The 113559-nt window shown below is 71.1% G+C and carries 109 protein-coding genes, 1 tRNA gene and 1 pseudogene (2 of these 111 only partly in view); 47 read left to right on the top strand and 64 right to left on the bottom strand.

What is annotated here, in order from left to right; genetic code table 11:
* Together DI005_RS14675 and DI005_RS14670 are read right to left on the bottom strand one after the other, a co-directional pair.
* Positions 1-920, bottom strand: the 5' portion of a protein-coding gene (locus DI005_RS14675; RefSeq protein ID WP_112275056.1) for an NYN domain-containing protein. The gene continues 469 nt to the left of window position 1, outside the view; 920 of the gene's 1389 nt are visible here — the first part of the coding sequence; it begins with the start codon at positions 918-920; the stop codon falls past the left edge of the window.
* A gap of 36 nt (positions 921-956) precedes the next feature.
* Entirely contained in the window at positions 957-1790 is an 834-nt protein-coding gene (locus DI005_RS14670; RefSeq protein ID WP_113642467.1) for an endonuclease/exonuclease/phosphatase family protein, read from the bottom strand.
* Between the two features lie 114 nt (positions 1791-1904).
* Here DI005_RS14670 and DI005_RS14665 point away from each other — a divergent pair, with 114 nt between their 5' ends.
* The 3 genes from DI005_RS14665 to DI005_RS14655 all read left to right on the top strand — a co-directional run bounded on the left by DI005_RS14665 (position 1905) and on the right by DI005_RS14655 (position 4815).
* Positions 1905-3596 (top strand): DEDD exonuclease domain-containing protein, encoded by a 1692-nt coding sequence (locus DI005_RS14665; RefSeq protein ID WP_112275321.1) that lies wholly within the window; start codon positions 1905-1907, stop codon positions 3594-3596.
* A gap of 62 nt (positions 3597-3658) precedes the next feature.
* Positions 3659-4471 (top strand): hypothetical protein, encoded by an 813-nt coding sequence (locus DI005_RS14660; RefSeq protein WP_113642465.1) that lies wholly within the window; start codon positions 3659-3661, stop codon positions 4469-4471.
* Positions 4472-4530: 59 nt separating this feature from the next.
* Positions 4531-4815 (top strand): Lrp/AsnC family transcriptional regulator, encoded by a 285-nt coding sequence (locus DI005_RS14655; RefSeq protein ID WP_110342461.1) that lies wholly within the window; start codon positions 4531-4533, stop codon positions 4813-4815.
* A gap of 81 nt (positions 4816-4896) precedes the next feature.
* Here the strand turns inward: DI005_RS14655 and DI005_RS14650 are convergent, their stop codons facing one another.
* Genes DI005_RS14650 through DI005_RS14635 form a run of 4 tightly spaced genes read right to left on the bottom strand, consistent with a single transcriptional unit; the run spans position 4897 to position 9214 of the window.
* On the bottom strand, positions 4897-6564 hold the full coding sequence (locus DI005_RS14650) for a cytochrome bc complex cytochrome b subunit (RefSeq protein WP_112275053.1): 1668 nt from the start codon (positions 6562-6564) through the stop codon (positions 4897-4899).
* Positions 6561-7709, bottom strand: coding sequence for a ubiquinol-cytochrome c reductase iron-sulfur subunit (locus DI005_RS14645; RefSeq protein WP_113642463.1), 1149 nt, complete (start codon positions 7707-7709; stop codon positions 6561-6563). The genes DI005_RS14650 and DI005_RS14645 overlap by 4 nt, the downstream gene beginning before the upstream one ends.
* Positions 7710-7713: 4 nt before the next feature.
* Complete coding sequence (locus DI005_RS14640; RefSeq protein WP_112275051.1) at positions 7714-8538, bottom strand: c-type cytochrome; 825 nt, start codon at positions 8536-8538, stop codon at positions 7714-7716.
* A 46-nt stretch (positions 8539-8584) separates the two neighbouring features.
* Complete coding sequence (locus tag DI005_RS14635; protein ID WP_112275050.1) at positions 8585-9214, bottom strand: heme-copper oxidase subunit III; 630 nt, start codon at positions 9212-9214, stop codon at positions 8585-8587.
* A 137-nt stretch (positions 9215-9351) separates the two neighbouring features.
* On the opposite strand from DI005_RS14635, the gene DI005_RS14630 reads away from it, so the two are divergent.
* Both DI005_RS14630 and trpD read left to right on the top strand, forming a co-directional pair.
* Positions 9352-9771, top strand: coding sequence for a hypothetical protein (locus tag DI005_RS14630; RefSeq protein WP_112275049.1), 420 nt, complete (start codon positions 9352-9354; stop codon positions 9769-9771).
* Positions 9772-9776: 5 nt separating this feature from the next.
* A complete protein-coding gene (trpD, locus tag DI005_RS14625) occupies positions 9777-10814 on the top strand; it encodes an anthranilate phosphoribosyltransferase (protein WP_112275047.1) in 1038 nt (345 codons plus the stop codon).
* Here trpD and DI005_RS14620 read toward each other — a convergent pair.
* Positions 10780-11763 carry a GlxA family transcriptional regulator gene (locus DI005_RS14620; protein ID WP_113642461.1) on the bottom strand — a complete coding sequence of 328 codons (984 nt, stop codon included), beginning with the start codon at positions 11761-11763 and terminating at the stop codon, positions 10780-10782. The two genes, trpD and DI005_RS14620, sit on opposite strands and share 35 nt — an antisense overlap.
* Positions 11764-11842: 79 nt before the next feature.
* Between DI005_RS14620 and DI005_RS14615 the strand changes: the two genes are divergently transcribed.
* Positions 11843-12733 carry a DMT family transporter gene (locus tag DI005_RS14615; RefSeq protein ID WP_233520138.1) on the top strand — a complete coding sequence of 297 codons (891 nt, stop codon included), beginning with the start codon at positions 11843-11845 and terminating at the stop codon, positions 12731-12733.
* Between the two features lie 85 nt (positions 12734-12818).
* On the opposite strand, the gene DI005_RS14610 is transcribed toward DI005_RS14615, so the two are convergent.
* Together DI005_RS14610 and coxB are read right to left on the bottom strand one after the other, a co-directional pair.
* On the bottom strand, positions 12819-13238 hold the full coding sequence (locus DI005_RS14610; RefSeq protein ID WP_112275041.1) for a cytochrome c oxidase subunit 4: 420 nt from the start codon (positions 13236-13238) through the stop codon (positions 12819-12821).
* Between the two features lie 60 nt (positions 13239-13298).
* Positions 13299-14246, bottom strand: coding sequence for a cytochrome c oxidase subunit II (coxB, locus tag DI005_RS14605; RefSeq protein ID WP_112275039.1), 948 nt, complete (start codon positions 14244-14246; stop codon positions 13299-13301).
* A 167-nt stretch (positions 14247-14413) separates the two neighbouring features.
* Between coxB and asnB the strand changes: the two genes are divergently transcribed.
* Positions 14414-16342, top strand: coding sequence for an asparagine synthase (glutamine-hydrolyzing) (gene asnB, locus DI005_RS14600; protein ID WP_112275037.1), 1929 nt, complete (start codon positions 14414-14416; stop codon positions 16340-16342).
* 86 nt (positions 16343-16428) lie between these two features.
* Here asnB and DI005_RS14595 read toward each other — a convergent pair whose 3' ends face one another.
* From DI005_RS14595 to DI005_RS14575, 5 genes are all read right to left on the bottom strand, one after another.
* Positions 16429-17814, bottom strand: coding sequence for an FAD-binding oxidoreductase (locus DI005_RS14595; protein WP_113642460.1), 1386 nt, complete (start codon positions 17812-17814; stop codon positions 16429-16431).
* Between the two features lie 69 nt (positions 17815-17883).
* Entirely contained in the window at positions 17884-18912 is a 1029-nt protein-coding gene (locus DI005_RS14590; RefSeq protein ID WP_199542799.1) for an ABC transporter substrate-binding protein, read from the bottom strand.
* Positions 18912-19766, bottom strand: coding sequence for an ABC transporter permease (locus tag DI005_RS14585; protein ID WP_112275031.1), 855 nt, complete (start codon positions 19764-19766; stop codon positions 18912-18914). The genes DI005_RS14590 and DI005_RS14585 overlap by 1 nt, the downstream gene beginning before the upstream one ends.
* Positions 19723-20556 (bottom strand): ABC transporter ATP-binding protein, encoded by an 834-nt coding sequence (locus DI005_RS14580; RefSeq protein ID WP_113642458.1) that lies wholly within the window; start codon positions 20554-20556, stop codon positions 19723-19725. Before DI005_RS14580 ends, DI005_RS14585 begins: the two co-directional genes overlap by 44 nt.
* Positions 20557-20691: 135 nt before the next feature.
* Complete coding sequence (locus tag DI005_RS14575; protein WP_112275027.1) at positions 20692-21681, bottom strand: carbohydrate kinase family protein; 990 nt, start codon at positions 21679-21681, stop codon at positions 20692-20694.
* 92 nt (positions 21682-21773) lie between these two features.
* Between DI005_RS14575 and DI005_RS38565 the strand changes: the two genes are divergently transcribed.
* Complete coding sequence (locus tag DI005_RS38565) at positions 21774-21938, top strand: hypothetical protein (RefSeq protein WP_170200541.1); 165 nt, start codon at positions 21774-21776, stop codon at positions 21936-21938.
* Positions 21939-22083: 145 nt separating this feature from the next.
* Here DI005_RS38565 and DI005_RS14570 read toward each other — a convergent pair whose 3' ends face one another.
* Entirely contained in the window at positions 22084-22455 is a 372-nt protein-coding gene (locus DI005_RS14570; RefSeq protein ID WP_110342446.1) for an iron-sulfur cluster assembly accessory protein, read from the bottom strand.
* A 138-nt stretch (positions 22456-22593) separates the two neighbouring features.
* On the opposite strand from DI005_RS14570, the gene DI005_RS14565 reads away from it, so the two are divergent.
* The gene (locus tag DI005_RS14565; RefSeq protein ID WP_112275025.1) at positions 22594-23250 is read left to right on the top strand and encodes a DUF3043 domain-containing protein; all 657 of its coding nucleotides are present in this window, start codon (positions 22594-22596) and stop codon (positions 23248-23250) included.
* Between the two features lie 135 nt (positions 23251-23385).
* Positions 23386-24375 (top strand): aldo/keto reductase family protein, encoded by a 990-nt coding sequence (locus DI005_RS14560; RefSeq protein WP_112275023.1) that lies wholly within the window; start codon positions 23386-23388, stop codon positions 24373-24375.
* A gap of 9 nt (positions 24376-24384) precedes the next feature.
* Here DI005_RS14560 and DI005_RS14555 read toward each other — a convergent pair whose 3' ends face one another.
* From DI005_RS14555 to DI005_RS14510, 10 genes are all read right to left on the bottom strand, one after another.
* The gene (locus tag DI005_RS14555) at positions 24385-24732 is read right to left on the bottom strand and encodes a hypothetical protein (RefSeq protein ID WP_228713890.1); all 348 of its coding nucleotides are present in this window, start codon (positions 24730-24732) and stop codon (positions 24385-24387) included.
* Positions 24729-25484 (bottom strand): 2-C-methyl-D-erythritol 4-phosphate cytidylyltransferase, encoded by a 756-nt coding sequence (ispD, locus tag DI005_RS14550; RefSeq protein ID WP_113642456.1) that lies wholly within the window; start codon positions 25482-25484, stop codon positions 24729-24731. The genes DI005_RS14555 and ispD overlap by 4 nt, the downstream gene beginning before the upstream one ends.
* 7 nt (positions 25485-25491) lie before the next feature.
* Positions 25492-26658 (bottom strand): dihydrolipoamide acetyltransferase family protein, encoded by a 1167-nt coding sequence (locus tag DI005_RS14545; protein WP_113642454.1) that lies wholly within the window; start codon positions 26656-26658, stop codon positions 25492-25494.
* Complete coding sequence (locus DI005_RS14540) at positions 26652-27662, bottom strand: alpha-ketoacid dehydrogenase subunit beta (protein ID WP_113642452.1); 1011 nt, start codon at positions 27660-27662, stop codon at positions 26652-26654. Before DI005_RS14540 ends, DI005_RS14545 begins: the two co-directional genes overlap by 7 nt.
* Positions 27659-28630, bottom strand: coding sequence for a thiamine pyrophosphate-dependent dehydrogenase E1 component subunit alpha (locus DI005_RS14535; protein WP_113642451.1), 972 nt, complete (start codon positions 28628-28630; stop codon positions 27659-27661). The genes DI005_RS14540 and DI005_RS14535 overlap by 4 nt, the downstream gene beginning before the upstream one ends.
* Positions 28621-29928 (bottom strand): NAD(P)H-dependent oxidoreductase, encoded by a 1308-nt coding sequence (locus DI005_RS14530; RefSeq protein ID WP_113642449.1) that lies wholly within the window; start codon positions 29926-29928, stop codon positions 28621-28623. Before DI005_RS14530 ends, DI005_RS14535 begins: the two co-directional genes overlap by 10 nt.
* Before the next feature lie 179 nt (positions 29929-30107).
* Positions 30108-30503 carry a transcriptional regulator GutM gene (locus DI005_RS14525; protein WP_113642447.1) on the bottom strand — a complete coding sequence of 132 codons (396 nt, stop codon included), beginning with the start codon at positions 30501-30503 and terminating at the stop codon, positions 30108-30110.
* Positions 30500-30874, bottom strand: a complete 375-nt coding sequence (locus tag DI005_RS14520; RefSeq protein WP_112275010.1) for a PTS glucitol/sorbitol transporter subunit IIA — start codon at positions 30872-30874, stop codon at positions 30500-30502. Before DI005_RS14520 ends, DI005_RS14525 begins: the two co-directional genes overlap by 4 nt.
* 12 nt (positions 30875-30886) lie before the next feature.
* Positions 30887-31924: a PTS glucitol/sorbitol transporter subunit IIB gene (locus DI005_RS14515; RefSeq protein ID WP_199542797.1), complete on the bottom strand. Its 1038-nt coding sequence runs from the start codon at positions 31922-31924 to the stop codon at positions 30887-30889.
* Positions 31921-32574 (bottom strand): PTS glucitol/sorbitol transporter subunit IIC, encoded by a 654-nt coding sequence (locus DI005_RS14510; protein ID WP_233520137.1) that lies wholly within the window; start codon positions 32572-32574, stop codon positions 31921-31923. The genes DI005_RS14515 and DI005_RS14510 overlap by 4 nt, the downstream gene beginning before the upstream one ends.
* A gap of 128 nt (positions 32575-32702) precedes the next feature.
* Between DI005_RS14510 and DI005_RS14505 the strand changes: the two genes are divergently transcribed.
* The 3 genes from DI005_RS14505 to cobT are packed head-to-tail and all read left to right on the top strand — an operon-like array spanning position 32703 to position 34965.
* Complete coding sequence (locus DI005_RS14505) at positions 32703-32969, top strand: HPr family phosphocarrier protein (RefSeq protein ID WP_112275008.1); 267 nt, start codon at positions 32703-32705, stop codon at positions 32967-32969.
* Positions 32970-32973: 4 nt separating this feature from the next.
* Positions 32974-33927, top strand: coding sequence for a sugar-binding transcriptional regulator (locus tag DI005_RS14500; protein WP_112275006.1), 954 nt, complete (start codon positions 32974-32976; stop codon positions 33925-33927).
* A 9-nt stretch (positions 33928-33936) separates the two neighbouring features.
* Complete coding sequence (gene cobT, locus DI005_RS14495) at positions 33937-34965, top strand: nicotinate-nucleotide--dimethylbenzimidazole phosphoribosyltransferase (protein ID WP_113642444.1); 1029 nt, start codon at positions 33937-33939, stop codon at positions 34963-34965.
* A gap of 110 nt (positions 34966-35075) precedes the next feature.
* Here the strand turns inward: cobT and DI005_RS14490 are convergent, their stop codons facing one another.
* Positions 35076-36179, bottom strand: a complete 1104-nt coding sequence (locus tag DI005_RS14490) for a branched-chain amino acid aminotransferase (protein WP_112275316.1) — start codon at positions 36177-36179, stop codon at positions 35076-35078.
* Between the two features lie 53 nt (positions 36180-36232).
* Here DI005_RS14490 and DI005_RS14485 point away from each other — a divergent pair, with 53 nt between their 5' ends.
* Positions 36233-36544: a hypothetical protein gene (locus DI005_RS14485; RefSeq protein WP_113642442.1), complete on the top strand. Its 312-nt coding sequence runs from the start codon at positions 36233-36235 to the stop codon at positions 36542-36544.
* A 3-nt stretch (positions 36545-36547) separates the two neighbouring features.
* Here DI005_RS14485 and DI005_RS14480 read toward each other — a convergent pair whose 3' ends face one another.
* On the bottom strand, positions 36548-37174 hold the full coding sequence (locus tag DI005_RS14480; protein ID WP_113642515.1) for a DUF402 domain-containing protein: 627 nt from the start codon (positions 37172-37174) through the stop codon (positions 36548-36550).
* Positions 37175-37179: 5 nt separating this feature from the next.
* Positions 37180-38091, bottom strand: a complete 912-nt coding sequence (locus DI005_RS14475; RefSeq protein WP_113642441.1) for a hypothetical protein — start codon at positions 38089-38091, stop codon at positions 37180-37182.
* 79 nt (positions 38092-38170) lie between these two features.
* Here DI005_RS14475 and DI005_RS14470 point away from each other — a divergent pair, with 79 nt between their 5' ends.
* Together DI005_RS14470 and DI005_RS14465 are read left to right on the top strand one after the other, a co-directional pair.
* A complete protein-coding gene (locus DI005_RS14470) occupies positions 38171-39664 on the top strand; it encodes a leucyl aminopeptidase (protein ID WP_113642439.1) in 1494 nt (497 codons plus the stop codon).
* Positions 39661-40620, top strand: a complete 960-nt coding sequence (locus tag DI005_RS14465; protein WP_113642437.1) for an SMI1/KNR4 family protein — start codon at positions 39661-39663, stop codon at positions 40618-40620. Before DI005_RS14470 ends, DI005_RS14465 begins: the two co-directional genes overlap by 4 nt.
* 79 nt (positions 40621-40699) lie before the next feature.
* On the opposite strand, the gene DI005_RS14460 is transcribed toward DI005_RS14465, so the two are convergent.
* Complete coding sequence (locus DI005_RS14460; RefSeq protein WP_170200540.1) at positions 40700-41059, bottom strand: oxidoreductase; 360 nt, start codon at positions 41057-41059, stop codon at positions 40700-40702.
* Between the two features lie 171 nt (positions 41060-41230).
* Between DI005_RS14460 and lpdA the strand changes: the two genes are divergently transcribed.
* From lpdA to lipB, 5 genes are all read left to right on the top strand, one after another.
* Complete coding sequence (lpdA, locus tag DI005_RS14455) at positions 41231-42604, top strand: dihydrolipoyl dehydrogenase (protein ID WP_112274996.1); 1374 nt, start codon at positions 41231-41233, stop codon at positions 42602-42604.
* A 56-nt stretch (positions 42605-42660) separates the two neighbouring features.
* Positions 42661-44454, top strand: a complete 1794-nt coding sequence (sucB, locus tag DI005_RS14450; RefSeq protein WP_113642435.1) for a 2-oxoglutarate dehydrogenase, E2 component, dihydrolipoamide succinyltransferase — start codon at positions 42661-42663, stop codon at positions 44452-44454.
* 73 nt (positions 44455-44527) lie between these two features.
* Entirely contained in the window at positions 44528-45412 is an 885-nt protein-coding gene (locus tag DI005_RS14445; protein WP_113642434.1) for a TIGR01777 family oxidoreductase, read from the top strand.
* Positions 45409-46044 carry a phosphatase PAP2 family protein gene (locus DI005_RS14440; RefSeq protein WP_112274990.1) on the top strand — a complete coding sequence of 212 codons (636 nt, stop codon included), beginning with the start codon at positions 45409-45411 and terminating at the stop codon, positions 46042-46044. The genes DI005_RS14445 and DI005_RS14440 overlap by 4 nt, the downstream gene beginning before the upstream one ends.
* Positions 46041-46787, top strand: a complete 747-nt coding sequence (gene lipB / locus DI005_RS14435) for a lipoyl(octanoyl) transferase LipB (RefSeq protein WP_112274988.1) — start codon at positions 46041-46043, stop codon at positions 46785-46787. Before DI005_RS14440 ends, lipB begins: the two co-directional genes overlap by 4 nt.
* Positions 46788-46792: 5 nt before the next feature.
* Here lipB and DI005_RS14430 read toward each other — a convergent pair whose 3' ends face one another.
* Together DI005_RS14430 and DI005_RS14425 are read right to left on the bottom strand one after the other, a co-directional pair.
* Positions 46793-47728: an LLM class F420-dependent oxidoreductase gene (locus tag DI005_RS14430; RefSeq protein ID WP_112274986.1), complete on the bottom strand. Its 936-nt coding sequence runs from the start codon at positions 47726-47728 to the stop codon at positions 46793-46795.
* Between the two features lie 10 nt (positions 47729-47738).
* Positions 47739-48368 carry a TetR/AcrR family transcriptional regulator gene (locus DI005_RS14425; RefSeq protein ID WP_112274984.1) on the bottom strand — a complete coding sequence of 210 codons (630 nt, stop codon included), beginning with the start codon at positions 48366-48368 and terminating at the stop codon, positions 47739-47741.
* Between the two features lie 87 nt (positions 48369-48455).
* On the opposite strand from DI005_RS14425, the gene DI005_RS14420 reads away from it, so the two are divergent.
* The 4 genes from DI005_RS14420 (at position 48456) to DI005_RS14405 (ending at position 51778) form a co-directional block, all read left to right on the top strand.
* Positions 48456-48995, top strand: coding sequence for a hypothetical protein (locus DI005_RS14420; RefSeq protein WP_112274982.1), 540 nt, complete (start codon positions 48456-48458; stop codon positions 48993-48995).
* 41 nt (positions 48996-49036) lie between these two features.
* Positions 49037-49993 (top strand): oxidoreductase, encoded by a 957-nt coding sequence (locus DI005_RS14415; RefSeq protein WP_112274980.1) that lies wholly within the window; start codon positions 49037-49039, stop codon positions 49991-49993.
* Positions 49994-50029: 36 nt separating this feature from the next.
* Positions 50030-51037, top strand: coding sequence for a lipoyl synthase (gene lipA / locus DI005_RS14410; RefSeq protein WP_112274978.1), 1008 nt, complete (start codon positions 50030-50032; stop codon positions 51035-51037).
* 99 nt (positions 51038-51136) lie between these two features.
* On the top strand, positions 51137-51778 hold the full coding sequence (locus DI005_RS14405) for a DedA family protein (RefSeq protein WP_112274976.1): 642 nt from the start codon (positions 51137-51139) through the stop codon (positions 51776-51778).
* 66 nt (positions 51779-51844) lie between these two features.
* On the opposite strand, the gene DI005_RS14400 is transcribed toward DI005_RS14405, so the two are convergent.
* Positions 51845-53779 carry an acyl-CoA dehydrogenase family protein gene (locus tag DI005_RS14400; protein ID WP_112274974.1) on the bottom strand — a complete coding sequence of 645 codons (1935 nt, stop codon included), beginning with the start codon at positions 53777-53779 and terminating at the stop codon, positions 51845-51847.
* Between the two features lie 187 nt (positions 53780-53966).
* On the opposite strand from DI005_RS14400, the gene DI005_RS14395 reads away from it, so the two are divergent.
* Complete coding sequence (locus DI005_RS14395) at positions 53967-54719, top strand: Sir2 family NAD-dependent protein deacetylase (protein WP_113642432.1); 753 nt, start codon at positions 53967-53969, stop codon at positions 54717-54719.
* Here the strand turns inward: DI005_RS14395 and DI005_RS14390 are convergent.
* The 4 genes from DI005_RS14390 to DI005_RS14375 form a co-directional block, all read right to left on the bottom strand.
* Positions 54702-55847, bottom strand: coding sequence for a low temperature requirement protein A (locus tag DI005_RS14390; RefSeq protein ID WP_233520136.1), 1146 nt, complete (start codon positions 55845-55847; stop codon positions 54702-54704). The genes DI005_RS14395 and DI005_RS14390 overlap by 18 nt on opposite strands.
* A gap of 405 nt (positions 55848-56252) precedes the next feature.
* A complete protein-coding gene (locus DI005_RS14385) occupies positions 56253-57728 on the bottom strand; it encodes an MFS transporter (protein ID WP_113642431.1) in 1476 nt (491 codons plus the stop codon).
* 54 nt (positions 57729-57782) lie between these two features.
* A complete protein-coding gene (gene dnaE, locus DI005_RS14380; RefSeq protein WP_112274966.1) occupies positions 57783-61361 on the bottom strand; it encodes a DNA polymerase III subunit alpha in 3579 nt (1192 codons plus the stop codon).
* Positions 61362-61552: 191 nt separating this feature from the next.
* Complete coding sequence (locus tag DI005_RS14375) at positions 61553-62686, bottom strand: acyl-CoA dehydrogenase family protein (RefSeq protein WP_113642429.1); 1134 nt, start codon at positions 62684-62686, stop codon at positions 61553-61555.
* A 197-nt stretch (positions 62687-62883) separates the two neighbouring features.
* Here DI005_RS14375 and DI005_RS14370 point away from each other — a divergent pair, with 197 nt between their 5' ends.
* A complete protein-coding gene (locus DI005_RS14370) occupies positions 62884-63630 on the top strand; it encodes a PP2C family serine/threonine-protein phosphatase (protein WP_112274964.1) in 747 nt (248 codons plus the stop codon).
* 26 nt (positions 63631-63656) lie between these two features.
* Here the strand turns inward: DI005_RS14370 and DI005_RS14365 are convergent, their stop codons facing one another.
* Positions 63657-64244, bottom strand: coding sequence for a DUF4383 domain-containing protein (locus tag DI005_RS14365; protein ID WP_112274962.1), 588 nt, complete (start codon positions 64242-64244; stop codon positions 63657-63659).
* A gap of 108 nt (positions 64245-64352) precedes the next feature.
* Between DI005_RS14365 and DI005_RS14360 the strand changes: the two genes are divergently transcribed.
* Entirely contained in the window at positions 64353-64877 is a 525-nt protein-coding gene (locus tag DI005_RS14360) for a 2'-5' RNA ligase family protein (RefSeq protein WP_112274960.1), read from the top strand.
* A gap of 154 nt (positions 64878-65031) precedes the next feature.
* Here DI005_RS14360 and DI005_RS14355 read toward each other — a convergent pair whose 3' ends face one another.
* The 6 genes from DI005_RS14355 to DI005_RS14330 form a co-directional block, all read right to left on the bottom strand.
* Positions 65032-66138: a sulfite oxidase gene (locus tag DI005_RS14355; RefSeq protein ID WP_112274958.1), complete on the bottom strand. Its 1107-nt coding sequence runs from the start codon at positions 66136-66138 to the stop codon at positions 65032-65034.
* Positions 66139-66177: 39 nt separating this feature from the next.
* Positions 66178-67068: a neutral zinc metallopeptidase gene (locus DI005_RS14350; protein WP_112275310.1), complete on the bottom strand. Its 891-nt coding sequence runs from the start codon at positions 67066-67068 to the stop codon at positions 66178-66180.
* Positions 67069-67262: 194 nt separating this feature from the next.
* On the bottom strand, positions 67263-68648 hold the full coding sequence (locus DI005_RS14345) for an alkaline phosphatase PhoX (protein WP_112274956.1): 1386 nt from the start codon (positions 68646-68648) through the stop codon (positions 67263-67265).
* A 106-nt stretch (positions 68649-68754) separates the two neighbouring features.
* Positions 68755-68826 (bottom strand) — tRNA-Val (locus DI005_RS14340).
* Positions 68827-68860: 34 nt separating this feature from the next.
* Complete coding sequence (locus DI005_RS14335) at positions 68861-69322, bottom strand: peroxiredoxin (protein ID WP_112274954.1); 462 nt, start codon at positions 69320-69322, stop codon at positions 68861-68863.
* Between the two features lie 102 nt (positions 69323-69424).
* Positions 69425-69850 (bottom strand): DUF3052 domain-containing protein, encoded by a 426-nt coding sequence (locus tag DI005_RS14330; RefSeq protein ID WP_110342401.1) that lies wholly within the window; start codon positions 69848-69850, stop codon positions 69425-69427.
* Between the two features lie 393 nt (positions 69851-70243).
* Here DI005_RS14330 and aceE point away from each other — a divergent pair, with 393 nt between their 5' ends.
* The 7 genes from aceE to DI005_RS14295 all read left to right on the top strand — a co-directional run bounded on the left by aceE (position 70244) and on the right by DI005_RS14295 (position 79371).
* Positions 70244-73063, top strand: coding sequence for a pyruvate dehydrogenase (acetyl-transferring), homodimeric type (aceE, locus tag DI005_RS14325; protein ID WP_112274952.1), 2820 nt, complete (start codon positions 70244-70246; stop codon positions 73061-73063).
* A gap of 82 nt (positions 73064-73145) precedes the next feature.
* A complete protein-coding gene (locus DI005_RS14320; protein ID WP_113642427.1) occupies positions 73146-74357 on the top strand; it encodes an alpha-hydroxy acid oxidase in 1212 nt (403 codons plus the stop codon).
* 182 nt (positions 74358-74539) lie between these two features.
* Positions 74540-75733 (top strand): CdaR family transcriptional regulator, encoded by a 1194-nt coding sequence (locus tag DI005_RS14315; RefSeq protein ID WP_112274949.1) that lies wholly within the window; start codon positions 74540-74542, stop codon positions 75731-75733.
* 141 nt (positions 75734-75874) lie between these two features.
* On the top strand, positions 75875-76789 hold the full coding sequence (locus tag DI005_RS14310) for an ACP S-malonyltransferase (protein WP_304481734.1): 915 nt from the start codon (positions 75875-75877) through the stop codon (positions 76787-76789).
* Positions 76786-77772, top strand: coding sequence for a beta-ketoacyl-ACP synthase III (locus tag DI005_RS14305; protein ID WP_112274945.1), 987 nt, complete (start codon positions 76786-76788; stop codon positions 77770-77772). The genes DI005_RS14310 and DI005_RS14305 overlap by 4 nt, the downstream gene beginning before the upstream one ends.
* Positions 77773-77846: 74 nt before the next feature.
* Positions 77847-78092 carry an acyl carrier protein gene (locus DI005_RS14300; RefSeq protein ID WP_110342395.1) on the top strand — a complete coding sequence of 82 codons (246 nt, stop codon included), beginning with the start codon at positions 77847-77849 and terminating at the stop codon, positions 78090-78092.
* A gap of 31 nt (positions 78093-78123) precedes the next feature.
* Positions 78124-79371 carry a beta-ketoacyl synthase gene (locus DI005_RS14295; RefSeq protein WP_112274943.1) on the top strand — a complete coding sequence of 416 codons (1248 nt, stop codon included), beginning with the start codon at positions 78124-78126 and terminating at the stop codon, positions 79369-79371.
* 73 nt (positions 79372-79444) lie between these two features.
* Here DI005_RS14295 and DI005_RS14290 read toward each other — a convergent pair whose 3' ends face one another.
* The 3 genes from DI005_RS14290 to DI005_RS14280 all read right to left on the bottom strand — a co-directional run bounded on the left by DI005_RS14290 (position 79445) and on the right by DI005_RS14280 (position 82257).
* On the bottom strand, positions 79445-80026 hold the full coding sequence (locus tag DI005_RS14290; RefSeq protein ID WP_228713886.1) for a hypothetical protein: 582 nt from the start codon (positions 80024-80026) through the stop codon (positions 79445-79447).
* Positions 80027-80048: 22 nt separating this feature from the next.
* Positions 80049-80540 (bottom strand): DUF3145 domain-containing protein, encoded by a 492-nt coding sequence (locus DI005_RS14285; RefSeq protein WP_110342392.1) that lies wholly within the window; start codon positions 80538-80540, stop codon positions 80049-80051.
* Between the two features lie 235 nt (positions 80541-80775).
* Complete coding sequence (locus DI005_RS14280; RefSeq protein WP_113642514.1) at positions 80776-82257, bottom strand: S8 family serine peptidase; 1482 nt, start codon at positions 82255-82257, stop codon at positions 80776-80778.
* Positions 82258-82427: 170 nt separating this feature from the next.
* On the opposite strand from DI005_RS14280, the gene DI005_RS14275 reads away from it, so the two are divergent.
* A complete protein-coding gene (locus DI005_RS14275) occupies positions 82428-83786 on the top strand; it encodes a hypothetical protein (protein WP_113642423.1) in 1359 nt (452 codons plus the stop codon).
* A gap of 4 nt (positions 83787-83790) precedes the next feature.
* Here the strand turns inward: DI005_RS14275 and DI005_RS14270 are convergent, their stop codons facing one another.
* On the bottom strand, positions 83791-85182 hold the full coding sequence (locus DI005_RS14270; protein ID WP_113642421.1) for an NAD(P)/FAD-dependent oxidoreductase: 1392 nt from the start codon (positions 85180-85182) through the stop codon (positions 83791-83793).
* A 111-nt stretch (positions 85183-85293) separates the two neighbouring features.
* Here DI005_RS14270 and DI005_RS14265 point away from each other — a divergent pair, with 111 nt between their 5' ends.
* Complete coding sequence (locus DI005_RS14265; protein WP_113642419.1) at positions 85294-86046, top strand: histone-like nucleoid-structuring protein Lsr2; 753 nt, start codon at positions 85294-85296, stop codon at positions 86044-86046.
* Between the two features lie 12 nt (positions 86047-86058).
* On the opposite strand, the gene DI005_RS14260 is transcribed toward DI005_RS14265, so the two are convergent.
* Genes DI005_RS14260 through DI005_RS14250 form a run of 3 tightly spaced genes read right to left on the bottom strand, consistent with a single transcriptional unit; the run spans position 86059 to position 88876 of the window.
* A complete protein-coding gene (locus DI005_RS14260) occupies positions 86059-87447 on the bottom strand; it encodes an NAD(P)(+) transhydrogenase (Re/Si-specific) subunit beta (protein WP_112274933.1) in 1389 nt (462 codons plus the stop codon).
* Positions 87444-87758, bottom strand: coding sequence for an NAD(P) transhydrogenase subunit alpha (locus tag DI005_RS14255; protein WP_110342386.1), 315 nt, complete (start codon positions 87756-87758; stop codon positions 87444-87446). Before DI005_RS14255 ends, DI005_RS14260 begins: the two co-directional genes overlap by 4 nt.
* Positions 87758-88876, bottom strand: a complete 1119-nt coding sequence (locus tag DI005_RS14250) for a Re/Si-specific NAD(P)(+) transhydrogenase subunit alpha (protein WP_113642417.1) — start codon at positions 88874-88876, stop codon at positions 87758-87760. Before DI005_RS14250 ends, DI005_RS14255 begins: the two co-directional genes overlap by 1 nt.
* 136 nt (positions 88877-89012) lie before the next feature.
* Here DI005_RS14250 and DI005_RS14245 point away from each other — a divergent pair, with 136 nt between their 5' ends.
* On the top strand, positions 89013-89423 hold the full coding sequence (locus tag DI005_RS14245; RefSeq protein ID WP_113642416.1) for a YjbQ family protein: 411 nt from the start codon (positions 89013-89015) through the stop codon (positions 89421-89423).
* Here DI005_RS14245 and DI005_RS14240 read toward each other — a convergent pair.
* Positions 89367-90419: pseudogene (locus DI005_RS14240) on the bottom strand (ABC transporter permease); the annotation flags it as partial. The gene DI005_RS14245 and the pseudogene DI005_RS14240 overlap by 57 nt on opposite strands.
* 108 nt (positions 90420-90527) lie before the next feature.
* On the opposite strand from DI005_RS14240, the gene DI005_RS14235 reads away from it, so the two are divergent.
* Positions 90528-91226, top strand: coding sequence for an HAD family hydrolase (locus DI005_RS14235; RefSeq protein ID WP_233520134.1), 699 nt, complete (start codon positions 90528-90530; stop codon positions 91224-91226).
* Between the two features lie 5 nt (positions 91227-91231).
* Here DI005_RS14235 and DI005_RS14230 read toward each other — a convergent pair whose 3' ends face one another.
* Complete coding sequence (locus DI005_RS14230; RefSeq protein WP_113642414.1) at positions 91232-92179, bottom strand: hypothetical protein; 948 nt, start codon at positions 92177-92179, stop codon at positions 91232-91234.
* A gap of 11 nt (positions 92180-92190) precedes the next feature.
* Positions 92191-93927 (bottom strand): proline--tRNA ligase, encoded by a 1737-nt coding sequence (locus tag DI005_RS14225; protein ID WP_113642511.1) that lies wholly within the window; start codon positions 93925-93927, stop codon positions 92191-92193.
* Positions 93928-94050: 123 nt separating this feature from the next.
* Between DI005_RS14225 and DI005_RS14220 the strand changes: the two genes are divergently transcribed.
* Entirely contained in the window at positions 94051-94404 is a 354-nt protein-coding gene (locus tag DI005_RS14220) for a VOC family protein (protein WP_112274923.1), read from the top strand.
* A gap of 18 nt (positions 94405-94422) precedes the next feature.
* On the top strand, positions 94423-95166 hold the full coding sequence (gene yaaA, locus DI005_RS14215; protein ID WP_113642412.1) for a peroxide stress protein YaaA: 744 nt from the start codon (positions 94423-94425) through the stop codon (positions 95164-95166).
* On the opposite strand, the gene DI005_RS14210 is transcribed toward yaaA, so the two are convergent.
* Positions 95153-96268 carry an FAD-binding oxidoreductase gene (locus DI005_RS14210; RefSeq protein WP_113642410.1) on the bottom strand — a complete coding sequence of 372 codons (1116 nt, stop codon included), beginning with the start codon at positions 96266-96268 and terminating at the stop codon, positions 95153-95155. The two genes, yaaA and DI005_RS14210, sit on opposite strands and share 14 nt — an antisense overlap.
* 473 nt (positions 96269-96741) lie before the next feature.
* On the opposite strand from DI005_RS14210, the gene DI005_RS38955 reads away from it, so the two are divergent.
* Both DI005_RS38955 and DI005_RS14200 read left to right on the top strand, forming a co-directional pair.
* Positions 96742-97134 carry an RIO1 family regulatory kinase/ATPase gene (locus DI005_RS38955; protein WP_233520133.1) on the top strand — a complete coding sequence of 131 codons (393 nt, stop codon included), beginning with the start codon at positions 96742-96744 and terminating at the stop codon, positions 97132-97134.
* Between the two features lie 156 nt (positions 97135-97290).
* Entirely contained in the window at positions 97291-98616 is a 1326-nt protein-coding gene (locus DI005_RS14200; RefSeq protein WP_228713878.1) for a DEAD/DEAH box helicase, read from the top strand.
* A 156-nt stretch (positions 98617-98772) separates the two neighbouring features.
* Here the strand turns inward: DI005_RS14200 and DI005_RS14195 are convergent, their stop codons facing one another.
* Positions 98773-99507, bottom strand: coding sequence for a PIG-L deacetylase family protein (locus DI005_RS14195; RefSeq protein ID WP_113642408.1), 735 nt, complete (start codon positions 99505-99507; stop codon positions 98773-98775).
* Positions 99508-99551: 44 nt separating this feature from the next.
* Between DI005_RS14195 and DI005_RS14190 the strand changes: the two genes are divergently transcribed.
* Entirely contained in the window at positions 99552-100739 is a 1188-nt protein-coding gene (locus tag DI005_RS14190; protein WP_113642407.1) for an 8-amino-7-oxononanoate synthase, read from the top strand.
* A 169-nt stretch (positions 100740-100908) separates the two neighbouring features.
* Here DI005_RS14190 and DI005_RS14185 read toward each other — a convergent pair whose 3' ends face one another.
* From DI005_RS14185 to DI005_RS14175, 3 genes are read right to left on the bottom strand one after another with little or no spacing between them, the layout of a single operon-like run.
* Positions 100909-101418 (bottom strand): pyridoxamine 5'-phosphate oxidase family protein, encoded by a 510-nt coding sequence (locus tag DI005_RS14185; protein WP_112274914.1) that lies wholly within the window; start codon positions 101416-101418, stop codon positions 100909-100911.
* Positions 101419-101473: 55 nt separating this feature from the next.
* Positions 101474-101914, bottom strand: a complete 441-nt coding sequence (locus tag DI005_RS14180) for a GNAT family N-acetyltransferase (protein WP_113642405.1) — start codon at positions 101912-101914, stop codon at positions 101474-101476.
* Positions 101915-101926: 12 nt separating this feature from the next.
* On the bottom strand, positions 101927-102703 hold the full coding sequence (locus tag DI005_RS14175) for a trypsin-like serine protease (RefSeq protein WP_112272034.1): 777 nt from the start codon (positions 102701-102703) through the stop codon (positions 101927-101929).
* Between the two features lie 90 nt (positions 102704-102793).
* Between DI005_RS14175 and DI005_RS14170 the strand changes: the two genes are divergently transcribed.
* Positions 102794-104284 carry a cobyric acid synthase gene (locus DI005_RS14170; RefSeq protein WP_112272032.1) on the top strand — a complete coding sequence of 497 codons (1491 nt, stop codon included), beginning with the start codon at positions 102794-102796 and terminating at the stop codon, positions 104282-104284.
* A 106-nt stretch (positions 104285-104390) separates the two neighbouring features.
* Here the strand turns inward: DI005_RS14170 and DI005_RS14165 are convergent, their stop codons facing one another.
* A complete protein-coding gene (locus DI005_RS14165) occupies positions 104391-105410 on the bottom strand; it encodes a GTP-binding protein (protein WP_113642403.1) in 1020 nt (339 codons plus the stop codon).
* An 82-nt stretch (positions 105411-105492) separates the two neighbouring features.
* Between DI005_RS14165 and DI005_RS14160 the strand changes: the two genes are divergently transcribed.
* Positions 105493-106884 carry a mycothione reductase gene (locus tag DI005_RS14160; RefSeq protein WP_113642401.1) on the top strand — a complete coding sequence of 464 codons (1392 nt, stop codon included), beginning with the start codon at positions 105493-105495 and terminating at the stop codon, positions 106882-106884.
* Here the strand turns inward: DI005_RS14160 and DI005_RS14155 are convergent.
* Positions 106881-108107 (bottom strand): MFS transporter, encoded by a 1227-nt coding sequence (locus DI005_RS14155; protein ID WP_113642399.1) that lies wholly within the window; start codon positions 108105-108107, stop codon positions 106881-106883. The genes DI005_RS14160 and DI005_RS14155 overlap by 4 nt on opposite strands.
* 50 nt (positions 108108-108157) lie before the next feature.
* Between DI005_RS14155 and DI005_RS14150 the strand changes: the two genes are divergently transcribed.
* Positions 108158-108844, top strand: coding sequence for a FadR/GntR family transcriptional regulator (locus tag DI005_RS14150; protein WP_112272024.1), 687 nt, complete (start codon positions 108158-108160; stop codon positions 108842-108844).
* Positions 108845-108972: 128 nt separating this feature from the next.
* Here the strand turns inward: DI005_RS14150 and DI005_RS14145 are convergent, their stop codons facing one another.
* The 4 genes from DI005_RS14145 to map all read right to left on the bottom strand — a co-directional run.
* The gene (locus DI005_RS14145; RefSeq protein WP_113642397.1) at positions 108973-110763 is read right to left on the bottom strand and encodes a GAF domain-containing protein; all 1791 of its coding nucleotides are present in this window, start codon (positions 110761-110763) and stop codon (positions 108973-108975) included.
* Positions 110764-110767: 4 nt separating this feature from the next.
* Positions 110768-112084: an MFS transporter gene (locus DI005_RS14140; RefSeq protein WP_113642395.1), complete on the bottom strand. Its 1317-nt coding sequence runs from the start codon at positions 112082-112084 to the stop codon at positions 110768-110770.
* A 40-nt stretch (positions 112085-112124) separates the two neighbouring features.
* On the bottom strand, positions 112125-112877 hold the full coding sequence (locus DI005_RS14135; RefSeq protein WP_112272020.1) for a 3-hydroxybutyrate dehydrogenase: 753 nt from the start codon (positions 112875-112877) through the stop codon (positions 112125-112127).
* 87 nt (positions 112878-112964) lie between these two features.
* Positions 112965-113559: the 3' portion of a type I methionyl aminopeptidase gene (gene map / locus DI005_RS14130; RefSeq protein WP_112272019.1), read on the bottom strand. It continues 263 nt past the right edge of the window; 595 of the gene's 858 nt are visible here — the last part of the coding sequence; the start codon falls outside the window, past its right edge; the stop codon is at positions 112965-112967.

Genomic DNA, 113559 nt, shown 5'->3' with positions numbered 1-113559 from the left:
CTGCGGCGGGTCTCACCGACGGACAGCTCACGGCGCAGGCCGTCGACGGCGCCGCCGAGCGTGTCGAGCAGCAGCGAAAGGCGCACCTCGTCGGCGTCCCTCGCCTCGCGCGCCGACTGCCGCGCGGTTTCTGCCTCGGCGAGCGCCCGTTCCGCCCGCGCCCGCTCCGTCGCGACGCGCTGCCGTTCCCGTTCCAGCTGGGCCGTGAGGCTCTCGATCTCGGCGCTGCGGCCGGAGCCCGCCCGCTCGGCCTCGGCTCTCGCCAGCTCGGCGGCGTCCTTGGCCTGCCGCAGCGCCACGCCCTGTTCACGGAGCCTGCCGCGCAGCTTCTCCAGCTCGGCCTCTCGCTCGCCCCTCGCCTCCTCGGTCGCGGCGCGGGCCTGCTCCAGCTCGCCGCGCACCCGCTCCAGCTCGGCCTCCAGGCGCCGTGCCCTGGCCAGTGCCGCGTCGCGTTCGGCCCGCAACGCGGTCTCCTCGGCGTTCTTGGCGACCAGGCGGATACGCGAGGTCGCACTGGACGTGCCGAGCAGCACGGCGGCCGCCGCGGCGGCGACGGAGTCCTCCGCGTTCGGATCGAGCGCGTCATAGCGGTGCTCGCGCAGCCACTCCAGCACGGCGGTGCGGAACCGGCTCGAGTCGCGCAGGCCGGTCAGGAGCGCGGTGCCACCGACCCTGGCCCGCTTGGCCGGGGCGAACCGCGCGACCGGCCGCAGCTGCCGAGGGACGTCGTCGGCGGGCAGCCTGCCGAGCGCCGAGGCCGCGAGCTCGGCGATGCGCTCGCGGATGGCCTCGGGCAGGCCGAGCCAGTCGAGCTCCTCGCCCTCGTCGTCAGTGCTGACGGGGGCCTCGCCGGGCACGCCGGCGGCCGGCCCGGGGAGGTCCCCCTCGGGCCGTTCGGAGTGCGCGGACGACGGCAGCATCCATCAAGCTTAATTTCCGGACCGCCGGACCGCGCCCTATGGGATCACCAGGCGAGCCGCCACCGGCAGGTGGTCCGAGGCCGCGGGCTCCGTGGCCAGCACCTTCGTCCACACCGGCCGCACGTCGGCCCCGGTGTAGACGTAGTCGATGCGCCGGTCGGGGTCCTCGGCAGGGTAGGTCGCGCCGTCGCCGCGCCCGGACACCGTCCACGCGTCGGTGAACGCAGCGTCGAGCGTGCGGATCTCCGGCGATCCGGGCAGCGCGTTGAGGTCGCCCACCAGCACCGAACGCGGCGTGCCGCCCGCCAGTTCCACGATCTCGCGGGTCTGCGCGGCGCGGTCGGTCTGCGAACTCGCGGCGAGGTGGGTGTTGTACACGTGCACGGGCACCCCACGGACGTCCAGCTCCGCGTGCAGCAGTCCGCGCTGCTCCTGGTTCGGCGAGCGCGAGAGGTACGTGTTCTCCCAGTCCGTGATCGGGTACCGGGACAGGATCGCCGTGCCGTACTGGATCCGGGGCCGGCCCGCCGCGGGCGGGTCACGGTCGATGTTGGCACCGAAGACCACGTGGTACCCGAGCAGCTCCGCGAGCTCGCCCGCCTGGTCTGCCCACTCGCTGCGCTCCGAGTAGTGCCGGTCGACCTCCTGCAGGCCCACGACGTCGGCCCGGCTGTTCTTGATCACCCGCGCGATGCGCTCGAGGTCGAGCACGTCGTCGGTGCCCTGCGCGTGGTGGATGTTGAACGAGAGCACGGTGAGCACCCGCGCCCCTTGCCCGCCCGCCGAGGCGGCGCCGTTCACCATCCCCAGCAGCATGCCCGTCACCAGCACGATCGTCAGTGCCCGCCGCAATGCCCGCAGCAATCGCATTCTCGCCTCCACGCGTCAGTCGGGGCGATCCTCGCGGGCGCGGGCGCACGCCCGGCGACGGGACGGTGAACCGGAGACGAAAGATTGTCGGTGGTCCTTCCTAGGGTGCCGATCATGCAGCTGACGTTCGACGAGCTCGGAACTCCCCTGCGAGACACCACGTTCGTCGTCGTCGACCTCGAGACCACGGGCGCGCCGCCGGGCCCGGAGGGGATCACCGAGATCGGGGCCGTCAAGGTGCGCGGCGGCGAGGTGCTCGGCGAGTTCGCCACGCTCGTCGACCCCAGGGCGCCCATCCCGCCGCAGATCGTCGCGCTCACCGGCATCACCACGGCGATGGTGCAGGCGGCGCCGCGCATCGAACGCGTGCTGCCCGCCTTCCTCGAGTTCGCCTCCGGCTCCGTGCTCGTGGCCCACAACTCGGGATTCGACGTCGGGTTCCTGAAGGCGGCGTGCCAGGGGCACGGCTACGCGTGGCCGCGCCCGCCGGTGGTGTGCACGCTGAAGCTCGCGCGCAGGGTCCTCTCCCCACAGGACACGCGCAGCTACCGGCTCGCCGCGCTCGCGACGCTGGTGGGCGCGCGGACCAAACCGACCCACCGCGCGCTCGACGACGCGCGGGCGACGGTCGACGTGCTGCACGCGCTCCTGGAGCGGGTCGGCTCGGTCGGCGTGCACTCGCTGGAGGAACTGCTCGACTACCTGCCGGACGTCACTCCCGCGCAGCGCCGCAAGCGGGGCATGGCCGCACATCTGCCCGAACGACCCGGGGTGTACCTCTTCCGCGGTCCCAGCGACGAGGTGCTGTACGTCGGCACCGCGGGCAACCTGCGCCGCCGCGTGCGGCAGTACTTCACCGGCTCCGACAGCAGGGGGCGGATCAGGGAGATGGTCGGGCTCGCCGAGCGTGTGGAGGGCATCGAGTGCTCACACGCGCTGGAGGCGCAGGTCCGGGAGCTGCGCCTGCTCGGCGCCCACCGCCCCGCCTACAACCGGAGGTCGAAGAACCCGCGCAACGCCTGGTGGGTGGTGCTCACCGACGAGGCGTTCCCCCGGTTGTCGGTGGTCCGGCAGGTGCGGGACGGCGCGCTCGGCCCGTTCAGCTCGCAGGCGCGCGCGAAGGTCGCCGCCGACGCGCTCGCGAGCGCCACGCGCCTGCGGACGTGCACCCAGCGGATCCCCGCGACCGGGGCGAGCGCCAAGCCGTGTGTGCTGGCCGAACTGGGCCGCTGCGGGGCTCCGTGCGCGGGCAGGCAGAGTGTCGCCGAGTACGCGCCGTCGGTGCGGCTCGTGACCGACCTCGTGGAGGGCACGGACAACACGGCGCTGCACGCGGCCCGCGAGCACGTCGACGCGCTCGCCGAGGCCGAGCACTTCGAGCAGGCTGCGCGCAGGCGCGACGAGCTGGTCACCCTGCTGCGCGGCGTCGAGCGACGCCACCGGCTCGCGGCGCTCGCGGCGATCCCCGAGCTGGTCGGCGCGGCTCCGGACGGCTCGGGCGGCTGGGAGTTCGCGGTGCTGCGGCACGGGCGGCTCGCCTCGGCCGGTGTCGCGCGCCGGGGCGTGCCGCCGATGCCCGTGGTCGAGGCGCTCGTGGCATCGGCGGAGACGGTGCTGCCGGGGCCGGGACCGCTCCGCGGCGCCGCGGCCGAGGAGGCGGGCGTGCTGCTGCGCTGGCTCACCCGGCCAGGGGTTCGGCTGGTGCGCACGGCGACACCATGGGCCGAGCCCGCGCACGGAGCCGGTGGCTGGCGCCCCTGGCTCGACCGCGCCGCCACGGCCAACGCGCTGGAGCACGTGGGCTGAGCGTTGACAGCAACCGGTCAACGCCGGCAGCACCGTCGGCGTCCGGGGCCACGCTGTCCGGCATGACGACGACACAGCAGCCGCAGGCGGGTCCGGTGAGCGAGCCCCGTTCGGTCCGCGTGGCGTTCTGGCTGTGGGTCACCGGACTGGTCCTGACGTTGCCGGTAGTGCTGCTGAGCCGGCTCGGTGCGCCCGAGGACGACTCGAACCCGGTGGGGAGCCTCATCCTGCTGGCACTCGTGGTGTGGGCGCTGCTGCGGTTCGCCGCAGGAAGGCCGCTCGCCAGGGCGGCGCTCAGCGGACTCGCCGGGTTCTTCGTACTGAGCACGGTGTTCGACGTGATCGTGCTGAGCTCGCTGCCCGAGGGCGATCCGCTGCTGACGGTCCTCGTCTGGGCCGGGGCGCTGCGAGCCGTCTTCCTCGTTGCGGCCGCGGTGCTGTCGTACTCAGATTCAGCGAGCGCCCACTTCGCCAGCGCGGCACCGCGTACCGCCCCCGCGGCCTCGCGCTCGGCGGTGGTCGCCTGGGGCGTGGCGATCGCGGCCGCGGCGGGCCAGCTGCTCGTCGCGTTCTCCGCCTTGCTGCCGAGCGGCGGCCTGACGTGGCCCGACTGGGCCGCCCTTGACGCCGACGACACCCTGCCGACCGCGCTGTGCCTCTGCCTGCTGCCCACGTGGTGCAGCGTGCTCTGGCAGTTCCGGCTCGGCAGCCGGTGGGCTCTGGTCACGCTCGTCGTGGTCGGCACGCTGGCAGGCATCGGCGAGGGTTACGTCCTCTTCTCCCTGGACGGCGTTCACCCGGTCCTCGCCGCGGTGTACCTGGCCGCGACCGTCGTGGCCCTCGCGCTGACGTTGCGGCGCCGCTCCAGGTCCTGAACCGCGCTCAGGGCTACGATCACGGCGGAGAAGCCCATGCCCTTGCGAGGAGGCCACCGTTGATCACCGCGATCGTCCTGATTCACGCCGCCGCGGACAGCATCCCCGAGACCGCACAGGCGATCGCGGACATCGAGGGGGTGGCGGAGGTGTACTCGTGCGCGGGCGACGTCGACCTCATCGCCATCGTCCGCGTGCCCACCCACGAGGGCCTCGCCGACCTGATCCCCACCAAGATCAGCAAGGTCTCCGGGGTGCTCGACACCGACACCCACATCGCCTTCCGCTCGTACTCGCGCGCCGACACCGAGTCGGCCTTCGACATCGGCATCGAAGCCGACTGACCCGAGCCCGCGAAAAAGCCCCCAAGGCCACCTTTGTTGCGTTGAGCGCAACAAAGGTGGCCTTGGGGGCTGTTGGCGAACCTAGTGCTCGCGGGTGCCCGCGCCGGCCTCTTCGGGCTGCGGGGCCTCCAGCTCGCGGTCGCTGGTCTGGCCGTTCCCGTGGGCCCTTGCGGCCTCGAGGGCCGCGGTCTCCTCCGCCGGGTCCGGCGAGAGCCAGCCGCCCGCGACCGGCTGACCCGCGGTGCCGAGCTTGTTCATCTTCTTCGGCACCGGCGCGCCCTGGTACTCCAGCTCCACCGGGTGACCGTGGTCGTCCACCGGGCCGAGCGGCTGGTGGATCTCGATGAACTCACCGTGCGGGAGCCGCTTGATGATGCCGGTCTCCACACCGTGTTCCAGCACCTCGCGGTCGGACCGCTGCAGGCCGAGACAGATCCGGTAGGTGATGTAGTACGCCAGCGGCGGTGCGATCAGCACCCCGATCCGGCCTGCCCACGTCGTCGCGTTCAGCGAGATGTCGAACGTGTACGCGATGATGTCGTTGAAGCCGGACATCTCGAGCACCATGAAGAACGTGATCGCCATGACGCCGAGGCTGGTCCTCACCGGTGCGTCACGCGGACGCTGCAGCAGGTTGTGGTGACCGGTGTCCTTGGACAGCTTCCGTTCGATGAACGGGTACGCGATCAGCACCGTGAACAGGATGCCCATACCGATCGCACCGGCGAAGAACACCGGCGGGACCGTGTAGTTGCCGATGTAGAGCTCCCACGCTGGCCAGATACGTAGGATGCCGTCCGCCCAGGCGAGATACCAGTCGGGTTGTGAACCCGCCGACACCTGTGACGGGTTGTACGGCCCCAGGTTCCACACGGCGTTGATCTGGAACAGACCCGACATGAGCGCGGTGAAGCCCGTGACCACCGCGAAGAACGCACCGGCCTTGACGGCGAACACCGGCATGATGCGCACGCCGACGACGTTGGTCTCCTTGCGGCGGACACCGGGGAACTGCGTGTGCTTCTGGTACCAGACCAGCGCGAGGTGCACCGCCACCAGTGCGAGCATGATGCCCGGGATGATCAGAATATGCAGCGCGTACATGCGCGGCACGATCACCGTGCCGGGGAACTCCCCGCCGAACAACGCCCAGTGCAGCCATGTCCCCGCGACGGGAACCGAGAGCACGATGCCGGAGAGGGTCGCGCGGATACCGGTACCGGAGAGCAGGTCGTCCGGGAGCGAGTAGCCGAAGAAGCCCTCGAACATGCCCAGGATGAGCAGCAGCGCGCCGATGACCCAGTTGGCCTCGCGCGGACGGCGGAACGCTCCGGTGAAGAACACCCGGAACATGTGCACCATCATCGCCGCGACGAAGATCAGCGCCGCCCAGTGGTGCACCTGCCGGATGAACAGGCCGCCCCTGACCTCGAACGAGATCTCGAGCGTGCTCTCGAACGCCCGGGACATCTCGATGCCCTGCAGGTTCTGGTACGGCCCGTTATAGACGACCTCCTCCATCGAGGGGTCGAAGAACAGCGTCAGGTACACCCCGGAGAGGATCAGGACGATGAAGCTGTAGAGCGCGATCTCCCCGAGCAGGAACGACCAGTGCGTCGGGAAGACCTTGTTCATCTGGTGCCGGAGGCCCTTGGCCGCCACGTAACGCCGGTCGGCGTTGTCGCCGGCGGCCGCGGCGTGCCGCTGGAGAGCGCTGGAGCCCTTGGTCGGCGTGGTGAGTGAGCTCATGACTTCCGCTCCCAGTAACCAGGTCCGATCGGCTCGATGAAGTCGTGCCGCGCGATCAGGTACCCATCACTGTGCACCGTGATGGGCAGTTGCGCCAGAGCGCGAGTAGCCGGACCGAAGACGGGCTTGGCGTACTGCAGTGCGTCGAACTGCGACTGGTGGCACGGGCAGAGGATCCGGTTGGTCCGCTGCTCGTACAGCGAGGTCGGGCATCCGACGTGGCTGCAGATCTTGGTGTAGGCGTAGTAGTCGCCGTAGTTGAAGTCCTCCTGGCCCTTGCGCTTGACGACCCTCGCGGCGTCGTCGGGGCGCAGGCGGATCAGCATCACGGGGTTGTCCGCGCGCTTGAGCGCGTGGACGAGCGCGTCGTGGTCGTCCCGCTCGGACTCCCGGAACGGGTACACCGTCTCGATGGCGCCCGCGTCGAGGTCCTCCGGGCGCACCAGGGAGACCTCGCCGAAGTCGCCGGTGTGGCGGCGCAGGTAGACGACCTCGCCGGGGAAGGAGGGCTTCCAGCCGGTGTGGGCCAGCGAGTCCTTGCCGTTCGCGTCCTTCCACGGGTTCTCGACGAACCCGGCGAGCGGCAGCGCCACGGTGCCGAGGCCCAGCACACCGGCGCCGAGGCCGGCGCTGCGCTTGATGAGCGAGCGCCGCGCGATGGTGCTGCGGTCCCCCGCGTCCGAGAGGTGGGCGACGAAGGTCTTGCGGTCGATCTCGGCGGAGCCCTCGCCCATGTTGTCGCTGCGCTGCTGCACGGCGAGCTCGGCGGGGATGAACTTCTTGCTGTAGAGCAGCACGCCGATCGCGAGCGCGAGCACCGAAACGCCCAGCGTGATGCCGAGCACCGGGGTGTACAGGCTGTACCAGAAGTACCCGTCCTGGTTCGCGGGCGGCTGGAACTCCCACGGCCACCAGATGAGGGCCGCGAAGAACCCCGCACCCGCGAGCGCCGAGATCAGGAACCACAGTGCGACGGCGCGCTCGGCGCGCTTCTCCGCCTTGGTGCCCTTGACCGGCCAGGGGTCCGGGTAGTTGACGATCTCGACGCCGTCCAGCTTGCCGCCCAGGCGAAGGAGCTCCTCCCGGCTCATCGCCGAGAGCTCTTCGTCGGTGGGACGGGGTTCTGGCCCGTTGCCGCTACTCATGCTTCTATGCCCTCGATCCGATCCACAGGGTCGCGCCGATCAGCGCGCCAATGCCCACGACCCATGCGATGACACCTTCCGAAGCCGGTCCGAAACCGCCCAGGCCGTTACCGCCGGGGCTGTTGCCCTCGTTGACCGACTTGACGTAGGCGACGATGTCCTGCTTCTCCTCCGGCGACAGCTGCCGGTCGGAGAACTTCGGCATGTTCTGCGGACCGGTGAGCATCGCGGTGTAGATCTGGTCCTCGTTGGCTGGCGCGAGCTCCGGTGCGTACTTGCCTGACGAGAGCGCGCCGCCCTGGCCGGTGAAGTTGTGGCAGGACGCGCAGTTGAGCCGGAACAGCTCGCCACCGCGAGCCGGATCGGAACCGCGCAGGGCCTCGCCGGTCTCCGCGGGCCGCTCGGGGCCGCCGCCGTGCGCCTGGATGTAGGCGCCGAGCGCGTCGATCTCCTCCGGCGTCAGCTTGGCGGGCTTGCGGGCGGCCTGCGCCTCCTGACGGACCATCGGCATCCGGCCGGTGGACGTCTGGAAGTACACGGCCGCGTCGCCGATGCCGATGAGGCTCGGGCCCTTGTCCTCGACACCCTCGAGGTTCGCGCCGTGGCACGAGATGCAGGTGTTGTTGTAGATCTGCTCGCCCTTGCGCAGCAGCGCGGGGTCGACCTGCGCCTGCGCCGTCTGCGGCTGCGGGGCGAACACGGCGTAGAGGGCGCCCGCCCCGATCAGCGCGATACCGAGCGCGAGCAGGCCGGCCATCCGCCGACGGAACTTCGTGCGGCGCCCCGCACGCCGCCTCGGGGCGGTGGCGGAGTCTTTGCTGGTGGTCATCTTCTGCGGCAACCCTTGCTGTCAGTTCGGCCGATTGTGCTGGTGGTCAGGGGATGATGTAGATCACCGCGAACAGGCCGATCCACACGATGTCGACGAAGTGCCAGTAGTACGAGACGACGATCGCCGAGGTCGCCTGCGCCGGCGTGAACTTGCTCAGCCGGGTCCGGATCAGGAGGTAGACGAACGCGATCAGACCGCCGATGACGTGGAGTCCGTGGAACCCGGTGGTCATGTAGAAGACGGTGCCGTAGGCGCCGGACGGGATGGTCACGCCCTCGCTGATCAGCGTGACGTACTCACCGGCCTGGCCTGCCACGAACACCGTGCCCATGATCAGCGTGATCAGGTACCAGCGGCGCAGGCCGAAGACGTCACCCCGCTCCGCGGCGAACACGCCGAGCTGGCAGGTGAACGACGACGCCACGAGGATGATCGTGAACGGCAGCGCGTACGGGATGTCCAGATGGATCGGCTCGCCGGTCTCCGGATTGAGTGGCGGCCAGTGCCCTGTGTCGTTCTGGGCCTTGACCGTGAAGAACATCGCGAACAGCCCAGCGAAGAACATGAGCTCGCTGGACAGCCAAACGATGGTGCCGACGCTGACCATGTTCGGCCTGTTCAGCGAGTGCACCCGCTGGCTGATGGTGGGAGCTGCCGTTGTCACGAGTCGCATTATGTCTCCCCGTGGCCCGGCGCCGCAGAGCGGGTCCTACGGAGAGTCGTGGAACACTCTCCGGCCCTCTGGGTTGACACGGGCCCGGACCGATAGCATCAGGGCCGATCCACCATCGAGGCGCGGAGGACGTGACCATGGCCGAGCAGGCAGCGCAGCCACTGAGGATCCTGGTTTTCAGCCACCGGCCCGAGGTACGGGAGTCGATCATCAACGCCGTGGGCCGCAGGCCCGCCACCGATCTCGCCAAGGTCCGCTACGTGGAGGCCTCAGGCGTCGCCGACGTGCTCACCGAGATGGACTCGGGCGAGATCGACCTCGCCATCCTGGACGGCGAGGCGCAGCCGACCGGCGGCATCGGCCTGACCCGCCAGCTCAAGAACGAGATCGACGACTGCCCGCCCATCGTGGTCGCGGTCCGGCGCAAGGACGACCGATGGCTCGCCACCTGGTCGCAGGCGGACGCCGTGCTCGTGCATCCGCTCGACCCGCTGACCGCTGCCGAGACCGTCGCCGACGTGCTGCGTTCGCGACGGGTTCCCGTCGTACGCGGCTGATCCGCATGGGCGAGACGCACACCTGGCCCTCCGTGCTGGGCAGGCTCATCGACGGGACGGACCTCTCCGAGGCCGACACCGAGTGGGCCATGGACCAGATCATGTCCGGCGCCGCCACTCCGGCGCAGATCGGCGGCTTCGCCGTCGCGCTGCGCGCCAAGGGCGAGACGGCCGCCGAGATCTCGGGCATGGCGCGCGCGATGCTGTCCTACGCCCACCGCGTCGAGCTGGCCGACCGGGCGGTGGACATCGTCGGCACCGGCGGTGACCGCTCCGGCTCGGTGAACATCTCCACCATGACCTCGCTGGTGGTCGCGGCCGCCGGCGCGCCGGTGGTCAAGCACGGCAACCGCGCGGCCTCCTCGAAGTCCGGGGCCGCCGACGTGCTGGAGGCGCTCGGCGTGCGCATCGAGTCCACGCCGGGGGATGTCCGGCGCTCGGTCGAGTCGCTCGGCATCGGGTTCTGCTTCGCGCCCGCGTTCCACCCCGCGTTCCGCCACACGGGCGGGCCGCGCAGGGAGCTGGGCGTGCCGACGATCTTCAACCTGCTCGGACCGCTGACCAACCCGGCTCAGCCCTCGTCCGCGCTCATCGGCTGCGCCTACGCGGACAAGGCGCCCGTGCTGGCCGAGGTGTTCGCCCGGCGGGGCGCCAGCGTGCTGGTGGTGCGGGGTGACGATGGTCTCGATGAGATCACCACCACGACCACGAGCACGGCGTGGGTGGTCTCGGGGGGCGCCGTCCGCCAGGAGTCGATCGACCCGGCCGTGCTCGGGATCGCGAAGGCGACGGCCGAGGACCTGCGCGGCGGGGATGCGGCCGTGAACGCCGAGGTCGTACGCGAGCTGGTCGGCGGAAAGCAGGGCCCGGTGCGGGACGCGGTGCTGCTCAACGCGGCCGGCGCCCTCGCCGCTTTCGCGGGCCTATCCGGCGATCTGACGGCCGATCTGAAGGCCGGCCTCGGCCGGGCCGCGGAGACGATCGACTCCGGCGCCGCGGCGAACCTGCTCACGCGCTGGGTGGAGTTGTCGAAGGCGCCCTGAACGCCCTGCGATAGACGCTCGGCGACGTGCCCCGCAGGCGCGTGAACTGGTGCCGCAGCGCCGCCGCCGAGGCGTAGCCACAGGCGACGGCGATCTCCTCGACCGAGAGCCCACCGTTCTCCAGCAGTCCCTGTGCCCGGTCGAGCCTGCGCTCGGTGAGCCAGCGATGCGGCGTGGTGCCGGTCGCGGCGGCGAACCGGCGCAGGAACGACCGCTGGCCGAGCCCGGTGCGCCTGGCCAGTTCGGCGACCGTCACCGGCTGGTCCAGCCTGCGTTCGATCCATTCGAGCACCTCGGCGAGCACCGCGTCGTCGGAGGCCTTGGCCTCGGGCACGGGCGCCTCGACGAACTGGGCCTGCCCGCCGGGGCGGTGCGGCGAGGCGACCATCCGGCGGGCCAGCGCGGTCGCCGCGGCCAGCCCGCGCACCTTGCGCACGAGGTGCAGGCACAGGTCCACCGCCGCCACGGTGCCCGCGCTGGTGAACACGCCCCGGTCCTCGGCGTACAGCGCGGTCGCGTCGATCTTGGCCGTGGGGAATCTCTCAGTGAACTCGCGCTCGTAGACCCAGTGGACGGTGCAGTCCCGGTCGTCGAGCAGGCCCGCGTAGCCCAGTGCGAACACGCCCGCGCAGAACCCGGCCACCCAGGCGCCCCGCTCGGGTGCGGCGCGCAGGACGTCGAGCACGGCGTCCGGCGGCGGGCTCGTGCGGGGCGCGCACGTGGGCACCACCAGCAGGTCGGCGTCGGCCGCGCGCTCCAGCGGAGACAGCGCGCCGAGCTCGAAGCCCGACCAGCTGCGCACGGGTTCGCCACCAGGCGAGCAGACCGCGAAGTCCCAACCCGGCATGCCCGACGCCGAGCGGTCGGTGCCGAACACCTCACACGCCACGCCGAGCTCGAAGGGCGACACCTCGCCGGCGACCACCACCGCGACCTTCTCCACACCCATCCAGGCAGTGTCACAAGTTTTGCGGTCCATGTCATCTCTGCCACTCGTCGTGACGTCGCCGCCGGTCGAGGCTGGGGGCATGACAACGACGACAACCCCCGCCCCCGCGACGGAAGCCCTGGACCGGGCGGCCCTGCTTCGGTGGACAACGGCCATGGCCCTGTCCGGCACGATCGGCGCGGTCGTGCTGGAGAGCGGCGCGCAGGCGCCCGCGGTGGCCTTCGCGCGCTGCCTCGTCGGCGGCGTGCTGCTCGCGATCTGGTGCGCCGCACGAGGCTGGCTGCGCCCCGCGGCGTTGAGCAGAAGGGACCTCGGTCTGGCAGCGCTCGGCGGCGTGCTGCTGGTGGGCAACTGGGTGCTGCTGTTCGCCTCGTACGCGCTGTCGTCGATCTCGGTCAGCACGGTCGTCTACCACACCCAGCCACTGCTGCTGGTGGGGCTGGCTGCGGTGCTGCTGCGCGAGAAGGTCACCCGCAGCCACCTCGCGAGGGCCGCCGTCGCGTTCGGCGGTGTGGTGTTGATCTCACTCGGCGCACAGGGCACGGACGGGCGGCCGGTGAACGCGGGCGGGGTCGCGCTCGCGCTGGGCGCCGCGGTGCTCTACGCCGGAGCGTCGCTGATCGCCAAGCAGCTCAGCCACGTGCGGCCGCACCTGCTCGCCGCGATCCAGCTGGGCGTCGGCACGGTGCTGCTGGCCCCGGCACTGGCGTTCACCCCCCTGCCGGCCGATCCGAGGGGCCTGCTGTGGCTCGCGCTGCTCGGCGCCGTGCACACGGCGGTGATGTACGTGCTGATGTACAGCAGCATCGGCAAGCTGCCGACCACGACCGTGGCCCTGCTGTCCTACGTCTACCCCGTGGTGGCCGTGGTCGTGGACGTGCTCGCCTACGACCACCGCGTGAGCGTCACCGAGGGCGCCGGAATGCTGGCCGTACTGGTGGCAGCGATGGCACCCACCAGGAAGCGTTGAATCCACAGGCAAGCGCAGTGAAGGCCACCATGCCTGCGTTCAACGCAGGCATGGTGGCCTTCACTGCAGTAATGCGGGAGGAGCCTCAGTGGTGGCTCGGGCCGGTGTGGTACTCGAAGACCAGGCCGCCGACGGCGATCAGCAGGGCGATGATCGCCAGGACCAGCAGCCAGATCTGGAAGAACGCGAGCGCCACACCGCCGAGCGCCGCACAGGCGGCGAGCGCCACGGGCCAGTAGCTGCCGGGGCTGAAGAAGCCCAGCTCACCGGCGCCGTCGGCGATCTCGGCCTCCTCGCGGTCCTCGGGCCTCGGCTCGATGCGCCGCGACACGAAACGGAAGTAGCTGCCCACGAGCAATGCCAGCGCGCCGGTGAGGATCAGCGCGACCGTGCCGATCGGCTCCACGCCGTCGTTGGTCATGTAGCCGGTCATCACCGCGTAGACGATCGCTACGAGGAAAGCGAAGACCGTGACGATGTCGAAAATCCGGGCTTCGACCTTCATTGCCGTGTCCTTACTGGTTCGCTGGGACTACTTCGCGGGAGTTGCTGCCGTCTCGCGGGCTCAGCCGGTGGCGGTCCGCAGCGTGCGGTCGGTGGAGAACGGCTTGGTCGTGGTCGCGGTCGGGCTGCACACCTCGCCGCAACCCTCACTCTGCAGGACGGCGAGCGCCTCCGCAGCGGTGTTCGGCTGGCCGGACTCCTCGTTGACCTGAGTACGCAGCTCGATGTAGCGGTCGTACTTGTCCGGCGACAGCGCCCGCACCTCGAAGTTCATCATCGCGTGGTAGGTGCCGCACAGCTCGGCGCAGCGGCCGACGAAGGCACCCTCTCGGTCGATGGTGTTCTGGAAGACGTTGTCCTGGTTGTTCTTCTCCGGGTACGGCATGACGTCCCGCTTGAAGTTGAACTCGGGAACCCAGAAGGAGTGGATGACGTCGGTCGACCGCAGGTTGTACTGGATCGTCCGGTCCGTCGGCAGCACCAGCAGCGGGATCTCGGTCGAGCTGCCGACCGTGGAAATGCGCTGGCCGTTCTGGGTCTCGGGCTCCTCCGGGTAGGCGAACTCCCAGTTCCACTGGAACGCGATGACGTCGACGGTCACGTCGGGGTCCGGCTCTTTCGCCAGCACCTTGCTCTCGGTGGTGGCGGTGAAGAAGAACAGCACGCAGACCATGACCACGGGCACGACGACGCAGAACAGCTCGAGCGGCACGTTGTACTGGAACTGCCGGGGCAGCGCCTCGACGGTGCCCTTCTTCTTCCGGTGGAAGGCCACGGTCCAGAAGATCAGGCCCCACACGATCACACCGACGGCGAGAGCCGCGATGACGGACCACGTCCACAGGGTGCGCATGCGGTCGGCCTCAGGCGTGACGCCTTCCGGCCACCCGAACCGCAGTACCTCTTCGCCGGAACACCCGGTCGCCAAGATGGCGACAAGCCCGGCGAGCGCGGCAACCTTGGCGACCTTGCCCCGTCGTTTGCCCCGGGTGCGCTCTGGAACGCCCACTCCGCGATGCCTCCTCGCCCGATCACTCTGACGCACCGGACTTTAGCCGAGATAGCCGAGCTCGCCGCCCAAGGGGTGTCCGCGACCCGCCCGGCCGTGGCCTGCGCCTCCCCCGGCATACTGGCGACTTCGAACGCTGCGACGAGCAAAAAGGTGTGTGAAGACACGTGTGCGGCCTGCTTGGACTGGTTTGTGCCAGCGAGAACGACGCGGTGAACGCCAGGCCGTCGGTCGGCCAGGCCCTGCGTTGCCAGCGGCATCGCGGCCCCGACGAGACGGACACGTGGGCCGACGGCGAGGTCGTCTACGGCTTCAACCGGCTCGCCATCATCGACGTCGAGCACTCCCACCAGCCCCTGACCTGGGGACCTCCGGAGAACCCGCAGCGGTACACGATCAACTTCAACGGTGAGATCTACAACTACCTCGAGCTGCGTGAGGAGCTCGCCGCCGAGCACGGTGCGAAGTTCGCCACAGAGGGCGACACGGAGGCCATCGTCGCGGCCTACCACCACCTCGGACCCGCCGCGGTGGGCCGGCTGCGCGGGATGTTCGCGTTTCTGATCTGGGACTCCGAGCGCAAGGTCGTCTTCGGCGCCCGTGACCCGTTCGGCATCAAGCCTCTCTACTACTCGGCGGGCCCCGGTGGGGTCGCGTTCGCCAGCGAGAAGAAGAGCCTGCTGGAGCTCTCCGGCACGCTCGGCGTCGCCGAGGAGCTGGACCGCACGGCCCTGCAGCACTACCTCGTGTTGCAGTACGTGCCGGAGCCGGAGTCGCTGCACAGCGGCATCCGCCGCATCGAGTCGGGCACGTCGTTCACGGTCGAGCCGGGCGGCGAGCTGAAGACCGAGCGGTACTTCTCCCCCGAGTTCATCGCCAAGCCGGTGTCGGGCGCGGCCCCGGTCGCGGCGCTGCACGAGGAGATCGCCGAGGTCATGCGCGACTCGGTGGCCAAGCACATGCGTGCCGACGTCACGGTGGGAGCTTTCCTCTCCGGCGGGATCGACTCCACGGCGATCGCCGCCCTGGCCAAGGAGCACAACCCGGACCTGATCACGTTCACCACCGGGTTCGAGCGCGAGGGCTACTCGGAAGTCGACGTCGCGGCCGAGTCCGCCGCGGCGATCGGTGTCGAGCACGTGGTCAGGACCGTGTCCGCCGACGAGATGATGGACACACTTCCGCTGATCGTCTGGTACCTCGACGACCCGGTGGCCGACCCGGCGCTGGTGCCGCTGTGGTTCATCGCGCGCGAGGCGCGCAAGCGCGTGAAGGTCGTGCTCTCCGGTGAGGGCTCCGACGAGCTGTTCGGCGGGTACACGATCTACCGCGAGCCGCTGTCGCTGGCGCCGTTCGAGAAGGTCCCGGGCGGCGTGCGCAAGCTGCTCGGCAAGGTCTCGGCCCGGATCCCGGAGGGCACGCGGGGCAAGGACCTGCTGCGGCGCGGCGCGCTGACGCTGGAGGAGCGCTACTACGGCAACGCGCGGATCTTCCGCGACGACCAGCTGCGGGGCGTGCTGAGGACGTTCCAGGAGGGCGTCGGGCACGGAGACGTCACGGCGCCCTGGTACGACCTCTCGCGCGGCTGGGACCCGGTGGCGCGCATGCAGCACGTCGACCTCTTCACGTGGCTGCGCGGCGACATCCTCGTCAAGGCCGACAAGGTGACGATGGCCAACTCGCTGGAGCTGCGGGTGCCGTTCCTCGACGCCGAGGTGTTCCGGGTGGCGTCGTCGATCCCGCTCGACCAGAAGATCACCAGGGAGACCACGAAGTTCGCCCTGCGCAGGGCGCTCGATGGCATCGTGCCCGCACACGTGCTCAACCGCCGCAAGCTCGGCTTCCCGGTGCCGATTCGCGTCTGGCTGCGCGACGAGATGTACGACTGGGCCCGCGGCGTGATCTCCGACTCCCAGACCGACGAGCTGCTCGACAAGCGCGCGGTGCTGGCGATGCTCGACGAGCACAAGGCGGGCACGCTCGACCACAGCAGGCGGCTGTGGGCGCTACTGGTGTTCATGCTCTGGCACGGCATCTTCATCGAGAACCGCATCAAGCCAGAGGTCCCGGAACCCCAGTACCCGGTGAAGCTCTGAGGCTCCGCGTATCGGCCCGACTGCAGTGAAGGCCACCATCACTGCGTTGAACGCAGTGATGGTGGCCTTCACTGCAGAGGAGCGGGTCAGCGGGCCGCCGGGTGGACGTTGTGCCAGCGGTTGAAGACGTTCTCCGGGTCGAAGTCGGCCTTGATGCGGGCGAGCTCCCGGTAGTTGTCCTCGCCGTAGCCGGCCACGACGCGGTCGGCGCCCTCGTCCCCGATGAAGTTGAGGTAGACGTCCCCGCTCGACCAGGGCCGCATGTCGGCGCGCACGTTGCGGGCCCACGCGATCACCCGGTCGTCGTCGGCGGGGTCCTCCCACAGGCCAAGCGGGTGCACCGCCCACGGAGTGGCCCGGTTGAAGCCCGGCCAGTCCCGGCCGTGCGTCACCGCGCCGCCCCACGGCAGCAGCGCGTACTGCGAGGCGGACGGCACGACCATGTCGTACGCGCGCTCGCAGAAGCGCTCCAGCGCCTCGTCGGGCAGCTCCCGCAGGTGCTCGTCGGTCCAGTAGTTCCGGAAGCCCGGCGGGTCGTCGAGCATGCACTGCAGGTCGGCATACGGGATGTCGGTGATCACCTGGCCGTGCGGCGCGGCGGCGAGCAGTGGCGCGGCGAACTCCCGAAGGGCGGGCTCGGCTCCGCAGTACGTCACGAGCACGCCACACGACAGGTGCCCGACCAGATGCGGCGGCACGAACTCCTCAGGCGGTCCGGTGAGATACAGCAGCCCTCCGCCTGCCTCGTCCGGTGCGTTGTGCATGAGGTCGCGGTAGATCCCGGCGATCGAGCGACCCTGGTCTGCGGGCCACAGCAGCAGTGCGATCGAGAACTCGGGGAGCCGGTGCAGCCGGAAGGTCAGCGACGTCGCGACGCCGAAGTTGCCGCCCGCGCCGTGCAGCGCCCAGAACAGGTCCGGGTTCTCCCGCTCGTTCGCGGTCACCTCTCGGCCGTCGGCGGTCACGAGGTCCACCGAGAGCAGATTGTCGCAGGCGAGGCCGTACTTGCGCTCGATCCAGCCGGACCCGCCGCCCAGCGTCAGGCCCGCGACGCCGGTGGTGGACACGCGCCCTCCGGTCGTGGCGAGCCCGTACGGCTGGGTCGCCCGGTCGAACTCGCCCCAGCTGGTTCCGCCGCCGACCGTCACGGTGGCCCGCTCGGAGTCCACCGTGACGTCGTTCATCGGCCGCGTGTCGATCACCAGCCCGCCGTCGACGAGGCAGGCGCCCGCGACGCTGTGCCCGCCGCTGCGCACCGCGATATCGAGCCGGTTGCTCCGCGCGAACGCCAGGGCCGCCTTGACGTCGTCGGCGTCGGCACAGCGGGCGATCAGCTGGGGCCGCGCGACGATCATCGCGTTGAAGATGCTCCGCACATCCTCGTAGTCGCCGTCACTGGGTGTGACCACCCGGCCGCTGAAGTGCGTCCGCAGGTCGTCCACGGACGCGGGTTCGAGCAGGTTACCGGTCATGACTTCCTCCTAGCGTCTATCAGAGGCCAGTCGCGCCGTCCTGCCGACCGTTACGCGCGGTGAAAAGAATCAGCCTGACTTCTCCGGGAGGTAGTCGTTGGAATAGGTGCCGGACACGTCGACGTTCGCCCGCTCGATCTCCGGGATGAACTGGGCCAGCACGGAGCGCACGGCCTCGGCGCCGTCGGGCTGGATCGTGCCGTCCTTCGAGTAGGCCTCCTTGACCTTGCCGATCGCCTCGACGTAGACCTCGCGGTTGCCCTGCGCGTACTCCTCGGGCATCTCGGCGGCGATCTCCTCGGCTGAGTGCTGGTCGATCCACTCGAGCGTGCGCACGATGGCCTTGGCGAGCTTGCGCGCGTTGTCGCCGTTGTTCTCCAGCCACTGCCCGGTGGAGTACAGCACCGCCGCCGGGTAGGTGGCGACGCCGAAGTCCTCCTGCACGCCCTCGGCGGTGCGCGTGTCGGTGAGGATCTTGACCTTGTCGACGCCCGCGCGCTGCTGCAGCAGGGAGAACGCCGGGTCGAGCATCACCGCGGCGTCGACGCGGCCCTGCTCCATAGCCGCGACGGCGCTGGAGTCACCACCCACCGCCTGCACGGTCGCCGCGTCCGACGGCAGCCCTTCCTTGTTCAGCAGGTACTTGAGGAAGAAGTCCGTCGACGAGCCGGGCGCGGTCACGCCGACGTTCGCGCCGGCGAGGTCGGCGATCGAGTTGATCGGCTTGCTCGCCTTCGGTGACACCGCGAGCACGAGCGACGGGTAGCGCAGCATCGTGACGAACGAGCGCACCTCGCGGTCCTTGGCCGCCATCTGGATCGTGTGGTCGTAGTAGCCGCTGACCACGTCGACGCTGCCGCCCTGCAGTGCCTGCAGCGCCTTGGACCCGCCCTGCAGGTCCTCCAGGGTGACCTTCAGGCCCTCGGCCTCGTAGTAGCCGAGCCGCTGCGCCAGCGTCGTGGGCAGGTACACCAGGAGCGGCTGGCCGCCGACGCCGATGGTGACCTGCCCGCCTTCGGCCCGCTCCCCCGGTTTGGCCTGGCACGCGCTGAGCACCAGCGCGAGCGCGAGCACCGGGGCGAGGATCCGCTTGATCATCATTGACCTCCAGCGATGTGGTTGGCCTGCACCGGCTTCCAGCGCAGCAGGTAGCGCTCGACGCGGTTGACGGCGACATCGACCACGAGCACCACTGCGGAGAGCACGACCATGCCGGTGAAGACACCCGTGGTGTCGAACGTTCCCTCCGCCTGCGAGATCAGGTAGCCGACGCCCTTGGAGGAGCCGAGGTACTCGCCGACGACGGCGCCGACGATCGCGAAGCCGACGCTGATGTGCAGGCTGGAGAAGATCCAGGTGAGCGCGCTCGGCAGGAGCACGTGGCGGACCAGCTGGCCCTCCTTCGCGCCGAGCATCCGCGCGTTGTCGACCACGACCCGGTCGACCTCGCGCACGCCCTGGTAGGTGTTGAAGAAGACGATGAAGAACACCAAGGTCACGCCGAAGGCCACTTTGGACCAGATGCCGAGGCCGAACCACAGCAGGAAGATCGGCGCGAGCACCACCCTCGGCAGGGCGTTGAGCATCTTGATGTAGGGGTCGAACACGGCCGCGATGAACTCGACCCTCGCGAGCAGGAACCCGATCACGAGGCCGAGCACGCCGCCGATCACCAGTGCCAGCGCGGCCTCGACGAGGGTCACCCGCAGGTGCTCCCAGATCGAACCGGTGGCGAACCAGTCGACGGCGCGGGACAGGATGTCGCTGGGCTTGGAGAAGAAGAACTCGTCGATGATCCCGTTGCGGGAGCACAGCTCCCAGCCGAGCACCACCACCACGGCGAGCGCGATCTGGGTGATCAGGACCGCGGGCCTGCGTTTGCGGCCGCGTCTGCGCTTCGCCGGGGCGTCAGCGCTCGGCGCCGACGGCGTCGCCTTCGCTGGTGCGCTCATAGGTCTTCATCACCTCGTCTCGCAGGTCCGACCAGATGGCCCGGTAGATCTCGGTGAACTCGGGGCTGGTCCTGATGTCGAGCAGGTTGCGCGGGCGCGGCAGGTCCACCGCGTAGGTGCCGACGACGCGGCTGGCGGGTCCCGCGGAGAGCAGCACGACCTCGTCGGAGAGCGAGACCGCCTCGTCGAGGTCGTGGGTGACGAACAGGACGGTCTTCTCGCTGCCGGTCCACAGCGTCAGCAGCTCGTTCTCCATCACCTGGCGGGTCTGGACGTCGAGCGCGCCGAACGGCTCGTCCATCAGCAGCATCTCGGGGTCGCCGATCCAGCTCTGCGCCACGGCGGTGCGCTTGCGCATGCCGCCGGAGAGCTGGTGCGGGTAGGCGTCCTCGAACCCGGCGAGCCCGACCCTGGTGATCCAGTCCCTGGCGAGGTCGGCGCGCTCGCTCTTGCTCACGCCGCGCAGCTGGAGTCCGAAGGCCACGTTGTCCAGCACGGTCTTCCACGGCAGGAGCCCGTCCTGCTGGAACATGTAGCCGGCCTTGCGGTTGAGCCCTCGCAGCGGCTCCCCGTCGACGAGCACCTGGCCCGCCGCCGGGGTCAGCAGCCCGGCGACCGCGTTGAGCACCGTGGATTTCCCGCACCCGGTGGGTCCGACCACGGAGACGAAGCGGCCCTTCCCGACGCTGAGATCCACGTCGGACACCGCGGTGTAGTCGGCGCCCTTGGCCCGGTAGGCCATCGTGACGCCACGTAGCTCGATCGCGGTGGCGACTCCGTCGTCACCCATGTTTGTCTGTTCCTCCTCACGGCACATCGCTCACGATGTGGCACGAAATTCGCGACGCGATGCGCACACTAAGCGGGAGGTGACTGGGACAACAACTGTCATCCCATGGGGTGAGAAAGAAACCGGCCGGACGGGTCAGGCGGGCAGCACGGCGCCGATCTCGTCGGCCGCCTCGGCGCCGTAGGCTTCGGCGAGGCGGGCGAGCGCCGTCTCGCGGTCGAACAGCCACTCCTGGGTGCCGATGGTCTCCAGCACGAGCACGGCCACCAGCGAGCCGAGCTGCGCGGACCGTTCGAGGCCGAGGTCGAAGTGCCTGCCTGCGAGGAAGCCGGCGCGGAAGGCGTCGCCGACGCCCGTCGGGTCGACCTTCGCGGTCTCGGGCACGGCGCCCACCTGCAGCGACGTGCCGTCGGCGCCGACGATCTCGACGCCCTTCGCGCCGAGCGTGGTCACGCGCATACCGACGCGGGAGAGCACGTCCTCCTCTGTCCAGCCCGTCTTCTGCAGCAGCAGTTCCCATTCGTAGTCATTGCTGAAGAGGCAGCTCGCGCCCGCGACGAACGAGCGGACCTGCGCACCGTCCATCCTGGCCAGCTGCTGCGAGGGGTCGACGGCGAAGGTGTAGCCGCGCTGCCTGCACTCGGCGGCGTGGCGGAGCATTCCCTCGGGGTCGTCGGGGCTGATCAGCACCAGACTCAGCCCGCCCGCGCGCTCGGCGACGGGCGCCAGCTCGATGTTGCGGGCCTCGGCCATCGCTCCCGCGTAGAACGTGGCGATCTGGCAGAGGTCCTCGTCGGTGGTGCAGACGAAGCGCGCGGTGTGGGCGATCTCGGAGACGTGCACGCCGGAGGTGTCGACGCCGTGCCGTTCCAGCCACGCACGGTAGTCGGCGAAGTCGTCGCCGACGGCGCCAACGAGCACGGGCTCGACGCCGAGGACACCGAGCCCGAAGGCGATGTTGGCGCCGATGCCACCGCGGCGGACCACGAGGTCGTCGGCGAGGAAGCTCAGCGAGATCCGGTGCAGCTGCTCGGGCACGAGCTGCTCGGCGAACCGGCCCGGAAAGTGCATGAGGTGGTCCGTCGCGATGCTGCCCGAAACGGCGATCCGCGCCTTCACTGCCACCGGTCCTCCAGTCGGGTAACGGTTCGATCGAAACGCGAGACTACCGAGAGGTAAGGGTGTCGCGCACGGGCCGTAGCGCCTACGTTGCTCATGTGAGCACCGCCACCGAACCGGAGACCCTGGCCGAGCTGATCGCAGACTGCGCGGAGATCCCGAGGCCGGAGGTGCCCAGGCACGAACAGGTGGCCGCCGCCGCCCCGTGGAAGGTCGACGACGCCTGCCACGCGCGGGTCGCCGACCTCGACGAGTACGTCTGACCCCCCGGTCCCCACGGGCCCGGGTACGCACAGGGGCCGCGATCAATGGCGATCGCGGCCCCTGTGTGCTGTTCGGGCTCGGAAACGACGAAGGCGCTGGTCACGACGATGCGTGACCAGCGCCCTCCAACGCACGAAACGCGGCTCAGTGGAACGAGTCGCCGCAGGCGCAGGAGCCACCCGCGTTGGGGTTGTCGATCGTGAAGCCCTGCTTCTCGATGGTGTCGACGAAGTCGATCTCGGCACCCTGCACGTACGGCGCGCTCATGCGGTCCACGGCGACGCGCAGACCGTTGAAGTCGCGGAACAGGTCCCCGTCCAGCGTCCGCTCGTCGAAGAACAGCTGGTAGCGCAGACCGGCGCAGCCACCAGGCTGGACGGCGATCCGCAGGTGCATGTCGTCGCGGCCCTCTTGATCGAGCAGCGCCTTCGCCTTGGCGGCCGCGGCGTCGGTCAGAATGACGCCGTGCGTGGTCTCGCCGGCCTCGGCGGCGGTGTTCTGCTCAGCGGTCGTCATGACTCTCCCTCAAGGTCTGTTCGCAGGGGCGGTTACCGGTGCAACAAGCCCGGGTCCCGTTCTGTTCCCCACTGACCATGGTGACACATCTTTCGACCGGCTGAACATGCGTGGTGAGCACTGCAATACCCTGGTGAGGTGAGGTTCCTGCGCCGTAACAGTACTGAAGAGGCCGCTGCCGAGGCCGACGCCGTCGAGGTCGACTCCGGCGGCGAATCTCACGCCCCGAAGGGCTACACGCCGGGCAAGGGCCGGGCGACGCCCAGGCGGCGAGAGGCCGAGGGCAAGCGGCGGGGTCCGGTGGCCCCGCCACCACGCACCACGCGCGAGGCGATCCGGCGGAACCGGGAGCTGCGCAAGCAGAACCCGGTGAGCAAGGAGGAGCGGCGCGCCGCTGCCAAGGAGCGCCGCGAGCGCATGCTGGCCGGCGACGAGCGGTACCTGCTGCCGCGCGACCGTGGGCCGGTCAAGGCCTACGTGCGCGACCTGGTGGACTCACGCCGCAACGTGCTCGGGTTGTTCATGCCGCTGGCGATCCTCGTGTTCGTGTCGCTGCTCGTGCCAGTACCCGCCATCCAGCAGTACGCGACGCTGGTCACCACGGTGATGCTGCTGGGCATGCTGCTGGAGGGCTTCCTCAACGGCCGCAAGATCGCGAAGCTGGTGCGGCAGCGGTTCCCCAACGAGACCGTCAAGGGCGCCGCCCTCGGCTGGTACGCGTTCGTCAGGGCCAGCCAGATCCGCAAGCTGCGCATGCCCAAGCCCCGCCTCAAGCCGGGCGACCCGATTCCGTAATCCGGGACAGCGCGGGAGCAAGGGAGCTTTACTACCGGAAAACGGGAGTAAAGCTCCCTTGCTCCCTCTCGGCGGCGAGCTGGAGCCGCTCCAGGTCGTTAGCATTGCGAACCATTCGTGGCTAGGCTTCGGGCCATGGAGTTTCGTCGTCTCGGCCGTAGCGGCCTTTCGGTCAGTGAGATCTCGTACGGGAACTGGCTCACCCACGGTTCCCAGGTCGAGGAGGAGCAGGCACAGGCCTGCATCAAGGCAGCCCTCGACGCGGGCATCACCACCTTCGACACCGCCGACGTCTACGCGAACACGGCCGCGGAGTCGGTGCTCGGCCGGGGTCTCGCCGGCCAGCGCCGCGAGAGCCTGGAGATCCTGACGAAGGTCTTCTGGCCCACCGGCCCCGGCGGGCCCAACGACAAGGGCCTCGGCCGCAAGCACATCATGGAGTCGGCCCACGCGTCGCTGAAGCGCCTCGGCACCGACTACATCGACGTCTACCAGGCGCACCGCTTCGACCGCACCGTCCCGCTCGAGGAGACCATGCTCGCGTTCGCCGACCTGGTGCGGCAGGGCAAGGTGCTCTACGTCGGCGTCTCGGAGTGGACCGCGGAGCAGATCACCAGGGGCGCCGCGCTCGCCCGCGAGCTGAAGGTGCCGTTCGTGTCCAACCAGCCGCAGTACAACATGCTGTGGCGCGTGATCGAGGAGCAGGTCGTCCCGGCCTGCGAGCGGGAGGGCATGAGCCAGATCGTGTGGTCGCCCATCGCGCAGGGCGTGCTCACCGGCAAGTACGTGCCCGGCCAGGCCCCGCCCGAGGGCTCGCGCGCGACCGACGAGAAGGGCGGGGCGAACTTCGTCAAGCGCTTCCTCAACGACGACGTGCTGGAGCGGGTCCAGCGGCTGCGCCCGCTGGCCGACCAGGCGGGGCTCTCGCTCGCGCAGCTGGCGGTGGCGTGGGTGCTGCAGAACGGCAACGTGGCCTCGGCGATCATCGGCGCCTCCCGTCCCGAGCAGGTGCACGAGAACGTCAAGGCCGCGGGCGTGAAGCTCGACGCGGACCTGCTGCGGGCGATCGACACCGAGCTGCTGGGCGTGGTCGAGACCGACCCGACCCTGACCAAGAGCCCGTAGCCCGGCGGCTCAGTCGCGCTCGGCGCGCCGGGCGTCGGCCGCGGCGCTCCACACCAGCCGGATCTCCTCCAGCAGTTCCCACGGCTTGAGCACCGTGGTGCGCGGCAGCGAGCTGGCGAAGCCGACCGGGTGCCTGCGGAACCTCCGCAGCATCCGGCTCGGCTTGCTCACCATCCGCTGCCGCAGGTCCCGGAGGTATCGGTCGCGCACGTCCCGTTCGATGCGGTTGCCGCAGCGGGTGCACGTGGTGACGACGAGCAGCCTGCCCGCGTACGCGAGCTCGTGGCGGGTGTCCTGACCACAGTCGTGGCAGGTCAGCGTGGCGTACTCGACCGTCCCCATGATGCTCACCCTCATGTCTGGTACTCCGCCGCCGCGAGTACCTGCTCGGCGATCACGAGATCGTGTGGGTAGGTGATCTTGAAGTTCTGCTGTTCTCCGCGCACCCAGTGCACGGGCAGCCCGGAGAAGCGCTCCATGCAGGACGCCGTGTCGGTGCCGAGAAACTCCTCCCGCGCGGCCTGCTCGTAGGCGGCCAGCAGCGGGCCCGCGCGGAAGCCCTGCGGGGTCTGCGCCCTGATGATCGCGCCGCGTGTCTGCTCGGCGAGCGTGGCGCCGTCGTCGCCGACCGCCACGATGTCCTCGGCAGGCAGCCCGGGGATCGCGCCGCCGTGCTCCCTCGCCGAGTGCAGCACGCACGCGATCAGCGCGGGGCTCACGAGCGGGCGGGCCGCGTCGTGCAGCAGCACGGTGTCGACCGTCCCGTCGTCGATCCGGCTCGCGAGGTGCCGCAGGGCCCGCAGCTCGGACTCCTGCCGGGTCTCGCCGCCGTAGACGACCTCCACCTCGGCGCCGTCGACCTCGCGGTCGAGCACCCAGTCCACGAGCTCGCCGTCCTGTGGGCGGGCGACCAGCACCAGCGCGCCGATGTCGGGGACGCGGGCGAACGCGCCGAGCGACCACGACACGAGGCGGCGGCCCGCGAGCGGGAGGTAGACCTTGTTCATGGCGGCTCCGACGCGGGTGCCTGCGCCGCTGGCGAGCACGACGCCCGCCGCGTACGGCACGCGCCTGACCCGCCGCGCGCGCCGCGCCTTCCGTTCCGCCACGCCGGGATCATACGAGCTCCCCGTCCAGCAGCCGCTGCACCGTCGTGAGCAGACGGGCGCCGTCGGCTCCGTCGCCGACGCGGTGGTCGACGCTGAGGCCAACCGTGCAGCGGAGGCTCACGCCGATGCCGCCGGGCACGGGCACCACCTTCGGCTCGATCGCGCCCAGCGCGAGCGCCGTCGCCTGCGGCGGGGTGAGCAGTGCCTGGAACGCGCCCACGCCGAGGCCGCCGAGGTTGGACACCGTGGTGGTGGCGGGTGCGGAGAGCTCGGCGAGGCCGAGCCTGCCCGCCCTCGCCCGGTCCACGACGTCGGTGATCCGCGCCGCGAGCGCGTCGAGGCTCAGCTGGTCCGGATCGGTGAGTACGGGTGCGAGCAGCCCGCGCCCGGTGTCGACCGCGAGCGCGACGCCGACGTGCTCGTGTGCCCGCACCTCGCCGTCGACCCAGCTCGCGTTGAGCTCGGGGTGCTCGCGCAGCGCGCCGGCGAGTACGTGGGTGAACACGGCCGTCCAGCCATGCCTGCGGTTCTCCCCGGCACGCTGGAGATCGATGTCGCGGTACAGCACGAACTGGGGCACCTGAGCGCTCGCCGCCATCCGTCGCGCGACCGCCGTTCGCGCCCCCTTCCGCCGCCGCGAGACGGGAGCAAGGGAGCTTTGCTCTCGTTTCGCGGTAGTAAAGCTCCCTTGCTCCCTGCCGAAATGCTCGACATCGGATAGGCGGATCGTGTGCCAGGGGCCCGTTGGCGGCACCGTGGCGAGGTCGACGCCGAGGTCGGCGGCGCGCCGGCGCGCGGCCGGTACCGCCGCGACACCGTTGCGGGGCCGCGTCTCCACGGCCACCGCCGCAGGGGGCTCGGCTTCCGGCGACGGCTCCGGTGCCGGTTCCGGCGGACCGTCGAAGAGGCCCTCCAGCAGGTCGTCCGCCTCCGAGGCGACGAAGGCGATGGGCTCCCCGACCCCGATCACGTCCTCCGGCTCGGCCACCAGGCGCGTGAGCACGCCGTCGACGTTCGACTCCACCTCCATGTCCACCTTGTCGGTGGTCACCTCGCACACGACCTCGCCCTGGCGCACCTGGTCCCCCTCGGCCTTGCGCCACCCGACGAGCACGCCCTCGGTCATGGTCATGGACATCTTCGGCATGACCAGCGCGACTTCCTTGGCTACCACCGTTTCACCAGCTCACTCGCCTCGCGGACGATGTCCTCCACCTGCGGCACGGCGGCCCGCTCCAGCTGGGGCGCATACGGGATCGGCACGTCGAGCCCGCACAGCCGCGCCACCGGCGCACGCAGGTGGCCGAACGCGCTCGACTCCACGATCCGCGCGGCGATCTCGCCCATGAAGCCGCCCGTCTTGGGCGCCTCCTGCACGAGCAACGCCCGGCCCGTCACCGTCACGCTGTCCACAATGGTCCGATCATCGAGCGGCCGGAGCGTGCGCGGGTCGAGCACGCTCGCCTGGATGCCCTGCGCCGCCAGCGTTTCCGCCGCCTCCAGCGCCCGCGACACCATCACACCGGTGGCCACGATCGTCAGGTCCCCACCGGTGCGGCGCACCGCCGTCTCCCCGAGCCGGACCCGCTCGGGGACCTCTGGCACCGGCCCGCTCTGCTTGTAGAGCAGCTTGTGCTCCAGCACGATCACCGGGTTCGGGTCGTCGATCGCCGCGAGCAGCAGCCCCTTCGCGTCGGCGGGCGTCGCAGGCATCACGACCTTGAGTCCGGGCACGTGGGCGAACCACGCCTCCAGGCTCTGCGAGTGCTGGGCGGCCGCACCAGTGCCCGACCCGCCGGGCGCGCGCAGCACCATCGGCACGATCGCCGCGCCGCCCAGCATGAAGTGGATCTTCGCGGCCTGGTTGACGATCTGATCCATCGCCTGCGCGGTGAAGTCGGAGAACTGGATCTCCACGATCGGCCGCATCCCGGCCAGCGCGGCCCCCACCGCCGCGCCGACTATGCCCAGCTCGCTGATCGGAGTGTCGCGCACCCGCTCCTCACCGAAGCGGTGCACCAGGTCGCCGGTGACGCCGAACGCACCGCCGTAGGTGCCGACGTCCTCCCCCAGCAGGAACACGCGCTCGTCGTCCTCCATCGCCTGCCCGAGCGCCTCACGCACGGCCTCGGCGTAGGTCAGCGTGCGGGTGCTCGTCGCGTCCAGCACAGCGGTCATCGGTCACTCCTGGCGTAGACGGCGTCGGTCAGTGAGCCGGCACTGGCGTCGGGTGCGGCATTCGCGGTCCGGATGGCTTCCCGCACGCGTTCGCGCGCCTCGTCGCGACAGGCCGCGATGTCCACTTCGGACAGAGTGCCCGCCACCGCGCGCTCGAAGCGCGCGATGGGGTCCTGCTCGCGCCAGCTCTCGATCTCCTCGCGCGTGCGGTAGAGGTTCTTGTCGCTCTTCGAATGCCCCTTCCAGCGGTAGGTGACGGCCTCGACCAGCGTCGGCCCCTGCCCCGCCCTCGCCCTGTGCACGGCGTCGGAGACGGCGTCGTGCACGGCCTGCGGGTCGTTGCCGTCCACGGTCACGCCCGGGATGCCGTAGGCGGCCGCGCGCTCGGCGAGCCGCTGGACCTTGAACGCCTTGCCCACCGACATCGACATGCCGTAGTGGTTGTTCTCGCACACGAACACCACCGGCAGGTCCCAGATGGCGGCGAGGTTGACGCCCTCGTGCCACGCGCCCTCGTTCACCGCACCGTCGCCGAAGAAGCTCACCACCACCTGCTCGCCCCGGCGGAGCTTGACGGCGAGCCCGGCGCCCGCGGCGATCGGCACGCCGCCCGCGACGATCCCGTTGGCGCCGAGGTTTCCGGTCGCGACATCGGCGATGTGCATCGAACCGCCGCGGCCCCGGCAGTAGCCGGTCTCCTTGGCGAGCAGTTCGGCCATCATCGCGTCGAGCTCGGCCCCCCTCGCGATGCAATGCCCGTGGCCCCGGTGGGTGGAGGTGATGTAGTCGCCCTCGCGCAGCGCGAGGCACGCCCCGGCCGGCACGGCCTCCTGCCCGATCGACAGGTGCATGGTGCCGTGCATGAGGCCGCGCGCGAAGAGGTCGTCCACGGCCTCCTCGAACCGGCGGATCGTCCACATCGTCCGCAGCGTTTCCCGCGCCACGGCGGCGTCCTTGGTCAGATCCATGTGCCCAGCACCTCCTCGCCGTCGGCCAGCCGGTCCTGCAGCCTGCGCAGCGTGGCGATGGTCGTGGTCTCGTCGACGGCGACGTCGGCGGTGGTCAGCGCGGTCCCGGCGGCGACCTCCCGCAGCACCCGCGCGCCCTGCGCCAGACCGAGCGGCACATGGTCGCCCGCACGCGCGTTCTCGGCGCTGTCTGTGACGCCGTAGACGGTCTCCCCGCCGATGCCGTCGAGCGTCTCCCCCTCGTGCAGGTCACGCTTGGCGACGGCGAGCACCTCGGCGTTCCACGCCGTGGGCGCGAGGCTCGGAGTGCGGTCCAGCACGGCCTGCGCGACCGAGAGCGGCGCCTCGACGCTCGCGAGGTGGTAGGGCCGGTAGAACGCGTAGTACGGGCCCTTGCCCATGCTCAGATAGGCCATCTCCTCGACGACCACGGGGTGCTCACTGCGGCCGATCACGAACACGCCGGGCGCCACCGGCCCCGTGCAGTAGTCCACGACGCCGGGCCCCGGCAGCACCCCGCCGTCGGCGGCGGGCCGGAACGTCTCGGCGAGCGCCTCGACGGTGCAGTGCGGGCCGCTCATCCCGCGCGCGGGCACGCGCAGGTCGGCTCCGTTGGCGAGGGCAGCCATCTCGATCATGGTCTTGGAGCCGTCGACGAAGCTCGCGAGCATGTGCGGGTTCATACCCTTCGCGGCGGCCTGGTCGGCCACCGAGTCCGGCGTCGCCGTTGGATCGAGCGGGTTGTTCTTGCCCTTGCCCGCGCACACGACCTCGAAGCCGATGTCGCGCACGTAGTCGACCAGCGCCTTGCACTCCACGGGCTCGTCGCCGCGGCACACGGTGTAGACGCGGCCGAGCCCGGTGGCCAGGCGCGCGAGCAGGAGGCCGACCGTCACGTCGCACTCGACGTTGAGCATGGCGACGTCCTTGCCCGCGAGCAGGCCGGCGAACGCGATGCGGGCGCCGACCTCGGGCACGCCGCTGGCGTCGACGAGCACGTCGAGCGGAAGGCCGGGCAGCGCCGTCGCGTCCGCGGTGACCACCGGCGTGCCCGCCTCGATCGCGGCGGCCAGCTCGGCGCGGGACCCCTGTGCCACCACGCGGTCGTGACCGGCCTGCGCGAACGCCTGCCGCGCGCGTTCCGGCGCGATGTCGGCGATGGCCGCGACCTCCATGCCCGCGATCCGGCTCGCCTGCACCACGAAGCCGAGGCCCATCTGCCCTGCGCCGACGAGCCCGACGCGCACCGGACGGCCCAGCTCCCGCTCGCGGACTCGCAGCCGATCGACATAACTCATCCCGAGGCTCCTCCACCTTATTTGCACGTATGTGCACATCATGTGCACCGTGGTGCTTCTTTGGTAGCACGCAGATGGAAAAGCACACAAGCCCACCAGCTCTGCACATAGGTGCAAACGCAGTGAAGGCCACCATGCCTGCGTTGAACGCAGGCATGGTGGCCTTCACTGCAGTTGAGTCAGGCGGCCTGGGACCTCACGGTTCCGGCGTTGAGGCGGGCCGCCATCTTCAGCGCCTCGGCGACGGCCTTCGCGAGCGCCTTCGAGCCCGCGCGCTCCTCCGCGCCCTCCACAGGCCCCGCCAGATCAGGGCGTTCGGTGAACTTCGCGAACACCGACACGCCCTCCATCACCTGTGCCCTGGTCACCTCGCCTCGACGACGATCGATCACCAGCAGCACGATCGCGCCGCGCAGCCGCCCCTTCGCTCGCCCGCTGACGAGCAGCATCCCGCTGCGGTTCTCGTCGGTGGCGAGTTCGTTGACGGCGCGCTGGTAGCCGAGGTGCTGGCGGTAGCTCAGCAGCCCCGCGGCAACGAAGCCGCCGACCAGCACGAGCACCGCCTGCCAGGTCACGTCGTCCCTCCGCTCAGTGCGAGCCGGGCGCCGGCCTTCGGCAGCGTCACGCTGCCCTTGCCGTGCACGGCACCCGGCAACAGCGACGTGCCCTCGTCGGGGTTGAGGTAGACGACGATGTGCCCGAGGGTGCGCAGGTTCTCGTGCGCCCGCTCCCCCACGGCGACCAGCTCGACGCGCTCGTCACCGAGCAGGAACACGTCGCCGGGACGGATCTCCCGCTCGGGGCCCTTCGCGGGGCCGTGCACGACGCTCACGCTCTCCAGCGCGTCCGGGATCGGGTCGGCGTACAGGATCACGACGCCGCCCTCGACCATGTCGCCGGCCTCGTCGCCCGCCCGCAGGACGGTGCTCTCGTAGTACACGCTCATTCCTCCACTCTCCTACAGGCCGAAGCTCGCGGCCCACGCGATCAGCACGGCCACCGGCGAGGTGATCATGCGGCTGATCAGCACCGCGGGCGTCCCGACCGCCACGGTCTCCGGCTTCGCCTCGCCCAGCGCGAGACCCACCGGCACGAAATCGCAGCCCACCTGGCCGTTGATCGCGAACAGCGTCGGCAGCGCGTACTGCACCGGCAGCGCGCCGATCGCGATCTGGCTGCCCATCAACGTGCCGATCACCTGCGCGATCGCCGCACCGGGCCCGAGAATCGGCGACAGGAACGGCAGCGCCACGACGAGGCTGATCGCCACGAGCCCGATGGGGTTGCTCGCGATCGGCGAGAGCACCTGGCCCATCCACTGCGCGACACCGGTGTAGATGACGATGCCGAGCAGCAGGCTCACGTAGGCCATGAACGGCAGGATGGTCTTGAGGGTCAGCTCGATCGTCTGCCTGCCCGCGGCGAGCATCGTGTTGACGAACGAGCCGACGCCGGAACCGAACCTGACGAACACGCCCGTGACCGAGTTGAACGCCTGCCCGAACTTCCCGTCCCCGGTCACGGTCGCGGCGACCTCCCGAGACGAGGGCCGTTCCGAACGCGGCGGCACGGCGGGTTGCTCGGCCGGCTCCTCCGAACCCTCCACTGTGGAAGGTTGGACCTGCTCGACGCCGACCGCGGAGACGAACAGCTCCTCGGTGATGAACTTCGCGAGCGGCCCGCCGGGCGCGCCGGGATAGACGTCGACGGTCGGGATGCCCTTGCGCGGGTACACCCCGATGCGCGCCGTGCCGCCGCAGTTGATGACCGCGGCCACCACCTCGTCGTCGGGCACGGTGGTGGTGAAGCCGTCCACCGGCTCCGCCCCGGTCAGCTCGGCGATCCTCGCGGCCACCTCGTGGATGCCGCCCCCGGTCACCGAGAGCACCTTGTTGCGCTTGCCTTCGGCGCGCAGCAGCAGACCCGGCCCCCAGCCGCCCGCGCCAGCGCGCACGAACACCGCACGGGCGGTGTGGGTGGTCTCGATCTCGCTCATGCCTTCACACCTCCGGCCCTGGCGGCCTCGAACTCGCGGTCGAAGTCGGCGAAGACCTCGGTGCGCCCGGTCCGCTTGATCATGAACGCGGTGAGCTTCTCGGTGACGATGCCGCGGATGAAGATCACCACGATGCCGACGAGGAAGTACCGCAGTGCCAGCGGAACCGTCGACTCGACGAGCTGCGTGATGCCGTTTGCGATGCCGAGCCAGACGAACAGCTCACCGGCGTTGGCGTACGGGAAGAACGTGGTCACCGGGTGCACGAAGGACACCGCGGAGTCGTAGAACGCCGGCTTGTGCCGCTCGGGCAGGAACCGGCCGAACGAGTAGCACATCGGGTTGGTGAGCATCAGCACCGCGATGATCGGCATGATCGTGTACCGCGTGATCCACCACCGTGCCGACCACTGCACCGCTCTTGTCACGCGCTGCTCGCCGATGAAGGTCGTCAGCGCGTACATGAACGTGAGCAGGACGATCAGGGTCGGCAGGATGCCGGTCACCAACCCCACGAACTGCTCGCCCGACTCGTTGAACAGCCCGATGAAATGTGTGCCCAGCCATTCGAAGACGCCGAGCACACCGCCGCTCGTCTCCGGCTCCGGCTGTGCCGGCTGCTGCTGCGCCATTACAGCAAGCACTTGCATTCCTGGCCTCCTTCTCGGCCCCCACAATCCGGCATTTGCACTTATGTGCGTACGTTCTTCACGTTTGCCAGTGATGTGTGTAACATGCCGCTCAAGCGTCGACAAGACCCGATTGCGAAGGAGCACGCATGCCGGAGATCCGCGTGAAGATCGCCTCCAGCGTCGGCCTGCACGCCAGGCCCGCCAGCGTTTTCGTCAAGGCCGCCGCCAAGCACTCCGGCGAGGTCCTCATCGGCAGGCCCGGCACGGAGCCCGTGGACGCGCGCAGCATGCTCTCGGTGCTGAGCCTCGCGATCGGACACGGCGAGGAGGTGGTGCTGCGCACCGACGGCGAGAACGCCGACGCCGCGCTCACCGAGCTGTCCCGGCTGCTGGTGACCGATCTGGACGCGTGAGCCCATGCCACCGCCGCGCGACCAGCAACTGCTCGTCAAGGCGGCCCGCCTCTACTACGAGGAAGGCCGTTCCCAGAACGAGATCGCGACCACCCTGCAGGTGAGCCGCTCGAGCGTCTCGCGGATGCTCACCGCGGCGCGCGAGCGAGGCATCGTCCGGATCCAGATCAACGACCCCACGGGCCGGGACATGGATCTCGAGGCGGAGCTCACCGCGCGGTTCGGCCTCCGCGACTGCCGGGTCGCCGAGATCCACAGCGGCGACCGTCCACTGTCGAGGGTCGGCGACCTCGGCGCCCGGTGGCTGCTGGAGAACCTGCAAGCCGGGCAGCAGATCGGCGTCTCATGGGGACACGGGCTACAGTCCGTCGTGCAGCACATCCCCGACGAGGGCGGGCTCGACGTCGAGGTGCTCCCGCTCGTGGGTGGACTGTCCGCAGTGGACTCGGCGATCAGCGGCGAGGAGCTCGTGCGCGACCTCGCGGGCCGGGTCGGTGGCCGGTACCAGCGGCTGCACGCTCCCGCGCTGCTCACTTCCAAGGCGGGCCGGGACGTGCTGCTCGCCGAGCCGAGTGTGCAGGCCACCCTCGACGCCGCGCGCCGGGTTCAGGTGGCGATCGTCGGCATCGGCAGCGTCGGGCAGGGCTCCTCGGCCGCGCTCGTGAAGGCCATGAACCTCAGCGCCGAGGAGCAGGCCCGCTTCGACGCGGCCCGGCCCGTGGGCGACGTCTGCGCCCGGTTCTTCGACGCGGAGGGCACGCCGCTGGCAGGCCCCTCCGACGACCACGTGCTGGCCGTGTCGCTCGCCGACCTCGCCGCGATCCCGACGGTCGCGGGCGTGGCGGCGGGCCCCGAGAAGGCCGGCGGCGTGCTCGGCGCGCTGCGCACCGGCGTGCTCGACGTGCTCGTGTGCGACAGCTCCCTGGCCAGGGCCCTGCTCACGCGCGACGCGCGGTAACTTGGCCCCGTGCCCATCGAGTTCGCCACCGTCCCCCATCCCGACGAGATCGCCCGTGCCGACGCCCTGCGGCGTCACGGCCTGCTGCTCAAGCCGGTGGGCTCGCTCGGCAGGCTCGAGGACCTCGGCGCGTGGATCGCCGCGTGCCAGGGTCAGTCGCCGCCGCGACCGCTCAAGCGCACGCGGGTCGTCGTGTTGGCGGGTGACCACGGGATCGCCGCCAAGGGCGTCTCCGCCTACAAACCGGAGGTGACACGGCAGCTGCTCGCCGCCGCCCGGTCCGGTGGCGGCGCGCTGAACGTCCTCGCCGACGTCGCGGGCGCTGGCCTGCGCGTGGAGGACATCGCCGTGGACTCGGCCGAGGACGGCGAGTTCAAGGTCCGCAGGGGTTCCGGCTCCATTGACGTCGAGGACGCGCTCACCGCCGATGAGGCCGAGGCGGCCGTGCGGGCGGGCATGCGCCTCGCCGACGCCGAGGTGGACGCGGGCGCCGACCTGCTCGTGCCGGCCGACCTCGGCGTCGGCGTGACCACCCCGGCGTCCACGCTCGTCGCGGCGCTCACCGGGACGGAGCCGGTGGCCGTGATCGGCAGGGGCTCGGGCATCGACGACAACGGGTGGATGCGCAAGGCCGTCGCGGTGCGCGACGCCCTGCGGCGCGCCCGGCCCGCCCTGTCCGACCCGATGGAGCTGCTGCGCACCGCCGGTGGCGCGGACCTCGCCGCGATGGCCGGCTTCCTCGCCCAGGCCGCCGTGCGCCGCACGCCCGTGCTGCTCGACGGACTCGCGTCGGCCGCCGCCGCAATGGTCGCCGAGGAGCTCGCGCCCGGCTCGCGCTCGTGGTGGCTCGCCACGCACCGGTCCACCGAGCCCGCGCAGGGGCTCGCGCTCGACCACCTCGACCTGGAGCCCGTGGTCGACCTCGGGATCCGGCTCGGCAACGGCGCCGGCGCGACAGCGGTGCTACCGCTGCTCACGGCGTCGGCGCGGCTGCTGACGGAGATCGCGACGTTCGACCAGGTGCCGCAGGCCGAGTAGGCCGCGAGCGCACGACTCACCGTCGGGAACGGGCAACTCGCCGGCCGGAACGGGGGACTCGCCGGCCGGAACGGGGGACTCGCCGGCCGGAACGGGGGACTCGCGGGGCGTCAGGCGAGCTTGTGCATCCAGCCGTGCGGGTCGGGGCGGGTGCCCTCCTGGATGCCGGTCAGCTCCTCGCGCAGGCGCATGGTCAGCTCACCGGGCTTGCCGCCCGAGATGGTGAACTCGCCGCCGCCGTGCTTGACGCGGCCCACCGGCGTGATCACGGCGGCCGTGCCGCACGCGAACACCTCGGTCAGCTCGCCGGAGGCGGCCGCCTTCTCCCACTCGTCGGTGGAGATCTTGCGCTCCTCGACGCGGTGGCCGAAGTCGGAGGCCAGCTTCAGCAGGGTGTCGCGGGTGACGCCGGGCAACAGCGAACCGCTCAGTTCGGGTGTCACCACCCGGGCGTCCTCACCGGAGCCGAAGACGAAGAACAGGTTCATCCCGCCCATCTCCTCGACCCAGCGCCGCTCGACCGCGTCGAGCCACACCACCTGGTCGCAGCCCTGCTCCACGGCCTGCGCCTGCGCCACGAAGGACGCCGCGTAGTTACCGGCGCACTTGGCGAACCCGGTGCCGCCGGGGGCCGCCCGCACGTACTCCGTCGACAGCCACACGCTCACCGGCTTCACGCCACCGGCGAAGTAGGAGCCCGCGGGCGAGGCGATGAGCGAGTAGAGGTAGGAGCCCGACGGCCGGTTGACGCCGAGACCCGCCTCGGTGGCGATCATGAACGGCCGCAGGTACAGCGTGTCGCCCTGCCGCGTCGGCACCCACCGCTCGTCGACGGCGATCAGCTCGTGGATCGAGCCGAGGAACAGCTCGTCGGGAAGCTCCGGCATCGCGAGCCGCGCGGCGGAGCGACGGAACCGGGCGGCGTTCTGCTCGGGCCGGAACGCGCTGATCGTGCCGTCCGGCTGCCGGTACGCCTTGAGCCCCTCGAAGATCGCCTGCCCGTAGTGCAGCACGGCCGTGGCCGGGTCGAGCGAGAGCCCCTCGTACGGGCGCACCCTCGGGTCGTGCCAGCCACGCTCGGTGTCCCACTCGACCGTCACCATGTGGTCGGTGAAGTGGGTGCCGAATCCCGGAGCGGCCAGTACCTCGGCTACGCGCTCCGCCGAGGCGGGAGACGTGCTGAGGGTACGGCTGAACGGGATCGTCGTAGTCATGCCGAAGAGCATATCTCGTTAGTAGGAAGTCAGAGGATTCGCCGACCTCTACGATGGCGGACGTGAGCATCCAGCCCCAGCGCCCCCATGGTGGCACCAGCGTGTCCGCGGGCGCCGCATCCGACGCCAAGACCCTCGCGGCCGCCGCGCTGCTCACCTTCGCGGCGGGCATGATCGTGCTGATCGGCTACATCATGGCCGGCGGCTTCGGTGGCTTCCTCGGCATCATCGGAGCCGTGTTCGGCGTCGTGTGGTGGAAGAACCTGCACGGCAAGGTCTTCCCCCGCGACCTGCCCGCGAAGTCCCTGGTCGGCCTGCTCGTCACGGCCGCGGCGCTGTTCGGGCTCTCCTACGTGATGGCCTGACGCTCACAGGTCCCGCAGCAGCTCGTCCGGCAGCTCGGGCTCCGGCCACTCCGGGTCGGGCCGGAAGTCGGTGAACGTGCCGTCGAAGGGGAACGCCCCGGCCTCGGCCAGCGCGGCGACGCGCAGCCCCTCCTCCCGCAGCAACGCCAGCTCGCGCTCGGTGAGCCGCCCTGCCCGCAGTGCCGCCTCCGCCTCGTCCTCGTCCTTCCACTCCCAGCTCAGGTCAGGGGCCACGTCGACGTCGAGCACGCCGTCGATACGCCTCGGCCCGTGCGCGTCCCGCCCGCGCGGGATCTCCAGGTTGACGTACCAGCCGGTGAACTCATTGGCCTCGTCGAAGAACCACCACACCGACGACCACGCGTCCTCGCACACGAGCCGCAGCGTCGACGTGCCGTGCCACCTGTCGTGGACGCGCCTGCGCGGGGCGACGAACCGCTCGGCCAGCGGCGCGTCCCGCTGGTGCCTGCCGTCGGACAGCCTGCTGCCGACTATCCGGGTGCCGGAGGGCAGCCAGCCGAGCAGCCGGGTGCCGTCGTCGGAGAGCACGCGCAGCGGGTGCTGCTGACCGATGCTCGCGTCGGGCCGCAGGAACGTCAGCACCGCCGTCTCTCCTGGCTCCCATCTCATCGGCGTCACGCGCCGAACACCAGCCCGGCGAACAGGGCCACGGCGAGCACCGCGGTCGCCACGACGGGCGCGGTGCGCTCGCGGGTGAGCAACGCCGCCGCGAACGCCTGCGCCAGCGCGAACGCGGCGGCCACGAACAGGGCACCCACGGGCGTCAGCACCACCGCGAGCACCGCCGAGGCCAGCCCGCAGGCCGCGGTCCCGACGAGCCGCCGGTGCGGCCGCAGGTCCTGCCGCGCCTCGGTGAGCGCGAGCAGCGCGGCCGGCATGATCGCCAGTACCACGACGCCGCCCAGCAGCGGTTGCAGCGCCTCGGCGTTGGCGGCGGCGAGCGCGTCGCGCAGCGAGCTCACCGAAAGGCCAAGGCGCACGGGGCCCAGCTGGTAGAGCGCCGCCGCGGCGACCGCGACGACCAGCACGGCGCCGGTCGCGAGGCGCCTGGAGTCGAGCCCGGTCAGCAGCGGGAACAGCACGGCACCGGCGAGCAGCAGCCCGGGCACGCCGGGCCACGACGGCTCGCCGGTGGGTCCCGCCGGGGCGATCGCGACGCTCACCGCCACGAACGCGACGCCGGCGACCACGAGCAGCCCGGCGATCCAGCGCCGCCAGTAGTCGCCGATGCCCACGCCCGCGGCGTCGGCGGCCGTGACGAGCAGCACGAACACGCAGGCCCCTAGCCATGCCGAGCCGGGCACCGAATAGGCGGCGAACACCGAGGCGTAGAACGCGACACTCGCGATCCTGGCGCCCGAGCGCAGTCCCCGGTGGATCGTGGCGCCGCGGCCCTCCGGCTCCGGCACCGTCCACTGAGCACAGAAGGCCAGTGCCGCCGCGAGCACGGCCCCGCCGAGCAGCCACCATCCGGCAGCGGATGCGGCCACCGCGAGCGCGCCGAGGATGCCAGCACCGACCTGCACGCTCGTACCTACCTCTCACCGGTCAGGACGCCGTCAATAGCATGGCGGACAAGATTCGAGACCCGACGAGGAGCCTGACGTGAGCGTGCCGAAGCTTGCCCTGTCCGAGATCACCGAGGCCGCGCTGGGCAAGACCCGCGCCGAGGCCGTCGTGGTCGGCACCGTGCAGGGAGCCAACGGGCTGGAGCTGGCGCCCGGCGCCGACGCCGTGGACGCCGCGCTCGGCGGCACCCTCGTCGACGTGCTGCGCACGCTCGGCGCCACGGGCAAGGCCGAGGAGGTGGTGAAGGTGCCGACGCTGGGCAAGCTGCCCGCGGGCGTCGTGCTCGCCGTCGGCCTCGGCAAGCCGGAGCCGACGCAGGAGCAGGTGCGGCGTGCCGCCGGGGCCTCCGGCCGCGCGCTGGCCGGCACCGCGCGGGCGCTCACCACGCTGTCCGTTGTGGACCTGCAGGCCGCGGTCGAGGGCACGATCCTCGGCGCGTACACCTTCACCGAGTACAAGTCCGAGCCCGGTGACGCCCCGGTGTCCACGGTGGACGTCGCGACGCCCGCCGAGGGCTCCTCGCGCGAGCATCGCGCCACGCTCAAGGCCGCAACCGCCATCGCCGAGTCGGTGCTCACCGCGCGCGATCTGGTGAACACCCCGCCCAACGACCTCTTCCCCGGCTCGTTCGCCGACCGCGCGAAGAAGCTCGCCGAGCAGACCGGCCTCGACATCGAGGTGCTCGACGAGAAGCAGCTCAAGCGCAAGGGCTACGGCGGCATCCTTGGCGTCGGCGGTGGCTCGTCGCGCCCGCCGCGCCTGGTCCGCCTCTCCTACAAGGGCCCGAAGGCGAAGAAGAAGGTCGCGCTGGTCGGCAAGGGCATCACGTTCGACACCGGCGGCATCTCGCTCAAGCCCGCCGCGAACATGGACCACATGACCTCGGACATGTCCGGGGCCGCGGCGGTGCTCGCGTCCGTGGTGCTCGCCGCGAAGCTCAAGTACCCGCTCGAGGTCACCGGTTACCTGCCGCTCGCGGAGAACATGCCGTCGGGAACGTCGTACCGGCCCGGTGACGTGCTGACGATGTACGGCGGCAAGACCGTCGAGGTGCTCAACACCGACGCCGAGGGCAGGCTCGTGCTGGCCGACGCGATCGTGCGGGCGGCCGAGGACGAGCCGGACTACCTGATCGAGACGTCCACGCTCACGGGCGCGCAGATGGTGGCGCTGGGCAACCGCACCCCCGGCATCATGGGCTCCGACGAGTTCCGCGACCGCGTGGCCGCGATCGCGCAGGCCACGGGCGAGAACGGCTGGCCGATGCCGCTGCCGGAGGAGCTGCGCGGCGACCTCGACTCCAAGCTCGCCGACCTCGCCAACGTCACCGGCTCCCGCTGGGGCGGCATGCTCGCCGCCGGGATCTTCCTGCGCGAGTTCGTCGCCGAGGGCCTGCCGTGGGCACACATCGACATCGCGGGCCCGGCCTTCAACACGGGTGGCCCGTGGGGCTACACCGGCAAGGGTGGCACGGGCGTGCCGGTGCGCACGATCGCCGCGGTGCTGGCGGACATCGCCGACAACGGGTGACCGAGGCGGGCGGCTACGCGGACGACGCCGTGCGCAAGGTGCTCACGGCGTCGGACGAGGGCGTCGACGCGGTGATCTCGACCGCGGCCCTGCTGCTGGCGTGCGCCGGGGCGAGCGCCGAGTCCGACCGGCTGGTGCGGCACTGGCTCGCCGCGACCGGCCGTGAGGCGAGCAGGCTCGCGGCGGAGCCACTGGCCGCGCGTGCGTGGGCGATGCTGTTCGCCGCGCGCGGCGAGGCGCCGGACTGGGCAGCCGAGCTGACGCCGCTCGACCTCGACGCCGAGGCCGAGGCGCACCGCGCCCACCTCGCCAAGGAGAGCCGGGATCCGCTGCGGGCGCTCGCCGCCGAGGCACAGGCCGCCGCCGAGCGGGGAGACGTCGAGGCCGCCACCGAGGCGCTGGGCAGGTGGGCCGGACGCGCCGGCGAGACGAAGCGGCCGGACGTGGCCACGCTCGCCGCGTGCCGCGACGTCGCGCCGTTGCTCGTCGACGGCGTGCTGACGGTGCCGCAGGAGTGGGCCCGGGACTACGCGGGGGCGCTCGTCGCCGCGCTGGGCGTCCGCTACCGGCCGCAGCGCGAGCGCGGCGGCTGGCGGGAGCTGGTCGCCGAGATCATGCGCCTGCGGGGCGAGCCGGGCGCGTTGCCGCCGCCTGCGAGCCCGGCGGCGATCGCGGACGTGGAACGCAGGCTCGGCCGCCCGCTGCCCGCCGGCTACCGCGAGTTCCTGCTCACGTGCGACGGACTGCGCGCCGACGTGGTGTTCCCCCGCCTGCTCGGTGTCGCCGAGCTGGCTCCGGCCGCCGAGGGGATCACGATCAGCGAGCCCGAGGGGATCACTCTGCGCCCGGACACCGGAGAGGTCGTCGAGTGGGACCCGGTGTTCGGCGTCACCGTCCACCCCGGGATCCGCGCCCTGCTCGAGGAGCACTTACGACTGCTGGAAGCGTCGGCCTAGCCACCGTGCTCAACCGCAGTGAAGGCCACCTTCACTGCGTTTAACGCAGTGAAGGTGGCCTTCACTGCAGTCGGCGAGGTCAGGGTTGCTCTCGGCGGCGCTCGAGGATCTTCTGCCGCTCGGTGTACTCGCGCATGCGCTTCGGGTAGCCCGTGCGGGCGACCTCGTAGACGGGGATCGAGCGCTTGCGGCCGAACTCCTGGGCCGCGCCGAGGCTGCCGATCCGGCGCCGCGTCCACTCCCCGTCATGTGCGACCAGCACCACAGTGGTGTCGGTGACAGTGGTGCGGGGCTCGACGTACGCCTCCACTCCACGCCGCGACGCGGCCCATTCCTCCAGGTGCCGGGTGTCGGCCGAGCTGGCCTTTCGCAACGTTCCCGGCTTCGACGGCCCCTTGTTCCTTCTCCGCAGTGAGTCGAACAGCCCCACATCGACCACCTCTCTTCCGGTGTCCCCAACGATCATTATTCCGGGGACGGGGACGACGTGTCCGCCGCATGGGCAGCACTAGCTCGCAAGCCTGTCAGGCGAGGTGACAAGATGAGGTGTGATGAGCGCACCACGGCGCCCGTGTACCCCATCGACACTGCCTGCCGAGGAGTTTGAGAAGTGACCGACGCTGAAGCCGACCTGGTGATCCTGGGTGGCGGATCGGGTGGCTACGCCGCGGCGTTCCGCGCCGCCGAGCTGGGCCTTTCCGTCACGTTGATCGAGAAGGACAAGCTGGGCGGCACCTGCCTGCACCGCGGATGCATCCCGACCAAGGCGCTGCTGCACGCCGCCGAGGTCGCCGACTCGGCCCGCGACGGCGAGCAGTTCGGTGTCAAGTCCGTCTTCGAGGGCGTCGACATGGCCGGCGTCCACAAGTACAAGGACGGGGTCGTCACCCGCCTGTACAAGGGCCTTCAGGGCCTCGCCAAGGCGCACAAGATCAACTACGTGGAGGGCACGGGCACCTTCTCCGGCGGCACCACGGTGACCGTCGACGGTACCCGCTACACGGGCAAGAACGTGGTGCTGGCCACCGGTTCGTACTCCAAGTCGCTGCCCGGCCTCGAACTCGGCGGCCGGATCATGGCCAGCGAGGACGCGCTGAAGCTCGACTACGTGCCCAAGAAGGCCGTGGTGCTGGGCGGCGGCGTCATCGGCGTCGAGTTCGCCAGCGTGTGGGCGTCCTTCGGCACGGAGGTGACCATCGTCGAGGCGCTGCCCCGGCTGGTGCCGAACGAGGACGAGTTCGCTTCCAAGCAGCTCGAGCGCGCGTTCCGCCGCCGCAAGATCGCCTTCAAGACCGGCGTGAAGTTCACCGGCGCCAAGCAGGACGACAACGGCGTGAGCGTGTCACTCGAGTCCGGCGAGACGCTGGAGGCGGACCTGCTGCTGGTCGCCGTCGGCCGCGGCCCCAACACCGCGGGCCACGGCTACGACGAGGCCGGCGTCCAGATGGACCGCGGCTTCGTGCTCACCGACGACCTGCTGCGCACCAACCTGCCGAACGTCTACGCCGTCGGCGACATCGTGCCCGGCCTGCAGCTCGCCCACCGCGGCTTCCAGCAGGGCATCCTCGTCGCCGAGCACATCGCGGGACTGGACCCGAAGCCCATCGACGAGGCCGGCATCCCCCGCGTCACCTACTCGCACCCCGAGGTCGCGTCCGTCGGCCTCACCGAGGCCGCCGCCAAGGAGAAGTACGGCTCGGACGTCACGACGCTGACCTACGACCTGGCCGGCAACGGCAAGAGCCAGATCCTCAAGACCTCCGGCGCTGTGAAGCTGGTCAAGGCCCCGGACGGCCCCGTCGTGGGCCTGCACCTGGTCGGCGACCGCGTCGGCGAGCTGATCGGCGAGGCACAGCTGATCTACAACTGGGAGGCTTTCCCCGAGGACGTCGCCCCGCTCATCCACGCCCACCCGACCCAGACCGAGGCACTCGGCGAAGCGCACCTCGCCCTCGCGGGCAAGCCGCTGCACACGCACGGCTGACGTCAGTCGCCTCAGAACCAGACCACACCAGAAACAGTCAAGGGAGTCAGCGAACGATGGCGTACTCCGTCACATTGCCGGAGCTGGGTGAAAGCGTCACGGAGGGCACCGTCACCCGGTGGTTGAAGCAGGAGGGTGACACGGTCGAGGTGGACGAGCCGCTGCTCGAGATCTCCACCGACAAGGTCGACACCGAGGTCCCCTCCCCCGTCGCCGGCACGGTGCAGAAGATCGTCGCCCGCGAGGACGAGACGGTCGAGGTCGGCGGTGAGCTGGCGGTGATCGACGATGGTTCCGGCGGCGGTGCCGCGGCGCCCGCGCCGCAGGCCGAGGAGGCGCCAGCGCAACCCGAGCCGCAGGCACAGGCGGAGCCGCAGGCACAGGCCGAGCCGGAGCCTTCCCAGCCCGAGCCGGCCCAGGAGCAGGCCCAGCCCGCGCAGTCCGCCCCCGCCTCGTCGGGCGGCGCGGCCTCCGGCACCCCGGTGACCCTGCCCGAGCTGGGCGAGAGCGTCACCGAGGGCACGGTCACGCGGTGGCTCAAGCAGGTCGGTGACACGGTCGAGGTGGACGAGCCGCTGCTCGAGATCTCCACCGACAAGGTCGACACCGAGGTTCCGTCGCCGGTCGCGGGCACCGTGCTCGAGATCTCGGTGAGCGAGGACGAGACCGTCGAGGTGGGCGGTCAGCTCGCCGTGATCGGTGACGCGAACGCCGCCCCGTCCGCCCCGGCCGAGCCGAAGCAGCCGGAGCCGCAGGCGGCCCCTGCGCCGCCGAAGCAGGAGACCCCGGCCCCGGCTCAGCAAGCCCAGCCCGCACCGGCCGCGCAGCCCGCACCGCAGGCCCAGCCCGCGCAGGAGACCGCTCCGAGCCGGGACGGCGCCGCGTCGCCGTACGTCACGCCGCTGGTGCGCAAGCTGGCCGCAGAGCACGACATCGACCTGGGCAGCCTCACGGGCACCGGCGTCGGTGGGCGCATCCGCAAGCAGGACGTGCTCGCCGCCGTCGAGGAGAAGCAGCGGCAGCAGCCCGCTCCCGCTCCCGCCGCCGCGCAGCCCGCCGCCGCGGCCCCGGCCGCGCAGGCACCGGCCAAGCCGGCCGCCCCGGTGTCGGACTCGGAGAAGGCGGCACTGCGCGGCACCGTGCAGAAGGCCAGCCGCATCCGGCAGATCACGGCCACCAAGACCAGGGAGTCGCTCCAGGTCTCGGCGCAGCTCACGCAGGTGCACGAGGTCGACGTCACCAAGATCGCCAAGCTGCGGCAGCGGGCCAAGGCGGCGTTCCGCGAGCGCGAGGGCGTGAACCTCACGTTCCTGCCGTTCTTCGCCAAGGCCACCGTCGAGGCGCTCAAGCAGCACCCGAACGTCAACGCCTCCTACAACGAGGAGACGAAGGAGATCACCTACCACGGCGCGATCAACCTCGGGATAGCCGTGGACACCGAGCGCGGCCTGCTCTCGGTGGTGATCCACGACGCGGGCGAGCTGAGCCTGGCAGGCCTCGCGCACCGCATCGCCGACCTGGCGGCGCGGGCGCGCAGCAACAAGGTCACCCCCGACGAGCTGACCGGCGGCACGTTCACGATCACCAACATCGGCAGCAACGGCGCCCTGTTCGACACGCCGATCATCGTGCAGCCGCAGTCCGGCATGCTCGGCACCGGCGCGGTCGTCCGGCGCCCGGTCGTGGTCACCGACGCGGACGGCAACGACACCATCGCCATCCGGTCGATGGCCTACCTGCCGCTCACCTACGACCACCGCCTGATCGACGGCGCCGACGCGGGCCGGTTCCTCACGACGATCAAGCAGCGCCTCGAAGAGGGCAACTTCGAGGACGAGCTGGGCCTGTAGCACGTGAGTTCCAGGTGAGGGGCGTCCACCTTTCGGTGGGCGCCCCTTCACTTTGTGTCTTTAAGGTGGGTTCATGCGAGTCGTCGTCGCCGGTTCCAGCGGTCTGATCGGAAGCGCGCTCGTGCCGCGCCTGCGTGAGGCGGGGCACGACGTGCTGCGGCTGGTGCGCCGCGACACCCGCTCCGGCGACGAGCGCAGCTGGGATCCGCCCGCGGGCCGCATCGACCCCGGCACGTTCGACGGCGTGGACGCCGTGGTGAACCTGTGTGGAGCCCCGCTGATCTCCGGCCGCTGGAGCGGGGCCCGCAAGCAGCTGCTCACCGACAGCAGGGTCGAGCCGACCGAGGTGCTCGCCGAGGCCGTCGCCGAGCACGGGATCCCGCTGCTGGTGAACTCATCAGGAGCCCACTACTACGGCGACACCGGCGAGCGCGAGGCCGACGAGTCGCGCCCGGCGGGCCGAGGGTTCCTGCCCGAGCTGTGCGTGGCCTGGGAGGCGGCGACCGCGCCCGCCGTCGAGGCCGGCGCCCGCGTGGTGCTGCTGCGCAACGCGCCCGTGCTCGCCGGCGAGGGCGGGCTGCTTGGCCCGTTGAAGCCGTTGTTCCGGCTCGGCCTCGGCGCCCGGCTCGGCGACGGCAGGCAGTACTTCCCGTGGATCGCCCTGCCCGATCAGGTCGCCGCGATCCGCTTCGTGCTGGAGCACGACGACGTGGCCGGTCCCGTCAACATGGCGGCGCCGGGGGTGGTGACCAACGCGGAGTTCACCAAGGCGCTCGGCCGCGCCGTGAACCGGCCCGCGCCGTGGTGGGTGCCTGGCCCGGCGCTGCGCGTCGCGCTCGGTGAGGCGGCAGAGGAGATGATCCTGACCGGTCCGAGGGCGGTGCCCCGCAAGCTCGTCGACGCGGGCTTCGGCTTCCGGCACTCCGACCTCGGCGAGGCGCTCGCGGCGGTGCTGTGACGGTCCGGCGTTCCCTCGTCCTCGGCGTGCTGCTGCTGGCGGCCTTCGTCGCGCTCGGCGTGTTCGTGAGCGGCTCGCCCGGCGGGCTCGACTCCCTGCTCGGCGACCTGCTCCACGACCGGTGGCGCGGGCCCGCGGGAGTCCTCGCCGAGGCGGTGAGCGCGGTGCTCGGCCCGGTGCTGCCCGTGCTGTTCGCGGTGGCGCTCGCGATCGGCGCCCTCGTGCTGTGGCGGCGCGGCGAAAGGGACAGCGCGGGGACCGTGCTGCGGGTGCTGGTGCTGCTGGTGCTGTGCCGGGCGACGAGCTGGCTCGCGAAGCCGGTCTTCGAGCGGGAACGGCCCCGCGTGTACCCCGACTTCAGCTACCCGAGCGGGCACGTCGTGTCGGTGGCGAGCACGGGCGTGGCCGCCGTGGTGCTGTGCACGCTGCTGGCCGCCCACCTGGTCACCGTGGTGACCCGGGTGGCGGTGGTGTCGACGCTGCTGTGCGCCGCGAGCAGGGTGGTGCTGGACGTGCACTGGCTGACCGACACGGTCGGCGCGGTGCTCGCGGTGAGCGGCGTCGGCCTGCTGTCGGCCGTGGCACTTCGGCTGTTGCCGCCGGTGAGGCGCGGCGTAGCCTCGTCAGCGTGACTGCGAATGCGATCAGGTCCTGCCGCGCCACCACCGACCCCGTCGACGTCCGCGAGATCGGCACGATCGACTACCTGAAGGCGTGGGACCTGCAGCGGGAGTGCGTCAACGCCCGCGCCGACGGCGAGGGCCCCGACACGATGCTGCTGCTGGAGCACCCCTCGGTCTACACGGCGGGCAAGCGAACCCAGCCCGAGGACCGGCCCAAGGACGGCACGCCCGTGATCGACGTCGACCGCGGCGGCCGGATCACCTGGCACGGGCCCGGCCAGCTCGTCGGCTATCCCATCGTCAAGCTCGCCGACCCGATCGACGTGGTGCAGTACGTGCGCCGCCTGGAGGAGGCGCTCATCCACGTGTGCGAGCGGCTCGGTGTCCACACCGGACGGGTCGAGGGCCGCAGCGGCGTGTGGCTGCCGGCCGACGACCGGGGCCCGGAGCGCAAGATCGCCGCGATCGGCATCCGCGTGCAGCGCGGCGTCACCATGCACGGCTTCGAGCTCAACTGCAACGCCGACATGAGCGCCTTCGACAAGATCGTGCCCTGCGGCATCAGCGACGCGGGCACGACCTCGCTGTCGGCGGAGCTGGGCCGCGACGTGACCGTGGCCGAGGCGCTGCCGCTGGCCCGCGAGGCGGTGCTCGCGGCGCTGGAGGGCGAGCTGGCCGTCAGCGACGACCGCTGGCTGCCGCGCCCGCAGACCCCCAGCGCCCCCGGAGTCACATTCGCGCTCCAGAACTAGCGGAACTAGTCGAGCTGGCGCGCGACCTCGGACGCGATCAGCTCGAGGTGGTCCAGGTCGGAGAGGTCCAGAACCTGCAGGTACAGGCGCGTGATGCCGGTCTTCTCCCGCCAGGCGCCAATGGTCTCCACGGCCTGTGCCGGGGTGCCCGCGACGCCGTTCTCGCGCAGCTCGGGAACCTGGCGGCCGATGGCCTCGGCGCGGCGTGACACCTCGGCATCGTCGCGGCCGACGGCCACCACGAGCGCCGCCGAGCGCACGATCTCCTTGGGATCGCGGCCCTCCGCCGCCGCGGCCTGTTCCACCCGGTCGAACTGGGCGAGCGCGACCTCGGGGCTGTTGAACGGGATGTTGAACTCGTCGGCGTAGCGCGCGGCGAGCTCCGGCGTGCGCTTCTTGCCGGTGCCGCCGAGCACCACGGGCGGCCTGGGCCGCTGTGCGGGCTTGGGCAGCGCGGGCGCGCCGTCGAGGGTGTAGTGCTCGCCGCGGAAGGAGAACGTCTCACCCTCCGGCGTCTCCCACAGCCCGGTGATGATCGCCAGCTGCTCGGCGTAGCGGTCGAAGCGCGTCTTCATGTCCGGCAGCTCGAAGCCGTAGGCGGTGTGCTCGTCGGCGAACCAGCCGGAGCCGAGGCCGAACTCGACCCGGCCGCCCGACATCTGGTCGACCTGCGCCACGGAGATCGCCAGCGCCGACGGGTGCCGGAAGGTCGCGGCGGTGACCAGCGTGCCGAGCCGGATGCGGCTGGTCTCCCTGGCCAGCCCGCCGAGCGTGACCCACGCGTCGGTGGGGCCCGGCAGACCGGAGACCGACCCCATCTTGAGGTAGTGGTCGGACCGGAAGAAGGCATCGAATCCGGCGTCCTCGGTCGCCTTGGCGACCCGGAGCAAATCGTCGTAGGAAGCGCCCTGCTGGGGCTCGGTGAAGATCCTCAGTTCCACGCCAACGAGCCTAACGGCGTACTTGCTCCAGCAAGCTCACGATCACCTGTTCCACTTCGGCGCCGACCTTCTCGGGCTCCGGCGAGCTCGCGATCTCGGTGGCGGCGCTGGAGAGCGCGCCGAACAGCAGCCGGGAGGTGATCTCCACGGGCACCTGGACCACCTCGCCCGCGTCGATGAGGTCCTGCAGCGCCGAGCGGATGAGCCCGAAGCTGTAGCGGTCCTCCGCCTCGCGCCAGCGCTGCCAGCCCATCACGACGGGAGCCTCGTGGATGGCGATGCGCTGGTACGCGGGGTCCAGGCAGCTGGCGATGAACTCACGCAGGCCCTTCAGCGCGCGCTCCCACGGCCGTTCCGGGCCGGTCATGATCTTCTCCAGGCGGCCCTTCACCTCGGTCTCCACCGCGTCGAACGCGGCCTCGAACACCGCCTGCTTACCACTGAAATGGTGGTAGAGCGCGCCCTTGGTCACCCTGGCCCGCCTGGCGATCTCGTCGAGGGAGGTGCCTGCGTAGCCGCGCTTGGTGAACAGCTCGATGGCGCTGTCGACGAGGGCACCGCGGGTGGACTCCGAATAGTCTTCTCGCCTGGACCTCGTTGTCACCACCCTCACAACTCTACGCGCGTTTCCAGCGCCCATACCGGTGGTATGTTGTGCGTGTCAGGTCCGTACCGGGAGTATGCCGCAAACCGTCGGTATGACCCGCGTCACGGGAGGGGACAGGCCATGAGCTGGAACGACTTCTATCGCAGGCGCGACATCATCGACGCCGTGCTGAAGCAGGCGGCGCGCAACCCTCGGGCCGAGCTGCCGTTCGCGGAGATCGCCGGCGCGCGGGAGGCGTTCGGCAGCGAGGAACAGCTGCTGCTCGCCCTGCAGTACAAATGGACGCAGGTGCTCACGGGCAAGCTGCGCGCCGAGGTCGCGGGCCCCGAGGACGCCTACGACGTCCCCGGCGGCGAGCCCGACCACGTCGACGCCGTGGCTCGCGCGTGGCGCACCGCCGCCAGGGAGAACGCCGCGCTGCGGGCCGTGCTCGACGCGGGCGTCGACCGTTATCCGGCGCTGCGCAAGGCGTACGAGGCCGAGCTGCGCATGCTCGCGGTCACGGCCGCGCTGGCGGAGCCGCACGAGCCGCGCGACGAGGTGACGCGGGTCGGCGAGGCCTTCGTCTCGCTGCTGCGAGCGCGCACCGACCACCTCACGGCGGGCAGGCGCGCCAACCCGATGGGACAACTGCTGCGCAAGCTGGCCCCCACCGCGTAGCCGTGTTGGCAGCGCGCCAGCACGGGTGGTTAGCTGTCGCCATGGCTACCGAGGCTGGGCAGTGGAGCGAGGCCGACATCGGGGACCAGACCGGCCGCACGGTGCTGGTCACCGGGGCCAACTCGGGCCTGGGGCTGCGGACCGCGCAGGTGCTGGCCGAGCACGGCGCGAAGGTGCTGCTGGCGTGCCGGTCGCCAGAACGTGGCGCGAAAGCGCTGCGGGACGTCGCAGCGCGGTCGGCCACGAAGCCCGTGCTCGTCTCGCTCGACCTCGCCGACCTCGCCTCCGTGCGGGACGCCGCGGCGACGGTCAGGGAGCTCACCCGCGACTCGCTCGACGTGCTCGTGAACAACGCGGGCCTGATGGGCGCCCCCAGAGGGCTCACGCGCGACGGCTTCGAAACCCAGTTCGGCACCAACCACCTCGGCCACACCGCGCTCACCTGGCTGCTCATGCCGGCGCTGCGCGGCGGCGACGCGGCCAGGGTGGTCACCGTGTCGAGCCTCGCGGCCACCGGCGGCGGGATCGACCTCGCCGACCCCAACTTCGAACGGCGCCGCTACAACCCGGCGAAGGCCTACTCACAGGCCAAGCTCGCCAACCAGGTCTTCGCGCTCGAGCTCGACCGGCGCCTGCGGGCGGCGGGCGAACCGGTGCTGAGCGTGGCCGCCCACCCGGGCTACAGCCGCAGCGAGCTCGGCTCCACCATGGCCAGGTCACAGGGCAACGCCGTGGTCAGGCGGGTACTCGGCACCGGCATCCGGCTCGGCGAGCTGCTGATCGCGCAGGACGTGCGCATGGGCGCGCTGCCGCAGCTGCGGGCGGCCACCGCGCCCGACGTGAACGGCGGCGACTACTTCGGCCCGCGCGGCCCCGGCGGCCTGCGAGGCCACCCCGTGCGGGTCCGGCCGCTGCGGTCGGCGCTGGACCCGGCATTGGGCACGGGACTGTGGGAGCTGACGGCGAAGTTGACGGGCGTCACCCCTGATCCGGCTTAGGTTGATCGCCCGTTTCCGGGGCGTAGTGTGGGGGCCGTGACTGTTGTGCCGGAAGGTCGGAAGCTGCTGCGGCTCGAGGTTCGCAACAGCCAGACGCCGATCGAGAAGAAGCCGTCGTGGATCAAGACCCGTGCGCGCATGGGCCCGGAGTTCACCGAGCTGAAGGGTCTGGTCCGCCGCGAGGGCCTGCACACCGTGTGCGAGGAGGCCGGCTGTCCCAACATCTACGAGTGCTGGGAGGACCGCGAGGCGACGTTCCTGATCGGTGGCGAGCAGTGCACCCGGCGGTGTGACTTCTGCCAGATCGACACCGGCAAGCCCGCCGAGTTCGACCGCGACGAGCCGCGCAGGGTCGCCGAGAGCGTGCAGGCGATGGGCCTGCGCTACTCCACGGTCACCGGCGTCGCCCGAGACGACCTCGAGGACGGCGGCGCGTGGCTCTACGCCGAGACCGTCCGTCAGATCCACGCGCTCAACCCCGGCACCGGCGTCGAGCTGCTGATTCCCGACTTCAATGCCGAGCCCGGCCAGCTGGCCGAGGTGTTCGGCTCTCGGCCCGAGGTGCTCGCGCACAACCTGGAGACCGTGCCGCGGATCTTCAAGCGCATCCGTCCCGGCTTCCGCTACGAGCGGTCGCTGGAGGTCATCACCCGCGCGCGGGAGGCCGGGCTGGTCACCAAGTCCAACCTGATCCTCGGCATGGGTGAGACGCCGGAGGAGGTCGTGGACGCGATGCGCGACCTCGTCGAGGCGGGCTGCGAGATCCTCACGATCACCCAGTACCTGCGGCCCTCGCCCCGGCACCACCCGGTGGACCGCTGGGTCAAGCCCGAGGAGTTCGTCGAGCACACCGCCGTCGCCGAGTCGCTCGGGTTCGCCGGCGTGATGGCCGGTCCGCTGGTGCGCTCGTCGTACCGCGCGGGCAAGCTGTACGCGCAGACCAAGGCCCACCGCGGCGAGGAGCTGCCCGCGAACCTGGAGCACCTCGCCACCGCCCAGCCGGCCGCGCAGGAAGCCAGCAGCGTCCTCGCTCGCCAGTCCTGAGTCACCTGGAAATCGGGGAGATCCCCGACCCCGGGTGGACCGGACAGACGCTACTGTCGTCTCAGGGGTTGACGGGGACGACACACAAGGGGAACGCACGTGGTTACCGACCTGCTCGAATGGCTGCAGAGCCTGCCGCAGCCCGCCCTCGTGGGCGCGACCGGCCTGCTCGTGCTCCTCGAGTGCACCATCGGACTCGGGTTCATCGCCCCCGGCGAGTCAGGGCTGCTGATCGCGGCCACCACGGCCAACACCGTGCCGAGGTTCCTGGTCCTGTGGGCGGTGGTCACCGTGTGCGCGGCGATCGGCGACTCGATCGGCTACGCGATCGGGCGGCGGTTCGGGCCACGGTTGCGTGACACCAAGCTCATCCGGCGCTACGGCACCGACGCGTGGGACAAGGCGACCGGCATCCTCCAGCGGCGGGGCGCCTGGGCGGTGTTCTTCGCGCGGTTCCTGCCGGTGGTGCGCACCCTCACGCCCGCGGCAGCGGGCACGTCGGGCCTGCCGTACCGCAAGTTCGCGCCAGCCGCGGCGTCAGGCGCGCTCTGCTGGTCGGCGCTGCACATCGGCATCGGCGCCGCGCTCGGTGAGGCGGCCAAGCGCGTCGAGGGGATGCTGAGCACGGGCGGCATGATCGTGGTCGGCGTGCTCGCGGTGGTGGGCGTCTTCTTCCTGATCCGCTACAAGAAGAAGAAGGCCCTCGCCCCGGCGACCCCGGAGCCCGCCGAAGACAAGTAACCCGACCTACTGCAGTGAAGGCCACCATCACTGCGTTGAACGCAGTGATGGTGGCCTTCACTGCAGCTACTTCGTGGGTGGCAGATGGCGGCGGGCCACGTTCTCGGCGGTCGAGGCGCCCGCTCGCCAGTCGGAGATCCACGGGCCGGTGCCCTCGCTCGGGTCGAGAACGCCCTCTTCCAGCCACGTGTAACCGCCGGCGAGCACCGACCTCGTCAGCACCCGGTCGGCCGCGTCGGTGTTGGCCCACAGCGCATGGAACAGCCGCTCGATGCGCAGCCGTGACTGGCGGCAGAAAACGTCCGCCAGCGCGTGGGCCGCCTCGCCCCGCTCGACGTCGTCCGCGCGCTGCATCTCCGCACGCACGCACGTCGCCGCCATGGCGAACAGCTCGGCCCCGATGTCGACGATCCGCGCCAGGAAGCCCTGCCGCTGCTCGAGCCCCGCCTGCCAGCGCGCCATGCCGTAGAACGTCGATCGGGCCAGCTTCCTTGCCGTGCGCTCCACGAACCGCAGGTGCCCCGCCAGCCTGCCGAACTCGGTGAACGACGTCGGCACCTGGCCCTTGCCGGTCACGAGCTGCGGCAGCCACTTCGCGTAGAAGCCGCTCGCCTTCGCCGCGGCGCTCGCCTTGCTCTTGAGATCGGCCTCGGCGTCGGCGAGGTCACCGGCCGCGGCCAGGTGCGCGTCGACGGCCTCGCGCGCGATGAGCAGGCGCATGATCTCCGAGGAGCCCTCGAAGATGCGGTTGATCCGCAGGTCGCGCACCAGCTGCTCCACCGGCACGGCCCGCTCGCCCCGCGCGGCGAGCGACTCGGCCGTCTCGTAGCCGCGGCCGCCCCGGATCTGCATCAGCTCGTCGGCGACCACGCACGACATCTCGCTGGCCCACAGCTTCGCGAGCGCAGCCTCGATGCGGATGTCGTTGCGGCCCTCGTCGGCCATGTGCGCCGACAGCTCCACCACGGCCTCCAGTGCGTACGCCGTGGCCGCCACGAACGAGATCTTGTTGGCCACCGCCTCGTGCTCGCCGACCGGCTTGCCCCACTGGACCCGCTCGGCCGACCACTCCCGCGCGATCTTGAGCGCCCACTTCGCCGCGCCCGCACACGACGCGGGCACAGACAGCCTGCCCGTGTTGAGCGTGGCGAGTGCGATCTTGAGTCCCTTGCCCTCGCCACCGATCACGTTCTCCTTCGGCACGCGCACCTGGTGGAAACGCGTCACGCCGTTCTCGATGCCGCGCAGGCCCATGAACCTGTTGCGCCGCTCGACCGTGATGCCCGGCGAGTCGGCCTCCACGACGAACGCCGTGACCCCGCCGCGATGGCCCTCGCTCTTGGGCACGCGCGCCATCACGACGAGCAGCTCGGCGACGACGCCGTTGGTGGTCCACAGCTTCACGCCGTCGAGCAGGTACGCCTCGCCGTCCTCAGTGGGCACGGCCGAGGTCGCCAGCCGCGCCGGGTCGGAGCCGACGTCGGGCTCGGTGAGCAGGAACGCCGACACCGCGCCCTTCGCGCACCTCGGCAGGAATCGCTCCTTCTGCTCGGAAGTGCCTGCCAGCTTGAGCGGTTCGGGCACGCCGATGGACTGGTGGGCCGAGAGCAGCACGCTGAGTGTGGAGTGGACGGACCCGACCAGCATGAGGGCCTGGTTGTAGGCGACCTGCGTGAGCCCGAGCCCGCCGTACGACTCGGGGATCTTGATGCCGAAGCAGCCGAGCTCGGCCAGCCCCTTCACGTACTCGTCGGGTATGCGCGCCTCGCGTTCGATCACGGCGGGGTCGAGGGTCCGGCAGTAGTCGCGCAGCCGGGTCAGGAACTTCTCGGCCTTCGCGGAGTCCTCGGCGGTGGGCCGCGGATGGGGATGCACGAGGTCGAGCCGGAAGCGCCCGAGGTACAGCTCCTTGGCGAAGGACGGCTTCTGCCAGCCGCTCTCCCTCGCCTCCTCGGCAACGGCCCTGGCTTCCTTCTCCGTCACCTTCGGTTGGTCGACCATCGGCCCTCCTTGTGGGTCGGCGCGAGTCTGTCAATCACATGTGACCAGTGTTACTCATCAGTAGCGGATCCGAAACCCCGGCAGACCCCCGCGACCGTGACCATCGGCGGCGAAGGCCCGCAGGCCGCCAGCCCGGTCACCCCGGGCCCGCCCTGCACCGGGCCCTCCTCAGGGCATCATGGGGTGCATGGACACCGCCGAGGAGCTGCGCCATGCCCGGGAACTGGTGGCGAGCGCCGGCCGCATCGTCGCCATGACCGGCGCCGGCATCTCCACCGACTCCGGCATCCCCGACTTCCGTGGGCCGAACGGCGTGTGGACGAAGGATCCCGCCGCCGAGAAGCTGTCGAACCTGCGGTCGTACGTGGGCAGCAAGGAGGTTCGCGAGCAGAGCTGGCAGGCCCGCACTCGGCACCCGGGCTGGGAGGCGAAGCCGAACGCGGCGCACCTGGCGTTCGTCGACCTCGAACGCCAGGGACGCCTTTCCGCGATCATCACGCAGAACATCGACGGGCTGCACCAGAAGGCGGGCTCCGCGCCCGGCAAGGTCATCGAGCTGCACGGGACGATGTTCGAGACGGAGTGCCTCGGCTGCTCGGACCGGCGTGACATGCGGGAGACGCTCGCGCGCGTGCGCGCGGGCGAGACCGATCCGCCGTGCGAACTCTGCGGCGGCATCCTGAAGTCGGCCACGATCTCGTTCGGTCAGGCGCTGGACGCCGACGTGCTGGAGCGAGCCCGCGTCGAGGCCGTGTCGTGCGACCTGATGCTCGCGGCGGGCACGTCGCTCACCGTGCACCCCGCCGCTGGCCTCGTCGGGCTCGCGGCGAGCGCGGGGGCGACGGTGATCGTGTGCAACGCCTCGGAGACGCCCTACGACGCTCACGCGGCGGCGGTGCTGCGCGGCCCGCTCGGCGAGGTGCTACCCGCCCTGGTGTGACGGCTCGCGCTCGCCGTGGGTCGCGATCACCACCGTGGCGACGAGCGCCGCCACGATCCCGGCGGCCACGTGCACGGGCGCCGGGCCGAACGACGCGGCGAGCACGAGCACGACGGCCACCGGGAACCCGATCGCGATGGGCCTGCACTCGTTGCGGGGCCCGATGTGCAGCAGCCACACGCTGAGCAGGAAGATCGCGAGCGGCACGGTGGTGGCCATCGCGGCCGGGACCGACGAGATGTGCGCGACATGCGTGTCGTAGTCCACGGCGACCTCGATGCCGACACCGACCGCAGCGGCGGAGCCGAAGATGAACAGGTGGCCGTAGCCCCACAGGAACGCCCCCCGGAACGACGTGAGCCTTTGCTGCCCCGGCCGCTCGAAGTACAGCCACCACATCGAGAACATGATCACCAGCCCCGCCGCCGCGAGCGACACGAGCGCGCCGGTGTGCTCGCCGGTCTCGATGCCCTCCTGGATTGCGCCGGTGCCGCTGAAGACGGCCTCGCCGAGCACGATGATCGTGAACAGCCCGTATCGCTCTGCGATGTGGTGTGGGTGCCAGCGCGTGCCCGACGAGGCGCGCTCCGCCCAGATGGGCACGAGCATCTCGGCCACGGCCAGCACGGCGAAGCTCGCGAGCAGCCCGCCCTCGGGCAGCGCGAGCCTGGCGATCCACCCGGCCTGCACGACCGTGATGCCGAGCGCGAACCGCAGCGCCGTCGGGCGGATGTCGGGATTCGCCGCCGCGGCGCGTAGCCACTGCCCCACCAGTGCGAGGCGCATCACGACGTAGCCGATCACGATTACCGTGAAGTCGCCCTCGAACGCATTGGGCACGCCCGCGGCGAGCACGAGCCCGCCGCCGATCTGCACCATTGTCGCGAGCCGGTAAGGCACGTCGTCGGTGTCGAAGGCCGAGGCGAACCAGGCGAAGTTCAGCCACGCCCACCAGATCGCGAAGAAGACGAGCACAAAGCTCAGCACGCCGTCGCCGATGTGGTTCTCGGAGATGGCGTGGTGCAGCTCGGCCGCCGCGCGGCCGACCGCGACCACGAAACAGAGGTCGAACAGCAGCTCCAGTGGCGTGGCGGCGCGGTGCGGCTCGCGCGGGTCGCGCGAACGCATCGGCCGATACCACAGCCGAACTCGCTCGTGAGGTGTCACGGATTCCGCGGACATCGGCGCCCCTCCAGACAAACGGTGAACCGCGGACATCCCTGCACGTCTGGCCATACGGCGCGAGCGCAGTCCCGGGCGGGCCCCGGCCCCCTACCATCCAGGGCCCACCCGGGCGGTGCCTTCGTACTCGCCAACGGTCCCCCGCGGCCGTCGGTCAGCGTTGGTCGATGAGGGTGACTCTGGGTGTTCGAGTCACGCATTCTCGAACGGCCCAGCGTTCTTACTCGGTTTACAGTCCCATCCCCGGATCATCCACCGATTTGCCACGCTAGGTAGCCGAAACCCTCACGGAAGGCACAGGTAAACGTCTACCCGGTTGCTCTCCGTAACACCAGATCGCGCGCGCCAACGTCACTCCAATGGACCAGCGTTCGTCACACTGGGTGCCTTTTCGGATAGACGACGGTGAGGATGCCGCCGGGCGTCCACGATCGCGAGTAGGAGCGCGGCGGCCGTGAACGCCACCGAGCACGCCATCGCGTAGCCGAGCGCGGCAGGGTAGTTCTCCCCCGCACCGGTGATGCCGGTGTGGAAGACCGAACCGAGCACGGCGACGCCGAGTGCGGTGCCGAGCCGCTGCCCGGTCTGCAGCGCGCCACCCGCGACACCCGCCATGCGGGTCGGCACACGGTCGAGCGTTAGCGTGGTGTTCGGCGAGATCACCATGCCCCCGCCCAGGCCCGCGACGAGCAGTGGAGCGGCCACCGCGTAGCCGATCGCCTGTTCCGGCACGAGCGGGACGAGCACCGCGACGACGCCGAGGCTGGCCGCGACCAGACTCAGCCCGGTGACCGTGAGGCGCCTGCCCCACCTCTGCACGAGCCTGCCCGCGATCGCGGCCGAGACGGCGGAGCCGAGCGCGAACGGCGTCACCAGCAGCCCGGACTCCAGCGGCGAGTAGCCGAGGCCCTGCTGGAAGAACATCGCGAACACCAGCCACATGCCGGCGAAGCCGCAGAAGTACGTGGCGCCGATGGCCGCGCCGATCGCGTACCCGGGGGTCTCGGTGTAGAGCCGCGGGTCCAGCAGCGGCGCGCGGTCCGTGCGCACCAACCGTTTCTCCCACCGCACGAACAGGTACCCGAGCCCGACGGCGAGCGGGAACAGCCACCACAGGCGGCTGATGCCGCCCTGTTCCGACTGCACGAGCGGAAGCAGGACGCCCAGCACGGCCAGACCGAGCAGCACCATGCCGGTGAAGTCGAGCCGGGAGCGTACGGGCGTGTCGCCGCGGGGCGCCTTCGGCAGCAACCGGGCGGCGAGGACGAGCGCGACGAGCCCGATCGGCACGTTGACGTAGAAGACCCACCGCCAGCCCGTCCCCGCCCCGAATGCGGCGATGATCAGTCCGCCCAGCACGGGTCCCACGGCGGTCGAGATGCCCACCGTGGCGCCGAACATGCCGAACGCCCTGCCCCGCTCGGCGCCGTGGAAAAGCTCCTGGATCAGGCCGCTGTTCTGCGGCGTGAGCATCCCGGCGGCGACGCCCTGTAGCAGCCGTGCGACCACGAGCATCCCCTCGTTGACGCTCGCGCCCGCGAGCGCGCTCGTGGCGATGAACGCCGAGAGGGCGATGAGGAACATCCGGCGCCTGCCGAACGCGTCGCCCAGCCGCCCGCCGGTGACGAGCACCAGGCCGAACGCGAGCGCGTAGCCCGACACCACCCACTGCACGCCCGCGACCGACGCACCGAGCCCGCTCTGGATCGACGGCAGCGCGACGTTGACGATGCTGACGTCGAGCAGGGACATGAACCCCGCGGCGAGGGTGACGGCGAGTGCCCGCCAGCGGCGCGGATCGGGCTCTTGGCTGTCGACTGGACTCATCCTGGCCACGTTATGACCATTGCCCCGGCCCGGCCGCGGGAGCCGGAGGCGGTGTCAGGAGCTCGCCGTGATGCCGGGGATGCCCTTGAGCTCGCCCATGAGCATCGAGCTGACCTTCACCGGGTAGTCGTAGAGCGCGAACACGGTCTCGCGCTGCTTGCCCATCAGCTTGAGCCGCACGGGAGTGTCGCCGCGGTGGGCCTGCAGCGTCTGCTTGAGCTCGGTGACCACGCTCTGGTTGAGCTTCTCCGCCGAGGCCAGCAGCATCAGCGGCGGCTCGTCGTCACCGGGGCCGATGTCGGAGAGGTCGAGCGGGATCAGCCCGCCGCCGAAGACCGACATCTTGTCCTCGCGCCAGTTGACCCGGCCCTTGACCACCACCGCGTTGTCCTCCACCAGATCGGCAGCGAACAGCGCGTAGGATTTCGGGAAGAACAACACCTCCAGCGAGGCGTCCATGTCCTCCACCGTGCAGATCGCCCACGGCTCGCCCTTCTTGTTCACCCGCCGCTCCAGCGAGGTGATCAACCCGGCGATCTCGATCTCCCCCTCCTTCGGAGGATCCGCCAGTATCGCCGCGATCGGCCGCTTCGCGTGCTTGCGCAGCACCCGCTCCGCCCCGTCCAGCGGATGCGCCGACACGTACAGGCCCAGCATCTCCCGCTCGTAGCCCAGCAGCTGCTTGCGCGGGTACTCCTGCTCGTCGAACTTCAGATGCGCCAACGGCGAGGACGCCGCCACCGGCGCCGTGTCGTCCCCGCCCCCGAACAGGTCGAACTGGCCCATCGCCTCCTGCCGCTTGAGCGGCACCACCGCCTCGACCGCGTCCTCGTGCAACTGCACCATCGACAACCGGGTGTTGCCCAGCGAGTCGAACCCACCCGCCTTGATCAGCGACTCCAGCACCCGCTTGTTACACACCACCAGCTCCGACTTGTCCAGAAAGTCGGTGAAGCTGGAGTACTTGCCCTTCTCCTCGCGGGTCTTGATGATCGACTCCACCACGTTGGCGCCCACGTTGCGCACCGCGCCCAAACCGAACCGGATGTCGTCGCCGACCGCGGCGAACCGCATCCCCGACTCGTTCACATCCGGCGGCAGCACCTTGATCCCCAGCCGGCGGCACTCCGACAGATACACCGCCGACTTGTCCTTGTTGTCCCCCACCGACGTCAGCAACGCCGCCATGTACTCAGCCGGATAGTTCGCCTTGAGGTACGCGGTCCAGTACGCGATCAGGCCGTAGGCGGCGGCGTGACTCTTGTTGAACGCGTAACCGGCGAAGGGGAGGATCGTGTCCCACAGCGCCTGGATGGCCTCGTCGGAGAACCCGCCGGGCACGATCTCGCTGGCCTTCATGCCGGCGTGGAAGCCCTCGAACTCCTTCTCGAGCACTTCCTTCTTCTTCTTGCCCATCGCGCGGCGCAGCACGTCCGCGCGGCCCATGGAGTAGCCGGCGACCTTCTGCGCGATCTGCATGATCTGCTCCTGATAGACGATCAGGCCGTAGGTCTCGGCCAGGATCTCCTTCAGGGGCTCTTCCAGTTGCGGATGGATGGGCTTGATCTGCTGCCGGTTGTTCTTGCGGTCGGCGTAGTCGTTGTGGGCGTTCATGCCCATCGGGCCGGGGCGGTACAGCGCGAGGACGGCGACGATGTCCTCGAAGCCGGTGGGCTGCATGCGGCGCAGCAGGTCGCGCATGGCGCCACCGTCGAGCTGGAACACGCCGAGCGTGTCACCGCGGCCCAGCAGCTTGTACGCCTCGACGTCGTCGAGACCGAGGCGGTCGAGGTCGATCTCCTCGCCGCGGTTGGACTTGATGTTGTCGAGCGCGTCGCCGATGACGGTGAGGTTGCGCAGCCCGAGGAAGTCCATCTTCAACAGGCCGATGGCCTCACACGACGGGTAGTCCCAGCCCGTGATGATCGAGCCGTCGTCGCGCTGCCACAACGGGATCGCGTTGGCCAGCGGCTCACTGGACATGATGACCGCGCAGGCGTGCACGCCCGCGTTGCGGATCAGGCCCTCCAGGCCGCGCGCGGTGTTGAAGATCGTCGAGACCTCTTCGTCGGTCTCGATCAGCGTGCGGACCTCGGCGGCCTCGCCGTAGCGCTCGTGCTCGGGGTCGACGATCCCGGACAGCGGGATGTCCTTGGCCATGATCGGCGGGGGGAGCGCCTTGGAGATCTTGTCGGCGATCGAGTAGCCCGGCTGGCCGTAGTGCACTCGCGCCGAGTCCTTGATGGCGGCCTTGGTCTTGATGGTGCCGAAGGTGATCACCTGGGCGACCTTGTCGGCGCCGTACTTCTCCGTCGCGTAGCGGATCATCTCGCCGCGACGGCGGTCGTCGAAGTCGATGTCGATATCCGGCATCGAGGTGCGCTCGGGGTTGAGGAACCGCTCGAACAGCAGCTTCTGCGGGATCGGGTCCAGGTTGGTGATACCCAGCGCGTAGGCCACGAGCGCGCCCGCGGCCGACCCCCGGCCGGGCCCCACCAGGATGCCCACGTCGCGGGCGTGCTGGATGAGGTCGGCGACGATCAGGAAGTAGGCCGGGAAGCCCTTCTGCACGATGACGTCGAGCTCGTACTTCGCGCGCTCCTCGTACCCGTCGGGGATCCCGTCCGGAAAGCGCCAGTGCAGGCCCTCCTGGACCTTGTGCCGCAGCCAGGACGCCTCGTCATGGCCCTCGGGCACCGTGAAGACCGGCATCCGGTCCTTGTGGGTGTAGACGTCCTCGTACGACTCCACCCGCTCGGCGATCAGCAAGGTGGAATCCGCCGCCCCCGGGACCTCCTTGTCCCAGTACTCGCGCATCTCCTGCGCCGACTTCAGGTAGTAACCATCACCGTCGAACTTGAACCGGTTCGGGTCGTTGAGCGTCTTGCCCGACTGCACACACAGCAACGCCGAATGCGAGTCCGCCTGATCCTTGGTCACATAGTGGGAGTCGTTGGTCGCCAGCGGCCGCAGATTCAGCTGCCTGCCGATCTCCAGCAACCCCTCCCGCACCGACCGCTCGATCGGCAACCCGTGATCCATCAACTCCAGGAAGAAGTTCTCCGCCCCGAAGATGTCCTTGTAATCCGACGCCGCCTGCAGCGCCTCGGCCTTCTGCCCCAGCCGCAACCGCGTCTGCACCTCGCCCGACGGGCACCCCGTCGTGGCGATGATCCCCTCCGCGTTCTCCGCGATCAGCTCCCGGTCCATCCGCGGCTTGCGGTAGTAGCCCTGGATCGAGGCCAGCGACGACAGCTTGAACAGATTCCGCAGCCCCGTGGCGTTGGCCGCCAGCATCGTCATGTGCGTGTACGCACCACCACCGGAGACGTCGCCGCCCTCACCGAACTCGTCCGCGCCCCGCTGGCTCGACTGCCCCCAGAACACCGGCTTCTTGTGAAACCGCGACTCCGGCGCGATGTACGCCTCGATCCCGATGATCGGCTTGATCCCGGCCTTCTTCGCCTGCTGGTAGAACTCATCCGCCCCGTACATGTTGCCGTGGTCGGTCATCCCCACCGCCGGCATCTCCAACCGGGACGCCTCCGCGAACAGCGGAGCGATCTTCGCCGCACCATCGAGCATCGAATACTCGGTGTGCACATGCAGGTGGACGAAGGAATCGTTCGACACCAGCGAAAACCTCCCCTTGACGAGACCGTCAGACGCGCCGCGAACTCCAGGGCTCCACCCTAGACCGCACCCCCGACAGAACGGGGCAGGCGTGCCGCGCGAGCAGCCGATCGCATGGGTTAAAGGGGGCGCGACGGAGCCACCTCCACCGCGAAACGACCGTGACCGCACCGCCACGCTCTCGCGAGTGGCTACCCGAGCAGCTGCCTGCCGATGACCAGCTTCTGGATCTCGCTGGTGCCCTCGTAGATGCGCAGGAGCCGGGCGTCTCGGTAGATGCGCTCCACCGGCACACCTCTCATGTAGCCGAGCCCACCGTGCACCTGTACGGCTCTGTCGGCGACCCGGCCGAGCATCTCCGTGCAGAACAGCTTCGCGCTGGACGGGCCGAGCCTGCGGTCCTCGCCGGTGTCGAAGCGCGCGGCGGCTTCGAGCACGAGCGCCCTGCCCGCGGCCAGCTCGGCGTGCGACTCGGCGAGCAGCGCCTGCACGAGCTGGTGCTCTCCGATCGGGGTCCCGCCCTGGCGGGTGGCGCGCGCGTGCTCCACCGCCTCCGCCAGCGCCCGCTCGGCCATGCCGACGCTGACGCCCGCGATGTGCAGCCTGCCCCTGGACAGCGAGGCCATCGCGATCCGGAAACCCTGGCCCTCCTCGCCGATCAGGGCCGAGGCCGGCACGCGCACGTCGTCGAGGTGGACCTCCGCCGTCCATGCCCCGGACTGGCCCATCTTCGCGTCGCGCTGCCCGACCGTGAGTCCGGCCAGCCCGGCCGGCACGAGCAGCGCCGAGATGCCCCGCCGCCCCTCCCGCTCAGGTCCGGTTCGGGCGAACACGACGAACGCGTCGGCCAGCGGGGCATTGGTGATGAAGCGCTTGGTGCCCGTGAGCACGTACTGGTCACCGTCGCGCACGGCGACGGTCCGCAGGCCGCTGGGGTCGGAGCCGGCCTCGGACTCGGTGAGCGCGAACGACGCGATCGCCTCCCCCGCCGCCAGCCTCGGCAACCACTCGGCGCGCTGGGCGGGCGTGCCGTGGTTGACGATGGCCTGCCCGGCGATGCCGTTGTTGGTGCCGAAGAGCGACCGGAAGGCGGGCGTGGTGTAGCCGAGCTCGATCGCGAGCCGCACGTCCTCGCTCGTCGTCAGCCCGAGGCCGCCGTACTCCGCGGGCAGCGCCCAGCCGAAGAGGCCGAGCCCGGCCGCCTTCTCCCTGAGGTCGGAGGGGATCTCGTCGCGCTCCTCGATCTCGGTCTCCCTCGGGAGGACCTCCTTGCGCACGAAATCCCTGACCGCACCAAGGATCGCCGCGAAGTCGTCAGTGTCCACGCCGGATCTCCTCGCCCTCCCCGGTGAGCAAGCGCTCAGCAACGTCACCGTAGCGCACACGGCGGCCACGAGGCCGCCCACAAGAGTCACCCCGCCGTCGCCCGACCCGAGCCCGGCGATCCACCACCGCGCCGGGTACCACCGGTTACGACCTATCGGACTTCATCAACTGAGGCGGCCAGTGGTTCACTGCTCGCATGACACGTGACGAGGCGCTCGGGCTCAGCTACGCCGTCGGCTCGGACGTCGGCCAACGGCGCAGCGCGAACGAGGACTCCGCCTACGCGACCCCACGCCTGCTCGCCGTCGCGGACGGGATGGGTGGCCACGCCGCGGGTGAGGTGGCCAGCGCGCTCGCGATCGAGGCGATGGCCGACCTCGACAACCGGCTGGCGGAGGCCGAGCACGAGCCCGCCGACCTCCTGGAGGTGCTGGGCGAGGGGGTCGCCGACGCCTCAGCCCGGCTCAACGAACGCGTGGCGGACGACCCCGAACTGGAAGGCATGGGCACCACGCTGACCGCGATGCTGTGGGACGGCGACACGTTCGGGCTGGCCCACATCGGCGACTCGCGCGGCTACCTGCTCAGGGCAGGCGAGCTGAGCCAGCTGACGCGCGACCACACGATGGTCCAGTCACTCGTCGACGAGGGCAAGATGCCGCCAGAGCTCGCGGCCCGTCACCCCGGCCGCTCGGTGCTGATCAGGGCGCTCATGGCAGGCTCGCCGGCCGAGCCGGACCTCTCCACCCACACCGCGGAGCCCGGTGACCGGTACCTGCTCTGCTCGGACGGGCTCACCGACGTCACGACGCCGGAGGAGATCCACGAGGTGCTGTCGTCGGCCGCCACCCCCGAGGACGCCGTCGGCAGGCTCATCGACATCGCCAACGAGGGCGGCGGCCCCGACAACATCACGTGCGTCGTGGCCTACGTCGACTGCTGATGCTCCCAGGGGGCGGCCGGCTCCCGTCAGGTGTGGGCGCCGCGGCGCCAGGGGCGGCGGCGCGGCCGGTGCCGCGGCTGCGTGGTCGCGGCGGGGTTCTCGCCCATCGCGGTCGACCCACCCTCGGCCGGCCCACCCGCGGGCGAGCCCACGGGCTCCGCGGACGTCACGACCTTCTTGCGGGCGGGCATGATCGCGATCAGCAGACCGACGAGCGCGCTGCCGAGGTGCAGCCAGTTGTCGGCGGTGTTGAGGGCGAGCGGGTTGCCGAGGCCCGACACGGGGTTGCTCGAGAAGACACCCGTGATCGCGAGGCCCCAGACGAACACCACGCCGTAGCCGATGAACAAGAGCCACCCGAACGTGCGCGCCAGCCCCGCGTTGAGCGCCATCAGCAGGCCGAGCACGCCGATGACGACGTGGACCACGTTGTGCAGCGGGTTGATCGAGAACAACCACAGCGTGCTGTGCTCGGCGTGGGTGAACCCGCCGAAGCCGGTGAGCACGAACCCGATGATCCCGATCGCCAGGTACACCAGGCCCACGATCGCGGCCAGCACCTGCGCCGGCTGGACACCGGCTACCCCGACCCGGGCATCCGCGCGAGGATCCATGATCGACTCCCTGATTCCTGTGACGGACGTCACGCTTCGTGGTGGGTACCCGCCAGTACGAACGGCGAAACCGGACAGGGCTCCCCCTTTCGGGCTACCGTCGGGCGCGTGGCTCTGGCGGTGTGCGTGCTGTTCGACGGCCGGTCCGAGCGCGCGCTGCGCAAGCTCTGGCTGCGGATCGAGGAGCTCGGCGTCCCCACCCTCGCCTCGCACACGCACGGCAGCCACCACCCGCACCTTTCCTACGTCGTGCTGCTGGCGTGGGACCTCGGCGCCGTGCGCGCGGCCGTGGAGGCGCTGCCCGATCACGGCCCGTTCGACCTCTCCTTCGACGCGGTCGCGACGTTCCGGCGTGGCCGGGTCTCGCTCGTTCCGGCCGTGCCCGCCGACCTCGTGTCGCGCCAGCAGGCCGTGGTGCAGGCGACGCGGGCCACTGGCGCGCTCGTGCACAAGCACTACGAGACCGGCCGGTGGCTACCGCACTCGTCACTCGCGACGCGGGCGCAGACCGAGCGGCTGCCACAGGTCGCCTCGGCGGTCTACGACGTGCTGCCGCTGACGGTGCGCGCCACGCGAGCCGCGCTGATCGACAGCGCCACGGGCGAGCTGTGGCCCTTGCGGAACGTGCCCTGAGCGACAGCACCGGCCCACCCCACCGACCCGCCCACCCGCAGTGAAGGCCACCATCACTGCGTGGAATCAGACACAGCGGCGCGGAGCGCCTCCTTTTGGGTGGTGGGGGGAGACGGGCGGGCGCAGGGAAGGTGGCCTTCACTGCGGAGGCTGGCTAGGTCAGACAGGTCACCGGCACGCGGTGCACGGCGTTGTTCGCGTAGCCACCGCGGTTCCACGGCTCCCGGTGGGGCTGCGTGTTGCCGTCGGCGTCCGTGGCCCGCACCGCGAGCGTGTACGTGCCCGGCTCCGCGTGCCACGTCGCGGTGAACCGCCGCCACGCCCACCGGTGCCCCGTCGGCGGTTCCAGCTCCGCGGGCGACCACGACGCGCCGCCGTCGGTGCTCACCTCGACGCGCGCCAACGGCGCCAGTCCCGACCACGCGCGGCCCGTCAGCTCCACCGGCCCGGGCCGCACGATCCGGTGCCGGGTCTGGAAATCCGGGAAGCCGGGCGGCACCAGCAGCGACCTCGGCACGATGCGCGTCACCGGCTCGCCGTCCTCGCCGCCGGCGTGCTTGACGCGGTAGGCCACTGTGTTCTGGTAGCCCGTGAACGGTGTCTCGGTGACGTCGATCGAGGTCAGCCACTTCACGTGAGCCATCCCGTACCACCCCGGCACCACGAGCCGCAGCGGGAAACCGTGCTGCGGCGGCAAGGGAAGCCCGTTCATCTCGTAGGCGAGCAGCACGTCCTCGCCGAGCGCGTCCCCGAGCGCGAGTCCGCGCCGGTAGTCCTGCTCGATACCGCGCTCCACCCCGTGATCGGCGCCGGTGAAGACAACGTCGACGGCGACCTCGCCGAGCCCGGCCTCCGCGAGCACATCGCGCAGTGGCACCCCGGTCCACTCGGCGGTGCCGACGGCTTCGACCAGCCATGGCTGGCTGATCGGCCGTGGCCGCAGCGAAGCGCGGCCGTTGCCCGCGCACTCCATCGTCACCCGCACCGTTCGCGACGGCCGGGCCCGCAGGTCGGCCAGCGACAGAGACAGCGGCGTGCCGGAATGCCCGTTGACGGTCAGCCGCCACGTCCGCGCGTCGATCACCGGGATGTCGAAGTGGATCAGCAGGTAGTGCAGGCCCTGCGGGGTGAGGTCGTGGTGGAGCGCCTCCAGCGGCATCCCGTGGTTGCGCGCGGCGAGCGCGAGCTCGTCCATCGTGATCTGTTCGCCCTCGCCGGCGAGCCTGCCGGGAAGGCTGAGGGCGGAGAGCTGCGTGTCCATGGGGCCAGGATCCTCGGCCGGACCGCCCCGCGCGAGGGTCTAACGCACCTCGGCCGATGGCGCGTTCCACGTGTCGCACGTGGCGACGGTGCCGCCGTCGAACCCGGCCCGCGCCCAGCGCAGCTGCGTCTCGCTGTCGCCGTGGGTCTCGCTGTCGACCCAGTTCCGGAAGTCCTGGACCGCCGCCTCGGCGTCGGCGGCGCTGATCGAGCCCCGGCCCGCCGCGCTCGCGAGAAACAGCCCGGCGAAGCAGTTCGCCTGCAGCTCGACCCTGCGGTGCAGCTCGTGGTCCTGTGGGCTGCCCGGCGCGTAGGCGTCGAGCTCGCGGTTGGCCATGCCGAGGATGCCGCTCAGCTGCTGAATGTGGTGCCCGTACTCGTGTGCCAGCGTCGCCAGGTGCGCCTCGGTGGTGACGCCGAGCGAGTCGAGCACCCGCCCGTACGGCAGGTAGATCGTCCGGTCGAGGTCGCAGTAGAGGCCGGTGGCCTCGGCGGCGGGCGGCAGCGCGCCGCACCGGGTCACGGGGTCGTCGGCCAGCGACACCGTGACCGGGGAGAACCTCGCGCCGACGCTGTCGAGTACGGGCCGCCACGCGGCGGCGAGACATCGGATCTCGGCGTGGTAGTACGCCCGCAGCCGCGGAAGGTCGCCGCTGAAGACGGGCAGGTCGCAGGCGACCGGCGCGAGCACGGTCCTGGAGGTGAGCAGGGGGTTGTCGCGCACCCCCGGGGCCGCGGCGCCGTCGCGGGGAGCCCGGGGCTCCTGGTCGGCCGCCCGCACCGTGCCGCCGGAGCCACCGTGCAGGCCGGCGATGACGAACACGAGCACCCCGGCGAGCAGCGCGCACACCGCCACCGGCAGGGCCCGGCGCCGCCACCGGGGCGGCCGAGCACTCGGAAGCTCCTCCCCCGGCCCGGGGTGGTCCCACATCGATGCCGGCAGGTCCTCGATGAAGGGCCGCGGTGCGGCGCGATCCTCGGTGGGACGCCCGGAATCGTCACCAGCAACGCCCACGACAGACCTCTGCTCGGTATCCGACAACCTGGAAGGAGAATAATCGCCGGAGAAGGCGACCAAGGTCACGGAACGTTGTCGTAACGTGATCTCGGCCGCCTTCGGCGGCACTACAGGGAGCCGCGGCGCCAGGGCCCGGTGATCGCGAAGGTGATCCCCGGCGTCTGCGCGTTAACGAAGAGCCAGTTGCCTCGCTTCGGCTCGAACGTCGAGCCGCACCACTCCGACCCCGAGTAGTCGCCGGGCGCCACCTTCTTGCCCGGCACCCCGCCCTCGGGGATCACGACGCGGTTGAGGGCGAACGGGAATATCTCGCCATCGGTGGTGAGACCGTGCAGGTACTCACCCTCGCTGCCGTCCTCGCACAGCACGATCCCGCCGCGCGGGCTGACGCAGATGTTGTCGGGGTTGTTCAGCACCGTCGCGTCGGGCGAGGCGAACAGCACGCGCATCCGCTCGGTCCTCGGGTCGTACTCGAAGACCTGGCCCTGACCCTTCGGCCCGCCGCTGGTGGAGACGATGTAGACGCGGTCGTTGCCCCACCACGCTCCCTCCAGCCTGCGGAACACGGCTGCGCCAAGTGCGGCGCCCTGCTCGGCGGGCCGGGTCTCGCCCGGTGCGTAGTCCGGGTTGGGCACGGTGACCCACGACGTCCGGTACCGCGTGCCCGTGCCGTCGGTGTAGGTCGAGTACGAGCCGCCCTCCGGGGTCTCCACGACGAGCATCTGCAGCGTGCCGCCCGCATCGAGCTTCCCCCGCTTGCGCGGCAGGTACCGGTAGAAGCCCGACGGGGTGGCGTCCTCGGTGAGGTAGACGATGCCGGTGCCGGGGTCGACCGCGACGGCTTCATGGCTGAACCGGCCCATGCCCTTCAGCGGGGACGGGTCGGCCTTGCCGTCGAAGGGCACCTCGAAGACGTAGCCGTGCCGGGTGCCGTCCGGCGCGATCTCCGTGGTCTCCTCGCACGTCAGCCAGGTGCCCCACGGCGTGGGGCCGCCCGCGCAGTTGCGGATCGTGCCGGACAGGCTGGCCCACGACTCCGTGAACTCGCCCTTCTCGGGATCGAACACGAGGTTGGTGGTGCCGCCGGTGGCGGCGGGGTTGTAGGCGGGTTCGGTGAACGCGCCGGTGTAGCCGCCCTGCTCGTGGTTGCGGACCAGCGCGATCTTGCCGTCGCGACGGTGGAACGCCGCCATCCCGTCGTGCATGCCGGGCGTCGGTGTGCCGTCGGACATGGCGTCGCCGGTCCAGCCGTAGCTGAGGTACTCGAAGCCCCTGGGCAGGGCCAGTAGCGGCAGCCCGGTCGTCTGGTCCCTGACCGGGGACAGCGGGCCGTAGTCGGGACTGGAGTTACGCTTGGTGAGCGGAGCCGCACCGGCGGTGCGGGCACTGAGCGCTTCGAGGGGACCGAGTGCGGCGAGCGTGGCGGTCGCGGCCACGCCCGCGCGGAAGAAGCCTCGCCGGTCGAGGCCACCGGTGGGGGCGGTGTCAGTCACGGATTTCCTCCCGTCCTGGGGAACGGGAGGACGCTAACCAGCGAATACGTCACTTCAGCCCGATTCGTGCGGAACGCGTGACGAAGGCTCGGTGAACCTTTGAGGGTGGGCGCAGCAGGGTTCGAACCTGCGACCCCCTGCTTGTAAGGCAGGTGCTCTTCCGCTGAGCTATGCGCCCTGGTGGCGGCACCCTGCGGTGCCGCCGGGGTGGATCAGCCGAGCTCCGCGACGGCCTTCTTCCACGCCTGCTGGTCGCGCGCCTCGCCGGGCTGGTTGACCTCGGCGAAGCGGACGACGCCCTCCTTGTCGATCAGGAAGGTGCCGCGCACGGCCAGGCCGGCCTTGTCGTTGAAGACGCCGTATGCCTTGGCGACCTCACCGTGCGGCCAGAAGTCCGACAGCAGCGGGAACTGGTAGCCCTGCTGCTCGGCCCACGCCTTGAGCGAGAACGGCGTGTCGACCGAGACACCGAGGACCTGGACGCCCTCGTTGTCGTACTCGGCGAACTCGTCCCTGAGCTGGCACAGCTCGCCCTGGCAGATACCGCTGAACGCGAACGGGTAGAAGACAAGCAGCACAGGCTTGTCCCCCCGGAACGACGACAGCGTGACTTCCTGCTTGTTGTAGTCGTTGAGCGTGAAGTCCGGGGCTTGCGAACCGACCTCGACCGCCATACCGAGTATTTCCTCTCCCGTAGGTCGTCCGGCCTATGAAAACCGCGTGTGCCGGACAACCCTATCGCGGGCAACGGGCCGCCGTATGGGCCAGTCTCGTGCCTAGCGGCGTGATTTCGACCTCGGCACCAGGCGCGTCGCCGCCCAGGCCTCGCCGAGGCTCAGGTTCGACGTCTGCGACAGCCCCACGGTCGGCACGGCCTCCGCGATCTCGCTCGGTTCCACGTGACCGGGCTGGCCGGTCTTCGGAGTCAGGACCCAGATGACGCCGTTCTCGTCGAGCGGTGCCCTGGCGTCGACGAGCGCGTCGCCGAGGTCACCGTCGCCGTCGCGCCACCACAGCAGCACCACGTCGATGACCTCGTCGGCGTCCTCGTCGAGCAGGTCAGCACCGGTGTGCTCCTCGATGGCCGCCCGGACGTCTTCGTCGACGTCCTCGTCCCAGCCGACCTCCTGGACCACCATGTCCGGCTTGATCCCAAGCCTCTCGGCGACGCTGTGCTGATCAGCGTCTCCCGCGGCGACCACGACCTCACTCCTCCAACTACAACTCGGTGCGGGGCGTCACCCGGATTCGCCGACGACCCGCACGCTTCGTACACGGATGGGCTTAGCGAACACTGGCGCGGCGCACGGCGCAACCGTCCACACCGGATCACAGGCAACTCGTGTCCCGCAGGCTACGGGCAGGACGGCCCGGACGCGAGGTGAAACGGGGTCGTTCGGACCGCCGCGGCGTCCCCCTTCCGAGGGCACTCAACTAGGGTGGGAGAGAAGCTCCACCTGGGGCTTCAGCAGGCCAAACACCGCGCAGAGCGCATGCCGAACGTTACCGCGCAGTAATGGTGACGTAAGCCGCGAATGCGACGACGATGGGCTGGAAGAAGCACACAACGAAGCGACAAACGGCGAGGAGATCCCTTGGCCCCCCAGAACGACAAGGCCGGGCAAGGCGCCACCACCGGCGCACCCGGTCAGGGAGCCCCGGCGCGCGTCCGCGTCATCCGTGACGGACTGGCGGCGCACCTACCGGACATCGACCCCGAGGAGACGGCCGAATGGCTCGACTCCTTCGACGCGGCACTGGCGAGGGGTGGCCAGCAGCGCGCGAGGTACCTGATGTTGCGGGTGCTGGAACGCGCCCGGGAACGCAACGTGGGCGTGCCGCCACTCACCGCGACGGACTACGTCAACACGATCCCCACGGAGAACGAGCCGTGGTTCCCCGGCGACGAGGAGATCGAGCGGCGCTACCGCGCCTACATCCGGTGGAACGCGGCGATCATGGTGCACCGCGCGCAGCGTCCCGGCGTCGGGGTCGGAGGGCACATCTCCACCTACGCCTCGTCGGCCGCGCTGTACGAGGTCGGCTTCAACCACTTCTTCCGCGGCAAGGACCACTCCGGCGGCGGCGACCAGATCTTCATCCAGGGCCACGCCTCCCCCGGCATCTACGCGCGCGCCTTCCTGGAAGGACGGCTCAGCGCTGATCAGCTGGACGGCTTCCGCCAGGAGTACTCGCACGCGGGCGAGGGCGGCGGGCTGCCGTCGTACCCGCACCCGAGGCTCATGCAGGACTTCTGGGAGTTCCCCACGGTCTCCATGGGCATCGGCCCGATGAACGCCGTCTACCAGGCGCGGTTCAACCGGTACCTCCACGCCCGCGGCATCAAGGACACGAGCGACCAGCACGTGTGGGCCTTCCTCGGCGATGGCGAGATGGACGAGCCGGAGTCGCGCGGGCTGATCCACGTCGCCTCCGGCGAGGGCCTGGACAACCTCACGTTCGTCATCAACTGCAACCTGCAGCGGCTCGACGGGCCGGTGCGCGGCAACGGCAAGATCATCCAGGAGCTCGAGGCCTACTTCCGGGGCGCGGGCTGGAACGTGATCAAGGTCATCTGGGGCCGCGAGTGGGACGCGCTGCTGCACGGAGACCGCGACGGCGCGCTGGTCAACCTGATGAACACCACGCCCGACGGCGACTTCCAGACCTACAAGGCCAACGACGGCGCGTACGTCCGCGAGCACTTCTTCGGCCGTGACCCGCGCACGAAGGACCTCGTCAAGGACCTCTCCGACGCGGACATCTGGAACCTCAAGCGCGGCGGCCACGACTACCGCAAGGTGTACGCCGCCTACAAGGCCGCGCTGGAGCACCACGGCCAGCCGACCGTGATCCTTGCCCACACCATCAAGGGCTACGGGCTCGGCCCGGCGTTCGAGGGCCGCAACGCCACGCACCAGATGAAGAAGCTCACGCTGGACGACCTCAAGCTGTTCCGCGACGCCCAGCGCATCCCGGTCAGCGACGAGCAGCTGGAACAGGACCCGAAGCTGCCGCCGTACTACCACCCCGGCAAGGACTCCGAGGAGATCCAGTACATGCTGGGCCGCCGCAAGGCGCTCGGCGGTTACCTGCCGGAGCGGCGCGCGACGAAGGCCAAGCCGCTCGTGCTGCCGGGCGACAAGGTGTACGAGGCCATCCGCAAGGGCTCGGGCAAGCAGGAGGTCGCCACCACGATGGCGTTCGTCCGCCTGGTCCGCGAGCTGGCCAAGGACGCCGAGATCGGCAACCGGATCGTCCCGATCATCCCGGACGAGGCGCGCACGTTCGGCCTCGACTCGATGTTCCCGACGGCCAAGATCTACAACCCGCACGGGCAGACCTACACCTCGGTCGACGCGCAGCTGATGCTGGCCTACAAGGAGTCCGAGCAGGGCCAGCTGCTGCACGAGGGCATCAACGAGGCGGGCTCGACGGCGTCGTTCACGGCGGTCGGCACGTCCTACGCCACGCACGGCGAGCCGATGATCCCGATCTACATCTTCTACTCGATGTTCGGGTTCCAGCGCACTGGCGACGGCCTGTACGCGGCGGCCGACCAGATGGCCCGCGGCTTCGTCCTCGGCGCCACGGCGGGCCGCACGACGCTGACCGGCGAGGGCCTGCAGCACGCGGACGGGCACTCGATCCTGCTGTCGGCCACCAATCCGGCCGCGGTGACGTACGACCCGGCGTGGTCGTTCGAGATCGCGCACATCGTGCGGGACGGCCTGCGCCGCATGTACGGCGAGACCGGGCCCGACGGCAACGGCGAGAACGTCTTCTACTACCTGACCGTCTACAACGAGCCGTACCAGCAGCCTGCCGAGCCGGAGAACCTCGACGTCGACGGCCTGCTCAAGGGTCTCTACCGCTACGCGGAGGCACCCGAGGGAGACGGCCCCGAGGCCCAGATCCTCGTCTCGGGCGTCACGATGCCGGACGCGCTCAAGGCGCAGGAGATGCTCCGGGAGGAGTGGGGCGTCCGTGCCGCGGTGTGGTCGGCGACGTCGTGGACGGAGCTGCGCCGCGAGGCCGTCGAGGTCGACCGGGACAACTTCCTGTACCCCGGCGACACCCCGCGCGTGCCCTACGTCACCTCCGCGCTCAAGGACGCGAACGGGCCCGTCGTGGCCGTGTCGGACTGGATGCGCGCGGTGCCGGACCTCATCCGGCCGTGGGTGCCGACCGACATGCTCACGCTGGGCACCGACGGGTTCGGCTTCTCCGACACCCGTCCCGCCGCGCGGCGGCACTTCCTCGTCGACGCGGAGTCGATCACGGTCGGCGTGCTGACGATGCTCGCCCGCCGTGGCGAGTTCGACCAGGCGAAGGTCGTCGAGGCGACAGAGAAGTACCGGATCCACGACGTCGCCGCGGCGGGCCCGCAGACGTCGGACTCGGGCGTCGCCTGAGTCAGTATCGGCACCTCACGACCCGCCGCCGGCCCCGCCCGGCGGCGGGTCGTCCCGTCAGTGGAACGCAAAGGAGCCCATTGTGACCAGGCGCAGGCTGCCGAGGCCCGCCGAGCTCGCCGAGATCCTGCGGCCGAAGCCGTTCGTGGCCAATCCGACCGACCGGCGGCTCGCCGCCGCCCACACGATCGCCGACCTGCGCACGATCGCGCGCAGGCGCACGCCGAGGGCCGTTTTCGACTACACCGACGGGGCCGCGGAGCTGGAGGACAGCCTGCGCCGCGCTCGGCAGGCGTACCGGGGCGTCGAGTTCCGTCCGAACGTGCTGCGCGGCGTGTCCGATGTGGACACCAGCGTCGAGGTGCTGGGCGCGCGCTCGGCGCTGCCGTTCGCATTCGCTCCCACCGGGTTCACGCGGATGATGCACCACGAGGGCGAGTCCGCGGTCGCGCGCGTCGCCCAGCGCAACGGTGTTCCGTACGCGCTGTCGACCATGGGCACGACCTCGATCGAGGACGTCGCCGCCGTGGCGCCCGAGGCCCGGAAATGGTTCCAGCTCTACGTGTGGCGCGATCACGGCGCCGGCGCCGAGCTCATGCGCAGGGCGTGGGACGCGGGCTACGACACGCTGATGCTCACCGTCGACACCCCGGTCGGCGGAGCCCGCCTGCGAGACATGCGAAACGGGCTCACGATCCCGCCCGCGCTGACACTGCGGACCTTCGTCGACGGCGCGATGCACCCGGCGTGGTGGTTCAACCTGCTCACCACCGAGCCGCTGCTGTTCGCCTCGCTGACGAGCTGGGGTGGCACCGCCGCCGAGCTCATCGACGAGATGTTCGACCCCACGCTCGGCTACGACGATCTCGTGTGGGTGCGGGAAAGCTGGCCCGGCAAGCTCGTGGTGAAGGGCATACAGAATCCAGCCGACGCGAAGGACGTGGTGAAGGCGGGCGCGGAGGCCGTGGTGCTCTCCAACCACGGCGGGCGCCAGCTCGACCGCGCGCCGACACCACTGGAGCTGCTACCCCCGGCACTGGACGCCGTGGGCGGAGACGCCGAGGTGTGGATCGACACGGGCATCCTCTCCGGCGGGGACATCGTCGCCGCGCTCGCGATGGGAGCCGATCTCTGCCTCGTCGGCAGGGCCTACCTGTACGGCCTCATGGCCGGCGGCGAGCGCGGCGTGCAGCGGGCCGTGGACATCCTGCGCGGCGAGATCGTGCGCACCATGCAGTTGCTGGGCGTGCGCACCGTCGGGGCGCTGAACACCGGCCATGCCGTACTCCGCTGACCCGGGGAAAGGGGACCACGAAAGGGTGAGAACCCTTCCGTCCGGTGATCCACAAGGTCCATAGTGGAATCACCGGTGGGGACCGGGGAGACGAGACCGCCCGACGCAGCGAGAACCGCAGCGCGTCGGGCGGTCTCGTAATTTAGGGCCTGGCCTGCCGGAGACGTAGTATCGCAGGCACGATGTCACCCCCCAAGCGGCAGCGCCTGTCCGCCAAGACCCTGCGCGAACTCGAACGAGCCTCCGGCCGCCTTGCGAAGGCAAGCGTCGCGGCCATGGAGGAACGTCTGCCGTGGTTCGGCCGGATGCCCGCGGACCAGCGAGCCAGTGTCCTGTTGATCACCCAGACCGGCGCGGCCGGGTTCGTCAGGTGGCTGCGCGACTCCAAGGAGGCGCTCAAGCTCACCACCGAGGCGTTCCGCGCCGCGCCCCGCGAGCTGTCGCGCTGGATCAGCCTGCGCCAGACCGTGGGCCTCGTGCGGCTGGCCATCGAGGTCTTCGAGGAGCAGCTGCCCGAGTTCGCCGCCAGCGAGGAGGAGCGGGCCGCGCTCATCGAGGGCATCCTGCGCTACGGCCGCGAGGTCGCCTTCGCCGCGGCCAACTCCTACGCCGCGGCCGCCGAGGCACGGGGCGCGTGGGACGCCCGCCTGGAGGCGCTCGTGGTGGACGGCATCGTGCGTGGCGACGCCGAGGAGTCGGTGCTGTCCAGGGCCGCGGCGCTGGGCTGGGACCCGGCGGCCGCCGCCACCGTGCTCGTGGGCAACCCGCCGTCGGACGACCCGCCGACCGTCGTGTTCGAGGTCCGCAGCCGGGCCGCGCGGGCGGGCCGTCCGGTGCTGCTCGGCGTGCAGGGCTCCCGGCTCGTCGTGGTGGTGGCCGGGCCGACCGACGGCGGCCCGAAGGACCGCCCGATCCTGCCGACGCTGTCGACGGCGTTCGCCGAGGGACCCGTGGTCGCGGGCCCCACGGTGGACAGCCTTGCCGAGGCGCATCACAGCGCCGTGGAGGCACTGTCCGGCCTGCGCGCGGTGGTCGGCTGGCCCTCGGCGCCGAGGCCGACCCGCTCGGTCGACCTGCTGCCCGAGCGCGCGCTTGCGGGCGACGCCGAGGCCGAACGCCAGCTGATCGAGAGCATCGCGCGGCCGCTGGAGGACGCGGGCCCCGCGCTGCTGGAGACCATCGAGACCTACCTCGAGAGCGGCGGTGTGCTGGAGACGTGCGCGCGGCAGCTCTTCGTCCACCCGAACACGGTGCGCTACCGGCTGCGCAAGGCCGCCGAGCTCACCGGCCGCAACGCGGGCGACCCGCGGGACGCGCTCGTGCTTCGCACCGCGCTCACGGTCGGCAGGCTCGCCAGGTCGCGCGGCCTTTGGTGACGTCAGTCACAAATGAACTGCTCGAACCCGACAATAGGGCCACGTCGGCGAGGGGTCACGTCACCTGGCGTTTGTAGGCTCCCCACAACGTCACGCGACGGACTTCGTGACCCGTCGGCATCCCCCGCGACCGGGCCGGACGTGTTCCCTGAAGGGGTGATGGCACTTCTCTGCCCCGGACAGGGGTCGCAGGCTCCCGGAATGCTCACCCCCTGGCTCGAGCTCGACGGCGCCCGCGAGCGGGTACAGCAGTGGTCCGATCGCGCCGGCCTCGACCTGCTGCGCCTCGGCACCGAGGGCGACGCCGAGGAGATCCAGGACACCGCCATCACGCAGCCGCTGATCGTGGCGCTGTCCCTGCTGGCCGCCGAGCACCTGCCCGAGAGTGTGCCCTCGGACGCCCCCGTGGCCGGGCACTCGGTCGGTGAGCTCGCCGCCGCCGCCATCGCCGGGGTGTTCTCGCCCGACGACGCCGTCGCGCTGGCCGCCGTCCGCGGCGCCGAGATGGCCAAGGCGTGCGCGATCGAGCCCACCAGCATGGCCGCGGTGATGCTCGGAGAGCCCGAGCGGGTGGTCGCGTGGCTGCACGAGAACGGGCTGGAGGCCGCCAACCAGAACGGCGCCGGCCAGATCGTCGCCTCCGGATCGGCAGCGCAGATCGAGAAGATCGTCGCCGAGCCGCTGGAGGGCACCAAGGTGCGTCCCCTGAAGGTGGCGGGCGCATTCCACACCAAGTACATGGCCCCCGCCGAGGAGGCGCTGCGGGCCCTCGCCGCGGAGATCACCCCCTTCGACCCGGTGCGCCCGCTGCTGTCGAACGCCGACGGCTCCGTGGTGACCAGCGGCGGCGAGTACCTCGAGCGACTGGTGAAGCAGGTGACCCGGCCGGTGCGCTGGGACCTGACGATGCGTGAGCTCGCCGCTCTCGGTGTCACGAGCACCGTGGAGCTGCCGCCCGCCGGCACCCTGACCGGCCTGGTGAAGCGCGAGCTCAAGGGCACCGTCACCACGCTCGTCGCGCTCAAGACCCCCGCGAACCTGGAGGATGTCCGATGACGGGTGGCCGACCGGCCATGAAGCTCCGGCAGGGGCCTGCGGCGACGCGCATTCTCGGCGTGGGCAGCACGCAGCCGGACAAGATCGTCACCAACGACGACCTCTCGCAGGTCATGGAAACCAACGACCAGTGGATCCGTGAGCGCGTGGGCATCGTCGAGCGCCGGTTCGCCGAGAAGGACGAGCTGCTGGTCGACATGGCCGTCGCCGCAGGAGCAAAGGCGCTCGCCGACGCGGGCACCGATCCGTCCGAAGTAGACACCGTGATCGTGCCCAACTGCACGATGCCCTCGCCCATTCCGAACGCCGCGGGTCAGGTGGCCGAGCGCATCGGGATCAAGGCGGCCGGCGCGTTCGACCTCAACGCCGCGTGTGCGGGCTTCTGCTACGGCCTCGGCGTGGCCTCCGATCTCATCCGCTCCGGTTCTGCGGGCAAGGTGCTGGTGATCGGCGCCGAGAAGCTCACCGACGTGGTGGACCCGCAGGACCGCTCCACGGCCATCATCTTCGCCGACGGCGCCGGTGCCGCGCTGGTCGGTCCCTCCGACGAACCGGGCATCGGCCCGGTGGCGTGGGGCAGCGCGGGCGACCTCGTCGACATGATCTACATGCGGGAGCACCGCTACCTCTACCAGGAGGGTCAGGCGGTCTTCCGCTGGGCCACCACGCAGATCGCGCCGATCGCGATGCGCGCCGTTGAGCTCGCGGGGCTGGAACTGTCCGATGTGGACGTGCTCATCCCGCACCAGGCGAACCTGCGGATCGTCGAGGCGATCGCCAAGCGGCTGCGGGCGAAGGGCGCCAGGGAGGACCTGGTGGTCGCCGACGACATCCGCTACTCCGGCAACACCTCGTCGGCCTCGATCCCGCTCGCCCTGGACCACATGCGCGCGGCGGGCACCGTGAAGACCGGCGACGTGGTGCTGCTGGTCGGCTTCGGCGCCGGCCTCTCCTACGCGGGCCAGGTCATCATCTGCCCGTGATACTCCCGGCCCGCGGCGGACGCGTTAAGGTCCGTCGCAAGCGCAAGCGCTTCGATTAGGAAGGAAACCGCCAAGTGGCAGACAAAGAAGAGATCCTGTCCGGCCTCGCCGAGATCGTCGAGGAGGTCGCCGGTGTGGCACAGGACGACGTGAGCACGGAGAAGTCGTTCGTGGACGACCTCGACATCGACTCGCTGTCCATGGTGGAGATCGCCGTGCAGGCCGAGGACAAGTTCGGGGTCAAGATCCCGGACGACGAGCTCGCGAACCTCAAGACCGTCGGGGACGCCGTCGACTACGTCGCGGCGAACTCCAAGTAACAACTCGGTTGGCTACCTCGGGGAGACTGCAATGAGCAACATCGACGTGGTGATCACCGGACTCGGCGCCACCACGCCGCTCGGCGGGGACGTCACGTCCACCTGGGACGGCCTCATCGCGGGCCGCAGTGGCGTCCGCACCATCGAGGCGGACTGGGTCGAACGCTTCGACCTCCCGGTGAAGATCGGCGCGAGTCTCGCCGAGGAGCCGACGGAAACCATCCCGCGCGTTCAGGCTCGCAGGCTGGACCGGTGCGAGCAGGTCGCGCTCATCGCGGCACGGCAGGCCTGGGCGGACGCCGGGTTCGCCGAGCAGACCGACGAGCACACGGACGTGGAGCCGGAGCGGCTCGGCGTGTCCATCGGCTCCGGCATCGGCGGCCCGGTCACGCTGCTCGACCAGGACGACCTGCTCGAGGAGCACGGCATCCGCAAGGTGTCGCCGCTGACCGTGCCGATGCTGATGCCCAACGGGCCTGCCGCGCACGTCGGGATCGATCTCAAGGCCCGCGCTGGAGTGCACTCGCCCGCCTCGGCGTGTGCTTCCGGTGCGGAAGGCATCGCGACCGGGTTCCAGATGATCCAGTCCGGCCGGGCCGACGTCGTGGTCGCGGGCGGTGCGGAAGCCTGCATCGCCCCGATCACCATCGCCGGCTTCGCGCAGGCGCGGACCGTCTCGACACGCAACGACGACCCCGCGCACGCGTCGCGCCCGTTCGACACGGGCCGGGACGGCTTCGTGCTCGGCGAGGGTGCCGGTGCGGTCGTGCTGGAGCGTGCCGACCGGGCCGCGGCCCGCGGCGCGCGGGTGTACGCGCGGCTGAGCGGCTTCGGCATCACCTCGGACGCCCACCACATCACGGGCAACCACCCGGACGGCATCGGCCAGATCGCGGCGATGCACCACGCGATCCGGATGGCGGGACTGACGGCGAGCGATGTCGGGCACGTCAACGCGCACGCGACCTCCACGGTCGTCGGCGACGTGGGAGAGGCGGCGGCCATCCGCAAGGCCATCGGCGAACACCCGGTGGTCACCGCGCCGAAGAGCGCGCTCGGCCACCTGGTGGGCGGCGCGGGCGCGGTGGAGGGCATCATCGCGATCCTGTCGATCTACCACGGGCTCGTGCCGGCCACGCTCAACCTGGAGAACCTGGACCCGAAGGTCGACCTCGACGTCGTCTCCGGCGAGGCCCGCAAGGTGGAGCTGACCGCCGCGATCAGCAACTCCTTCGGCTTCGGCGGCCACAACACTGCCCTGCTGTTCACAGCCGCCTGAGTCCCCACGACTGCAGTGAAGGCCACCATGCCTGCGTTGAACGCAGGCATGGTGGCCTTCACTGCGGTTGCCCTCAGCAGGCGGCGCGTTCGGGGATCGTGCCGGCCGGGACGGTGTCCAGCTTCCACTCGCCGTCCTCGTGCGCCAGCGGGAAGGCGAGGCGCCACCGGATGCACGGCTCCGGCAGGTCCGGCGGGGCGTCGGTCACGTCCTGTGTGCTCGTGAAACCCACCAGGACCGTGAGCCGCTGCTCCGGCGCCACCTCGATCCGGTGCACACGGATGCTGCCGTCCTTGGTGCTGCGGTAGTTCGCCAGCCATTCCCGGCGCGGCTGCGCCTGCACCCGTTCGGCGACCACGGTGGTGGACCAGAGGTCGTAGTCGCCCCCGTTGATGGCGTCGAAGTGGGCCTGCAGCAGCTGACGCACGGGCTCCGCCTCGGGGTGCGCCGCGGCGTCCGCAGTGAGTTGCACAGTCCCTGGCCCGGGCTGCTGCTCGGGAGCGAGCGATGGCGTGGTCGGCTGGCTCGCCGCCACGTCCTCGTCGTCGGGAGGCTGGTAGATCTCACGCGCCAGCAGACCGCCACCGACCGTCAGCGACACCACCACGATGAGCACTGGCACGAGCCAGCGCGGGCGAGGCGGACCTGGGGGCACGCCGCAAGGGTAACCAGGTGGTTCAGCCCACCTGGTGCAACCAGGTGACGGGCGCGCCGTCGCCCGCGTGGCGGAACGGCTCGAGTGCCTCGTCCCAACTCGCGCCCAGCAACTCGTCGAGCTTGTGCGCGAGCTGCTCGCCGGCCCTGCTGCGCGACACGAGGCTCCGCAGCTGGTCCTCGCCCACCACGATGTCGCCGTTCGCGCTGGTTCGCGCGTGCCAGAGGCCGAGGCCGGGCGCGTAACAGATGCGCTGCCCGTCAACGCCGGGGCTGGGCTCCTCGGTGACCTCGAACCGGATCATGGGCCACGCCTTGAGCGCCCCGGCGAGTTTGCCTGCCATGCCTGCGGGCGCGCGCCAGTCACACTCGGCGCGGAGCTGTCCCGGGGCGGCAGGCTGCGCCGTCCACTGCAACTCCACGCGGACACCCAGAGTGCCCGAGATCGCCCACTCGACGTGCGGACAAACCGCAGACGGCGACGAGTGGACGTACACCACGCCACGAGTGCTCACTGCTGACCTCCGCTGCTCGACGAGGGGCGTCTTCCCCTACGACCTCGCGAACCACGAAGATCCGAAAGCGCTGTGACACTTCATGGGCCATTCTGCACGCAGCTCACCCATTTGGCCACATGAGCACCAGAAATCACACCGGCCAGTGAGCATTTTCAGGGAGCAAGGGAGCTTTACTCCCGTCAAACGAGAGCAAAGCTCCCTTGCTCACCCGGAGACCACACCGGTGGGTGAATCAGGCGGGTCCGGCGCCGAGTGCGGTCGCGGCGGCGACCACGTCGACGAGCCCGGTGCCCTTGTCGAAGCTGGACGTGTAGGGCCCGTCCTGCTGGTACGGAGCCCCGTCCCGGTACTTGTACGCCGTCGACTTGAGCGCGTGCTCGATCTCGCCCGGCGTGGCGCCCGGCTTCGCCTGGAAGAGTTGCGCCACGATGCCCGTGATCTGCGGCGCTGCCATCGACGTCCCGCTGATCACGTTGTACGTGCCCAGGTCGAGAGGGCCAGGGCCGTTGACGGCCTGCAGGCCCGTGGAGCAGATGACCAGGTAGGGCCTGCACGCGGACAGGATGTTCTCGCCCGGCGCCGAGATGTCCGGCCAGCTCTGCCGCACGTCCGCCGCGCCCCGCGACGAGTAGTCCGACACCGTGCCGTCACGCGTGCCCGTGCCCTGGTCGTTGAACGACGCGACCGACACGATGCCCGGCGTCGGATCCTGACCGGCCGGGTTGGACAGGTTCTCGCTGCCGTCGCCGCCGTCGTTGCCGTTGGCCCAGACCGTCACCACGCCCTCGGCGGCCAGCGCCCGCTGTAGCTTCACCGTCGCCGACTGCGGGTCGAACTCCCCGCCGCCGCTGGGCCCGTAGGAGTTGTTGATCACCTTGATCGGCGGGCACGCCTGCGCGGACACGCCCGCGCCGCACGGCGCCCGGTGGTTCTCCAGCACCCAGTTCAGTGCCGCGTCGGCACCGAGCACCACCAGCGCCGCGCCGGTGGAGAGTGACACGATCTTCGAACCCGGCGCGGATCCACCCACCCGGGTGCCACCCGACAGGGTGAGGTCATTACCAGCCGCGATGCCGGTGACGTGCGTGCCGTGGCCACCGAGTGAGAGCGTGTCCGTGTCCACGGTGTTCGGCAACCGCGTGATGCAGCCGGTCGCCGTGCCCTGCACGCACAGGCTCTTCAGATTCGCGACCACCCGGCTCGCGCCGTCGGGCCCGCGGAACGCGGGATGCGTCGGGTCCACGCCGGTGTCGATCACCGCCACGCTCACGCCGCTGCCGTCGAGCGGGCGGCCGTCGGCTCCGGTCAGCGTCTCCCTGGCCTCCAGTGCGCGGGTCGCCGTGGTGCCCGTGCTGGCGTACATGCGCACCGGGTCGTTGTTCTCGACGTAGGTGACGCCCCGCGCCGAGCGCACGGCGCGCACCTGGTCGGCCGTGCCGGACGCGGCGACCACGCCGATGCGCTCGAAGCTCGTGATCTTGGCGAGCCCGGCCGAGCGCACCGCGCTCTCCGCCGAGGCGAGGTCGGCTCCGTGCACGAGCGCGGTCACCGGTGCTGTGCCCGAGGCCGAGGACAGCAGTGCGGAAAGGGTGTCCGACACGGGCGCGAGCGGCTCCCCGGCCTGGGCCGGAGTGACACCCGACAACGCGAGCACCGCGGCGGACGCGGCGATCCACAGTGGCCGGAGAGAGCGGGTCGAGGACCGTGAACGCATCTCGTCCTCCAAAACGGAGAGATCGACAGTGACCTACCAACGAGTAAGTACTCAACTAGGTGACGGTGATCGCTGTCAATGACTACCTTCCGTATCGGGCACTCGCGCACGGTCAGGTACCTTGTCGCGCTAGCGTGTGAGCGCGAGGCACGGCTTCAGGGGAGGTTCGCGTGCGACTCGTCCGGTTTCCTCGGCAACCCACCCGCGTCTCCGAGGACATCCGCGCCGCGCTCGCGTCGCTTGGCCGCGGCCGCAACGTCGTCGGCGGCGTCGCGCTCGCCGGGGTGCGGCCCGCGGGCGCGCCCAGGGCGGTCGACGCCGTGCTGATCGTGCCGGGCGGCGTGCTCGTCGTGGTCGGTGTCGACCTGCCCGACCCCGCGATGCGGCTCGACGCACCACTCGACGGGCAGTGGCGGACCGACGGCTGGCCGCTGGTCAGCAGCGACGAGGCGGTGAACCCCGGCATCGAGGCACTCGCGCTCGCCGCCACGGTCGCCGAGCGCGTCCGCGCCGTCGAACCGGACGCCACGCTGGGCACGGTGATCGCGGTCGGCCCGTTCGTCGAGACCGTCGAGCAGCCGCCCGCCGACCTCGCAGGCCCCGTCCGCGTCGTCCACCCGACGCCGACGAGCATGCTCGCGGCCGCCGTCTCACTCGCCTCGGCGGAGCGGCCGTTCACGGCGCAGCAGGTCCGCGCGCTCGTCCAGGCACTGGAGCCCACGGCGCCGGAGCAGGACGACGAGACGCTCGCGGCCGAGGGGTTCACCACCGAGGAGCACCCGCTCGCGCTCGCGCCCGAGACGGTGCCGATCGAGCATCCGACCAAGCCGGCCGCCACACCCGTTCCCGTCACCGTCGCCGTGAACCCGGAACGGCCGCGCCCTCCACGGCCCGCTCCCCTGCCCAGCCCGCTCCCGGCACCGGCCCGCGCTCCCGCCACACCACCGGTTCCCGCGCCGCGGCCGAGGCGCCCGCGCTGGCAGCCGCTCGCCGCGGCGGGGGCTTTCGTCGCCGTGATCGGCGCGGTGCTCGCGATCGTGCTCACGCGGGGAGGCGAGGACGAGGCTCCGGCGGTCACACCGGCGGCCGTGACGACCGCGGGCGGGGTGGAGTTCACCGAGCGCGCCGCGGGCGCCGACGACGACTGCGCCCCACACGCGACGGGCGACCTCCAGGTCGCGCTGGAGGAATCCGGCTGCACCGGCGTGCGCAGGGCCAGCTTCGACACCACCGTGGACGGGGCGACGGTGGCGGTGTCCGTCGCCGCGCTCGCGTTCCCCGACGAGGCGAGCGCGCAGGAGTTCCTGCGACTCGCCGACACCCCCGGCAGCGGGACGATCACCGACCTCGCGACGGAGACGGAACGCTGGCCCGGCGACGTCCCCGCGTTCGCGAACGCCGCCTACGCGGGCGCGCTCGACGGCAGCACCGTGCGGTTCGTGCTGACGTGCCTGCTCGACGGTGCCTCGCGGCCGGACGACCCCCGCCTCACCGACACCGCCAAGGCGGCACTGAAACTGCCGCTCTGAGCGGCTACAGGCCGTACTCCTCCAGCAACCGCAGCCAGACCTCGCTGATGGTCGGGAACGCGGGCACCGCGTGCCACAGCCGCCGAAGCGGCACCTCGCCCACCACCGCGATCGTCGCCGCGTGCAGCATCTCCGCCACGTCCTGGCCGACGAACGTGACCCCGAGCAGCACCTCGCGTCCGGTGTCGACGATGATGCGCGCCTTGCCCGCGTAGCCGTCGGCGTGCAGTGCCGAACCGGCCACCGCGATGTCGAGGTCGAGCACCCGGTGCCGGTCGTCGCCCGCCTCGGTCAGGCCGACCGACGCCACCTCGGGGTCGGTGAAGATCACCTGTGGCACCGCGTGGTGGTCGGCGGTCGCCGTGTAGCGGCTCCACGGCGTGGTGTCGACGCGCTGCCCGGCGGCCTTCGCGGCCAGCACGTCGCCCACTGCCCTGGCCGCGTACTTTCCCTGGTGGGTCAGCAAAGCCCGGCCGGTGACGTCCCCGGCGGCGTACAGCCACCCACCGTCCACTCCCGACACCAGGCCGGTGTCGTCGACCTCGAGCGGCTCACCGGGTTTCAGGCCGATCGCCTCGAGGCCGAGGTCGTCGGTCGCCGGGCGGCGACCCGTCGCGACGAGCAGCTCGTCGGCGTCCAGCGCGGTGCCGCCGGACAGCTCGACGCGCACGTTGCCGTCCACTGTGGACACCCTCTCCGCGCGCGTCTCGGTGTGCAGGCGCACGCCGTCCTCGCGAAGGCCTTCTGCGACGGCGTCGCCGGCGAAGTCCGGGTAGCGCGGCAACGGGCGTGGACCCGTCGCGATCAGCTCCACCCGCGCGCCGAGGCGAGCCCACGCCTGTGCCATCTCCACCCCGACCACGCCTGCGCCCAGCACGGCGAGAGTGCCCGGCACCTCCGAGGCCGACGTCGCCTCGCGGGAGGTCCACACGCGCACGTCGTCGAGCCCTTCCACCGGCGGCTTCTTGGGCACACTTCCCGTGCACACGACCACTCCGTGCTTGGCCCTCAGCACCGAGCCATCTCCGAGCGTGACCTCTCGTTCACCGGTGATCCGGGCGCGACCGCGCACCGCCTCGACGTCCGCGTCGCGCGCCCAGTCCACCTGACTGCCGTCGTCCCAGTTCGACACGAACGCGTCGCGGCGCGCGAACACCTCGGCCGGGTCGAGCCGGGCGCCATCCGCGACGCCCGGCATCCTGCGCACCGCCGCGAGGAGATTTCCCGGTCTCAGCAAAGCTTTGCTCGGCATGCACGCCCAGTACGAGCACTCCCCGCCGAAGCGCTCGTGTTCCACCAGCGCGGCCGTGAGCCCGCCCTGCACCGCACGCGCGGCGACGTTCTCGCCAACCGCTCCGCCGCCGATCACCACCACGTCGAAAGTCCGCTCAGCCATGCATCGAGCGCACACCACTCACGCTGGTCCCGCAACCTGGCCGCCCCACAAGGGAAAGCACGCTGCCGCTATCCTTGCCGCGCACACGGTTTCAGTACGGGGAGGTCATTCATGGCCAGGAGCACAGCGGTCGAGCTGCTCGACGACATCAACGGTGAACCCGCCGAGGAGACGGTCCGGTTCGCGTTGGACGGCGTCGAGTACGACATCGACCTCTCCGGTGAGAACGCGGAAGGCCTTCGCGAGGCACTGGACCGTTACGTGCGTGGCGGGCGCCGCACCGGCGGCCGCAAGCGCGCACCCCGGATCATCGGCACCGCGAAGCGGCGCGGCACCCGCAGGAGCACCACCGCGCGGAGCACCGAGGGCACGACCGCGAGGAAATCCGCCTCGACCACGAAGTCCGCCCCCAAGACCGCCGCGAAGAGGACTGCCACCCCGAGGAAGACCGCGGCTCCCACCACCGCGAAGCCCGCCTCGCGCGGCCGTACCGCGAAGGCCTCGACCACCACGGCGAAGAGCACGCGCGGCACCACCGCCAAGAACACCAAGAGCGCGGCAGCGAAGACCACGACAACGGCGGCCGCGAAAACCACCAAGGCGAAAACCACCAAGGCGAAGGCCACCGCCGCGAAGGCGACAACGGCCAAAACCGCCCCGGCCAAGCGCACCACCGCCAAGAGCGCTCCGGCGAAGAACACGACCGCCAAGAAGACGAGCGCGAAAGCGGTGACCGCGAAGAAGGCTCCGAAGGCCGCCGCACCGAAGTCGTCGGCCGCGAAGAAGACCGGCGCCAGGAACGCCCGCGGGACCTCGGCCGCAGCCAAGGTCCCGCAGGTCACCTTCTCGGCGGCGGCCCAGTGAGCCGCCGCGGCGTCACAACGCCTTGAGCTCCTCCACGATCTCGCCCACAGACGATTTGGCGTCGCCGAAGAGCATGGCCGTCTTCGGGTCGTAGAACAGCTCGTTGTCGATTCCCGCGAACCCGGAGCTCATCGACCGCTTCAGCACGATCACGGAACGGCTCGAGTTCACACTGAGAATCGGCATCCCGTAGATCGGCGAGCTCGGATCGGACTGCGCGGCCGGATTGGTCACGTCGTTCGCACCGATCACCAGCGCCACGTCGGTCTGCGGGAACTGCGAGTTGCTCTCGTCCATCTCCTTGAGGCTTTCGTACGGAACGTCCGCCTCGGCCAGGAGCACGTTCATGTGGCCGGGCATCCGGCCCGCCACCGGGTGGATGGCGTAGAGCACCTCGATGCCCTTGCTCTCCAGCAGATCGGCCATCTCGCGCACGGCGTGCTGTGCCTGGGCCACCGCCATGCCGTAGCCGGGCACCACCATGACCTTGCTCGCGTAGGCCATCTGGATCGCGGCGTCGCCCGCGCTGGTGCTGCGCACCGGCCGCTGCTCACCAGAGCCGCCCGCCGCCGCGACCGCCGTGCCGCCACCGAACCCGCCGGCCACGATCGCCGGGATCGACCGGTTCATCGCCTTCGCCATGAGGTTGGTGAGGATCGAACCGGACGCGCCGACGATCATGCCGGCCACGATGAGCGCGGTGTTGTCGAGCGCGAGACCCATCGCCGCGGCCGAGAGCCCAGTGAACGCGTTGAGCAGGGAGATCACCACGGGCATGTCGGCGCCGCCGATGGGCAGCACCACCATCACGCCGAGGACCGCCGACGCGACGAGCACCCCGATGATCAGCCATTCCGAGCCGCCCCCCGCCGCGATCACAACGGCACACGCGAGCGCGGCCACCACGAGGAGCACATTGAGCGGCTGCTGGAGCCTGCCGATGCTGATGGGTCGCCCGGAGATCAGCTCCTGCAGCTTGCCGAACGCGATGTTGGAGCCCCAGAAGGACACCGACCCCACCACCGCGGCGAAGAGCGAGGCGATCGCGACGTACAGGGGCTCGTGCGCGAAGCCGTCCGTGGTACGGAACTCGACCCACGCGATCAGCGCGACCGCACCGCCGCCGACGCCGTTGAACAGCGCCACCATCTGCGGCATCGCGGTCATCTTCACCTGGCGCGCGGCGGGAACGCCGACCACGGTGCCCAGCACGATGCCGAGTGCGATGAGCCACCAGTTGCCCATGCCGGGCAGCAAGAACGTCGCGATGACGGCGATCGCCATGCCGACCGCGGCGATCCAGTTGCCGCGCACCGCGGTACGCGGGCCGGTGAGACCCATGAGGCCGTAGATGAAGAGCGCGAACGCGATGATGTAGAGAATCGAGACGAAGGTGGTCACTTCTTCGCCTCCTTAGCGGCGTCCTGCTGCTCCTTGGGTTTCTCCTTGAACATCCCGAGCATGCGGTCGGTGACCAGGAAGCCGCCGACGACGTTGATCGTGCCGAAGGCGATGGCGATCACGAGCAGGATCTTGTTGAGCACCCCGTCGGCGCCCATGCCGAGCACGATCAGGCCACCGAGCAGCACGATGCCGTGGATGGCGTTGGTGCCGGACATCAGTGGTGTGTGGAGTGTGTTGGGCACCTTGGAGATCACGGCGAAGCCGACGAACCCGGCGAGCACCAGCACGGCGAGGCTTTCGACCAGCATCAGTTCACCTCCTCGTCGCGGCCGGCGACACATGCGCCCGCCACCACCTCGTCGGAGAAGTCGATCGCGAGCTTGCCGTCGGTGTCGACGATCAGCTCCAGCAGCTCGGTGAGGTTGCGCGCGTACAGCTCGCTCGCGTGCACGGGCATCTCCGCGGGCAGGTTGAGCGGGGAGCAGATCGTCACGTCGTGGGCGACGATGTCCTTGCCCGGTTCGGTGAGCTCGCAGTTGCCGCCGGTCTCCCCGGCCATGTCGACGATCACGCTGCCCGCCTTCATACCGCGCACGGCCTCCGCGGTGACGAGCGTCGGCGCCTTGCGGCCGGGCACGAGCGCCGTGGTGATCACGACGTCGAAGCCACCGATCGCCTCCGTGAGCCGCCGTTGTTGCTCCGCCCGCTCCTCCTCGGTCAGCTCGCGCGCGTAGCCGCCCTCTCCCGCGGCCTCGATGCCGAGGTCCAGCCACTGGGCACCCACCGAGCGCACCTGCTCGGCGACCTCGGGCCGCACGTCGTACCCGGTCGCCTGCGCGCCGAGCCGTTTCGCGGTGGCCAGCGCCTGCAGCCCCGCGACGCCGACGCCGAGCACGAGCGCCTTCGTCGGCGGCACGGTGCCCGCCGCGGTGGTGAGCATCGGGAAGAACTTCGGCAGCCGCTGCGCCGCCAGCAGCACCGCCCGGTACCCCGCGACGTTGGCCTGCGACGAAAGCGCGTCCATGGCCTGCGCCCGGGAGATGCGGGGAATGGACTCGACGGCGAAGGCGGTGATGCCCGCCTTCTTCATGGCGGCCACCTCGTCGGTGTTGGTGAGCGGGGCGAGGAAACCGATCAGCACGGTCCCAGGCTTGAGCCGCTCGATGTCGGCCACGCTGGGCGGCACCACGGTGAGCACGATGTCGGCGCTCCACGCGTCGCCCATGGTGGCGCCCGCTTCCGTGAACACCTCGTCGGCGAGTTGGGCGCCCGCTCCGGCGCCCTGCTCCACGACCACCCGGAGCCCGCGTTTGGTCAGTCGTTCGATGAGTTTCGGCACCAGCGCGACTCTGCGCTCACCCGGCTTGGTCTCCTTGACCACGCCGATCGTCAACGTCGATCCAGTCGGCGATTCAGTCTCGGTCACCTTGGCGTCCTCTCGGGCCTGCGGTCCGGCGTGGTGACCATACTGGACGACAACGTTATCCAGCTCACGTGACGAGTGTCGCAATCACCACAATTTCGCATACAGTATGCACTATGGTGAGCGATACGGTTGTGGTATGTACTCCACCGAGATCGAGCTGCGTACCGGCGGAAACGCCGTGGTACAGGATCTGACCAAGGAAGCGGAACGGTTTCTCGCCGAGGCCGACGCGGGAGACGGCCTCCTGCACGTCTGGGTCCCGCACGCGACAGCGGGCCTGGCGATCCTGGAGACCGGCGCCGGCAGCGACGACGACCTGCTGACCGCGATCGACGAGCTGCTCCCCCGCGACGACCGCTGGCGGCACCGGCACGGCAGCCGTGGCCACGGTCGTGACCACGTGCTGCCCGCGTTCCTACCGCCGTACGCGAGTGTGCCCGTGCTCGGCGGCGTGCTCGCCCTCGGCACGTGGCAGTCGATCTGCCTGGTCGACACCAACATCGACAACTCCGTGCGGCGCCTGCGATTCAGCTTCCTCGCCGGCTGAGCCGCGCCGCGGCCAGAGCACCACGAGCAGCCCGGCCACGAGCATCCCGCCGAGCACCCAGACGCCCGTGGCGACATCGGGGGCGCCGGACGTGCCCACGAGCAGGCTTCGCAGGCCCTCGGTCGAGAACCGGAACGGCGTCCACGACCACAGCAGGTTCGCGTACGCCGGGTTGAGCATCTCCGGCACCTGGCTCGCCACCGACGGGGCGAGCAGGTAGAGCGGGCCGAGAATCGCCATCGCCCGCACCCCGAGCAGACGCAGCAGTCCGGCCTGCAGTGAGGCGAACGCCGTCACCGTCAGGAACACGAAGCCGACCGTCTCCCAGCCGAGGTGCAGCGAGGAGTCCCACAGCGCGAGGAAACCGACGAGCGCACCGGTCACCAGCACGCTGGTGCCGAGCACCTGCGTGAACCGGGCGAGCGGCGACGGCTTCACGCCCCTGCGCTCCGAGAGCAGCGTCAGCGCCGCACCCGCCGCGAGGCCGCCGACCCACGCGAGCGCGCTGATGCCGAGCGGGGCGAACCGGCCCGCCGCCCCGGTTTCGTGCACTGTCTCCACCGCGACGGGAGCCGTCGTGCCACCCTGGGCGAGCGCGGCCGTCACGGCCTGGCCCGCACCGGTCAGCGCCTGCTGCGCGAGCTGCGTCCCGGTGGGGTTCACCGCACCGGAGACCACGACCTTCGCCGAGGGGCCGCCCTGTGCCGCGGTGAGCTCGAGAACCCCGTAGACCTCCTTGTCCTCGAGCAGCTGCCTGCCCTCGGCGGGAGTGGTGACGCGCCAGTCGAGCACCTCGCCGCCCTGCCCGGCGACCCGCTGGGCCGCCTGGTGCAGCGGCCCGCTCGCCGGTGCCGCGACCGCCACCGGCACGTCCTTGGGCTCGGCCGTGGTCTGTGCGCCGAAGGTGAGGAACCCCAGCACCACGACGGCAAGGCCGCCCACGAGCGCCGTCAGCACCGCGAGCCGTCCACCTCCGCGTGACGTCGGACCAGCCATGCTGATCCCCTCCCAATTCTTCGTCCGTTGAATTCAACGACCAAGGTACGACCGCCGCGACCCAGATGTCAACGTCCGTTGAAAAAGGCTGCCGGTAGCGTGAACCGGGTGACCGCTTCGCCGACCCGCCTCGTGCTCTGGGACATCGACCTGACCCTCGTCGACCTGCGCGGGCTCGGCGGCAGCTGGTACACCGAGGCCCTCGCGTCCGTCGCAGGCATCGCCCTGGAGGCGATGCCCAGGTTCGCGGGCCGCACCGAACTCGCCATCACCACCGAGCTGCTGACGGCACACGGGATCGAGCCGCACGACGAACTGGTCAAGCGCGTGTGGCGGGAGCTGGTGGCCCTCTCGACGCGGTCACTGCCGACGCTGACCGGCCGGGGCCGTGCACTGCCCGGCGCCGAGGACGCGCTCGCCGCGCTCGCCGGGCACGGCGTGGTGCAGTCGCTGGTCACGGGCAACCTGCCGGAGATCGCCGAGCACAAGCTGAGCGCGTTCGGCCTGCACACCCACATCGACTTCGGGATCGGCGGCTACGGCTCGCTCTCGGCGCACCGCCCCGACCTCGTCGAGCGCGCCGTCGCGCTGGCCTCGGCCAAGCACGACACGACGTTCGCCCCCGGCTCCGTCGCGGTGGTCGGCGACACACCGCACGACGTCGAGTCGGCGCTGCGCCACGGCGCCATCGCGGTCGGCGTCGCCACCGGCTGGTACGGAGAGGACGAGCTGCGGGCCAGCGGCGCGCACGTCGTGTTCGGCGACCTGTCCGACACTGCCGCCGTGCTGGCGGCACTGTTGCGTTAGGACGGTCAGGACGTCGGCGTGGCCGGGACCGTCGTGCGGTCCTCCTCAGGCACCGACCGCAGGCTCTGCAGAATGCGCAGCAGCTCGTCGCGGGTCGGCGCGCCCGCGTAGTCCTGGTCGGCGTAGGCGACCAGCACCGGGATGCGGCCCGAGCCACCGGCGGGTTCCACCGCGATCGCCGCCACCAGCGCGCGGTCCGGCAGGCAGCCGCCGCCCTCCGTGGTCACCTCGACGACAGTGATGCTCGCGGGCTGCGTGGCATCGCCGCCGAACGACACGGTCGCCTGCTCGGGAGCACCGGTGTCGAGCGTGGGTGCGGGGCCGCCCTCCTCCGTGTAGGCGTGGCCGGCGAGGTTCTCGGCGGTCTCCCTCGCGGCCGACGCCGGGTCCGCGCTCTCGACCGGGGTCACCCCGGCGCCCCCACGGTCCCGGTGGTCACACACCTCGCCGCCGGTGAACGCGCTGGCCGCGAGCGTGATGCCGGGGCGGACGTCGTCGGCCTCCCAGCCGTGGACGACGCTCGGTTCGGGCGCCCACGACGGTGGCACGTCGTAGGCGTACACGCCGTCGCCACCCGCGACGGACTGCCAGCCCTCGACCACGGCAGGCACGATCACGTCGGGTTCCGGCGTGTACGTGGCCGCCTCGGTCACGGGCGGCGCGGACGAGGAGGCTTCGTCGTCCTCGAGGTTGCCGGCGATGCCCCTGGCCAGGCTGATGACGCCGCCGAGGAGCGTCAGCAGCAACACCACCGCCAACGGCGCCTTCGTCCGCTTCGGGCGCGGTTTCGGCGGTTCGGGAGGAAGCGGCGCCTGCGGGCTTCTCCGGACGAAGTCCGGTGTCGCTTCGGCGGAATCGGCGGGCTCGTACCCGCCGATCCCCTTGAGCGCCGCGCGGTCCTCGTAGCCGTACCGGGCCGAAAGATCGTCCGGCTTACGACGCCACCACCCCATGGGCGAGGACTCTACCGGGCGCTGAGGGCCACCAACTGCTCGACGACCTCGTCGACGGCGATCTCGGAACGCTCCCCGGTCGCGCGGTCCTTCACCTCGACGACGCCCTTCGCCAGCCCGCGGCCGACGACGAGGATCGTCGGCACGCCGATCAGCTCGGCATCGGCGAACTTCACTCCCGGTGTGGCCTTGCGGTCGTCGAGCAGCACCCGTACGCCGCGCTCGGAGAGCTGCGCCGCGATGCGCTCGCCGCCCTCGGCCACGGCCTCGTCCTTGCCTGCCACGACCACGTGCACGTCGGCGGGACCGATCCCGCGCGGCCACACCAGCCCGAGCTCGTCGTGGTGCTGCTCGGCGAGCACGGCGACGAGGCGCGAGACGCCGACGCCGTAGGAACCCATCGTGATGCGAACCGGCTTGGAGTCCGGTCCGAGCGCGTCGACCTCGAACGCGTCGGTGTACTTGCGGCCGAGCTGGAAGATGTGGCCGATCTCGATGCCGCGCGCGGCGACCAGGGTGCCGTGCCCGTCGGGCGAGGCGTCGCCCTCTCGCACCTCGGCGGCCTCGATCGTGCCGTCCGGGGTGAAGTCGCGGCCGCAGAGGAGGTCGACGACGTGGTGGTCGGCCTTGTCCGCGCCGGTGACCCACGCGGTGCCGCGGACGATGCGCGGGTCCACCAGGTACCGAACCCCGTTGGCCTGGAGCGCCCCTGGACCGATGTAGCCCTTCACCAGGAACGGGTTGGCGGCGAAGTCGGTCTCCTCGAGCAGGGCGACCTCGGCGGGCTCGAGCGACGCCTCGAGCCGCTTCAGGTCCACTTCCCGGTCGCCGGGGACGCCGACGGCCAGCAGCTCCCAGTTCTTCTCCCCCGGCTGGCGGGTCTTCACGAGCACGTTCTTCAGCGTGTCCGCGGCGGTGAACGTGCGGCCGAGGCCGGCCTTGTTGAGGAAGTCGACCAGTGTCTCGATGGTCGGCGTGTTGGGCGTGTAGTGCACCTGCGCCTCGGGCCTGCCCTCGACGGGCTGCTCGGCGGGCGGCGGGGTGACCACGGCCTCGACGTTGGCGGCGTAGCCGGACTCGGTGCTGCGGACGTAGGTGTCCTCGCCCGTCTCGGCGACCGCGAGGAACTCCTCCGACGCCGAGCCGCCCATCGCGCCGGACGTGGCCTTGACGATGACGTACTCGAGGCCGAGCCGGTCGAAGATCCGGATGTAGGCGTCGCGGTGCAGCTGGTACGAGCGCGCGAGGCCCTCGTCGTCGAGGTCGAACGAGTAGGAGTCCTTCATCACGAACTCGCGGCCGCGCAGGATGCCGGCGCGGGGCCGCGCCTCGTCCCGGTACTTCGTCTGCACCTGGTACAGGATGACCGGGTAGTCCTTGTACGAGCTGTACTCGCCCTTCACGGTGAGCGCGAACAGCTCCTCGTGCGTAGGACCAAGGAGATAGTCGGCGCCCTTGCGGTCCTTGAGCCGGAACAAGGCGTCGCCGTACTCCGACCACCGGCCGGTCGCCTCGTAGGGCTCCCTCGGCAGCAGCGCGGGGAACTGGATCTCCTGCCCGCCGATGGCGTCCATCTCCTCGCGCACCACCGTCTCGATGTTGCGCAGCACGCGCAGCCCGAGCGGCAACCAGGAGTAACCGCCCGGGGCGACGCGGCGGACGTAGCCGGCGCGCACCAGCAGCTTGTGGCTGGGTACCTCGGCGTCCGCCGGATCCTCCCGCAGCGTGCGCAGGAAAAGCGACGACATCCTGGTGATCGGGGTGTTCACAGTGTTCTCCCGGGAAGCGCAAAGACGTTCATCGAAGGGTAGTCAACCGTCCCCGAGCTGCTGCAACCGGTATTTGTCGTACCCCCTGCCTAGGGTCGGGACATGACACTGCAACTGGGCATGGTGACGATCGACTGCGAGGACCCGCACAAGCTGGCGGCGTTCTGGTGCGAGGCGCTCGGCGTCGAGATCGCCGACGACTACGGCGAGTACGTGATGTTGACGAGCAGGACGGAGGGAGGGGTGCGGCTGGCCATGCAACGCGTGCCGGAGCCGCGCACGGGCAAGAACAGAGTCCACGTGGACTTCGGCACCGACGACCGCGAGGGCGAGGTGGCCCGGCTGGTGGGACTCGGCGCCACCGCGCTGGCCGATCACGAGATGCCGGGGCTGAACTGGACGGTGCTCGCCGACCCGGAGGGCAACGAGTTCTGCGTGGGGAGCCACCATGAGTGACCACTAGACTTTTCAGGCGTGCTCGTTCTGCTTCCTCCTTCCGAGACCAAGGCCGACGGTGGCGACGGTGGTCCGCTGGACCTCGGCGCGTTGTCCTTCCCCGAGCTGAACCCGTTGCGGCGCAAGCTCATCGACGCGCTCGTGGACCTGTCGGCCGACGTTCCGGCGAGCCTGGCCGCGCTGGGGCTCTCGGAACGGCAGCAGGGCGAGGTGGCCCGCAACGGGCGACTGTGGACGGCGCCGACCACTCCGGCTTTGCGCCGCTACACGGGCGTGCTCTACGACGCGCTGGACGCCAGCAGCTTCCGCAAGGCCGAGCTGGCGAGGGCGGAGCGGCGGCTCGCGGTGGCGTCGGCCCTGTTCGGCGTGGTGCGGGCCGGGGACCGGATCCCGGCGTACCGGCTCTCGGGCGGCAGCGCGTTGCCCGGGTTCGGCACGTTGCGCTCGCTGTGGCGGCCGGTGCTTGAACCCGCGCTCGGAGAGGTCGGCGAGCTGGTGGTCGACCTGCGTTCCGGCACCTACGCGGCGCTCGCCCGCGTACCGGGCGCGGTGACGGTGCGCGTGGTCACCGAGGACGCGGCGGGCAGGCGCAAGACGGTGAGCCACCACAACAAGGCGTACAAGGGAAAGCTCGCCGCCGCGCTCGCCACCAGCCGGTCAGCCCCATCCACAGTGGACGGTTTGGTTTCCGTGGCCGGGAAGGCGGGGATCGCCGTGGAACGCACCGGCGAGCACGAACTGGAGCTGGTCACCGGGGCGTGAGGCGCTCAGGAGCCAGCGGGCCGAGGTCGTCGGCCACCGGTTCGGCCAGCAGCAACGAGGCGGTCAGGCTGGCGGCGTAGGGTCCCAGCGTCAGACCGGTCGGCCCGAAGCCGCTGAGCACGAACACCTCGGGGTACGCGGTCAGCTCGCCCAGCAGCGGCCTGCCGTCCGGGGTCGCGGGGCGGAAGCCGATCCGGGTCTCGGCGAGCGTCGCATCGGCGAGCCCCGGCGCGACGGCGAGCGCGTGGTCCAGCACCTCCTGCTGGCCGGCCGCGGTGACCCGGTGGTCGAAACCGGAGCCGGTCTCCCTCGTGGCGCCCGCGACGACCCGCGAGCCGGGGAACGCAAGGAGGTAGTGGCTCGACAGGGGCAGCACCACGGGCCACGCCGCGGTGTCGGTGCCGGGCAACTCGAAGTGGCTGATCTGGCCGCGTTGCGGTTCCACCTCGATCCGTACGCCGAGCGGCGCGAGCAGTCGCGCGCTCCACGCGCCCGCGGCCACGAGCACGCGGTCTGCCGCCACCAGCTCCCGCCCCACGCGCACGCCGGTGACGCGCTCACCCGCGACGTGCAGCTCCGCGGCGCCCTCGACCAGGCGCGCCCCGCGCCTGACAGCCGCGCGCAGCATCACCGCGCGAAGCCTGCGGCCGTCCACCCGCCCGGCGCCGCTGACGTGCACGGCGCCCAGCCCTGGCGCCAGCGCGGGGAACAGCTCACGCGCCCGCGCGGAGTCCAGCAGGCTCACCTCGCCGGCCTCGGGCCACCGGCTCGCGCTGACGCTCACCCGCTCGTGCACCTCGGCCAGTTCCGCGTCGTCGGCGGCCACCACCATGCCGCCGACGAGCTCGAACGACGAGTCGGGCTGCCCGTCCTCGGCGAGCAGTTCCGTGAAGGTGCGGTAGTACGCCGCGGCACGGGCCGCGAACCCGAGCTCGACGTCGTCGAGCTTGCGCGAGGTCCACGGGCAGACGATCCCGGCGCCGGCGGCGGTCGCACTGCCCGGCAGGTCGGCGTCGGCGAGCACGACCTCCGCACCGAGCCGGGCGAGGTGGTAGGCCGCCCCCGCGCCGGCGATCCCCGATCCGATGACCACGATCCGCATGATCCCCAGCTTGCCGGAATTCGGTCGCGCGCACGGAGGTGCCCCGTGGACAGTGGCACGCGGAGCGCGAGTCCCGGCGCAGACCAGGGAGGTCAGGGGCCGTTCTTATCGCCCGCCCCTTCGCTCCGCCGCGCTGATCGCCGGTCCTGACGGCTTCCACGAGGAGTTCCACGGGTGCGATCGCACGGTTCTTCCGTTTTCGACCAGTTCCACGACCGGCCCGTCCGCAGCAAGCGGCGTAGACCACGCTTCGACGACGAGCCCGCTCACGCTCGCGGCGGACGACTCACCGAGGACGAGCGCACCGGCCCGTCCAGCCCCGCGAGTAGACCTGCAGAGACCGACCCGGCCGACGGCGGGGATCGCGGGAGGCGCGCACCACGCGCAAAGCGCAGCGCGTTCGGCCGAACCCTCATCGCGGAGCAGTGGTGCCGCGGCCGAGACCGCCACGCGGAGTCGCTTGTGGACAGTCGGTGCGCACCCCCGCACCCCTGCCGGTACAGCTCGCGGGCACGGAACTGCTCCTGGAGTTCCTCGGCGATTCCGGCGAGAACGGCCGCTTCCCGGCTCGCCGTGGCACTGGAGCCGCTGGCCGCGAGATCTGCGCCCCGAGTGACCTCTCGCCGTACAACGTGCTCGTCCACGATGGACGGCTGCCGCTCATCGACCTGCGACAGGTGCCGAACGTGGTGAGCAACCCGCGCGGCGCGGCGTTCCTCGAACGTGACGTACGTAACATGGCGATGTGTTTCGCCGCAAGGGGTCCGGACACCGCCGAAATCGCGGAGCACGAGCCGGTCGCGAGGCTGCGCCGAAGCACCGGAGCGCCTTGGGGTAGAGTGGTGAGGCACCGCCAAGCCGAGTAGCTCAGCGCGGTGCTCCACCCATCAGTTGGCGCGTGGTGCCCAGTAGCATCGTGCGCCGGGTCCGTCCCTGTGAACGCCCATCGCACCACCATCGCGACCTGCCCCTGTGCGGGCAACCGGGCCTCCTTGCGACGTACCACGTCCGAGAGGCATTGCGTGACAAACACTTCGTTCGCCGACCTGAACCTTCCGGCCCCGCTGCTGCGTGCACTGCAGCAGGCGGGCATGGCGGAGGCGTTCCCGATCCAGGCGGCGACCCTGCCCGACGCGCTGGCAGGCCGGGACGTGCTCGGCCGCGCGCAGACAGGCTCCGGCAAGACCCTCGCGTTCGGCCTGGCGCTGCTGTCCCGCCTGCACGGCGGCAAGGCCCAGCCGAAGCAGCCCCGTGCGCTCGTGCTCGTCCCCACCCGTGAGCTGGCGATGCAGGTCTCCGACGCGCTCATCCCGCTGGCCAAGTCACTCGGCCTGTGGTGCCGCACGGCCGTCGGCGGCATGGCCTTCACCCGCCAGTCCGACGCGCTCGCGCGCGGCGTGGACCTGCTCATCGCAACGCCCGGCAGGCTCTCCGACCACGTCCGCCAGGGCACCTGCCGGCTCGACGCCGTCCAGTACGTGGCGCTCGACGAGGCCGACCAGATGGCCGACATGGGCTTCCTGCCGCAGGTGAGGGAGATCCTCGACCTGACCCCGACGGACGGCCAGCGCCTGCTGTTCTCTGCCACGCTGGACGGCGACGTCGAACGGCTGGTCAAGCGCTACCTCACCAACCCGGTGACGCACTCGGTGGCTCCGGTGACGGCGAGCGTGACCACCATGGACCACTACCTCCTGCAGGTCTCCCACGAAGAGAAGCAGGCCGTGATCACCGAGATCGGCGCCCGTGAGGGCCGCACGATCATGTTCGTGCGCACCAAGCACCACGTCGACCGTCTGACCACGCGGCTGCGCGCGAGCGGCGTGCACGCGGGCGCGCTGCACGGCGGCAAGACCCAGGGCCAGCGCAACCGCGTGCTGGCCGACTTCAAGGACGGCCGCACCCACGTGCTGGTGGCCACCGACGTCGCGGCGCGCGGCATCCACGTCGACGACGTGAGCCTCGTGGTGCACGTCGACCCGGCCGCGGACCACAAGGACTACCTGCACCGCGCGGGCCGCACGGCGCGCGCGGGCGCGTCGGGCACGGTCGTGACGCTCGTGACCCGCGACCAGCGGCGCACGGTGCGCCGGATGACCGATCGCGCCGGGGTGAAGCCGGAGTCGGCGAACGTGCGCCCCGGTGACGAGGAGCTGGCGCGCATCACGGGCGCCCGCACGCCGAGCGGGGTCCCGGTGGTGGAGCAGCACCGCGCGCCGCGTCATCAGGGTGGCCGTCGTGGCGCCCCCGGCCGCGGCAGGCCCGCCTTCGGCGGCCGTCGCGAGCCCGCGAACAAGGGCGGCCGCCCCCAGCGCGGCAACCGCCGCCCCACCCACACCCACGCCTGACCCCTCTGCAGTGAAGGCCACCATGCCTGCGTTCAACGCAGTGAAGGTGGCCTTCACTGCGGCTACCCACAGTTACTGAGGCACGCGGCGAACCTTCCCCCAAGGCCACCTTTGTTGCGTTGAGCGCAGCAAAGGTGGCCTTGGGGGAAGTTGGCGTTACTGCATTGGGATGAGCTCGAAGGCGCAGGCCAGGACGCCGCCGAAGCGTTTACCCGTCTCGGCGGCGGCCTCGCGCAGGAACCCGGTGTCGGCCATCGGCCCGGAGAGGCCGTCGAGGTAGGCGCGGTGAGCCTTCAGTGAGTCCACCGCGCGGTCCATCGTGGCCGTGATGTCCACGGCGTGCGTCGCCTTCGGGGACGCCGCGACGGCGACCCAGCGCACCCCCGACCACGGCTCCAGGCCCTCGTCGAGCAGATCACGGAACACCCAGCGGTTGGCGGCGTCGCGCACCGCGTCGAGGGTCGCGAGCCCGACGTTGCGGTGGTCGGCCATGTTGAGCCACGGCCCGCCCGGCCACGTCTCGTGGTGGTTGGTCATCACCACCAGTTCGGGGCGGTGCCTGCGGATCGCGGCGGCGATGTCGCGGCGCAGCGGCAACCCGTACTCGATCACGCCGTCGGCATGGTCGAGGAACTCCACCGTCTCCACGCCCACCACGCGCGCGCTCGCGATCTGCTCGCGCTCCCGTAGCGGGCCCGCCTCCTCCGGCGTGATCCCGTCGATGCCCGCCTCGCCCCGCGTGGCCAGCACATAGGCCACCGAGCGGCCTTCGTCGGTCCACCGCGCGATCGCGCCCGAGCTGCCGTACTCCAGGTCGTCGGGATGCGCCACCACGGCCAGTGCGCGCTCCCAGTCCTCCGGTATTGGTGCCAGCTGTGCGTCTTCGGTCACCCTCGCTCCCCACTCCTTTCCTGCCCGGTGCGAGACTGCCAGGCGTGAACGCACCCGGTCCAGCTTTCCCCGCCAGCCAGCCAGACCAGGTCTTCGACTGGCTCGACGCCGAGGCCGCCAGGCGCGCCGAAGCAGGCCTCACCAGGCGGCTCCGGCCACGCGGGCCTTCCTCCGACGAACTCGACCTCGCGGGGAACGACTACCTGGGGCTGGCCAGGGACAAGCGGGTCGCGGGCGCCGCCGCGGCGGCCTCGCTGCGCTGGGGCGCGGGCTCCACCGGCTCCCGCCTGGTCACCGGGTCGACCGAGCTGCACGCCGAGCTGGAGCACGAGCTGGCCAGGTTCTGCGGCGCCCAGGCGGCGCTGGTGTTCTCGTCCGGGTTCACGGCCAACCTCGGCGCGGTCACGGCGCTGTCGGGCGCCGAATCGGCGATCGTGACCGACAAGTACATCCACGCCTCGCTGATCGAGGGCTGCCGGCTCGGCCGCGCCGACGTCGCCGCCGTGGCCCACGGCGACCCCGCCGCGATCGCGCACGCGCTGGCGACCCGGCGCAAGCGCAGGGCGCTCGTGGTCACCGACTCGGTGTTCTCCGTGGACGGAGACCTCGCGCCCCTGCCGGAGCTGTCCGAGGCGTGCCGCGCCCACGGAGCCGCGTTGCTCGTGGACGACGCCCACGGCTTCGGCGTGCTCGGTGAAGGCGGCCGCGGGGCGGTACACGAGGCCGGCCTTTCCGGCGCGCCGGACGTGGTCACCACCATCACGCTGTCCAAGGCGCTCGGCGCTCAGGGCGGCGCCGTGCTCGGGCCGCGCCGGGTCATCAAGCACCTGGTGGACACGGCGCGCAGCTTCATCTTCGACACGGGCCTCGCGCCGGGCAGCGCGGCGGCGGCGCTCGCGGCACTCGGCGTGCTCAAGGAGGAGCCCGATCTGCCGGGCAAGGTCCTCACCGCCGCACAGGGGCTCGCGAACGGCTTGCGCGAGGCGGGTTTCCGCGTGAGCACGCCCTACGGCGCGGTGGTGTCGGTGCACGCGCCGAGCCCGGACGCGGCCGTCACGTGGGCGGCCTCGTGCGCCGAGCACGGCATCCGGGTCGGCTGCTTCCGGCCGCCGTCGGTGCCCGACGGCGTCTCGCGGCTGCGGCTCACCGCGCACGCCGCGCTCGCGGAGTCCGATGTCGAGCGTGCGGTGAAGGTGATCACCGAGGTCGCGCCGCGCGGCGCCCGGGGCTAGAGCCGACGGAACCGCTTGCGTTGAACGCAGTGAGGGCCACCCTCACTGCGTGGAATCAAACGCAGCGGCGCGGAGTGCCTCCGGTTGGGTGGTGGTGGGAGACGGGCGGGCGCAGGCATGGTGGCCTTCACTGCGGCCGGCTCCAGGAGCGAAGGGCTCTGCGTGAGGGCTAGAAGCGCCAGCGCGTCTGGCCGTAGGTGCCCTTGGCGAAGCCGAACGCCGTCCTTGGCGTCACCTCGTACACCAGCGCCGTTCCACCGTCGCCGTGGTGGAAGGCGTTGTCGCGCACGGAGAACCGCCAGTCCTCGCCGTACTTCGCCACGTACGCCTCCGCGATCCGGCGCAGCCGTCCCTCGTCGCGCACGCGCACGGCGTCGCCCTCGACCACGAGGTCAAGGCCGGCGTCGAGCTCGTTGCTGCCCGTGGTCAGCGTGCAGTGCGGGTTGCCTTCGAGGTTGCGGTTCTTGCGCTCGTCGGCGCCCGTGCAGAAGTGCAGCGCGCCCTCCAGCCACACCGCGATCAGCGGCGTCGTGTGCGGGCGCCCGTCGGGGCGGACCGTGGACAGCCAGTACAGCGGTGCGGCGGCCAGGCCGTCGCGCGCCCGCGCCCAGGAGGTCGCCGTGGCGGTGGGGTCACTGAAGCGGGGGTCGAGCTCGGTCACCGGCTCGGTGCTGGTCATGATCGCTCCTTGTCGTCGTGGTCCTCACTGTTGTGACCACGGCGACGGGCGAAACTCATCGGGAGGCAGGCCTGCGCATCCGGATGTGCGGGATGCCGTCCTCGTCGAACTCCTCGCCCTCCGGCGCGAAGCCGAAACGCGCGTAGAAGCCCTGCGCGTACGTCTGCGCGTCGAGCACGCACTCGGCGTCGCCCGCGTACTCCAGCGCCGCGGCCATGAGCCGCCCGCCGAGGCCGGTGCCCCGCGCGGAGGCCGCCGTGCACACGCGTCCGATGCGCAAGACCCCGCCGGGCTGCTCGAGCACCCGCAGACAGCCGGTGACGCCGCCGTCACCCTGCTCCCAGATGTGGCGGGTGCCGGACAGCAGGTCCTTGCCGTCGATCTCGGGATACGGGCACTCCTGCTCCACGACGAACACGTCGACGCGGAGCCGGAGCAGGTCGTGCAGTTCGGCGGCGGTCAGGTCAGTGCCCTTGCGGGAGTGAAAGTCGGCCACCCCGCATGACTATCAGATGCCGGAAACGTCCTCGACGTAGGAGGACACCCGGGTGTACACGCCCGGCTTGCCCGCCTGCGCGCAGCCGTCACCCCACGACACCACGCCGATCAGCGTGTCTCCCACGACCAGCGGGCCGCCGGAGTCGCCCTGGCACGCGTCCACGCCGCCCTCCGGGTAGCCGGCGCACAACATCGTCTGCGGGTCGTAGGTGCCGTAGGACTGCCCACAGGACAGGTCGTCCATCACCGGCACCCGCGCGCTTCGGAGGGTGTCGGACTTTTCGCCGCCCTCGGAGAGCCTGCCCCAGCCCAGCACGGTGGCCATGGTGCCCGGCGCGTACAGCGCCTCGTCCTGCGGTCCGGCCACCCGCGCGGGCCGGTAGGGCGCGCTGCCCGCGAGCGTCAGCACCGCGATGTCGTCGCCCGTGGTCGGGTCCTCGTAGTCGGGAGCGACCCACACGCGCCGGACATCGAACCTCATGCCGTCGGCGCCGCGTTTGTCCTGCCGCCCCGCGACCACGCCCAGTTCCGAGCTGCGCACCGCGACCGCGCAGTGCGCCGCCGTGATCACCGTGTCGGCGGCCACCAGCGTGCCCCCGCAGAACTGGTTCTCACGCTCGTCGACGAGGTAGACGGCGTACGGGTGGTCGGCGATCGACGCGTCGGTCCCGCCGACGATGTACGGCTGGGTGCCGCTCGTCTGCTGCGCGCCCGCCGCCGGGACAAACACCGCTCCCGCCAGCAGGGCCACGGCCGAGACGAGCACCCGGCGCAAAGTCCTGGACATGCGTTTCCCCCTTCGAAAAACTCCCGTTCACCCTAGGCGCGAAGCGGCCGGGCACAGGGTCACCGGATCGGGTGGACTACGGTCTTCGGCGTGCGAGGTGGGCTGCTCATCGCGGGGACGACGTCCGACGCCGGCAAGTCGACGGTCGCCGCCGGCGTGTGCCGGTGGCTGGCGCGGCAGGGCGTGCGCGTGGCGCCGTTCAAGGCGCAGAACATGTCGAACAACTCGATGGTCTGCGCCGACGGCTCGGAGATCGGCAGGGCGCAGTGGCTGCAGGCGGTCGCGGCCGGAGCGGAGCCCGAGTCGGCGATGAACCCGGTGCTGCTCAAGCCCGGCAGCGACCGGCGCAGTCACGTCGTGCTGCGCGGCAAGCCGTGGGGCGATCTCGTCGCGGGCGACTGGGCTCAGGGCCGCCGTGCGCTGGCCGAGGCCGCCTACGTCGCACTCGCCGAGCTGCGCGAGCGCTACGACGTCGTGGTCTGTGAGGGCGCGGGCAGCCCCGCCGAGATCAACCTGCGCGAGGGCGACTACGTCAACATGGGCCTCGCCCGCGCGGCCGGGCTGCCCGTGCTGCTCGTCGGCGACATCGACCGCGGCGGCATGCTGGCCGCGATGGCGGGCACCGTCGCGCTGCTCGACGAGGCCGACCAGGCGCACCTGGCGGCGTTCCTGGTCAACAAGTTCCGGGGCGACGCCGCGCTGCTGGAACCGGGCCTCGTCACGCTGAGCGAGCTGACCGGGCGCCCCGTGCTGGGCGTGCTGCCGTGGCTGCCCGACGTGTGGCTCGACTCCGAGGACGCGCTGGCCATCGCGCGCTGGGACGGGCACCGGCGTGGCGCTGGCACCACGCTGCGGGTCGCCGCCGTGCGCTTCCCGAGGATCTCCAACGCCACCGATCTCGACCCGCTCGCGGCCGAGCCGGGCGTCGCGGTGACCGTCACGGCCGATCCCGACGTGATCGCCGCCGCCGACATCGCCGTGCTCCCCGGCACGAGGTCCACTGTGGAGGATCTGAACTGGTTGCGGCGGCGCGGGATCGCCGACGCGGTACTGGCGCGCGCCAAGGCGGGCAGGCCGGTGCTCGGCATCTGCGGCGGATACCAGATGCTGGCCGGGACCATCCACGACGACGTCGAGTCCGGCGCGGGCACGGTCGACGGACTCGGCCTGCTGCCGTTCACGGTCCGCTTCAGCGCGGACAAGAGCCTCGCCCGGCCCTCCGGAAGCTGGCGGGGACACGACGTCACCGGCTACGAGATCCATCACGGCGTCGCACAGCGGGAGCCCGGTGCGGCCGAGCCGTTCCTCGACGGGTTACGTTCCGGATCGGTGTGGGCGACGATGTGGCACGGCGTGTTCGAGAACGACGGGTTCCGCCGGGCGTGGCTCGCCGAGGCCGCCGCGCAGGCGGGCGTGGCGTGGGAACCCGCCGAGGCGCCCGGGTTCGCGGCGCGCAGGGAGGCCATGCTGGACGGGCTCGCCGACGCCATCGAGACCACTGTGGACACCGGCGCGCTGCGCGCGCTCATCACCGGCGGGGTGCCGGGTGACCTGCCGCGGCTGCGGCTTGGGCGGGTGTGACGATCCGCTGCCGTGCGAGCGCGAATCAGCGTGCCTCACAAGGCGGAGGGAAGCCCTCCTACCGGGCCGTGCTCGGGCGCGACGGGATCGCCGGGCACGACCTCGGTCAGGACTCGACGTAACGCAGGACCGGCAGCATGCTCTGCTCGTCGACCTCGTCCGGCGCGGGTTCCTCGCACGCCTTCAGTGCCGCGCGCAGCGCTTGGGGGTCGATGCCGGAGCCGATGAGCACGAGCTCGGTGCGCCGTTGCTCACCCGCGGCCCACGTGGACCGCACCAGGCGGGTGTAGGCGCCGACGGTGTGCAGCGTGAACCGCTGCCGGTGCCCCGGCACGCCGAAGTAGACGGTGCCCTTCATGCGGTAGAGCCCGCCGGGGCGTCCCTCGAGGAACGCGGCGAACCGGCGCGGGTGCAGCGCGCCCGCCGTCACCGTCAGCGTGTCGTAGGCGGCGTGGGCGTGCTCGTGGCAGTGGTCATGAGCGTCAGCGTCCTCCTCACGCAGGTCCTCGAACGACAGCTGCCGAGCGACGGGCTCCGGCCCGCGTACGCGGTCGAACAGCAGCTCGGGGTCGATCCGGCCATGCTCGGTCGGCAGCACGGGCGTCGGGCCCGCCAGCTCGCGCACGAGCGCGGTGAGCCGGCCGGGATCGGCGACCCGGTCGACCTTGTTCAGCACCACGAGGTCGGCCAGCCGCACGTGCTCGTCGAGCTCGGGATGGCGGGCGCGCGTGGTCTCGAACTCGGCGGCGTCGACCAGCTCGATGAGCCCGCCGTACTCGACGAGCGGGTCGGTGCTGGCGAGCACGAGCCGGACGAGCGAGCGCGGTTCGGCGAGCCCGCTGGCCTCGATCACCACGAGGTCCAGGTCGGCAGAGGTCAGCTTGGTGAGCATGGCGTCCATGCCCGCGGTGTCGACCGCGCAGCACAGGCAGCCGTTCTCCAGCGAGAGCATCGAGTCGACCTGCCCGGCCACGCTCAGCGCGTCGACGTTGACGCTGCCGAAGTCGTTGACGACCACCCCGATCCGCACGCCGCGCGTGTTGCTGAGAAGGTGGTTGAGCAGGGTGGTCTTTCCGGAGCCGAGGAACCCGGCGACGATGACGACCGGGACGCGACGTTTGGCCAAGGACACACCTTCCGGAGGAACAACTCCACTACTGATCGGGTTGGGCTCAACGCAGGCCCACCACCGTCTGAAGGGTAACGCCGTGCCGCACTACGACCTGGTGATCATCGGGACCGGGTCGGGGAACTCGATCCTCGACCAGCGCTTCGCCGACAAGAAGGTCGCCATTGTCGAGAAGGGTGTCTTCGGGGGCACGTGCCTGAACGTGGGCTGCATCCCGACCAAGATGTTCGTGCACGCCGCCGACGTCGCCGCGACCCCGGCCGCCGGCGCCAGGCTCGGCGTCGACGCGCGGCTGGAGCGGGTGCGCTGGCCGGAGATCCGCGACCGCATCTTCGGCCGGATCGACCCGATCGCCGCGGGTGGCCGCGAGTACCGGATCGAGCACGAGGACAACGCCAACGTCACCGTCTACGAGGGCGAGGCCCGCTTCACCGGGCACAAGGAGCTGACGGTCGCGCTGCCGGGCGGCCAGGAGACCCTCACCGCCGACGCGTTCGTGCTGGCCGCGGGCGGGCGGGCCGTCGCGCCCGACATCCCAGGGCTGGCGGAGTCCGGCTACCACACCTCGGACACGATCATGCGGATCGACGAGCTGCCCTCGCGCATCGTGATCCTGGGCAGCGGCTTCATCGGCGCGGAGTTCGCGCACGTCTTCGGCTCGTTCGGCGTGGAGGTGACGATCGTGGCGCGCTCGGGCGCGCTGCTGCGGGTGGAGGACGACGACGTAAGCAGGCGCTACACCGAGCTGGCCGCGCAGCGCTTCGACGTGCGGCTGAACCGCAAGACCACGCGTGTGCGCCGGACCGCGGCAGGCGTGGCGCTCGACCTGGAGGGGCCTGGCGGCGCCGAGACCGTCGAGGGCGACCTGCTGCTGGTGGCCACAGGGCGGCACCCGAACTCCGACGTGCTCGACGTGGCGAGGACCGGGGTCACCACGCTGCCGTCCGGGCACGTCGAGGTGGACGAGTACCAGCGCACGAAGGTCGACGGCATCTACGCGCTCGGTGACATCTCGTCCTGGCACGAGCTCAAGCACGTCGCCAACCACGAGGCGCGCGTCGTGCAGCACAACCTGCTGCACCCGGACGAGCCGATCGCGGCCGACCACCGGTTCGTGCCGCACGCGGTCTTCACCTCGCCGCAGATCGCGTCGGTGGGGCTCACCGAGCAGGACGCCGCCGCGCGGGGCGTGCGGTACGTGACGGCGACGCAGGACTACGCCGGCATCGCCTACGGCTGGGCGATGGAGGACACCACGAGCTTCGCGAAGCTGCTCGCCGACCCGGCGACCGGGCAGCTCATCGGGGCGCACATCATCGGCCCGCAGGCTTCGACGCTGATCCAGCCGCTCGTCCAGGCGATGAGCTTCGGCCTCGACGCCCGGTCGATGGCGCGGGGGCAGTACTGGATCCACCCCGCGATGCCGGAGCTGATCGAGAACGCACTGCTGAACCTGCCGCTGGAGAACTAGACGTACCGGGGCCGTCCGGCGAGGTAGCCGAAGACGAGCTGGCCGACGAGGACGCACAGGAGCATCGCGCACGGCACGGTCCAGCCGCCGGTGACGTCGCGCAGCAGGCCGAACAGGAACGGCCCCAGCGCGGCGAGCAGGTATCCGAGGCCCTGCGCCATGCCCGACAGCTTCGCCGTGTCCGCGCTCGTGCGGGCCCGCAGCGCGATCGTCGCGATGGCGAGGGTGAAGACGCTCATGCCGATGCCGATCAGCACCGACCACAGCAGCGGTGCCGCGGACGGCGCCAGCATCAGCCCCGAGACGCCTGCGATGCCGAACACGCCGAGGCCGACGACCCACCAGCTCTGCCCGCCGCGCCGCGTCGCGAGCGGCGCCACGAGCAGGCTCGTCGGGAGGCCGAGCAGCGACACCAGGCCCACCATCAGCCCGGCGGCGGTGCGGCTCACGCCCGCGTCGAGCAGCACCTGCGGCAGCCAGCCCATCATGATGTAGGCGAAGCACGCCTGGCTGCCGAAGAACAGCGTCACGGTCCAGGCGAGCGGGCTGCGCAGCAGCGAGCGCCCTCCGCCCACCGTCTCGGGGGTGTTCGCGACGCCGTCGGGCCTGCCTCGCGTCGCCCCGAACCACAGCACCAGCGCGAGGGCCGCCAGCACCGCCCAGCTGCCGAGCCCGGCGCGCCAGCCGCCGAAGGCGTCGCCGAGTGGCGGCGTCACGGCGGAGCCGAGCGCGCCGCCCGCCTGCAGCGCGGCGGTGTAGATGCCCGTCATGAGGCCGATCCGCGCGGCGAACGACGACTTGACCACCACCGGGATCAGCACGTTCGCGAGCGCGATGCCCGCGCTGGCGACGAGCGTGCCGCCGAGCACGACCCAGGGTCCGTTGAGCACCCGCAGCACGAGGCCGACCGTCAGCACGCCGAGCGCGACGGCGACGGCCGTGTTGAGCCCGATCCGGCGGGCGAGGTAAGGAGCCGCGAGCCCGGCGAGTGCGAAGCACAGGCCGGGCATGGTGGTGAGCGCACCGGCCCACGTGGCCGACGCGCCGAGCGTCTCCCGCATCTCGTCGAGCACGGCCCCCGCGGAAGTGACCGACGGCCGCAGGTTGAGCGCCGCGAGCACGACGGCGACCATCAGCAGCGCGCCACCGGCGAGCGCCGGGACACCGGACTGCTGATCGGCACGCGTGTCGTCGTGCACGGACATTCCGCCGTCGGTTGCCATGTCCGCTACCCTAACAAAAAGGTAGGATGATCGGCTGAAGGGATGATCGGGTGCCTCTCGCGACCACGCAGCGCTCCGGACTGGTCGACCAGGTGATCAATCAGCTCCGCGAGGCGATCCGCCAGGGCGAATGGCCGCTCGGCGAGCGCATACCGACCGAATCCGAGCTCGTCGCCAGCCTCGGAGTGGGGCGCAACACCGTGCGTGAGGCGGTCCGGGCGCTCGCCCACAGCGGGCTGCTGGAGGTGCGCCAGGGCGCGGGCACCTACGTCCGGGCCACCAGCGAGGTCTCCGGCGCCATCCGCAGGCTGGCCGGGTCGGAGCTGCGCGAGGTGCTGCAGGTCCGCAGGCCGCTGGAGGTCGAGGCCGCACGGCTGGCCGCCACGGAACGAACCGACGAGGAGCTGCGCGAGCTCGCCGACGCGCTCGCCAGGCGTGACCAGGCCTGGCAGGCCCAGCACTTCGAGGAGTTCGTCCGCGCCGACGCGGAGTTCCACCTGCTCACCGTGCAGGCAAGCCACAACGCGTTGCTCACCGAGCTGTACCGGGGCCTCACCGAGGTGGTCACCGCGAGCGTCGCCGCGACCTCGCAGACCCACCTCTCCAGCGCCGAGCCGATCGGCCACCACGGCCTCCTGGAGGCCATCGCAGCCAAGGACCCCGACCGCGCCGTCGCCGAGGCCAGCGGCTTCCTCACCGAGCTGCTCGCCCGCAGCGACGAGGACCTGGAGCAGTAACGCCACAGGCAGTGGTGACCCGTGCGGGTGGTGGCCGATGCAGTGGTGGCCAATGCAGTGAAGGCCACCTTCACTGCGTTGAACGCAGGCATGGTGGCCTTCACTGCATCCGGGGTCGCCCTCCGGGCTCAGCCGGCGAGGTCTCGCAGTCTGAGGGCCAGCTGGAGTTCCAGTGCGCGGTCCGGCTCCTGCCAGCCGGGGCCGAGCAGCGAGGAGATCCGCTCCAGCCGCTGCGCGACCGTGTTGACATGGACGTGCAGCTCCTCCTTGGCCCGCGAGAGGTTGCCGCCGCACCTGAAGTAGGCCCGCAGCGTGCGCAGCAGCTCGGTGCCCTTGGCCTCGTCGTAGTCGAGCACGGGGCCGAGCGTCGCCCGCACGAACTCGGGCACGTCCGCCCGGTCGCCCAGCACGAGCCCCACGAAGCCCAGCTCGGCCGGCGCCGCGCCGTGCCCATGCCTGCCCAGCACGAGCAACGCGCGCAGGCACCTCGCCGCCTCCGCGTGCGCGGCTGCGAGCTCGGCAGGGCCGCTCGCGGGCCCGGCGGCGCCGACGGTGACCGGCGAGCCCAGCACGGCGGTCAGGTCGGTGGCGACCGTGCGCGCGAAGGCACCCGGCGACTCGCTGACCGCGAGCAGCACGACCTGCTCCGCGTGCACCCCGGCGAGCACGCCACGTCGAGCTGCCGCCGAGGCGAGCCGGGCCCGCGAGACGTCCCCGGCGTGCAGCGCGAGCACCACGTGCGGCGCGCCGAGGTCGACGCCGAGCCTGCGCCCCCGGTCCAGCAGCGCCGCGGGATCGCGACCCGGAGCCGTCAGCAGGTCGGCCACCAGCTCGCCCCGCACGCGGTCCTCGGCCTCGGCCGCCGAACGGCGCAGCAGCAACAACAGCGCCGTCACCACACTCGCGCGTTCGAACAGGCGCCGGTCCGCGTCCGACAGCGCGGGCCTGCCGCTCAGCGTGATGCTGCCCATGAGCTCGGGACCCGCCAGCACGGCGCACACCCACACGTCGCCGTCGGGCACCGCCCTGCCCGCCGCACGCGAGGCGGCGATCGCCTCCGGCGAGCGCGTGGCCGGACCGCCGCCCGAGCGGCCCAGCTCGGCGCCGTCGGCGTCGTGCACGACGATCCCGCCGCCGAGCACCGCGGCCACGGCCTCGGCGACCTGCCGCACGTCGGCGCCGCCGAGCACGAGCTCCGTGAGCCGGTCGTGCGCCTCCTGTGCCCTGGCGAGCGCCTCGTGGTGGGCCTTGATCGTCGCGTTCGCGCTGGCCAGCTCGGCCAGCGCGCGTGCGTTGTCGATCGCGATCGCCGCGTGGTCGGCGAACGACGACAGCAGCGCCACCTCGTCCGGCGAGAACTCTCGCGGGCGCCGGTCCGAGGCGTACAGCACTCCGATCACCTGCTCGCCGAGCGAGAGCGGTACGCCGAGGATCGCCACGAGTCCCTCGTCGCCCACCGCGCGGTCGATGGGCCCGGTGTGCTCGAACCGGTCGTCGGCGGGGTAGTTCGCGGTCGCGTACGGGCGGGCGGTCTGCGCGACGAGTCCGCCAAGCCCCTCCCCCATGCCCAGCCGCAGCTGCTGGAACAACGCCGACGCGGAACCGTCGGTGACCCGCATGTACGTGCCGCCCTCGGCCTCGTCGTTGAGGCTCAGGTACGAGACGTCCACTCGTAGCAGCATCCGCGCCCTACGGACGATCGAGCGGAGCACGGCGTCGAGGTCCCGCAGCCGCGCGAGGTCGCTCGCCGTGTCGAACAACGCCGCGAGCTCGGCCTCTCTGCGGCTGCGGGCATCGAGCGTGCGCCTGATGTCCATCGCGAGGCGCACCGCGGCGCCGTCCGCGGGAACGCGAGCCAGCTCGTCGCTGCTCGCGCCCGCGGCCAGCAGTTCCAGCAGGCGGTGTTCGCTTTCGGTCACGCACTCATGCTGTCACCGAGGACGGCTGCTCGGCGTCCCGCAGCGAGGTGCCACGCGTTTCCTTCGCCAGATACACGGCCACGAGCGTGAGCACACAGGTGGCGGCGAGGTAGCACGAGATCAGCAGGCTCGCGCCGGTGCTGTCCAGCAGCGCCGTGGCGATGAGCGGGGCGAGCCCGCCTGCCACGATCGACGCGAGCTGGTAGCCGATCGACGCGCCCGAGTAGCGCACCTTGGTGCCGAAGAGCTCAGAGAAGAACGCCGCCTGCGGGCCGTACATCGCACCGTGCAGCACGAGCCCGATGGTGACCGCCGCGATGATCCCGAACGTCGAGCGCGTGTCGAGCATCGCGAAGAACACGAACGCCCACACGCCCATGCCGACGGCGCCGAAGGCGTACACCGCCCTGCGCCCGAGGACGTCGGACAGCAGTCCCCACAGCGGGATCGTGGCGAAGTGGATGGCCGAACCGATCAGCACGGCGTTGAGGCCCGTCGACTTCGGCAGGTCCAGCTGGTTGGTGAGGTACACGAGCACGAACGCCGTGAGGACGTAGTAGGAGACGTTCTCGCCGAACCGGGCGCCCATCGCGATCAGCACCTGCCGCCAGTTGTGCCGCATCACGGTGACGATCGGGGCCTTCTCCGGCGCGGGCTCCTCGTCGGCCTGCTTGACGGCCTCCATGAACACCGGCGACTCCGACACCGCCAGCCGGATCCACAGCCCGATCACCACGAGCAGCCCGGAGAGCAGGAACGGGATCCGCCAGCCCCAGGACTCGAACGCGGCGTCGCTCTGCACGGCCGCGAGCACCGCGAGCACGGCCGTGGCGAGCAGGTTGCCGCCCGGGGCGCCGGCCTGTGGCCACGACGCCCAGAAACCGCGCCGCCTGGCGTCGCCGTGCTCGGACACGATGAGCACCGCGCCACCCCATTCACCGCCGAGCGCGAACCCCTGGACCAGGCGCAGCAGGACCAGCAGCAGTGGCGCGGCGATGCCGATGCTCGCATAGGTGGGCAGCAGGCCCATCGCGAACGTCGCGCCGCCCATCATGAGCAGGCTCAGCACGAGGAGCTTCTTGCGACCGAGCTTGTCGCCGTAGTGCCCGAAGACGAGCCCGCCGAGCGGCCTGGCGACGAACCCGATCGCATAGGTGCCGAACGCCAGCAGGGTGCCCGTGAGCGGGTCGGCTTCGGGGAAGAACAGCGTGTTGAACACCAGCGCGGCCGCGGAGCCGAACAGGAAGAAGTCGTACCACTCGATCGTCGTGCCGATCATGCTGGCGACGACGACGCGTTTGATGGACTTGGCCTCGGGCATGGGGCATCACCACTTCGTTGTGCGAACGGGAAATCGGGAGCTAGCTGGCGGTCCAGCCGCCGTCGAGCGGGATGGACGCGCCGGTGAGGTACCCGGCCTGCTCGCCGCAGAGCCAGAGCACCACGGCGGCGACCTCGGCGGGCTCGATCAGGCGCTTGACGGCCGTGCGGCCGAGGAAGACCTCGTCCACCACGGCGCGTTCGGGAATGCCGCGCGAGCGGGCCTGGTCGGCGACCTGGCCCTCGACGAGGGCGGTGCGCACGTAGCCGGGGTCGACGCAGTTGCTGGTCACACCGTGCGCGGCGCCCTCCAGCGCGGCGACCTTGCTGAGCCCTTCGAGGCCGTGCTTGGCGGCGACGTAGGCGGCCTTGTTCGGGCTCGCGCGCACGCCGTGGACGCTGGAGATGTTGATCAGCCTGCCCCAGCCGCGCTCGTACATCGCGGGCAGGCAGTGCCGCATCAGCAGGAACGGCGTGGTGACCATCAGCTGCTGCATCGCGGAGAACTTCTCGGGCGGGAAGTCCGGGATGGCGGCGATGTGCTGGAAGCCGGCGTTGTTCACGAGCACGTCGACCTCGGCGGGCAACCCGGCGACGGCGGCGGGGTCGGTGAGGTCGGCCACGTGCGCGACGGCACCGGTCTCCTCGGCTGTCGCCGAGGCTCCGTCGGCGTCGGCGTCGACGAGGTGCACCTTCGCCCCGGCCTCGCTCAGCGCCTGCACGCAGGCGCGCCCGATGCCGCTCGCGCCGCCGGTGACGAGTGCGGTCCTGCCGTGCAGGGAGGTGCTGGTCATGGCAGTTGACGGTACGAGCAGAACACCCCGTCAACCATGTGTGCGCAGGCCACAACCCGGGGGTGGGTTGTGTGGGACGGAGCTACCTCAGGGCAGTGTGAGGATCTCGGCGCCGCTCTCGGTGACGAGGATCGTGTGCTCGAACTGGGCGGTCCACTTCTTGTCCTTGGTGGTGACCGTCCAGTCGTCGTCCCAGACGTCGTAGTCGATGGTGCCGAGGGTGATCATCGGCTCGATCGTGAACGTCATGTTCTGCTCGATCACCGTGGTGACCGACGGCTCCTCGTAGTGGAGCACGGTCGGCGCGGTGTGGAAGGCCGGCCCGACGCCGTGCCCGGTGAAGTCGCGGACCACGCCGTAGCCGAACCGCTTGGCGTAGGACTCGATCACCCTGCCGATCACGTTCAGCTGCCTGCCGGGACGCACGGCCTTGATCGCGCGCATGGTCGCCTCGTGGGTGCGCTCGACGAGTAACCGCACCTCCTCGGAGACGTCCCCGGCGAGGAACGTCGCGTTGGTGTCGCCGTGCACGCCGCCGATGTACGCGGTGACGTCGATGTTGCAGATGTCGCCGTCCTCGATCACGGTCGAGTCGGGGATGCCGTGGCAGATGACCTCGTTGAGCGAGGTGCAGCACGACTTGGGGAAGTTGCGGTAGCCCAGCGTCGACGGGTAGGCGCCG

It is taken from the genome of Prauserella sp. PE36, from assembly GCF_003311655.1.
Taxonomy (GTDB): Bacteria; Actinomycetota; Actinomycetes; order Mycobacteriales; family Pseudonocardiaceae; genus Prauserella_A; species Prauserella_A endophytica.
Note: the sequence above shows the minus strand (reverse complement) of the source record. Positions and strands in the feature narration are given on the sequence as shown.

Excerpts from the sequence above, each read along its gene's own strand:
- DI005_RS14355 (WP_112274958.1), bottom strand. The coding sequence starts at position 66,138 with ATGGACACGCAGCTCTCCGCCCTCAGCCTTCCCGGCAGGCTCGCCGGC.
- DI005_RS14640 (WP_112275051.1), bottom strand. The coding sequence starts at position 8,538 with ATGACCACCAGCAAAGACTCCGCCACCGCCCCGAGGCGGCGTGCGGGG.
- DI005_RS14665 (WP_112275321.1), top strand. The coding sequence starts at position 1,905 with ATGCAGCTGACGTTCGACGAGCTCGGAACTCCCCTGCGAGACACCACG.
- DI005_RS14540 (WP_113642452.1), bottom strand. The coding sequence starts at position 27,662 with ATGACCGCTGTGCTGGACGCGACGAGCACCCGCACGCTGACCTACGCC.
- DI005_RS14415 (WP_112274980.1), top strand. The coding sequence starts at position 49,037 with ATGGCTACCGAGGCTGGGCAGTGGAGCGAGGCCGACATCGGGGACCAG.
- DI005_RS14505 (WP_112275008.1), top strand. The coding sequence starts at position 32,703 with ATGCCGGAGATCCGCGTGAAGATCGCCTCCAGCGTCGGCCTGCACGCC.
- DI005_RS14335 (WP_112274954.1), bottom strand. The coding sequence starts at position 69,322 with ATGGCGGTCGAGGTCGGTTCGCAAGCCCCGGACTTCACGCTCAACGAC.
- DI005_RS14490 (WP_112275316.1), bottom strand. The coding sequence starts at position 36,179 with ATGACTACGACGATCCCGTTCAGCCGTACCCTCAGCACGTCTCCCGCC.
- DI005_RS14515 (WP_199542797.1), bottom strand. The coding sequence starts at position 31,924 with ATGAGCGAGATCGAGACCACCCACACCGCCCGTGCGGTGTTCGTGCGC.
- DI005_RS14480 (WP_113642515.1), bottom strand. The coding sequence starts at position 37,174 with ATGAGATGGGAGCCAGGAGAGACGGCGGTGCTGACGTTCCTGCGGCCC.
- DI005_RS14270 (WP_113642421.1), bottom strand. The coding sequence starts at position 85,182 with ATGGCTGAGCGGACTTTCGACGTGGTGGTGATCGGCGGCGGAGCGGTT.
- DI005_RS14245 (WP_113642416.1), top strand. The coding sequence starts at position 89,013 with ATGTACTCCACCGAGATCGAGCTGCGTACCGGCGGAAACGCCGTGGTA.
- DI005_RS14500 (WP_112275006.1), top strand. The coding sequence starts at position 32,974 with ATGCCACCGCCGCGCGACCAGCAACTGCTCGTCAAGGCGGCCCGCCTC.
- DI005_RS14315 (WP_112274949.1), top strand. The coding sequence starts at position 74,540 with ATGTCACCCCCCAAGCGGCAGCGCCTGTCCGCCAAGACCCTGCGCGAA.
- DI005_RS14305 (WP_112274945.1), top strand. The coding sequence starts at position 76,786 with ATGACGGGTGGCCGACCGGCCATGAAGCTCCGGCAGGGGCCTGCGGCG.
- DI005_RS14590 (WP_199542799.1), bottom strand. The coding sequence starts at position 18,912 with ATGATCAAGCGGATCCTCGCCCCGGTGCTCGCGCTCGCGCTGGTGCTC.
- DI005_RS14520 (WP_112275010.1), bottom strand. The coding sequence starts at position 30,874 with ATGAGCGTGTACTACGAGAGCACCGTCCTGCGGGCGGGCGACGAGGCC.
- DI005_RS14395 (WP_113642432.1), top strand. The coding sequence starts at position 53,967 with ATGGACACCGCCGAGGAGCTGCGCCATGCCCGGGAACTGGTGGCGAGC.
- sucB (WP_113642435.1), top strand. The coding sequence starts at position 42,661 with ATGGCGTACTCCGTCACATTGCCGGAGCTGGGTGAAAGCGTCACGGAG.
- DI005_RS14400 (WP_112274974.1), bottom strand. The coding sequence starts at position 53,779 with ATGGTCGACCAACCGAAGGTGACGGAGAAGGAAGCCAGGGCCGTTGCC.
- DI005_RS14210 (WP_113642410.1), bottom strand. The coding sequence starts at position 96,268 with ATGCGGATCGTGGTCATCGGATCGGGGATCGCCGGCGCGGGGGCGGCC.
- DI005_RS14535 (WP_113642451.1), bottom strand. The coding sequence starts at position 28,630 with ATGGATCTGACCAAGGACGCCGCCGTGGCGCGGGAAACGCTGCGGACG.
- DI005_RS14630 (WP_112275049.1), top strand. The coding sequence starts at position 9,352 with ATGGCCGAGCAGGCAGCGCAGCCACTGAGGATCCTGGTTTTCAGCCAC.
- DI005_RS14645 (WP_113642463.1), bottom strand. The coding sequence starts at position 7,709 with ATGAGTAGCGGCAACGGGCCAGAACCCCGTCCCACCGACGAAGAGCTC.
- DI005_RS14615 (WP_233520138.1), top strand. The coding sequence starts at position 11,843 with ATGACAACGACGACAACCCCCGCCCCCGCGACGGAAGCCCTGGACCGG.
- DI005_RS14365 (WP_112274962.1), bottom strand. The coding sequence starts at position 64,244 with ATGGATCCTCGCGCGGATGCCCGGGTCGGGGTAGCCGGTGTCCAGCCG.
- DI005_RS14555 (WP_228713890.1), bottom strand. The coding sequence starts at position 24,732 with ATGAGGGTGAGCATCATGGGGACGGTCGAGTACGCCACGCTGACCTGC.
- DI005_RS14185 (WP_112274914.1), bottom strand. The coding sequence starts at position 101,418 with ATGACCAGCACCGAGCCGGTGACCGAGCTCGACCCCCGCTTCAGTGAC.
- DI005_RS14135 (WP_112272020.1), bottom strand. The coding sequence starts at position 112,877 with ATGACCAGCACCTCCCTGCACGGCAGGACCGCACTCGTCACCGGCGGC.
- DI005_RS14225 (WP_113642511.1), bottom strand. The coding sequence starts at position 93,927 with ATGTCGTCGCTTTTCCTGCGCACGCTGCGGGAGGATCCGGCGGACGCC.
- DI005_RS14445 (WP_113642434.1), top strand. The coding sequence starts at position 44,528 with ATGCGAGTCGTCGTCGCCGGTTCCAGCGGTCTGATCGGAAGCGCGCTC.
- DI005_RS14425 (WP_112274984.1), bottom strand. The coding sequence starts at position 48,368 with ATGGGCGCTGGAAACGCGCGTAGAGTTGTGAGGGTGGTGACAACGAGG.
- DI005_RS14595 (WP_113642460.1), bottom strand. The coding sequence starts at position 17,814 with ATGACCGGTAACCTGCTCGAACCCGCGTCCGTGGACGACCTGCGGACG.
- DI005_RS14560 (WP_112275023.1), top strand. The coding sequence starts at position 23,386 with ATGGAGTTTCGTCGTCTCGGCCGTAGCGGCCTTTCGGTCAGTGAGATC.
- DI005_RS14635 (WP_112275050.1), bottom strand. The coding sequence starts at position 9,214 with ATGCGACTCGTGACAACGGCAGCTCCCACCATCAGCCAGCGGGTGCAC.
- DI005_RS14660 (WP_113642465.1), top strand. The coding sequence starts at position 3,659 with ATGACGACGACACAGCAGCCGCAGGCGGGTCCGGTGAGCGAGCCCCGT.
- DI005_RS14510 (WP_233520137.1), bottom strand. The coding sequence starts at position 32,574 with ATGCAAGTGCTTGCTGTAATGGCGCAGCAGCAGCCGGCACAGCCGGAG.
- DI005_RS14220 (WP_112274923.1), top strand. The coding sequence starts at position 94,051 with ATGACACTGCAACTGGGCATGGTGACGATCGACTGCGAGGACCCGCAC.
- DI005_RS14570 (WP_110342446.1), bottom strand. The coding sequence starts at position 22,455 with ATGACGACCGCTGAGCAGAACACCGCCGCCGAGGCCGGCGAGACCACG.
- trpD (WP_112275047.1), top strand. The coding sequence starts at position 9,777 with ATGGGCGAGACGCACACCTGGCCCTCCGTGCTGGGCAGGCTCATCGAC.
- DI005_RS14670 (WP_113642467.1), bottom strand. The coding sequence starts at position 1,790 with ATGCGATTGCTGCGGGCATTGCGGCGGGCACTGACGATCGTGCTGGTG.
- DI005_RS14530 (WP_113642449.1), bottom strand. The coding sequence starts at position 29,928 with ATGAGTTATGTCGATCGGCTGCGAGTCCGCGAGCGGGAGCTGGGCCGT.
- DI005_RS14610 (WP_112275041.1), bottom strand. The coding sequence starts at position 13,238 with ATGAAGGTCGAAGCCCGGATTTTCGACATCGTCACGGTCTTCGCTTTC.
- DI005_RS14155 (WP_113642399.1), bottom strand. The coding sequence starts at position 108,107 with ATGGCAACCGACGGCGGAATGTCCGTGCACGACGACACGCGTGCCGAT.
- DI005_RS14280 (WP_113642514.1), bottom strand. The coding sequence starts at position 82,257 with ATGCGTTCACGGTCCTCGACCCGCTCTCTCCGGCCACTGTGGATCGCC.
- DI005_RS14370 (WP_112274964.1), top strand. The coding sequence starts at position 62,884 with ATGACACGTGACGAGGCGCTCGGGCTCAGCTACGCCGTCGGCTCGGAC.
- DI005_RS14265 (WP_113642419.1), top strand. The coding sequence starts at position 85,294 with ATGGCCAGGAGCACAGCGGTCGAGCTGCTCGACGACATCAACGGTGAA.
- DI005_RS14485 (WP_113642442.1), top strand. The coding sequence starts at position 36,233 with ATGGCGGACGTGAGCATCCAGCCCCAGCGCCCCCATGGTGGCACCAGC.
- DI005_RS14620 (WP_113642461.1), bottom strand. The coding sequence starts at position 11,763 with ATGGGTGTGGAGAAGGTCGCGGTGGTGGTCGCCGGCGAGGTGTCGCCC.
- DI005_RS14175 (WP_112272034.1), bottom strand. The coding sequence starts at position 102,703 with ATGTCCAGGACTTTGCGCCGGGTGCTCGTCTCGGCCGTGGCCCTGCTG.
- DI005_RS14650 (WP_112275053.1), bottom strand. The coding sequence starts at position 6,564 with ATGAGCTCACTCACCACGCCGACCAAGGGCTCCAGCGCTCTCCAGCGG.
- DI005_RS14140 (WP_113642395.1), bottom strand. The coding sequence starts at position 112,084 with ATGCCCGAGGCCAAGTCCATCAAACGCGTCGTCGTCGCCAGCATGATC.
- DI005_RS14390 (WP_233520136.1), bottom strand. The coding sequence starts at position 55,847 with ATGCGTTCGCGCGACCCGCGCGAGCCGCACCGCGCCGCCACGCCACTG.
- DI005_RS14350 (WP_112275310.1), bottom strand. The coding sequence starts at position 67,068 with ATGTGGGACCACCCCGGGCCGGGGGAGGAGCTTCCGAGTGCTCGGCCG.
- DI005_RS14230 (WP_113642414.1), bottom strand. The coding sequence starts at position 92,179 with ATGGGGTGGTGGCGTCGTAAGCCGGACGATCTTTCGGCCCGGTACGGC.
- DI005_RS14255 (WP_110342386.1), bottom strand. The coding sequence starts at position 87,758 with ATGCTGGTCGAAAGCCTCGCCGTGCTGGTGCTCGCCGGGTTCGTCGGC.
- DI005_RS14385 (WP_113642431.1), bottom strand. The coding sequence starts at position 57,728 with ATGAGTCCAGTCGACAGCCAAGAGCCCGATCCGCGCCGCTGGCGGGCA.
- DI005_RS14420 (WP_112274982.1), top strand. The coding sequence starts at position 48,456 with ATGAGCTGGAACGACTTCTATCGCAGGCGCGACATCATCGACGCCGTG.
- DI005_RS14295 (WP_112274943.1), top strand. The coding sequence starts at position 78,124 with ATGAGCAACATCGACGTGGTGATCACCGGACTCGGCGCCACCACGCCG.
- DI005_RS14580 (WP_113642458.1), bottom strand. The coding sequence starts at position 20,556 with ATGGGTGACGACGGAGTCGCCACCGCGATCGAGCTACGTGGCGTCACG.
- DI005_RS14585 (WP_112275031.1), bottom strand. The coding sequence starts at position 19,766 with ATGAGCGCACCAGCGAAGGCGACGCCGTCGGCGCCGAGCGCTGACGCC.